Genomic DNA, 115,343 nt, shown 5'->3' on the forward strand with positions numbered 1-115,343 from the left:
TACCCTTTTGCTTCCCCCAAGAAATCACATCTAGACTTTTGCAACTCCAGCAACGATTTTTTTTGAATTTTCAGCCATAAAAAAAATTTATTGAAACAAAGTTCAATAAACTTTCTGTATCATCAGTAATTATCAGCATTTCAAAGAATTTTACCAACTATTTTTGACTATTAAACCGCATTATTTAAAGTTATTAGTTAACAAAAAATCCTCTTTCAGATAAAAGAGGATTCACTGCATTATGCACATTCAACTCCGCATTCTAGAGAGCAAAGTAAAACACCTGATGTTGTTGGTTTATCATAGCAGCCTTTTGTGCGATGACATTTTGTTACACATTGTGTAGGTGTTTCGGCTAAACTTTCAACAGTTTTTTCCGGACCGTTCAGTAGTGCTTTCAGATTAGCAATTGTGGATTCAGAAATTTCCTTATCTTCAATCGCATAATATGTTGCTATAGGTTTTTCATCTTTATCGAAAACTACTTTAAAATAAAAACCTTCACCTTTTGAATTTTCTTTATAAATTACATAAAAAGCCTCGCCTATCTCATCAGAATTTTTGCTGAGCATATTAAATTTCTTATTTTTTGGCTGCTCATTCTTCTTGAAAGAGCTAAAATAGTCTCTATCATTCCCAGTAGTTATATGATTTTCTGCTTTTATTGTTATAAATGCAAAAAATAAAAAAACCATTGTTATTAAAATATTCTTTTTCATAATAGTAAGTTGTTTTAAAGTTCAATTTTATTTTCTTTTTTATACTCTTCGATCATTTTTTTTTGAGTTTCGCCGAGCATTTTTCTCATATCCACGATGTTACCGTTAGCATCCTTTTTTTCATAAATCTGATGAGCATTCATTAATTCAAACATTCTCTTTAAAGGAGCCTGAATATGGTTTTTTCTCATTTCAATAAATTTATCTCTTGTGGTTTCAATATACCTGCCTTTCGTGATACGTTCGTTAATAGAGATTTTTTTCTCCTTAGAAATACCGACTGCTAAAAAATGATGATCATTTTTCTCATCAAAAATTTCAAGAATTAAACCTGGTAATCCAAAAAATTTATACGGACCATCTTGTACAGGAACTTCTGATGTGAAATAAGCCTTATAACTTCTGCCTGCATAATTTACTGTAGCCGAAACTGTCTGAAATCCCATAATTTCTTTGCTTTCTTTACCTACATTCCATTTAAGTTCAGGCTTTTCATTATACTTAAATTCATGTTCATCAAATTCATCAGAATAATAGGTAATCTCTTTATTTAATACATTTTTTTTTATAAAACATCCAAGTAAGTCAGCAGGTAAAGCTTTAAAATTAATCTTCTTGCCCTGCTTTTCATCAGCTGCCATAATAGAATCACATAAATAAGGTGCCTCACTGAAAAAAGTAGAATAATCTTCTTCAATATTCAAAAATGTATTCTGAGAAATTATTTTTGTGCTGTCTTTTTCTGCGTGCTTGAAATAGGCATATTGAACAACAAAAGATTGTCCTTTTGCATAATAAATGAAACTTAAAAAAAACACAAGTAAAATCGAAGTATTTTTCATAATTAAGCACCACTACATTCTAAAGCACAATCTAGTGCACACAATGCTGTACCTACTTCAGTAGGCTTGTTATAGCAATCCCATTTAGCAGTACAGTTTGAAACACAATTACCTGTACTTAATACAGGACCGGATGCCCCACCTCTTAAAGAATTTGCAGATGAAATAATTTGTAAAAGATTTGCCTCTATATTTTCTTTATTTGAAAATAATATCTTTTCTATATTTTTATGATTACCTAAAACTTCCACAGAAAAAGATGTTACTTTGCCTAAAAAACCTTCTCCAACAGAAACTTTCAAATCATACACTTTATCATTATACTTTTTCTGTATAATTACGGTATTGATTTTAATTTCTTTGAGTTCGTTTTTATAAATGAGCAAATTATCACCACAATAGTGAAAGCTAAAAACCAATAGAGCTAAAAATAAAAAAAATTGTTTTTTCATAATAATTTAAATTTAATGTTTGTTAAATAAATTTTTGATCTCAGCTAATGAATTACGTACTTCATTAACTTTTGATTTACATCAATATTGATATTCAAAAATATCAAACCTATTTGAAATAATTCTAAGGTTTTTATGTGAATGTCAAAGCATAATTTATATCTTTGTAATAACCAAAAACATTAATAATGATAAAAAATAAACTTATAAAAGCGCGAAAGGCTAAATACACTCAGGAAAACATGGCTAAACTCTTACATATGACACAATCTCAATATCAAAGAAGAGAAAAGGGAGAGATTAAAATCTCAGACGAAGAATGGGAACGTATAGCCAAAGTATTAGATACTAATGTTGAAGATATAAAAGAGGACGATTCTAAACTTCAAGTAAATAATTATGATAATAATTCATGTAGTTACTTCGGAAGCAATAATTACTTTTATAACGTGCCTGATTTTATCTTAGATAACCAACAAGATTACATAACCCTGCTTAAGGAACAAAATCAATTGTTAAAGGAAGAAAATTCAAGGCTTAAAAACGATCTTGAAATTGCCAAGGGAAATAATAAATAATAAAAAGGAAATATTTCGTTCCTTAAAGCTTAGGCTAAAAAAGTCCGTTTCACCAATAATGAAACGGACTTCTTATTTGTAAGCAAAAAAGATTTATTTAATCAAATCAAATTTTGCATATTCAGCAATTTTCTTTGGAAGTTTTATACCTTCTTCTGTCTGGTTGTTCTCTAACAAAGCCGCCATAATTCTTGGTAGTGCCATCGCAGAACCATTCAAAGTATGAACGAGCTGAGATTTTCCTTCTGCTTTATAACGACATTTCAACCTATTTGCCTGAAACGTTTCAAAATTGGAAACAGAGCTTACTTCAAGCCATTTTTCCTGTGCTGCACTCCATACTTCAAAATCATACGTCATAGCAGAAGCAAAACCTGTATCTCCGCCACACAGTCTTAAAACTCTGTACGGAAGTTCTAGATCTTCCAGAATTTCCTTGATATGGTCTACCATCTCTTCCAGAACAGCGTAAGAATTTTCTGGCTTTTCGATTCGTACGATTTCTACTTTTTCAAACTGATGAAGACGATTAAGACCTCTTACATGAGCTCCGTAACTTCCTGCTTCTCTTCTGTAGCACTGAGAGAACGCCGTATTTTTTATCGGGAGATCTTTTTCATCCAGTAAAACATCGCGGTAAAGATTGGTAACCGGAACTTCCGCTGTAGGAATCAGGTATAAATCATCCAGACCAATGTGATACATCTGCCCTTCTTTATCCGGCAACTGACCTGTTCCATATCCTGAAGCTTCGTTTACCACATGAGGAGGATTAACTTCCACATAACCCGCATCTACATTTTTATCTAAGAAATACTGCACCAAAGCTCTCTGCAATCTTGCGCCTTTGCCAAGATACACCGGAAATCCTGCTCCGGCAATCTTTACTCCCAGTTCAAAATCAATCAGATTATATTTTTTTGCCAATTCCCAGTGAGGAATAGCTCCTTCACCCAAACCTTCAACATCATGAGACTGATAAATAATTTCGTTATCGTCAGCAGAAGTTCCGTTTTTCACCAGTTCGTTGGGAATATTGGGAATCTGATAAAGAATATCAAGTAAAGCTTTTTCTTTAATTTCTAACTGTGACTGCAGTTCTTTGCTTGACTCTTTATATTGCGCTGTTTTAGATTTGGATGCTTCAGCTTCTTCTTTTTTTCCTTCTTTCATCAGCATACCAATCTCCTTAGAGATTTTATTGATTTCTGACAATTGGGAATCCAATTCAAACTGAATTTTTTTTCTCTGTTCATCGGTAGCAATGGCTTCGTCTACCAGATCAAGATGCCTGAACTGTCTTTTCTTAAGACCTTCTAAAACGCGTTCTTTATTGTCGCGCAAAAACTGAACCTGTAACATTTGTTGTTGGGTGTTAGATGTTTGTTGTTGGGTGCCGCATGACTCTATCATCATGCTTCCATCATCCAACAGAATTTTGCAAATTTAAGATTATTTTACAATTGTAACTATATTTGGCTGATCTGCCGTTTTGGAAAATTTCAAAACTTTATTGTAATATACCTCCGAAACCTCAAAAACCGCAGGTGTCATTCTGTAAAAAATCTGCAGCGTATCTCTTTCCACAGGAGCAAATTCTGTATTAGATATTTTTTTTGTTAAGGAAAACTGTATTTCAGAGCGGTATATTTTGTTACCGTCTGCCGACTCTGAAACCAATTGTCTGGTAGCTCCCGCAAGATATTCCATATAATAAGTAGAATCGGAAAGCATCTGTCTTGAAAAACTGACGTTGGCTACATCGGTAGGAGCAAGCTCGTCATTCCATGTAATCCCGGAGTAAGCTCCTGTTTTTGTAGGATTCACAAGGTCTTTTCCCGAAGCATCTTTCATGAAAATCTGAAGCTTCTGATCTATTTTCTGCAGAGAATCTTCGTCGCTTCCGCAACTTACCAATGCAAAACCAATCAATATATAAGCAAGAAAATGTTTCTTCATGATACAAAGTTACTTTATTTTAGTTTTCGAAGATAATTCAGGAAAGAAAACATTAGAAAAATACCCATTAAAGTAAGAGATAAGCTCATCGCTATTGCCATTCCCTCAAGTCCTGTTTTTGGCACGAACAAAAATGCAAAAAAACTTAAAATAATAATAGAAAGAGCAGAATACAATGTATTTTTTTTCATCATTCCGACTGCCGCCAAAAGATTCCCGTACAAATTTCTCAACAGCATACTTCCACAAAATGCCAGAAGAAACAAAGAGAAAACGAAAGAATTATCCATATATTCAGCTCCAAAAAATATTTTCATGACAAAGCCGCTCAAAAGATACCCTGAAACAAATATTGCTGCTGAAACCGGAATAAAAATTTTGTAATAATTGAATATATAGTTCTTCAGGAACTCCTTATTTCTGAAGTTTTTCGCCAAAACAGGATAGTCGCTCTGCATAAAAGAAAGTGCCAGAAAAGTAATGTTAGAAGGGATGAGTATTGCTATTTTGTAATTGGCAACTGCATTTTCATCTTTAAAAAAACTCAGCAGCAGAATATCCGCAGAAAAAAAAGCATCCGAAAGCAAAGCTGTTGCAGATGCATGCAGTGCAAAAGACCAAATCTCTTTTTTTCTGAACTGCTGCAAATCTGAAGCAGCATTTTTAATTGATCCCTTAAACCAGAAAAGCGAAATAAAAGGCGCCGCTGCATTGGCAATCAGATAGCCTAAAATTCCCCAATAATAGGTTAGCAAAAGCATCATCAGCAATCCCGAAACATTAACAACATTATTCATTCTTGCAAAATCTCTGTTTTTGAAATGAATGCGTCTTTCGGACTGAATATGATAGAAAAAATAAACTCCTATTAAGCGGATTGTAAAAAAAGAAAAAATTAAAAATATATGAGAATACTGATTGACATAAACAAATGCAAAAAGAAAAAAAACAGCACTCAATAAGAGCTGATTAATAAATCCCTTTTTGAAAAGATAATCAGACAGATCGCTTTTGGCTTTTTCGTCCTCACACAACGACCCGAATCTCATCAGGCTTTGTGTACTTCCAAAACCGCTAAACGGAGCAAAAACAGCAAAAACTGTTGCCGCAATAGTCAGTACTCCAAATTCATTTTCAGGCAAAATCCTGATCATCACAACCGAACCTGCAAAAGCACATATTTTAGCGATCAGTAAAGACAAAAACACAAACTGACCGTTGTTTTTGAGAAATGCTTTTATAAATTCCAACAAACTTTTCATTTCAAACGGTCAAAATATTTTAAGATGAAATCACAACTTTCTGATAAATATGATCAAAAAGTCCAGCTATTTTTTTTGCTGAAAAATTTTCATCTACATACCGGTGAAGATCTTCTGAAGAATCAGTCTTGTAGTTTACGTTTAAAACTGTAAGCATTGCTTTGTACAAATCATCTTCGGACTGACTAATAACAATACCGTGGTTTTGCTTAATAATCTCAGGAATAGCTCCTACTTTTGTGGCAATTACGGGAACACCGGATGAAAGAGACTCCAGTAAAACACAGGAAAAACTCTCATAATCACTGAAAAGCACAAAACAATCACTCTCCTTCATTTTTTGTGCAGCTTCCTGATGAGAAATTTCACCAAAAACCTTTATAAAATCTTCAGCCTTGTTTATTTTGACTAAATCATTCAATCTTTCATAATCTCCGTCACCGCCAATTTGAAGCTCAAAATTATCGGAATTTTTTCTCAATCTTAAAGCTGCATTAATGATCGAATCAGGATTTTTTAACGGAATTAAATTGGAAAGATGAAAAAATCTGAATTTTGATTTCTCCTTTTTTTCCGGATAAAAAATCTGAGTATTGATGACATTCCCAACTACCGCAAACTGATTCCCAATGCCTAATTCCTTTAGACTATTCATTAGAATATGGCTTACAGGCATTACAATAGCCGCATTTTTCGCAATTGTTTTCGCTAAAAACTTTTCGCCGAATGATAACTTTGAACGATTGACCGGGAGAAAACCTGACCAATGTTCTGAAATCACAAACGGAATCTGATACTTTTTCTTTAAAAACACAGCAAACAACATAGATTTTTGAAGGATATTGGCATGAACCAAATCGGGTTTATGCATCATTCTGAATCCATTAAAATATGCTTCCATCCTTCGCATAAAGTTGAGAGCAGGATTTGACGAATTTCTGTAATACACAACAAGCGTTCTGATTCCGTTGATGTATTGATCATCAAATATGAATTTCTCGTTTTGTGAAGGATCACCAATTGCATGAAGAATTTCTACCTCATGCAGCAGCGCAACAGATTCTGCATGTCTCTGTACAAAATTTCCGTTGGTAGATTCCAGTTTATTGGGAAACCATGATGAAATAAAAAGGATCTTCATTTACCGTTACTTGATCGAAGCTGCCCAACTTCTTTCCAAAGGGAGAAGAAAATGGCTGATAAAATCAAGATAAGTATTTTTTGAAAAGTCAAAAACCTGAATATCAGAAGAAAGCTCATCATTTCTCAGTTTGGCTTTAAAATCCTGAAGCTTTAATGTTTTTACCTCACCGTTTTCTACAAAGCTGGCTTTCATCCTGTCAAACAATCCCAACTGGAATTCATCATCAATCTCCCGCATTACTTTTCCTAAAGCATCAATACTGCAGCCAGAAGCGGCTTCTTTTTCTTCGTCCACACAAACTATAATAAACTGATTTTTCTCAATCTTAAAAGATGAAGAAAGCGGCTTTCCGTGAGCTGCCCAACCTGCGAGAAAATCATACAGCTTTTCGGTGATGGTTTTTGCTTCTTTTGTCGTAAAAGGTCTTGAAGCCGGATATATAATTACTCTGTAGTCGTTGGTTTCTATAATATTAGATTCTTCTATTTTCATATCCAGATATTTATTATTGTTTAAAAGTTATATGGTATCGCCAGATTTTCATGGTTGCCTTTCCAGATCATAGCGATTTCGTTGTTGTAAAATTTAGATAAAATTACGGTTTTTTATCAATACTGTAAACTTCTTATGATGCCACAAATTCAAAGACTGCATTATAGGAATTTTCATTTTTGCTGAGGATATTTACCAACTGATAGTTTTTTGCAGAAAAGAAATCTTTAATTTCCTCTTCACTATGTCCGGAATTTTCCAAAGCAACATTATTGATTTCAATGATAATTTTTGGTTTAAAAGTATTTAAAACTTCGTTCATTCCCAACAATGCAGAAAACTCCCCTCCTTCAATATCTATTTTAATTAAATTAATTTTAGATAGGTTTTTGTTTCTAACATAAGTATCAAGATCTATGCTCTGAACGGTTTCTTTAGCGGTGTAATCCGACAAATAAGAAGAAGCCATTCCTGCATTATCATAAGCTTCATTATAAAAAATTTCCAAAACACCAGATCCGGAAGAAACGGCAAGATGTTCCAGCGTAACATTTTTTATATTATTTACCTTTAAATGAGTCTTAAAAATTTGATAATTAGGTCTAAAAGCTTCAAATGCATATACTTTACCTGTTTCACCTGCCAATTTTGACGCATTGAGAGAGAACAAGCCTATATTTCCACCAACATCAATAAAGCAGTCTCCTTCTCTTAGAACATGATATAAATAGCCAATCTCGTTTTTCTCATAATCTCCCAAAAAATAGATCTGCTGCTGAATCCAGTCATCAAGATTCAAATTCATCCTAAAAGAATTTCTGTAAATTATATCTTTTTTTACCCCTCTGAAAGGATGGTAACGGCTAAACAGATACTGATGAAAAGCAAAGTATTTTTCTCTGAAAAAATTAATTTTGAAAATTAATCTGAAAATTGAAGCTAAAATACTTCTCATTTTTATAATTTCTGGGAAGTTAGTATAATAATTAAAAGAAAGCAACTCAAGACTGATCCTGAGTTGCCATATTTTGTAAAGTCAACAGATTACAGATCCTCAGCTTCAGCAAGCAGTTCTACAATATCTTTTACTTCGACCTCTGTATTTTTATTAAAATGTTTCACTCCATCGGTAAGCATCGTGTTACAGAAAGGGCATCCTGTTGCAATCACTTTTGGCTCAAAAGATAAGGCTTCTTCTGTTCTTTCAATGTTGATGTCTTTTTTACCTTTTTCAGGTTCTTTAAACATTTGTGCGCCTCCCGCACCACAGCAGAGTCCGTTGGTCTTGCAGCGTTTCATTTCCACCAATTCTGCATCAAGCTTTTCGAGTAATTCTCTTGGCGCTTCATACTCGTTATTGGCTCTTCCCAGATAACAAGGATCATGGAAAGTAATTCTTCTTCCCTTAAATGCACCACCTTCAATCTTCAGTTTTCCTTCTTCCATCAATTGTCTCAGAAACTGAGTATGATGAATGACTTCATAGTTTCCTCCCAAACTCGGATATTCATTTTTAAGCGTATTAAAGCAGTGCGGACAAGCGGTGACGATTTTCTTTACTTCATAGGCATTCAGAATTTCAATATTCGTCATTGCCATCATCTGAAAAACAAATTCGTTTCCCGCACGTTTTGCAGGATCTCCGGTACAGCTTTCTTCCTGACCGAGTACAGCGAATTCTACTCCGATTTTATTTAATATTTTGCAAAAAGCTTTCGTAATTTTTTTAGCACGGTCATCAAAACTTCCCGCACATCCTACCCAAAACAGAACTTCGGGAGATTTACCTTCGGCAGCATAATCTGCCATTGTTTTTATAGTGAAATCCATTGTATTATAATTTAACAATATAGCAATTTAACAATGTAACAATGGGTAAACTGATACACTGATACATTGGTAAATTTATTAATCTTTTGCCCAATTCAGACGGTCTGCCTGGTTGTATTGCCATGGTGCAGCGTTATTTTCTACATTGGTCATCATCAGATTGAGTTCTTGTGGCGCCGCAGATTGCTCCATAACTAAAAACCTTCTCATTTCAAAAATAATAGAAAGCGGATCTAGTAAAACCGGACAAGCTTCTGTACAGGCATTACAGGTTGTACAAGCCCAAAGCTCTTCTTTCGTAATATAATCGTTGAGCAATTTTTTGCCATCATCTTCAAACTTTCCGTTTTTATCAATGTTTCTTCCGACTTCTTCCAGACGGTCTCTGGTTTTCATTAAAATTAACCTCGGAGAAAGTTTTTTGCCAGTAATATTAGCGGGACACACAGATGTACATCTTCCGCATTCTGTACACGAATATGCATTCAGCAGCTGTACCTGATTCAAATCAAATACATCTTCAGCACCAAATTTTGACGGAGTTTCCTCTAGCCCTTCAGCCGGAGCAGCATAAGGATCTGCATTTGGATCCATCATCAGTTTAATTTCTTTCGTAACAGAATCTAAATTGTTGAATTTGCCGTACAAATCAAGGTTTGCATACCAAGTACTCGGAAATGCCAGAATAATATGTAAATGTTTTGAGTAATAAAGATAATTCATGAAGAAAAGAATTCCCACAAAATGAAACCACCACGCTCCTCTTTCAACAACCGCTAAGAAACCATTATCAAAACTGAAAACTTCTAAAAACGAAACCAAAGTAATTTCGCTAACCGGAAAACTTCCATGTTGTGCCAAAGCACCTCTCTGCTGCAAAATGAGATCAGAAGAATTCATGGTGAAAAAAGCAACCATTAAAGCAAACTCAATGATCAAAATCCAGTTGGCGTCTTCTTTTGGCCACCCGAAAAGTTCTTTCATTGTCAATCTTTTCACTCCATAAAAGTTTCTTCGGATAAAAAATACAACAACCCCAATAATTACCAGAAGTGCTAATACTTCTAATGTTGCGGTGAAAAAGCTGTAAAACCCATGTCCGAAAACCTGAGCCAGAAAACGGTGAGTTCCGAAAATACCGTCTACAATAATTTCAATCAATTCGATATTGATGATTACAAAACCTACATAAACAAAAAGGTGAAGTATACCTGCGACAGGTCTTTTCACCATTCTACTCTGTCCCAGAGCCACTCTTGTCATAGTTGCCCAACGCTCAGATTTTCTGTCACTGCGGTTGATCTCTCTTCCCAGTCTGATGTTTCTGTAAATTTTTTGCAGACTTTTTGCAAAAAGGCCGAAACCTGCAATAAGTAATACCAGAAATAAAATATTATCAAGATATTGCATAAATATAGCTATTAGTCTTTATTATTCTTTCCGAAAACTGAAAAATTGATGTATCTCTTAGGGTTTGCTTTCATATCTTCAATCAAAGAATTCAGATTTGTGGAAGCAGAATTAAGATTATTATACAGCTGATCATCTTTCATAATTTTACCCAAACTTCCTTCTCCCCTGTCAATTCCAGCAACCACTTTATTTAATTGCCCAACAGTTTGATCTAAATTAGCAATGGTCTGATTCAATTGTTTAGTATCAATACTTTCAGCAAGATTCCCGTACTTGTCTAGAGTTACTTTCCCACTCTGCATAGTCATGCTTGCTTCATCCAATACTCTCTGAAGTTTAGGATCATTGTTTCCTACGAGTCTGTTGACACTTCCTGCAGTATTCTCCAGAGCTCCAACAGTTCGGTTCAGATTATGTAGTAAGATTTTTATTTCTTCTCTGTTTTGTGCATTCATGATCTGGTTGGCGTTTGCCATCAAAGAATCTACTCTGTGAAGCACAGTCTGAAGCTGATCTTTTACCGGACCTACCTGCGAGGAAAGGCTATTCATCATTCCTAATTTAAAAGCTCCCTTCAGAGTATCCCCATCTTTTGCCGTTGGACCACCGTAGACAAGATTTACTCTCATCTCCTTCCCTGACATCAATCCTGGTTCAAAAATTTCAAGGCTTGAGTTTTTTGAAAACTCAAAATTATCATCTACCGTTATTTTAACAATAAAATACAGTCTGCCATCCGAACCTGTCTGCGGAATAATTTTATCAACCTGCCCTACTTTGAGACCATTGATTGATACCGGTGAAGACTGCGCCAAACCTTCAACATTGTCGTATTTTGCATAAAAGATATTGTCTGTTGTAAAAAGACTTCTGCCCTTCATAAACTGGAATAAAATAACAAAGCCGACAATGGCCAAAAGTGCTATTAAACCTGCTTTTAATTCTTTACTGAATTTCACTTTCTCAATTTTTTCTAATGTAGCAAATATAGTACATTTAAATTAATGTTTTTCTGTATTGCTATGGGTTAAACGTAAAAAAAGTGGCAAAAACTCTGCCACTTTTCTATGTATGATTTAAGAATATTTTACTGCTGATTCCCAAGTTTACTCCAGATTTCGATTCTGTAATCATCAATATCTGCGTTGTCCTGAAGGCTTTTTAACCAAGCCTGTCCAAACATCCCTGAATTTCTTTGGGTTATAGATTCTGTAAATTCTTTTATATCTCCCGGCTGCTTATTAACTGTTTCGCCTTTTTTAACGATAACATAAACCCCGGTTCCGCCTTCAATCGGGTTAGACACTTTTCCTTTTGCGATACCAAATGCAGCTCCAGCAACTTTAGGCTCCATAGCTCCTGCAATATTTGGACTCAGCATATTGATCTGCCCTGATTGTTTTGCAGTTGCAAACATTTTTGCTACCTGATCCAAATTAGCTGTTTTCCCGATCTTTTCTGAGATTTGTTTTGCAGCAAGTTTGTTTTGAACCGCAGTTTCAATCTGCTCTCTTACAGATTCAGGATCTGCAAGACCTTTTTCCTGTTTTCCATTCAGATAAACAACAATTTTATCTCCTGTTCCTTCTACATTAAACAATTCAGAATCTCCTTTTTCTCTTTTCTTATCAAAAGCCCAGGCAATAATTTCGGCATCTTTATCCGTTCCCAATCCCTGCAACCTACCGTCAAATCTTTTAGCCGCTTTAGCATTTGAATACTGGAAATTAGATTTTTTAGCAATATTCACAAAATCATTGAATGATTTCCCTAAAACCTGCTGAGCAAATCTTCTGGCTTTTTTATCAACTTCCGTCTCTGTAGCTTCGGAAGGCTTAACTTCTTTTACAACGTGAGCCACTTTATAGCTCATCGTTCCTGCTTTTTTATCTTCTACATTAATGATGTGATACCCGAAACTTGTTTCTGCCAATCCTGTAGAACCTTTTGCGTTTGAAGCAAGGAAGCTTAGGTAACCTGGTGCAAACTGACTTTCAGGAGTCGTCCAGCCAACGCTACCGTTTCTTTCTACTGCGTTAGGTTCATCAGAAAGTTTAAGACCTTCAGCAAATTTTGCAGGGTTTGATTTGATTATCGCCATAAGACTGTCAGCAATTTTCTTAGCCTGTTCTTTAGTTCTTGTAGCAGTAGATCTTTCTGCTCCTTTGTAAGCAATTAAAATATGCTTTGACAAAGTAGAATCTGATGGCTTCTTATCAACCAGCTTAGAAAGCACATAGAAGTTCTGCTCTTTGTATGGTCCGATAACTTGTCCTATTGCTGCAGTCCCTATTTTATCTTTCAATGAAGGAGGCATCTGTGTAGATGTGATGTATTGATTATTGTAAGGCATATCAGAATTTGCCATTACAAACATAGAATCGTTTGTCGTATTCTGGAAGTTTTCTTTTCCTCCGCTCGCATCAGTTCCCTGAGAAAAAAGTTTATTGATTTCTCTCTGAACAGCAGCATCGTCTGCCGGACTTGGCTGAGACGGGAAGTATACAATTCCTAAATTTCTGCTTGGTTCTGTTTTGAACATTACCGGATGCTGATTGATGTAATCCTGAAGATCTTTTGTGGTAACTTTAATCTTATTTTTCTGAAGATAAGAAGCGTAATCTACTTTTACAAAATCAATATCTGCAAGCTGATCTCTTTGCTTCATCAATTCTTCAGCTTCTTTTTTTCCTGTGGTTACCCCTGTAGAAATATTGGCAAAAACCTGTCTTGCCATAATCCTGTACTCAATCGTTTTTCTGGTTTTAAGCCACTGATTGTATCCGTCAGGATTTGTATTTTGTAAAGTTTCTACTTCTTTTTTAAGTTCCTGAAGTTTAAAATTGCCTTTCTCATCAAACAACTGCTGATTTTGAGCAAACATCTGATCATACTGAATCTGACTCCAGAACAAATCATCCGTCATCTCGAAGCCCATTTTTTCAAACTGCTGCTTTATTAGCTTAGACTGTACCAAAAGCTGCCAAGCCTGTTCTTCAAGACCGTTTTTAGGCTGCCCTTGCTGATCTGCCTGCTGCTGCAATACGAAAAGTTGATCGTTAAACTCTTCACGGGTGATTTTCTCACCATTTACTTTACCTAAAACATCAGGGTTTTTACCAAAAACCTTATCAATGCTTTCAGGATTTACCAAAAAAGCCAAAAGAGCCAGTGCGATTACTCCCATCAAAAGCCAAGGTCTACTTCTAATCTGTCCTAAAATTGCCATTTTATAAATATAGTTTTTATATCAGTGTGCGAAAATACACATTTTTAAGAAATTACAGAAATATAAGTTGTGTTTTTAAATTTTAAAATTCAAATACATTTAAAATGGAAATTTTGACCACATTTCTTGATGATTAAGAAATGGCATTAATCTTGACAATCTTTCTCACACTTTGTACAAACACTTCTTTAAGAGAAGATTTCGTAAAAGCACTATAAATACTTTAATTATAAATGACAATTTGTCATTCAATTTATTATGACAGAATTTGAAGATATAAATTTTGATGATATCATCGGTGACGGTTTCAATATTGTTGCTGAAGAAATCAATTTATCTGATTTGGACATAAATCAGGAAAACCAGTTTCCGCAGAATATTTTTCCTATTCTCCCGGTGAGAAACATGGTTATGTTTCCCAATGTTGTCATTCCGATTACTGCCGGAAGGAAAAATTCTATTAAGTTACTGGAAGAAGCTCAGCAAAAAGGAGAGTTTATAGGGATTGTAAGTCAGAAAAATTCAGACATTGAACAGCCTAATGAAAAAGATCTTTATCAGATCGGGACTTTAGCCAAGATCATTAAAATCATTAAGCTTCCTGAAGGAAATATAACTGCTATTACCAAAGGTTTCCAAAGATTTAAAATTAAAAACATTACAGAAACAAAACCTTATTTCAATGCTGAAATCGTTAAGCTGAAAGACACCAAAGCAAAAAATAAGGAAGAATATGAGGCGTTGTTGGAAAACATTAAAGATCTGGCTCTGAAAATTATTGAGCTTGATCCTAATATCCCCAATGCTGCCAATTTTGCAATAAAAAACATCAACAATAATGATGATCTGCTGAATTTTATCTGCACTAATGCTAATTTCCCTTATTCTGATAAGCAAAAGCTTCTTGAGGAGAAAAACCTTATGGAAAGAGCAAACAAATGCTATGAAATGATGCATGCAGATTTCAGAAAGCTCGAACTCAGAAATCAGATCCATCAGAAAACATCAAAAGATCTTGATAGACAGCAGAGAGAATATTTCCTGAATCAACAAATCAGAACAATTCAGGATGAGTTGGGAGGCGGACCGGAAAGTGATGTTGAAGAGCTGCAAAAAAAAGCTGCTGAGAAAAATTGGAAACCAGAGGTTGAAGAGCATTTCCAAAAAGAGATTAACAGACTTCAAAGACAAAATCCCAATTCTCCGGATTATAACGTGCAGAGAAATTACCTTGATTTCTTCACCGATCTTCCGTGGGAAACTTTCACAAAGGACATTTTCGACATAGAAAAAGCCCAGAAAGTTTTAGACAAAGCACATTTTGGACTGGAAGACATCAAAAAAAGGATTTTGGAACATATGGCTGTTCTGAAACTTAAAAACAATATGAAATCGCCTATTTTATTATTGGTAGGACCTCCCGGAGTTGGTAAAACTTCATTAGGGAAATCTGTTGCCGATGCTTTGGGAAGAAAATATGTACGTGTATCTTTGGGCGGACTTCATGACGAGAGTGAGATCCGTGGTCACAGAAAAACCTATATTGGTGCGATGGCAGGAAGAATTCTTCAGTCTATTAAAAAGGCAGGAACATCAAATCCGGTAATTGTTCTGGACGAAATTGATAAAGTAGGAAAAGGAATGCATGGTGATCCAAGTTCGGCTTTGCTGGAAGTTCTGGATCCTGAACAGAATAGTTCTTTTTATGATAATTTCCTTGAGATGGGCTACGACTTGTCTAAAGTAATGTTTCTAGCAACAGCAAACTCTCTTTCTACAATTCAGACTCCGCTTTTAGACAGAATGGAAATTATCCAGATTTCTGGTTATACGCTCGAAGAAAAAATTGAAATTGCCAAAAGACATTTAATCAAAAAACAACAGGAAGAAAACGGCTTGAATGCAAAATCATTCAAACTTGGAAATCCTGAACTGAAACATATTATTGAAGCACACACTTCTGAAAGCGGTGTGAGAACTTTAGAAAAAAGAATTGCTGCCATCGCTCGTTGGGTCGCCCTACAAACTGCTTTGGTAAAGGAATACGATGCTAGAATTTCAATTGAAAAGGTTGACGAAATCTTAGGTGTTCCCAGACCGAAAAGCCTGTCAGAACTAACGGACGTCCCGGGAGTTGTAACCGGCTTGGCGTGGACAAGCGTCGGAGGTGATATTTTATTCATTGAAAGCATTATCAGCAACGGAAAAGGAAATCTTACCATGACCGGAAATCTCGGAACCGTAATGAAAGAATCTGCAACGATTGCTCTTGAGTATATTAAAGCAAAACATCTTGATCTGGGAATTGATGAAGAGCATATTGAAAAGAAAAATATCCACGTACACGTTCCGGAAGGCGCAACACCAAAAGACGGACCATCTGCAGGAATTGCAATGCTGACCTCAATGGTTTCTTCGTTTACCAACAGGAAAGTGAAACCTCATCTTGCCATGACAGGAGAAATTACATTACGCGGAAAAGTACTTCCTGTAGGCGGAATTAAAGAAAAACTACTCGCTGCAACAAGAGCCGGGATAAAAGAAGTGATTCTTTGTGAAGCCAACCGAAAAGATGTGGAAGAAATAAAACAGGATTATCTTAAAAACCTCAAAGTACATTATGTAGGATGGATGAGAGAAGTTCTGCAAATTGCTCTTGAAAAGTAATATGTATTAAACCCTTATAAAAATTAAGCACGTTTTTTAAAGACGTGTTTTTTTGTTTGAAATACTTATTATTTTAAAAAAATACATTTCAAATCAGCTGCATTTCATTATTTTTATACAGTAGAATATCATTTATGAATTATTTTAAACTCCCATTCCTTACGAGACTTACATTAGCGGTGGTTTCTATCATCGGAATCGGCTATCTTATAAAGCTGGGACAAAGCATTTTGGCTCCGTTTTTTCTGGCATTCTTAATGGCAATGATCTTTTTGCCTATTGCCAATTTTTTAGAAAAGAAATTAAAATTTCCCAGATCATTTTCTACCATTCTGTCTGTGATGATGTTACTCATTATTCTTACCGGAATGATTTTTTTCTTCGGCTCTCAGCTATCCAGTTTCAGCAGGGATATTCCGCAGCTTACCGCTCAGGCGACCAATGTTTTTCATGATCTGCAAAAATGGGTATCCAAAACATTCAATGTAAAAATTGATGAGCAGTTTACTTATCTGGATCAGGGTTTGAAGAAACTTCTGTCTTCTACAGCAATAATTTTAGGGTTTACTTTAGGGATATTTTCGAGCAGTCTCGGTTTTTTGGCATTCTTCATTGTATTTTTTATCTTCATTTTAAATTACAGAAGAATACTTAATAACTTTATTATCAATGTTTTTAGTGAAAAACATAAAACAAGCGTTCAGGAAGCTGTTGCAGAAGTGAGAATTATGACAAAACGATATATAGTCGGGTTATGCCTTCAGATCATCATTGTTTCTATTCTTACTACAGCCCTTTTGACCATTTTAGGAGTAAAATATGCAATTTTGCTTGGTGTTCTGACAGGTCTTCTGAATGTAATTCCTTATATCGGAATTTTCATATCAATGCTTATTTCCTCTTTTATTGCTTTTGCAACAGGTACTTTATCAAGCTGTATTTATGTCGCCATTGGTTATGTGGTTGTACATGCCATAGACGGGAATATCGTTCTTCCTTTTGTTGTGGGTTCCAAAGTAAAAATCAATGCTTTGTTTTCTTTTATCGGAATTTTGGTTGGCGAACATCTTTGGGGAATTTCAGGTATGTTTCTTTGTATTCCTGCTATTGCCATTCTTAAAATTATTTTCGAAAGGGTAGAAAGCTTAAAACCCTGGGGAAAACTTTTAGGTGAAGAAGAAAAACCAAACAAAAAGAAAAAAAGCTATAAAATTTCTAAGAATATTACTTTGAAGGAAATGGATTAGAAAACAATGGTCAATGGTGAATTTGCTTTGCAAATGAATTTAAAAACTGACAACCAATACAAATTGACTATTGACCATTCATATCATTACACAAATGCGCTGAACCCTGTAATAGATCTTCCGACAATCAAAGAATTGATTTCTTTTGTGCCTTCATAAGAATAAATAGCTTCGGCATCGGCAACAAATCTTGCTACATCATATTCCAGTAAAATCCCGTTTCCGCCCATTACTTCCCGCGCTCTGGAAACCACGTCTCTTGTTCTCATGGTACAGAAAACTTTGGCTAAAGAAGCATGCTCGTCTTTCAGAATTCCTTCATCCTGCATTTCTGAAAGTCTGAAAACCATGGTCTGCATTGCCGTAAGATTTGAGAGCATTTCTACCAAATGCCCCTGAATCATTTGGAAAGAAGCAATCGGCTTACCAAACTGTTCTCTTTTTCTTGTATAATCTAATGCGCTTTCATAAGCTCCTCTTGCACAACCTGTCGCCATCCAGGCAACTCCGGCTCTCGTCATTTGCAGGACTTTAGCAGTATCTTTGAATGAGTTGGCTTCCTGCAATCGGTTTTCTTCTGTGATTAAACAGTCTTTTAAAGTGATCAATCCGTTTTGAACAATTCTTAGAGCCATTTTACCTCTAATTTTTTCTACAGAATATCCAGGGTTATCTTTTTCAACAATAAAGCCTTTTACTTCACCATCATCTAAATCTCTTGCCCAGACAATAATCAGATCAGCAAACGTAGCATTTCCGATCCATTTTTTCTGTCCGTTCAGTATCCAGCCTTCAGGTGTTTTTTTGCAGGTTACTGTTAAACCTCCTGCAGCGCCGGAGCCAACTTCAGGTTCCGTTAATCCGAAAGCTCCTATTTTCTCAAACTTCTGCATTTGAGGAAGCCATTTTTGTTTCTGTTCTTCTGAACCGCAAATGTAAATGGAACCCATTGCCAGACCAGACTGTACCCCAAAAAATGTTGCAATAGAAGCATCAATTCTCGCCATTTCCATTGCGATAACTCCTTCCATCAGGAAAGGCATTCCGGGACAGCCATATCCTTCGTAAGTAACCCCGCAGATATTCAGTTTCTGAAATTTAGGGATCAACTCATGTGGAAACTCGTCATGCAGCCAGTAATGATTAACCAAAGGTTTTACTTCTTTTTCCATAAAATCTCTTACTTTAAGCTGCACTTCTCTTTGCTCTGGAGTCAATGTATGCGAAACATCATAAAAGTCTCCGTCAATTGCAGGCAGTTCTTTTTTCTTTTTATTCGGATCCAGCATTTTCATCATTCCTTTCAGCTGTTTGTCATCCAGTTTGGAAAAATTTTCCATCAGTTTGGGAAGATTTACTTTTTGTGAAATTTCGCTGAGCTGATCAAAATCTATTGATTTAAATAATTCTATGGCATTTCTGATTTTGGAAAAAGTTTTAGACATACTAATTGAGATTTAATTTGTAAAATATTAGCAAAAATCAATCCGAAATACCACGCATACATCCGACACTATTTTACAAAACACTTATATTCAATAATTTAAACTGATTTAATTATTTACAAAATGTTTACCCGCGATATTCAATAATTACAAAAAAATCTGCTCGAAATTTGGCTTAAGCAAACATAAAAAAATCAACATTATGAAAACGACCTACATCAGATTATCATTAGTAAGCGCTATTTTATTAGGAATTTATTCATGCAAAAAAGGAGAAGCTATAGAAAACGTTTCAGAAACCTCTAACTACAGCAACGAAATTTCTGCGGACAGTATTTCTTCTGTGGCAACCATGTCGGTAAAAGACAAACAGTTTATTAAAACTGCCAATGTTGATATGGAAGTAAAGGATGTGTATGATGCTACTATCTCCATAGAAAAATCGGTACAGGAACTCGGAGGATTTGTTACCCACAGCAATCTGCAAAGCAGGGTAATCTCTGAAGATACTTATAATACTTCCGATGACAATGCTATGATGGTTAAAAAATATCAAACCGAAAATTCAATGCAGGTGAGAGTTCCGACCTCAAAACTTGGTGAGCTTTTATCTTTTGTTAATAATAAAAAGCTGTTTCTAAATTCCAGAATCATCAATGCTGAAGATGTGACGTCAAGCATTAAATATGCAGAACTGGAAGGAAAAAGAATCAGGAAAACTGCCGATAATATTTCTGAACTTAAAACCACAAAAGACAAGGTCAATATGAGTAATGATAACATGGCAGAAGAAAACCTGCAGCAACTCGCCAATCTTGATGTGACAGACAATCTGAAATACAGCACGGTGGACATTCTCATCAAAGAACCGAAACTGCGTATTGCTGAAATTGCTGTTGCGAACTCAACCAATATTGATAACAAGTATAAATTCAACTTTTTTTACAGCGCTAAAAATGCTTTTATAGAAGGCTTTTATCTGATTCAGAGAATTATAGTCGGATTGATTACCATTTGGCCGATTATAATAATTTTTGCTCTTGGGTTTTACTTTTACCGCAAAAACCAATCTAATAAAAGACTGAAAATCAAAACAACAGACCATTCGGCATCCTAACCTCTGGTTATTTACATAAATTCTGACAACCTCTGCTTTTGTGGAGGTTTTTATTTTAAAGTTTTCAGGAAAAAGCCTTTTGAGTTGAATACAAGGCTTTTATGTGGATAATCAAAGATTGTAAGGTAACGTTTTGGTAACGGTGCTTATTGCTTTGCTTTTCTACACCTTTCCGTTAGCTCATAGCAAATATACGAATTATAATAATTACTTGGGGTTGAGAATTAGTTATTCGTCAAATTTCAAATCTATCTCGCTAAACTTTGGTAGTTCGGTTGCATCAAAATATTGATTAGTAATCTTATCAAGAAAAGATTCGGTTAATATATCTTCTTCCAAGAATTGTTCAATATCAGGATAAACTGATAAAATATTCTCGTCACTTATTTTTAGTCGATGACGAATATTTTTGAAAAATTTCACTTCAGAATAATCTACTTGTTCATCCGCATAAATTGTTTGAATGGCAAAGTCAATTAGTGTAAGTTCTTCCTGTTCGGATAAATTAGCATTACTTAACAAATCCAAATAATGCCTAATGAATTGATTTCCGTTCTTATTAATTCCCTCTACAAGTTTGTTTATTTCAACCTGAAAATCAAAGTCTTCAAATAAGTCCGAATTTTGACATAAAGATTGAAGCGTTTTAATTTCTCTTTTGTCAATGTTTCCGTCCGATGCCATACAGCAAAAAGCTGTTTTCAATAATAGCTTATCAAATGTTATTATATCCATACTTTTCGATTTTTAAGTTTTAAATCCTATTCTTGGTCTTTCGGTTTTGTTTTCTATATTTTCCCCGTCCATTTTCGCCCTTATCAATTCATATTTCTTTAATTCTTTTAATGGAACAGATGCTTTTGTATTCTTGATAACCTCTTCCAAAATCTTCATTGAAATTCTTGCCTTTGTTTTCAAAGCCAATCTTGATGCTTCATTAACCAATAATTCAATATCTGCCGAAACATAATTCTCTGTCAAATTGGAAAGTTGGACGTAATCCATACCAAAATCTAAAGGACGATTTTTTAAATACATTTCAAACATTGCTTTTCTCGCTTCGAAATCTGGTGGCGGTAAATAGAATTTCTTATCCAATCTTCCTGCCCTTAAAATTGCAGGGTCAATCATATTCGGATAGTTGGTTGCTCCAATAATGAAAACTCCTTTTTCTCCTGTTCTGTCCATTTGTGCAAGCATTTCATTAACCGCACTTTTACTCATTTCGTGAACTTCCGAATCTCTGTTAGGAACTAACTCGTTGATTTCGTCAATAAAAATAATAGTGGGAGCGTCATTTTCCGCTTCTTGAAACATTTTTGCTATGTTTTCTTGTGTAGCATTCACGTATCTACTTTTTAAAGTAGATGGTGTGACCAACATAAAATTAAATCCGACTTCTTCGGCAAAATGTTTAGCAAAAAAGGTTTTACCACAACCTGGTGGACCATAAAGCAACATTCCGTTTGGTATGGTTACACCATATTTCGCATACTCTTCGGGATTGTGTAAAGCATCAATAACATCCAGTCGCAATTGTTCTTTAAGTTCGTGCATTCCTGCTATAGCAGAAAATCCTTTGCCTTTTGCTTTCCTACTTTGAATTTTCTTTTCAGGTTTATCCTCTGATGTTACTTGCTGAACTCTATCAATATCTTCAATCGCTATTTCCCCATTTAAAGCCTGAATAAATTCACTGACATTTTGAAAGCGGTTTTCTATGTCCTGATTTAATGCTTTTTTCAAAATAAGATTTATATCGTTTGAATAGCCTATTATTTCATTAGTCAATTTTGGAAAAGACAAAGGCTTTTTTCGTTCATCAATTAGTAATTCTTCTGTTCTGTTTTTATTTGATTGAAAATTTGAAATATCTTTAAACCAAGGTGGCAGACCAAAGAGCATTTGGTACATTACTGCTCCAACAGAATATACATCGCTTTGTGGCGAATACAAACCATTTAAACACTCCGAAGCAACGTAATTGAAGTTTAAATTTTCTTTATTGTATGCTTTTGTTGATTGATGAAAAGACCTTGCATAACCAAAATCAATGATTTTGGCTTTCGGAATATCTTCCGATAAATCCAACATTATATTTTGGGGTGTGATTTCGTTGTGAATGATAGGTTCGGACAATTTATGCAAATAATTTAAACCTTTCAAAACGTCCGTAATGATTTGTTGAATATCGTAATAGTTGGTAAATGTTTCTCGGCTTATTCTTTCTGCTAATGTTTCCCCTGCAATAAAGTTTAAGACCAAAAAGGCAAACTTTTTGTTTTCAAATATAAGCTCTCCACTGTCTTTGTACTCAATAATATTATAGTGTTGAATTTTTTTCAAAAACTCAATCTCCAACAAATTACTTTCATTATCAAAAGCTGAACGGTGTAATTTTGAATAATTGAATAGTTTCAGGAAGTATAATTTTCCGTCTTTACCTTTTGCACGATAGGTTTCGGCATTAGTTCCTTGTTTGATGAAAAGCATAATATTATACTTTTCATCAACAGAAAACCCTTTTGGTAATATGCCTTTGTATTTTATCATTTATTTTTTCCTTTTAAACTAATCATCAACCCAACCGCTATTATTACATCCACAATATTCCATATTTCTCTTCCTAAAGCAATCTTGATAAACGGTTGAAATAATAAAGCTAAAGCACCGTAAATAATCATTTCGGTTTGCTGTCCCTCTTTGTTTGCTTGGTAAGCTAATAATGCAAAACCTATCAATGCACCGAAACGCACTAATTGGTAATAGCCATAAGGCATATCTAACAAGCAACCGAGTAAAAGAACGGCTAATGTTATTTTTATTACTTTAATCATCTATAAGGCTTCTTCGGGATTGCTTGGTCTGGTACTGAAATTCCCGTTTTGTTGCATAATCAGCTCATATTCCAATACATTATTGCTTAAATATTGTGGGTCATCTTTCCCAAAATCTTCATTAGCAATAAAACCTCCTTTTAATTCTCCGTTTTTCATTTCCTTTTCGGGATTCCACCCTTTCCCGTAATAGAAAAAAGCCTGATATGTTCCATTTGGAAATGAGAACGCGTAACTATCGCCAGCCTGAATGAAAGCGTGTCTTACTACCTTATCATTCTTCTTGATAGTAACCAAAACATCAGAGTTACTTGTTCTGACTTTTATTTGTGAGCATCCGTAATCATTACAAGATGAATTTCCTCCATAATATCTTGCATAGGGAGTTGCTCCTGTGTTTAGCGAATTAGAGATATACTTATTGTAATTCCCTTGCTCTATTCGCTCTTTTTCTAATTGGATTTCTCTTTCTATACGGTCTGCTTCTGCTTGTTTAGCCTGTTCAATTCGTTCTTGTTCCAGACGGATATTTTCGGCTTTTTCTTCTTCGGCACGTTGTTGTTCATACTCAATACGTTGTTTTTCTTCACGTGCCAACCGTTCTTTTTTAGCTTGTTCAGATTCACAAGAAATCAAAAGCAATGCAGATACCAAAGTTGGGATGATAATTTTTCTCATAGCTTCAAGTTTAGCCCAATGTTTCTTTAGGTTTTTCGTTTTCAGGCATCAAAGAAATCAGTTCAACGAGTATCTGTCGAATTCCCGAAGTTCTACCATTTGTAGCCATTTGTAACCCTTGATTTATTAGTTGACGAGCTTTCGTTGCATCTTTCCAATGATAAGTTCCAAAACTATCATTCAGGTGGCGTAAAAACTGAACATCCATAGCATTCCCAGTAACAGCATTACGAAGTTCAAAATCCAATTGTCCGATTTCTCTTGTAAGTTCTTTAGCATCTTTTGAATTTTTCTCTCTAAGGATATGTTCGATTTTTGTTCTATACTCCTGAATATGGGCGTTTACGCTTTCCATATTCAAATCTCCGTCATCACTATTGTTTCTGATTTTTTCAATTAAATCTTCCAACTCATAAAACGCATCTTTCAGGTCTTGCTCTACTTTAGGCCACTCTGTGGCTTTTTCTGCTCCGTCTAATTTCAAAAGTTCTTTTCGTAATCCATCGAGAATTTTCATTTTTCCGTCTGCACTTCCTTTTTCGTTTTCAAGTTGTTCCTCTAATGTTTCCAACATTTGAGAAACATCATCAGCATTTACTTTTTGGGCGGTTCGTTTAGCTTTGTTAATCTCTTTTGTCAAAAATGCTTCTTCGGGGGCTTCTGTATTTTTGATTTCTACCTCTAATTCTTCAATATGCTCAATAGTCGGAAATTCTGCACTGAATTTCATTAAAGATGAGCCGTCAACTCTGATTGTAATATTTACAGGACTTCCTTTTGGTAAAACTTTTGGCAAGGTTTCTCCTGTGATAACCACTTCGTTTACAAAATTATTTAAAAGCGGATTTGTTCCCTCTGCGTTATAATCTCCTTGATAAATTGGTATTCTTATTAAATCCGTCCGCAATCCTGCTCTTATATCGCTACGGGTATATAGGTTATCAATAACACCCACAATACCTTTTCCGATTTGTTTATTTTTCTCTAAACCTTTCGCAGGTTGGAATAAATCCTTTTGTTCGGTTTCAAACCATTTTCCGATACCGATATGATAAGGCAAAACCTGCATTTTGTCCAAACCTCCAATTCCTTGTATAATTGTAAATTGGTTGGGTTGACAATCTAACTTGTTTCCTGTTTCATCATAAACGTTGATTTCAAAGGCATTGGATTTTCCCTCTACTAATAATACATCAAGAATGGTTGCTTTTTCCCCAATAAGTTTTTTACCACTGCTCCAAGCTCCGTCTCCTCTCACTACATCAGCATATATTTTATCGGGAATTTGCCCCTCTGTTTTGTCTTTCAAAACTTTCAGGTTAATCATTTCATCCAATTCTACACTCGTAGCTTCATAATTTATTTCTAATTGAAGTTTTGTTTTATCTCTTGTAGCTTCCTTAACTTCATCAGAAACAGAGATAGTAGAAGCAAACAAAGCTGCACCACGGGCAACAACTGTCATTGGGTCAACAGAGGTATCTACATTGTCGGTAATCTGCTCTTTAAGCATTCTTCTTAAAATAGGCGAATAAGTCGGACCTCCTACCAAAATCAATGCACCTAAATCCGAACCTTTTAAATTGTTCCTTTTTAAAAGTTCTTTTGTAATGTCAATAGCTTTTTGAAAAATTGGAGCTAACACACTTTCCATATCCTTTTGACTAACTTCTACATCTATTTCGGGTTCTTCTCCATTATCATCCTCAAAAGGCAAGTCCCCAAGATTTGATAATACGTTATGCGAATCTTTGAATGACAATTGAATTTTAGCTTCTTCGGCAAAAGGCTTAACCGCATTTCTTAAAATTTCTCTTTTAGTAACATCTTCTAAAACACTATCAATAGAATAATTTTCTTGTAGGTTTGGAATAATGATTTGGTCAACAATGGCTTCATCTAAGTTTTTTCCTCCTAACCAATTGTCTCCGTCTGTATCTTTTACAGATAATATTCCCTCTTCTGATTTTACTAATGCTGCATCAAACGTTCCTCCTCCTAAATCGAACACTAACCAATAACCGTCTTTAGCTTTGGCATCTAAACCATAAGCCGTTGCTGCTGCAACAGGCTCTTGCAATAACTGGATATGTTGGAAGCCTGCTAATTTAGCGGCTTGCATTGTTGCTTCATTTTGCGGATTTAGGAACTTTGCAGGTACGGTAATCACGATTGATGAAATATTTTCATCCTGTATGAATGATTTTAATTTCTTCAATACTTCACTCGATAGCTCTTCTGAAGAGAAATCTTTTTTCATATTGGAACACTCATAAGTATGTGTTGTTCCCATTGTTCTTTTGAACTCAATAAAAGTATTGGTTTTCCCTTTTTCAAATGTTTTCAAGGCTCTCGTGTTGTCATTTTTCATCACATTGAAAGCCGTATCGCCTACTAAAATATCCTGTCTTTTGTTGAAATGGACACAAGATGGAACTGTATCTTTTAAGGTATCTGATTTTTTAATGGTCGGTATTCCGTTTTCCATTCTTGCAATTGCCGAATTGGTCGTTCCTAAATCTATACCGTAGTCTATTTTATTTCTCATTATTGATTATGCTTTTATAGAGTATTAAATCCCGACAGAAACTTCAATCTGTGCAGTTTGTATCATTTTTTCATTATAATTTACTTGTGGAATCAGTACTTTTGTGATGATTTCAGAGCCTTTTTCCAAATTTTCATCAGGAATTGAACTTGCTACAATTACTTTCATTCCTTGATGGAACTGTTTTCCTAATAATTCAGGCATTTCATAACCGTTAGCAGCAAGGTTGTCTTTGAGTTTTCCTACGGAACGTGACAATTGCTTTAATCCTTTTGTTCCTGCATCCATAAGATTGATATTTCTTTCAATCAAATTAATTTCACTTGCTACTTTTAGGGCTAATGAATGGTCAGGTTCGGCATTTGGATTGGCAGGAGCTTCCGCTTTTTGCTGTTCAAGTAACTGTAATTGACTTTCTATTAAGTCGGTTTGTTTACCGAATTCTTTAACCAAACTTTCTTCAATAGATGTTTTGGTTTGGCTCAATTGTTCTATCACTTCGCTTTTATCAGTTTTCTGTCTTCTGCTTAATAGCCAATAGATAATCCCTGAAACAAGAATTGCCAAAAGCACACCGATAATTCCATAGAGTGAACTCTTGCTTAATGATTGTGATATTTCGGATATTTTATTTTGGCTAATATCGTTTGTTTCTTTAATTTCAATACCAAGTTTATCAGCCGTTTCCGTGATAGATTTACTATTTATTTCAGTTTGATTTTTCAAACTGTCAATACTAATGGTAGCATCTGAAAGTCGTGTATTCAAATTGCTAATTTCCGTCTTCAATTTGGTGTTTTCGCTTTGAAGATTTTGAATATTGGTCTTTAATAAACTGTTGTCTTTCTGAAGATTCTCCATTTGAATTTTCAAAGGTTTCAGTTCCTTGTCCAAATCATCTTTGTCAAGATTTCCGTTTTGGGCAAAAAGCATTATGCCAACTAAACAGAATATTGATGTTAGTAGATATTTTCTCATCTAATAATTTTTATAAATTGGTTTAAAGTCTTACGAATAAATGAGTTGATTGTCGTTTGATTTTTCAATACAGACACAAGTTTTGGAGAAATGAAATAATAAGCTTTGATAAATAATTTTCCTCCAACTGTTTTATTCAAAACTTCATCTCTAAATCTTCTCAACTCTAATACTTGTGGATGATCGTAACTACCGTAAGCCATTGTTGCAATATAACATCCTCCACTTCCAGAAGAGGTGTTACGCCCACCACCTGTGTTGACTTGTGATAGTTGGCTTTTAAGACCTGACAATGAATTTTTATTTTGATTTACACGAGTTCTAAAGTCAGCCCTCAAATCCATTGCAGAAATAGTATTGGAAACTTCCCAAGCTTCGTTTACTCTTTCTTTTAAAAGGAAAATTGCCGCTAATTTTGTAGCATTATCGTACGTCTTTGAAAATTGTTCTTGAAGTTTGTTGATTTCAGATACACATTTACCTTGTGCATCCGAAGCGATTCTTGAACTTAACCCAAGATATATTTCATCATTACTACCTAATGTAGTTTTCACATTTGATAAATAAGGTCGTGCATTATTCAACAACTGTTTGGCATTGCTGACAGTATCTGATTTCCTCTCAAATTCATCAATCAGATTCTTTAATCTTTCAAAATCGAAAGCGATTCGTTGTTGCTTTTCCCTTTCTGGTTTCGTATCAATCCATTCTTGCAAGCTTTCAGTATTTTCCTGTATTCTTTGACGGACGACACTTCCCAAAGCTAAAGATTTCGCTTTTCGGAATAAATCCATTGTGTAGCTACTTGGGTCGGTATTGCTATCTCTGTAATGTTTGAAATAGTCTATCCCACATTGTAGTATTTCGTCAGCGACTTTGTCTGAAACAGAGGAAAACTTAATATCAGAAGCACCCAAAATGGATTTCAGTTGCTTGATATTTTCAATGGTTTGTTGATATAAGGTATTCCCGTTACTTACCGCATTGGCTTTATTAGCTTTTCGTTTGGTTTTGGATTCTTCAATCAATCTCTCTACCTGTTCAATGGGTTTCTGTACAAAGCTTTTCAGGAAATCTTGTTTCGCAGAAAATTGTAGTTTACTAACTATTTCAACAAATTTAATTACAGAGATTTTCCTATTGTATTCTATGTCCGAAAAAAGCTGATTGAGAAAAGAAAGTTGTAAATCCTTTTTACTTGGCTTATAGGTAGAGTCTGCTACAGTTGAAACGAAATTATGAACCAAATCACTTTCGAGAAAAAATATTCCTCCTGCGATTGCATTATTAAGATTTCCATTTGGTCTGATTATATTGAGAACCGCACAATTATGAAAAGCGGAATAGTTTTTTTCGGTTACAGGTTTCCAAAATCTTTTTCCGTCTTCTTTGGTGTCAGTTATTAATTTATCCCAAATCTGATAAGCAGTTTCAATGTCGCCGTCTTTTAGGGCTTCAAAAGCAGGTTCATCAGTTATAGTATTTCCTTTATAAAACCAAAAGAGTGATGCAGACATTTTATCGCTGTCCAGATTCAATTTTGATACTGCGCTTTCTACATCTGCAATTGTTCGGGGTAGTTCCCCAAGTATTGGGAAGCTATAATCTTCATCAGGTTCTTGTTCGGCTTCTATATATTGTTTAAGCCGTCTTACCTGTCGGTCTTGTTCTCTTGCTGTTGCTCCAACAAGTAACCCTGTAATTCGGTAAGGGTTGTTTAGTATTGATTTCATTATAATTTCTACGGTCTTGCAATTTATATTCGTTTTATTTGACTTCCTTACGGAAAACCGTAAAGAGCAAAAAAACAGCGTAGGCTAATTCCCATTGTTCGTCATAGAGGTCCTTGCAAAACCCGAAGCACGAAGCAAAAAGGAACGCCCACGCTTTACCGTAGGCGTTTCCACTTTTACTCTCCTGTGCTTCTGTAGAAAATTTGCAAGGTTTCTATGACAGGAATTTAAAGCGAAACGCTATAATTATATGTCTATTTTCTTTTGTTTTTTTAACTCATTAAAACTTGTTTTTTGCTTTTGCAAAGATATAAAAAATACCTTATTGATTCTATCATCAAGGTATTTAAGTTCGTCAAGGAGAGAAATCAAAATGCTCGTTACAACCTCCTGCCTTTCTTCTTTTTCTTCTTCATTCGGTTTGCAAACTGTTCTTCTTCGTAGTCCTCGCCTTGTGCTTGGGGCAACAGGCTGAACAATCCCAAATCAGAACTCTGCGAATGCTCCTGCGTGATAAAATCGAAAAGGTCTTTTGTCGGTTGGTTGTCTATCGTGTCCGTATTGGAAACAGGGCTGTTCTGTGCTTTCAATTCGGGTTTGTTTCCGTTGTTCCACCAATCGTTGAACAGATTGGCAGACAGGTTTCGGTCTAACTGTGAAGCGTTCCAAACAGTACGGCTACCATTGTCAATAAAAGTGATACCGTAAATCCGTCCGTTATCGTTCCTGCGGACAACTGTCTGAATATTCTGTTCGGCAAGTTGCTTTTTAAATTCCTTTTCGTTGTCTGTGGTATGAATGGCAAGCTCCACCGCATTTTTGAGAACAGACCTCGCAGGATTGGTTTTCATTTTCTCTTTGGATTGCTCAAAGTACCGTTGTAATCCGTTTATTCCTGCGTGTTTGCCAAACAAAGATGCTTTGAACGGATTGCTTACCTTTTCTCCCTTATCGTTCAAAGCGAAATATACCAATCCGTGTACAGGCTCTCCGTTACGTTCGCCTTTTATTTCCTCTGCCGTAATATTCAAAAACGAAAGCAAAGCGTTGTATGTTCCAATGCTTGTGTATTGGTAATACTTCGGCAGGTGTCTCACTACCGAAGCGATTTGACTTTTTATATCGCCTTTCTGCTGTTCTACCTTTTTGAAAATCTTATCGGTTTGTTTCTGCTCCTGCTCGGTGGCTTTGTGTAGGTTGTATTTGGTTTCCAAATCCCGACAGACAGCCATTGAACGTGGGTGGTCATAATCATCGGGGATTTTTTTGCCGTCAATGCCCACGCAGGTAGAAACAATGTGTATATGCGTGCGGTCAATGTCCGTATGTTTGAAAACAATATACGGCTGATTGCCGTAGCCCATACGCTCCATATATTCCTGTGCCATTTCGGTAAATTGTTCATCGCTAACCTTGTCTTTCGGGTCGGGGTTCAATGAAATGTGCCGTACCGTTTTTTCCGTTTTGATATTGGCAGACAAATACGGTTCAAAACATTTATTAAAATACGCTACGGAATACCTGCCGTTCATTGTGTCAGGTATCTTGTTCAGCAACAAAACTGCTCCATTCTCATTGTCCACTTTCTGCTGATTGTACAGAATCGCTCCGTACATATTGCTTCCCTTTCCGATTTTTGCAATCATTTTTCTACTCTTTATTTAGATATTTTTTCTCAAATTCTTCGGTAAGAATTAAAACCTTTAGCAATAATTCTTTCATTTCTTTGGTATCCTTTTCCAATTTAAAGAGGTATGCCGATGCTTTTTTATCTGAAAAATTAGAATTTAAAAGCTTTACAATCTGATTGTAATTAGTTGCTATTCCTCTAAACTGACCAAAAAATTGGGTCAATCCTGCGTGGTACTCTATCGCATCCATATCAATTTTGACAGTCTTAACCGTCTTCTGAAAGATACAGGCTGTAATAAAATGAGCCGTTACTTTCATTCCCGACTGGTCAAAAAGTGCAAGGAACTTGGCATTGTCCTCATCATTTAAGTTAAAGGAATACCGATGTACCGCAGGGTCAATCTTCGGTTTTCTTCCTGTCTTTTTAACCTGTTTTCTGTCTTTCTCTTCCATAATAAATCCATTTTAATTTTTAAACAAACGGGCGACTTCGGAGCCGTTTCCAGCCCCCTGCAAGGGCAAGTGCTTTTGAGGTGCCGAAATTCATTTCGAGGACCTCAAGAGATAACTTGCTCTGAACAGGGGTTCAGAAAATCCGTCCTGCGGAACGGATTGGAGTTAGCCGAAAAACCAACCGCTTCCGTTTGCAAAGTTCGGTAAGACTATTTGAAATACAGCTATTTACAACCACGACAATGAACGCCAAATAGTGCCACTGACTGCCACCCTGATTAAGATTGGGACTGCTTTTATTTCCTTTGTGTATGATTAGCTGGCTGATTGGTTACAACTTTAATGAAATAGCCAAACAGCATAAATCCCGATAGCAAATCGGTGTGATTGATTGCAGACGGATTACGGATTTTTCAGTTAATGAAACAGCTAATTAAGGGTATGCAGGTGCATAGGTGCAATGATATATACAACTGACTGTTCAGCTAACCAAACAGCTAATTTGAGGTAACATTAAAAATAAGCGATATGATACACGAAGAAAACAAAAAACAGCAAGACGAAACAGAGGATTTTTCTATGGATAATTTTCTGCCCGATGAAAGAAAAAAAACTGTACAAACGCAACAGGACAGGTTTACCCGACCACAAATAGACGAGGAAGCGATTATGAGGGTAATGGCAGGGGAAGAAACTGCGGAAGTGGTAAGAGAACGTATGAAGCAATCCGCAAGCAATCCCAAACGAACAACCGCAAAGCCAAAGAAGCTGACCAAAGAGGACTACTGCGAACAGTTCTTTAAAATCCCGACCACAACGGCAAGCAAAGGTAAATCGGTCTATGTTCGGCAGGAGTACCACGATAAGTTTAACAGGCTTACCAATATTATGAGAATTGACAAGCTGACGATTTATGCGTATCTGGACAATATTATTGAATACCATTTTCAGGAGTTCGGGGAATTGATTAGCGAAATCTACAACGATAAGCACAAACCGTTGTTTTGATTGTGGGGCGGTGTCGGGTTTGGTGCGTTGCTCCCTCTTAAAATTATTTTCCAAAAGAAAAAAACAGAAAAAAAAGAAAGCCAATCAAACAAGGCGGACAGGCGGAAAAACCAAAAGGAAACGGAATAAGTCCCGAAGGGTGGCAGGGGCAACACAACAAATTCGGCGAAGCCACCTTATTTGCCCTGCCATTATGCCGTAGTCTTTTGGTTGGGTGGTGCGGTGGCTGTCCGCCTTACCTTTGCTACCTTTTTATTCTTTTTTGGAAGTGATTTTATAATGCCTTTGACTGCCAAATACTGCCACTAAATGCCAAAGGAAAACAAAACATTCCCTTGTGTTCTATATTGGGCAAAAATTTTGAACCTATGGCACAAAAAGCAACAACCGACAAAGAACGGAAAGAGAAAGAGCAAATCAAGAAAAAAGAGCATAACCCTTTGATACAGGTTGATAAGCACGGCGACCCGATTTCCAATTTCATCGCCAACTTTAAACGCCAATTCAGGGAAGCAAAAGGCTTATTAAATTGGGGCAAGCTGTTCGGGGGCAAACGTACTGAACCGCCAAAACAACCTGTCGAACCCAAAAGCGTGATAGGTGCGACAAAAACGGTTATCCGTTCGGATTACAAAAACACTGACAACAGTCAAGCCGTAAAAGTCAATAAAAAGCCTGCTTTGAGAATGGGCAATACAATCAAAACGCAACAGGCTCGCCCGAAAAATAACAAACCAAAATTGGGATTGTAGTACAGTATTCGGCAACTGAACGCCAAATGCTACCTCTGACTACAACATTAGGAAGTCCTGTATAAGTACCTTATACATTTGAAGTCTAAATTGATTAGAATATGGAAATAACGGTTTTAGACATTCAGATTTTGAAAGCATTGCACAAGGAAGTAAAGGAAATTTCCAATCTGATTGCGGAAATGACTGCACCCTACAAGGCATTGCAACAGGCAACGAAATGGCTCGACCAACAGGAAGCCTGCCAACTGCTGAACATTAGCAAACGCACATTACAGACGTATAGAGCAAAGGGTATTCTTGGGGCAACGCAAATCAATCGGAAAACGTATTTCAGATTATCCGAAGTGGAATTACTTATGCAGGGAGAGCGACCATTAAAAAAGCAAAAGAAATGAAACAGATTGGAAATTCAAACGAGGATATGCTTGCCCTGCTCGAAGCTGTGGTAGGTATCAAAAATGAACTGCTGTATATCAGGGAATATTTCCACCCTCTGTTGCAGGGGGAAATCTACCTGACAGGCGAACAGGTCTGCGAAATGTTGCATATCAGCAAACGGACATTGCAACAGTACAGAGATGACGGAATGATACCGTTTATCAAGCTCGAACGGAAAATCCTTTTCCGTGAAAGTGATATTATCAAGGTGTTGGAAGATAACTATCAGCGTTAGGCGATTAAACCCCGTCATTTGCAAACCCCTTGTTGGTGGCGGGTGTTTTTTCAAAATAACGAATTGGGTTTGCCATTCCTTTAATTTTAGGAACTTCCTTATTCATATATATTTCGAGAATTTCTTTTGAAGTAATTTCTGAACCCTCAAATCCCCACCTTTTCACACCTCTATTTTCAATATCTTGAACCCATTTTTCAGGTTTAAATACCGCTCTTATTACACCTTTATATTCGGCTAAAACGAAATCGGAATTTTCTGCTCTGTTTTTGTCTAATACCCACCAACCTCTGGTTGCTTCATAAATATTTGGTCTGTCATAAATTGGGTTATCACTTTTCTTTTTTCGTTTATTGTCGTATGTTTTGTTTATATTGATTACTAAAACGTTATGTTTAATATCTTCTTGTTTTAACACTTCACAATTGTAAAGTATTTCACACTCATTGACAGTTTTAATTCCTTGATTAAATGAATAATGTCCAGCAACAATATTTGAAATTTTCGCAACCTCAGCAAAATCCTTAAAAGTTAAAAAATCAATTAAAACAGCTTCAACTATTAGTGCTTCATTTTCTTCTAATCCGTGTCGAACTATAAAATGTTTTACTTTTAGATTTTCTTGTTTTATGGCTCTTATAATCTCTAATTTTTCAGTTCCGATTAGGTTAAATATCGCTTCATTAATATGAGAAAAAACACGATTTCCATAACCTTTACCAACATAGAATATTTTATTATCTCTTGGGTCTATTAGAATATAAACATAAGATTTTAATTCTTCTTGTGTCTTTTGTGAAAATTGTTCAATCATAATTTGTTGTTTTATTGACTTCAAAAATACAAAAAACCAATGCAAAAAACTGCATTGGCTTTCTTTAATCGCTTTGTTGATTTCAGAGCTGTGCCACAAAAGACCGTTCCAACCCTTTAAATCTGTGCGATACCTTTTGCATATCCTTACCAACTTTTTCGTTGAGTATCTTGGCGTAAATCTGCGTGGTGGCAATATTCTTATGCCCTAACATTTTGCTCAAACTTTCCAACGGAACACCCTCGCTCAAAAACAACGTGGCAAACGTATGGCGTGCCAAATGAAAGGTTACTTTCTTTTCTTTCAGGCAGTCGATTTGTTCGGATATTGTTCTTAACCTATCGTTGCAGTAACTGTTTGACGGAACAGGGAAAACCCTGCCGTCCTTTGACAGTCCTGCATACTTTTCGATAATCATTTTGGGAATATCCAAAAGCATTACATTGGACGATGTAGCTGTCTTTCTCCTGCGGACGATAATCCATTGATTACCGTCAAAAAACTCCTGAAGATTGCCGTTTTTCAATCCTTTTATATCCGAATAGGAAAGACCTGTAAAGCAACTGAAAACAAACAGGTCTTTAACCAATTCGTCTTTCTTTTTCTCGCAGTTGAACGCTACGAGCTGTTCCAACTCGTTCCGCAACAGGTAACCTCTGTCTTTGTCCTTTTTGGTGTTTTTGTACTCGCTGAACGGATTAAAGGCAAGGTGCTTTCTACTCATTGCCAATCGGCAGAGCGTAGTAAAATTTATCATATAGAGCCAAATCGTATTATGGTCTATACCTATATCGTTCCGCAGATAGTAATCAAAATCGTGTACAAATTCGGAAGTAAGGTCGTGAAAGGTTATGTCGCTATAACCGTACTTTGCAAGGGTAAAATTCCGCAGGTGTTTTAAATGCGTTTTGTATCTGCTAAGTGTGCCATTTACCCGAAGTCCGCTGTTTACCTTTTTTTCAAAATCTGCTATAAACTGTTCGTAGAATTTGAAAAAGGTCAATTCTCCGCTTTCCATTCCGAGAAAGGTGTTTTTCAATTTCGCACTGCTTACCGTTCCCTCGTTTTTTAGGATTTTGGAATAACATTCCTCTATACCTAAACGGATTTTGTCGAGTTTGCCGTTTACCTCTTGAGCTTCTCGGCTTTTTCCCAAAACCCTGCCGTACTTCAAATCCCAATTAGTTGCGGAAATATCCAACTTGGTACTGAATGCAGACTGTTTGCCGTTTACGGTAACTCGGCACATAATAGCAACCTTTCCGTTTTTCTTCGGGGCGTTCTTTTTAAGGTAGAACAATACCTTAAACGTTGATTTTTTTGTCGTTTCCATACTCACAATTCATTAATGTAAAATTAAACTTTAGTGAGCCACGAAACAATATGAAAAACTATGCAAATCGCTGAAATACAACGGAATAAATAGTTTTGTTTCGATGTTTGAAAGTAACGAAATAGTAACCTTACTCTTTCCGAACCTCGCTAATTACTGCCGATTGCTACATTACCAAAAAATCTGAAAACAGTCGTAAATCCTTTATTTACAAATGCTTTGCCCTTTATTATTCTTTGATGTATTTTTGCTGAAAATTTATTTTAAAGTATGTCTCATAAAATCCTAGTTTAGAGAACTGTTTTGGATTTTTAATCCGCAATTAACATCATTGCATGAAAATTCCGTAAATTTGCGGTTTAAAACATATTGCCTGGATTTCAGCAAAATTCTGCCTGATACTATAGAAATTCAGCTTATTAAAACTTAAACTTAATTTATGTTATCTAAAATAAATCCTACTCAAACCAATAGCTGGAAGGCTCTGGATGATCATTTCGGGAATAATGACTTTGATTTAAGAAGCCTTTTTCAATATAATCCGAACCGTTTTGATGAATTTTCAATTAAAAAACCTAACTTTTTATTCGATTATTCTAAAAATTTAATTGATTCAAGAACAAAAGAGCTTTTGCTGAACCTCGCTGAAGAATGTCATTTAAAGGACGCCATTTCCAAGATGTTTGCGGGAGATAAAATCAATGAAACGGAAGGAAGAGCTGTTCTCCACACTGCTTTGAGAGATTTTTCAGATAAAGAAATTTTGGTTGACGGTGAAAATATCAAGCCTCAGATCAAAAGAGTTCTGGCTCATATGAAATCTTTTTCCGAAAGCATCATTTCAGGAGATCATAAAGGTTTCACAGGAAAAGAAATTACAGATGTGGTGAACATCGGAATCGGAGGTTCAGATTTGGGACCAGTGATGGTAGTTTCTGCTTTAAAGCATTTTAAAAAAAGGTTAAACGTTCATTTTGTTTCCAATGTAGACGGAAATCATTTGGCGGAAGTGGTAAAAACTTTAAATCCTGAAACAACTTTATTCATTATTGCTTCCAAAACATTTACGACACAGGAAACAATGACGAATGCCAATTCTGCGAAAGACTGGTTCTTGAAAGCCGGAAAACAGGAAGATGTAGCAAAACACTTTGTTGCTTTATCAACTAACATTCAAGCAGTTAAAGACTTCGGAATTGCAGAAGAAAATATTTTTGAATTTTGGGATTGGGTTGGCGGAAGATACTCGCTTTGGAGTGCAATCGGCTTAAGTATTGTTCTTGCAGTAGGTTACGGAAATTTTGAGGAGCTATTAAGAGGAGCTTACGATACAGACCAACATTTCCAGACAGCAGATTTTAGTGAAAACATTCCGGTTTTAATGGGATTAATTGGAATTTGGTATCGTAACTTTTATGCAGCGACTACTCATGCAATCCTTCCGTACTCACAATATTTAGACCGTTTTCCTGCTTATTTTCAGCAGGGAGATATGGAAAGCAATGGAAAATGTGTGGACAGAAACGGTGAATTTGTAGAATATGAGACAGGACCGATCATTTGGGGAGAGCCGGGAACAAACGGACAACACGCTTTCTATCAGTTGATTCATCAGGGAACAGAATTAATTCCGGCAGATTTTATTGCCTATGCGAAAAGCCCGAATAAAGTTTCTGACCATCAGGATAAATTACTAGCGAACTTTTTTGCTCAGACTGAGGCACTTGCATTCGGAAAAACAGAAGAAGAAGTTGAGGAAGAATTAAGAAATTCAGGAAAATCTGATGAGGAAATTGATTTCTTGTTAAACTATAAAGTCTTCCACGGAAACACTCCAACTAACTCAATACTAATCAACGAATTAACTCCTTTTTCATTAGGACAGTTAATTGCTTTGTATGAGCATAAAATTTTCGTTCAGGGGGTGATCTGGAATATTTTCAGTTTCGACCAGTTCGGTGTGGAATTAGGAAAAGTTTTAGCGAATAAAATTTTACCGGAACTTGAAAGCAATGAAACAGTTAATTCTCACGATTCTTCAACCAACGGATTGATTAATTATTATAAAGCAAATAAATAATTATTGCTGATTTTCGTTAATTTTGATAAAAAATAAAAGATATGAGTACCATTACAATACATCTGAAAGATAAAGAAGAGGAAACTTTAATGGAAAATCTTTTGAAAAAAATGAAGATCAGCTTTGAAAAAAATGAGGATGATTTTGAACTGACGAATGAAATGAAAAGAGTGATTGATGAAGCTTTAAAACAAGACAGATCAAAAGCAATAGATGGCAAAGAATCTTTAAAAAGAATCAGAGCTAAATATGGACTTTAATTATAAATTTTTGCCCACTGCCGAAAAAGAAATTGAAGAAGCAACAAATTATTATGCTGATACCTCGGTAAAAGTTTTAAAAAACTTCAATAAACAATTAGACCTGGCAATTGATAGAATAATTACAAATCCGTATTTTCAGAAAAGGCACAGAAATGTAAGAGCTTTCACTGTAAAGAAATTTCCTTACATTATTTTCTATGAAATTAGTGAAGATGAAATAATGATTTATATCCTCTCCGTCTTCTGCACACACCAGAATCCGGAAAAATATCCATAAAAATCTAATAAAAAGTAATAAAAGTAAAAATGGCACAAATTCTTGACGGATTAAAAGTATCCAAAGAAATAAAACAGGAAATTAAGGCTGAAGTAGAAAAAATCATTGCCAACAAAAGAAGAGCGCCGCATTTGGTAGCGATTCTTGTTGGAAATAACGGAGCGAGTAAGGCTTACGTAAATGCAAAGGTAAAAGATTGTGAAGAGGTGGGATTTCAGTCAAGCTTAATTAAATTTTCAAGCACCGTTTCAGAATCTGAATTATTGGAAAAGATCGACGAATTAAATAAGTCGAAAGCGGTAGACGGATTTATCGTTCAGCTACCGTTACCAAAACAGATCGATCAGGAAAAAATTATCAACGCAATTGATCCGAGAAAAGATGTTGACGGGTTTCACCCTGAAAATTTCGGAAAAATGGCTTTGGAAATGGATACGTTCCTACCGGCAACACCGTTTGGAATTTTAACGTTGCTGGAAAGATACAATATTGAAACAAAAGGTAAAGACTGTGTCATTATTGGAAGAAGTAAAATCGTTGGAAGACCGATGAGTATTTTAATGGGAAGAAAAGATTTCCCGGGAAATTCTACGGTAACGTTAACGCACTCTTACACAAAAGACATCGAAGAATATACTAAAAAAGCTGACATCGTAATTACCGCTCTAGGAGATCCCCACTTTTTAAAAGGCGAAATGATTAAAGACGGAGCTGTAATTGTGGATGTGGGCATTACAAGAGTAGACGATGATTCTCCGAAAGGATATTATTTGGCGGGTGACGTAGATTTCGATAGCTGCGCGGCAAAAGCAAGTTGGATTACGCCAGTTCCGGGAGGAGTTGGACCTATGACCAGAGCAATGCTGATGAAAAACACCATCATTGCGTATAAAACTTCGGTCTATAACGACTAATTTTAAAATGAATTTAACAGAAGAAATATTATTAAAAGAAGGTAAAATGCTCCCTGTAATGGAGCATTTTTACACTCTTCAGGGAGAAGGAGCGCATACCGGAAAAGCAGCCTATTTCATCAGATTAGGTGGTTGTGACGTCGGTTGCCATTGGTGCGATGTAAAAGAAAGCTGGGATCCGAATTTACATCCGTTAATGAATGCAGAAGAAATTGCAGAAACTGCAGCTAAACATTGTAAAACAATTGTTTTAACAGGCGGAGAACCTCTGATGTGGAATCTTGATATTTTAACAGGAAAGCTAAAAGAATTAGGATGTTCTATTCATATCGAAACTTCAGGTGCTTATCCGATGAGCGGACAAATCGACTGGATTACCCTTTCGCCAAAGAAAACAGGACTTCCGAAAGAGGAAATTTACGCCAAAGCACATGAGCTTAAAGTAATTGTTTTCAATAACAACGATTTTAAATTTGCACAGGAACAGGCTGCAAAAGTTTCCGAAAACTGCACGTTGTATCTTCAGAGCGAATGGAGTAAAAGGGATGAAATGTATCCTAAAATTACAGATTTTATTTTAGAAAATCCGCAATGGAGAGCTTCAGTTCAGACCCACAAGTATCTCAATATTCCATAAAATTATCTATCTTCGCTTCTGCGGTTTGTTTCAATAAGCATCAATGCAAAGAATAAGATACTCACGTTATCTCAAAACAGCGATTATATTGCTAGACCTTTTGGTGATTGCAATGGTATTCGTCTATTATTTTATCAGTACCAACCGAGATCTGGTACATGACAGAGATTTGTGGTACGAAAATTCCTTTCCTTTGCTTCTGGTGATTTTTTTCTGGATCTTATTAAGCGGAAGAACAAAAATTTACAATATTTCGCGAAATCTTACTTATATTCTGTTTGTAGAGAGAATCATTACTCATTTTCTTCTTTTTACAATTGGTTTGGTTCTAATCAGAAAAGTGAGTGCCAATCAGTTTTTCGGATCCGAACTGACCTGGCTTTCGTTGTCTCTTTTCTTTCTGATATTTGTGATAAAATCTGTTGTCTACTTTTCCATACGATTTATCCGTTCTAAAGGGATCAATCACAGAAATGTTATGTTTCTGAACGAAACAGATTCTACCAATGTTTTAAAGAAAATCATTAAAGACAGAAAAGATTTTGGATATAAAATATTCGACTATAACCAACGTGAATTAAACAAAGAAAATCTGGCAGATTTTTGGAAAAAAAACGGAATACATACTCTTTTCATTCCCACAGAAAATCAGTTAAGCCCGTCTGAACAAAGTGAAATTTTCCTTCTTGCCGAGGCAAGCAAAGTGCATATCACCCTTATTCCCAGCATTTCAAAAAATAGTTTTTTCTTTTATGATTTAGGCTATATAGAAACACAGCCGGTTCTGAATCAGGCAAAATATCCGTTAGATTATTATTCTAATTTTTTATTAAAGAGGGGCTTTGATATTGTTTTTTCCATATTGGTCCTAGTTTTGATTTGTTCATGGTTGTTTCCGATTATTGCATTTTTAATCAAGAGAAGTTCACAGGGACCTGTTTTCTTTATCCAGAAAAGATATGGGTATCATGAAGAGATATTCAATTGTATTAAATTCCGTACAATGGTGGTAAATGAAGATTCTTCCAAAAAGACAACGGAAGAAAATGATGTAAGAATTACCGCGATAGGAAAGTTTCTGAGGAAAACAAGCTTGGATGAGATGCCTCAGTTTATTAATGTGCTGAAAGGTGAGATGTCTGTTGTGGGACCAAGACCTCACATGCTGGCTGTAGACAATTTTTACAAGCCAAAAATTGGCAGATATACTCTCAGAAGCCATGCTTATCCCGGGATAACAGGCTTAGCACAGATAAAAGGACTTCGTGGAGACAGCGGTAATGTAGAAATAGAAATGAATAAGAGAATTCTTGCTGATTCTTTTTATATAAGAAACTGGAGTTTTGTGATGGATTTAGCTATTATCCTCAAAACAATTATATTGATTATAAAAGGAGATAAAAAAGCAAAATAAATTAATAAGGATAATATAATGCTGTGATTGCACATCTTATCCAACATCTAAAATTCAATAAAATAGCCTAATTTAGCAGAATGTTAAAAAAGTTTTTTACAGCAATAGGAGAATACATGTTGCTTCTTGGTAAATCCATACAGAAACCACAAAAAATGAGGGTTTTCTGGAAGCTTCTTATGCGTGAAATCAATGATTTGGGAGTCAACTCTTTCGGGTTGGTTATTTTTACTTCCATTTTCGTAGGAGCAGTTGTTGCCATTCAGATGTTTAATAATTTTGATGCATCATCATTCCCTATTCCTCCTTCATTTGTAGGATATGCTACAAAAGCGGTTTTGGTTTTGGAGTTTTCTCCTACCATCATCAGTTTGATATTAGCCGGAAAAGTAGGCTCATATATTGCATCAAGTATCGGAACCATGAGAGTTTCAGAACAAATTGATGCTTTGGATATTATGGGAGTTAACTCCCCAAACTTTCTAATTTTCCCTAAAATTATTGCGTGTGTAATTTTCAACCCGCTGCTCATTGCCATAAGTATTGTTTTTGGTATTGGCGGTGGATATATTGCAGGAATCCTTACAGGAAACTGGACTACAGCGGATTATATTAATGGTATACAGATGTATATGCCCAATCTCTTTATTTATTATGCATTCAGTAAAACAATAGTCTTTGCATTTATAATCGCCACCGTACCTTCATATTTCGGATATTTTGTAAACGGAGGATCGCTGGAAGTAGGTAGAGCCAGTACACAGGCAGTAGTCTGGACAATGGTTTTCATTATTATTTCCGAATTAATTCTAACGCAGTTAATATTAAGCTAATGATTGAGGTAAAAGATCTGAAGAAGAGTTTTGAAACCGTGGAAGTCCTTAAAGGAATTACCACAACATTTGATGAAGGAAAAGTAAACCTGATCATTGGACAGAGCGGCTCCGGTAAAACGGTTTTCCTGAAAAGTCTGCTTAATGTTTACCAGCCTTCCTCAGGAGAAATTTTGTTTGACGGAAGGAATATTAATGTGATGAACAGAGAGGAAAAACAGCAGCTGAGAGCGGAAATAGGAACCGTATTTCAGGGAAGTGCACTTTTTGATTCTCTTACAGTAGAAGAAAATATTATGTTCCCGCTAGATATGTTTACCAATCTGACTTTCAGAGAAAAGAAAAGAAGAGTTTTTGAGGTAATAGGAAGAGTTCATCTTGACAAAGCCAACAAAAAATTCCCATCTGAAATTTCAGGGGGAATGCAGAAGCGTGTAGCCATTGCAAGAGCTATCGTAAATAATCCTAAATACCTGTTTTGCGACGAGCCAAATTCGGGTTTGGATCCTTATACATCTAACATTATTGATGATTTGTTACTTGAAATTACCCAAGAATACAATACCACTACTATCATCAATACCCATGATATGAATTCTGTAATGACTATAGGTGAAAAAATTGTTTATCTACGGCTTGGCATTAAAGAATGGGAAGGAAACAAAGATATTCTGATCACTGCAGGGAACAAAAATCTTATTGATTTCGTTTATTCATCAGAATTATTTAAAGAATTAAGAGAATATCTTTTAGAGAATAATAAAACAATTGATAATACAATCACCAAATTTGAAGATAATGAAAAAAATAATTAGTGCCGCTTTTATAGGCTTTAGTATGTTAGCCTCAGCGCAAATTTCATTAGCTGGTAAAGCCAATGTTTTGATTCCTACAAGTTCTGCTTCATGGAAGAATCTTAAAACGGCTGCAACCAATGCTGTAGAACAAAAAGGTAAAAATATTACCGGTTTCAACGTAGGTCTATCATTAAAAATTGATTTGCCTACTGCTCTATATGTAATGCCGGAAATCTACTATACCAATTTCAGCAATGAAGTGACGGTAAAGAATGATGCAAATGCAGATCAGACCACCATTAAAGCAAAAAGCAGCAGAGTTGATATCCCTGTATTGGTTGGTGTAAATCTTCTAGGAAATATGCTCAGTGCTTATGCAGGTCCGGTTGGAAGTTTCAATCTGGCAAAGGATGATAACTTTGATAATTTTATTCAGAAAGTGAACACAAAATCTTTTACAGTTGGTTATCAGCTAGGATTGCAAAGTGAAATTTCCAAAGTAATACTATCTGCAAGATATGAAGGTGCATTTTCTAAAGATCAGAGAAAATTTATCAATAGTGTTGCAGGCTCCGATCAGGAGATTAATTACGACAACAGATCAAGTCTCTTTTTACTTGGTTTAGGGTATAAATTCTAAGAAATAATTGCTTTACAATAAAAAATCCTCAAAATTATATTTGAGGATTTCTTTTTTGCTGTTCCAGTTCAGCTTTCTGTTTTTCAATTTCCAAAGTCTGTCTTTCCAGTTCTTCTTTTTCTTTTTGAAGCTGCTTAAATTCTCTTCTTTTTGCTTCAGCCTTAATAGCACTTCCTTTACTGATGTATCCGATCATACCACCAAAAATCAGCCCTATCCCGATACCCGCCATCACACCCATTACATGAGAAATCGTAATTTTCTCTACAGTAAAGTCTGTGGTGAGATAAAAAAGTAAAGCTGATACTGCAAGAAGTATCATTCCGACTACTGTAATGCTTTTCATAACTTTAAAATATTGAAGCCTTTTCAAAACTCATCAGAAAAGGCTTTTGTTATTATCTACTTAAGATTTTCCGCCTGCTGCTCTGTAATACTCCAAAGCTTTTGGCAGATCTTTCTGAATATCACTTATTCTGGTCTGCGGACTTGGGTGAGTTGACAAAAATTCCGGCTGTCTGTTTCCTGATGACTGAGCCTCCATTCTACTCCAAAAAGGTATTGCCTGTCTAGGATCGTATCCGGCAATAGCCATTAAATTCAACCCCATTTCATCTGCCTCAGATTCCTGAGTTCTTCCGTATTTTAAAAGTGCAACCTGAGATCCAATAGGATATGCTGCTTCAAAAACTCTTGCAAGCTGTGCATTAGAAATAGTTCCTCCCAAAATAGCACCTCCATATTGCGCCACCATTGCCTGAGAAATTCTTTCATTACCATGACCAGCCAAAGCATGGGCAACTTCGTGTCCCATCACAACAGCAAGACCTGTTTCGTCTTTCGTAATTGGCAAAATTCCTGTATAAACGGCTACTTTTCCACCAGGCATACACCATGCATTTACCTGATTATCCTGTAAAAGATTAAATTCCCATTGGTAATTTGCAAGATCTGAACTCCTTCCGATGCTTGAATAATATTTTTCTGCTGCCAGCTTAATATTATTTCCCACTTTTTTAACCATTTGAGACTGTGCTCCGGTTACTACTTTTGCTTCTTTCAATGTCTGCTGATATTGCTGAACTGCTGCAGTAGTAATTTGTGGGTTTAAGGTTCCTATCTGTAAAGATTTCCTTCCCGTCATCGGATTTGTAGTACAAGCTGCAACTGCTAAAGCGATTGCTCCTATTCCTAATAAATGTGTAATTTTCATAAATATGTTTATTATATCTCATGCTTTACAATTTCTGTTCCAAAATATTTATTTTAGTTGCACAGATTTTGATAGATAAATTTACTAAATTTATTGTCATGAAAAAATACATAAAAATACTTTCCATATTGTCAGTCTTTGTTTTCCTATATAATTGTAATGCTCAAGGAAAAGCAGAATCTCAGATTGCTAATACCCTTATCACCAGCGAAGAGTTTACATTTCATGCAGAAAGAGCTCTTCCCATGAATCAGGATGTTATTAATATTGTTAATACAATGCCTAATCCGGCAGCTCAAAGAATTTTTGATCTGTCAGGAGAAGGATATTCTATAGAAATCAGAAAAAATGTTCTGGATGTTGCATTGCCTTATTTCGGAAGAACATTTAATCCGGGCTATGGAACAACAGATAACAGTTACCGGTTTACTTCCAAAGATTACACGCTTACAAAATCGCAAAGCAAAAAAGGGAACTGGATTATCAAAATCAAGCCGAATGATGTGAAAAATGTTTCGGAAATATTTATTGATGTTTCTAAAAACGGAAAGGCTTCTACCTCAATACAAAGTAATGACAGGCAGCCGATTACATATAACGGATATATTTCTCAAAATGAAGAAGTTAAAGAGAAAAAGATTGATTAATCTTTACTGAGAAATTTCTCAACAAACAATTTTGCTTCGGTACTGGGATTTGAAACCAGCATCGAAGCATTTTTTTTATGCTGAATATAAGATTGTTCTGCTGAATCACCGTTTTTAACCGAAGCAAGAATAAATTCCTGAACCCAATATTCAAACCTTTTTTCTGCCTGATATTTTCTCACAGCTTCAAATCGGTCTGTTTTCTTTTTTAAATTTATAAAATCATCAATTTTTTGATAAACATCTGTTAAGCCTTCATTTTTTAATGCAGAACCCAGCAATACCGGAACTTTCCAGTCTTTTTCTTTTGCCGGGAGAAAATCTAAAGCACGTTTTAGTTCAAGCTTGGTATTTTTGGCTTTTTGAAGATTATTTTCATCCACTTTATTAATGAAAACAACATCCACCATTTCCATTATTCCGCGTTTAATACCCTGAAGTTCATCTCCGCCGCCAATTATTTTCAGAAATAAAAAAACATCCGTAATATCAGACACCAAAACTTCCGACTGCCCCACTCCTACCGTTTCAATTAAAATATAATCGTAACCTGCAGCTTCACAAATCATCATCGTCTCGAAAGTCGTATTGGCAACACCGCCCAAAAATCCTGAACTTGGAGAAGGGCGAATAAAAGCATTTTCCTCTTTAGCCAGTTCTTCCATTCTGGTTTTATCACCCAAAATGCTTCCTTTATTGATTGCCGAACTTGGGTCAATAGCCAAAACAGCGACTTTTTTACCTTTAGCAATAGCCAGCCTGCCGAAATTCTCTATAAAAGTAGATTTTCCGGCTCCCGGAACGCCTGTAATTCCTATCCGGATTGATTTTCCTGTAAAAGGAAGAATTTTCTTCAAAAGCTCTTCTGCCTGAATTCGATGTTCGGGTTTTGTACTTTCAACCAAAGTAATAGCTTTGCCAATCAGGCGTTTATTACCTGACTGTATTCCTTCAATAAGTTCTTCCGTAGAAAATTTCATCTGATAATGATCGGTTAGAAACAATTTTGATTAATTCATTCAAAAATATAAAATAACCTTCAAAAAGATTGTCTGATTTAATTTTAATTCTTCTAAATTAAATTGCAAACAGAAGTCTGCATCATAATTTCATTATTTTTGTTTACATAAATTATTAAAAACAATATACAATCGCATTATTTTAAACCAAAAATTGATCGAAATCCTGCGATTTTAAACGTAAAAATATAAATCTAAATGAAAAAACTACTTTTAGCGGGATCATTCATTGGCCTATTATCTGTATCCTGTACACCAAAATCGACCGTCACTGCGGAAGCTCCAAAATCGGCAACAAGTACGGCAGAGCAGATTGCACAGGGAAAAACTATTTATGAAAATGCTTGCAAAAGATGTCATGACCTTCCTGAACCTACACAATATACATCCATAGAATGGGTAGGAATAATGAATTCGATGGCGCCCAAAGCTAAACTTAATGATGAACAGCATCAGTGGGTGTATGATTATGTGGTTTCTGTGAAAAAATAATTTAAACCAACAAAATATATTAACATGAAAAAAAGTATTGTAATCAGTCTTCTTGGTGCTGCTGCATTTGCCGTATCATGCGGACCAAAAAGTATGGCAGTTACAGGTCCAAAATTCAGTTCTGCCGAACATCTTGCTCAGGGAAAAACTGTTTTTGAAAATTCGTGTAACCGATGCCACAAATTACCCGACCCAGCAAAGCATGATGATCAGGGATGGATAAAAACGCTAAGCAGAATGGCACCAAAAGCCAAACTTAGCGATGAACAGCATCAAATGGTGTATGATTATCTGATTTCTGTAAACGAGAAATAAATTTAAAAGTAAAGGAGACTTATTGAGTCTCCTTCTTTTTTCTTTTTGGTATTTTAGACTTGATGAATTTCCTTCTTTCTTTTACCACAGTTAAACTATATTCGGTAAAGCAGTATTTTTCAGAAATTTTCAAAAATTTGATGGCGTTGAGAAAACTTCCTCTCATTTCGGAAAGCAAAGCCCGGTAAAACCAGATCGTAGCTTTATCAATTCCTTTTATTTTTAATGAATAATTGATCAGCTTTTCTGCTTCCTGAAAATCTTCGTTATCCAAAAGACATTTGATATAATATTTTGGAGTGTTAAGATTGGTAATATCACATTGCATCGCCTCTTCAAAATAAAGCTTTGCTTTTTCATAATCGATGAGCATTTCGCTGTAGATTCTTCCCATCAGGCAAAGGCTGTCTGAATCTTCCGGATCGTAGGAAAGCGCATAATTCAAAGCTTCCAGACAATCTGGTAAACTGTATGGATAATTATCCAAGGCTTCAAAATAATATTTACTTTTAGTTAAGGTCATTTCTGTAGTTTTTTAATTCGTTTTTCAGTTGATTTCTTTCTTTTTTGAAAGATTTTTCCTGATTATTCTTTTTAAAATCTGTTCCCGAAAATGTTCTGACCGGATTTCCACGCTGAACATTCAGATGATTATTCCACGTTTCCTGCATTTGCTTTTGAAGCTGAATAATATTCTGCTCCAAAACTTTCGTTTTCAGTCGTTCAATCGAAAGTTTTTTATTTTCCAACTGCGAACGTGAATCTTGAACAAAAACACTTTGCCCTGTAGGAATATGCGTTGCACGAACAGCAGTATTTACTTTATTTACATTTTGTCCGCCGCTTCCCTGACTTCTCGCCGTCTGAAACTGAAGATCTTTTTCATTGAACTGAATTTTCTCCAAACCTTCCAGTTCAAAAATCCCGATAAACCAATTGCTTCTTTTGTGCAGCTTTCTGAAAGTGCTTTTTCCAATCCATAGAATACTTCCGAGCCAGGTTTTTAAGAACTCATTGACGCTTTTAGATTTTAAAAGCAGGGTTACGGATTTCAAAGTCAGGTTTTCATCGCCATTTTCACGGTGAATGATTTCGTAATCGATTTTATTTTGTTTTGCTTTCTCTAGAAAGACCTTCAGAACTTTAGCAACTACCCATTGACATTCTAAAGGTCCTCTTCCTGAGGTTATTTGTACGAGTTTTTCCATTTTTGTAAAATTTTTAAAATTGCCTCTCTGTTTTTGGCTTCTTTAATAAATGTTGGTAGTCTTTCTACCATCCGCATTCTGTATGGCAGTCTTGTTCTTAAATCTGATGAGACATAATTCTCCATTTCCAACAGATGTTGTAAGTTTCTCGCCCAGAACAATTTCCCTTTAAAATCTGCCTGAAAATAATACGGACAACCAAAAACTTGGTCGTGTATTAGACCTTCTTCTTTTGGAGAACAATTAAGATATTTTTCAGATTTTGATTGAATTTCAAAAGAAGAACCGCATTCATCACATTTTACCATAACATTTTTTGGCTTTTCTTTCAAATTACCTTGTTCATAGCGGATTGGGTGTACGCAAATCGGACAATTGAGTTTTACAAATGCTTTGTATATCACCAAATCCAATCCAGCTTTTCTCAAATCACAATGTCTGCATTCTAAAGTTGCTTCTTTGTAATTACTTTCATTTTTCACAACAGCATCTTTTCCGCAATTTGGACAAACAACGAGAGTGCTTTCGTGATAATTAAAATATTCTTGTTTGTATATTTTTTTCATTTTGTTTAATTAATTGGTTTATTGTTGAAAGTTGTCGGTTGATGGCGTTAAAAATCCTAAAAACCATCAACCAAAAACTAACAACCATTTTATTTATCCATCCTCACAATTCTCGGCTGGAAAGTTCCGAGAATATCTACCAACTCACTTTGCGCGTTCATCACTTCATTAATGTCTTTGTACGCCATTGGTGCTTCTTCCGTATTTCCACCCATCAAAGTAACATTCTTTAGCTTTAGTTCTTTCTTAATGTCATTTTGCGTAAAACGGCTTCTGCATTCTCCTCTCGAAAACTCCCGTCCGGCACCGTGAGAAGCCGAATTCAAGGAATCTGGATTTCCTTTTCCCCGAACGATAAAACCTTTTGCCGTCATTGAACCCGGAATCATTCCCAATTCATTTTCATTTGCCGGAGTTGCCCCTTTTCTGTGAACTATCACTTCTTTTCCGTTATGGATTTCTTTCCACGCAAAGTTGTGATGGTTTTCGATTCTTGCTTTTACTCTTCCGCCAACTGCTTTTACCAATCTTCTGTGAATATCATCGTGACAGGCCGAAGCGTAATCTCCTGCGAGATTCATCGCTGTCCAGTATTCTAATCCGAGATGCGTGTTCAGATCCAGCCAAGCGAAGTTTTGTGCTTCTTTTGGCAACGGACATTGTTCTGTCGCCACTCTGGAATAATACTGAGCGATTTCTGCTCCCAAACCACGCGAACCGCTGTGTGAAAGAATCCCCAGATATTTTCCTTTTGGAAGATTGATTTGCTCATCTTCTTCCGTAATTTCGACTTCCCCGAATTCCACAAAGTGATTTCCGCCTCCAGAACTTCCCATCTGTTTGATGGCTTTTCCTTTTAATCTTCTCAAAATCGGAATCATATCGAACGTATCTCTGTCAAAAATTTCGTGATCAACGTGAGATTTATGCGTTTCGTACATCCCGAATTTGGTATGCTCGACAAGCGCTTTTTCATATTTATCTCTTGCGCCGTCCAGATATGAAATTGGCGTATCCAAAATACTGAGTGACATTCTGCAACCAATATCCATCCCTACTCCGTAAGGAATCACCGCATTTTCCACGGCGAGAACGCCGCCAATCGGAAGTCCGTAACCACTGTGCGCATCGGGCATCAAAGCTCCCTGTGTAGCAATCGGAAGTTTCAGTCCGGTGTACAATTGGTTTTTTGCTTCATCCGAAATATTGTTTCCGAAAATCTGGAAAGAAGCACGGTTTGTGTTGAGCATTCTTTTTTCTGTTTTCTTGGATGAAAGCAAAGCTTCTGCGATTTGTCCGAAGGTTAAATCTTTCTCAAAATTCTCCGGATTCTGGTGGATTTCCTTTAAAAGAGATTTCACATAATGAATATTTTTGGTTGCAAAATTCCTTTTCATAACCTCCAAAGCGATGTTCACGCTTTGATTGTTTGGATAACCTAATTTTAATATATCTTTTCCTTTTAGTTTTAAATTTCCCATTGTTTTATAATAAGATGTTAGATATTAGACGCAAGATGTTAGACATTTTTGCATCGAATATTTTTAGCAACTAAATTTTTAGTTGATTTAATTAAACCTCATAGATTTTGGAAACCACCGAGGTTTTTGCAGAGCTTTATTTTAGCCCCGATTGACTCTTAATTTATATTTTATTTATAGAATCGTCGAAACTTCGTTTTGCAGCGGCATCCTTTTTCTGCGATGGCTTGAAGAAAGCGACGGCGAAAAAGATACAGCGGAAAGCGGGATTCAGCTCCTGATAAAAAAGATTTCGGGAAAACTGTTTGAGTTTAAAATATTGCGCAATAAAAACCCGAAAATCTTACGACTTCGGGTTTTGATATTTCAATATACTGTTATTCTATGAGTGTACCAAACCACGAAGCCTCGCCTTTGCAAAAGGCAATACTACAGATGAATGTTGATTAAATTTGAACATTACTTCGTTGTTTTTTAATGGTTAGACTTAATTGAATTGCAAATATATATAAATTTTTTATAATGACTATAAAAAAATTATATAGTAATATTTTATACCATTTTCAAACATATGGTATATAATTTGATATTGATTTTTGACAAAAATAACTTAAACTACACGTTATGAAAAATTTTATGAAACCTTTTTTAATTGCAGGAATTTCAGCTGTTGTCTTGACCTCTTGCAGTGATGATGATGATACAAAAATGCAGGCTCCAGAAAACATCTATGAATTTCTCGCTGCTGATGCAGATTTATCAAACCTGAAAGCGGCTGTAGACAGAGCCGGTCTTTCTGCCACCCTTAGCCAAAGCGGAAATTATACTGTTTTTGCTCCTTCGAATGCTGCTTTTAATTCATTTTTACAGACTAACGGATTTAGTAATCTGAATGCAGTTCCGGTAGATGCATTAAAGGAAATTCTTTTGAATCACGTACTTTCAACAGAAGTAAAAGCTGCCAATGTGACTACTGGATATGTTTCTACCCTTGCTAAAGGAGCAGCTTCTTCAACAAGAAATCTAAGCATGTTTATCAACACTACAGGTGGAGTAAAAATCAATGGAATTTCTAACGTGACCGCAACTGATATTGATGCAAACAATGGAGTTATTCATAAAGTTGATGCAGTAATTGGTCTTCCTAATATCGTTACTCATGCTACAGCAAATCCAAACTTCAGTACCTTAGTTACTGCTCTTACCCGAAATGATATGCCAAATTTTGTAGGGATTCTAAGCGGAACTGCTAATTCACCGTTTACAGTTTTTGCTCCTACCAATGCCGCATTTACCTCTCTCCTTACAGAACTAAATGCACCTAACTTAGCAGCTATTAACACCCCAACATTAGAAAACACACTGAAGTACCATGTAATAACCGGTGCTAACGTAGGATCTAATAATCTCACTAACAATATGAACGTGAATACCTTCCAAGGTGGCTCATTTACCATTACAACAACAGGAGGAGCAAAAATTACAGATGCAAGAGCAAGAGTATCAAATATTATTGCTACTGATGTACAATGTTCCAACGGAATTATCCATGCAATTGATAAGGTTTTATTATTACCCTAAATAATACTCGCAAATTTTGGTTTTAAGGAGGCTGCATTTTTAATAGAATGCAGTCTCTTTTGCAGTTTAAAAAGAAATAACCAGAATTTACAATAATTGATGATTAACTTTGCAAAAAAACTAAATGAAATCAGCACTGACTTTATTACTCTTCTGTATTACAACTTTACTATATGCCCAAACGGGAAGTGTGAACATTACTGTATATGATGATTTCACTAAAAAACCTCTCGAAGTAATTATAAAAATACAAAATTCTGACAGGACTGTTTCCGGAACAGGTAATGTGCAGATTTCTGAACTGCAGCCGGGAAATTACTCATTCGAGATTACTTCCGAAAACCATGCAACAGGGTTTCTGAACGACATCAGCATAGTTCCCAATCAGAACCTGAGTTTTTCAATCGGGCTTCAAAAAACTGAACAAAAGATTGAAGAAGTCGTTATCAGTAAAAAAGTCTATAAAACCACTGCAGAAAGCCCTATTTCGCTTAGAAACATAACGAGCGAGGAAATCCAGAAAAATGCAGGATCTAACCGTGATGTTTCCAGAGCTATCCTAAGTTTTCCTGGTGTGGGAAGTACAGCTACTTTCAGAAATGATCTTTTCATTAGAGGTGGAAGCTCTGCTGAAAATAAATTTTATATCGACGGAATAGAAGTCCCGGTCATCAACCATTTCCAGACGCAGGGTGCAAGTGGCGGACCCAGAGGAATTATTACTGTAGATTTCATCAAAGATGTTGATTTTTACAGCGGTGCTTTTCCGGCAAGACGAAATGGTGTTTTGTCTTCTCTCTTCGAATTCAATCTGAAGCAGGCAAGAAAAGATAAATTGGGCTACAAAGCGATTGTCGGTTTGGATGATCTTCAGTTGATGGCAGACGGACCGTTGAGTAAAGATCAAAGCTGGAGCGGACTTTTTTCAGTGAGAAAATCTAACTTACAATTACTATTCAAAGCAATCGGATTGCCATTTTTGCCTTCTTATTATGATGCTAATTTTAAAGTTGCTAAAAAATATAAAAGCGGTGATGAATTATATTTTATCGGAATTGGAGCAATAGACCGTTTTGAATTTAATAATAACGCAGAAAAAACATTAACGAACCTTACCTTAATAGAACGTCTTCCAAAATCTCCTCAATGGAACTACACGGTAGGAGCCGGCTACAGACATCTTGCTGAAAATGGCAACTGGCTGTTTACGGTAAGCAGAAATACACTTGATAATCAGGCAATAAAATATTTTAGGAATATTGAAACTCCTGAAAACCTATTGTACGATTACAAATCTCAGGAAATAGAAAACAAGTTGCGTATAGACCGGAACCTAAGCATTAAAGATGTTCAGGTAAGCTTCGGAACCAATTTGAATTTTGCCACTTACAAAAATAATTCCACCATAAAGAATGTCACTCAAAATGCCGTTAATTTTGATAATCTTGATGTAAATCTTAATGTAATGCAATACGGAGTTTATATTCAGGCAGCAAAAAAGTTCTTTGACGAGAAAGTTCAGATTTCTGCAGGAACACGTTTTGATGCAAGTAATTATTCTGATAAGACCAATAATCCGCTTGAGCAATTTTCGCCGAGATTATCATTGAGCTATCGTTTTGCGCCGCAGTTTGCATTTAATTTTAATTCAGGAATCTTTTATCAGCTTCCGGCTTACACGGCTTTGGGCTTTTCTGAAAACGGAAACTTCACCAACAAAAATACCTTAAGCTATATCAAAAATTCACATTTAGTAGGTGGTTTTGAATTTAACGGTAAAAATAATCTGAGAATTACCCTTGAAGGGTATTACAAGCGCTACAAAAATTATCCTTTCTCACTGAGAAATCAGATCAGTATTGCAAACATTGGTGCTGATTTTGGGGTAGTAGGAAATGAACCTCTGGATTCAAGAGGCAGCGGAGAAACCTATGGGTTTGAAGTATTGGCTCAAAAAAGAACACTTAATAATTTTTACGGTATTGCTGCCTATACTTTCGGATATTCAAAATTTAGTAATGTGAATGAAAATCTGCTGCCTTCCTCGTGGGACAGCCGACATATTTTGACGTTAACAACCGGAAAATATTTCAATAAGAACTGGAACATCGGTGCAAGATTTCGTTTACAGAGCGGACTCCCTGAAACACCGTATGACTTGCAGAGAAGTGCTTTCGTAAACATCTGGAATATCAATAATGGTCCGCTTCAGAATTTCGCTCAACTTAATTCATTAAGAGGAAATGTAGCGCATCAGCTGGATATTCGTGCAGAGAAAAAATGGATTTTTAAAAAATGGCAGCTAACTGCTTATGTAGATGTTGTAAACATTTATGGTTCTGAAAGTCCTAGTAATCTGCCAGTCGTAAATCTTCAGCGTGATGAAAATTACAACGGAATCATCAGTAATCCTTCTGCTCCTCAAGATCAGCAAACCTATCTTCTGGAAACCGGAAAGCAGGACAGGAATACACCGCTTCCCTATTTCGGACTTATTTTTGAATTTTAAATACTAAAAAAGGCGCTGACAGATTTTGTCAGCACCTTTTTTATTTAGTCTTTAGATCCTAAATCATCCATAGGATCATCCATTCCTTTTATTACATTAGAGTGATAAACACGCTCCGATCCTAAAAAGTAGAGATTGTGTCTCGCCTTAGCGATGATTCCGTTATAAACATCTTGCGGAAGATCTGAATTATTATTTTCGACTCTGCTTTCGTCTTCTTTTTTGTACACTTCAATAGCTCCATTATCATCTAAAGTTGCTTTTGCTTTCTGAGCCTGCTCAAATGTATTGGCGTAGACTATTATATTAATGCTTCCAATACTTTTGGTTTTATAAGCATGTAAAAGCTCATTGTCATTGACAAACATATGATCCCAAAAGTTTTTTGTATTTTCATCCTCTTCATATTGGTGATCCGTTTCGGTATTTTCTACATTGGATCTCGAAACGATAATATCATCATTATTAATTCCAAGATTATGCAGTTTTGAAATAATATCCTCCGAGTTTACAGTTGAAGGAAACACTGAAATTACTGTATAAGCCATAATATTTTGTTTTTGATTATGACTTAGAGTACAAAAGCTGTGCAACTTATCAGATTCTAATCACATTTTAATCTAAAAACCTATTTAAAATATCTACTGCACATTTAGGAAGATTGGTTCCTGGTCCGAAGATAAAATCTGCTCCATTGGCATATAAAAACTCATAATCTTGTTGCGGAATTACTCCTCCGACTACAATCGTAATATCATCTGCACCCAATTTTTTCAGCTCCTCAACAACCTGCGGAACCAGAGTTTTGTGACCTGCTGCTAAAGAAGAAACACCTAAAATATGAATATCATTTTCAACCGCCTGTTTAGCAACTTCCTCCGGAGTCTGGAATAGCGGAGCAACATCCACATCAAATCCCATATCAGCAAACGCTGTTGCCACTACTTTGGCACCTCTGTCATGACCGTCCTGCCCCATTTTAGCAACCATAATTCTTGGTCTTCTGCCCTCTTCTTCCTCAAATTTCTGAGTAAGTGCGAGCGCTTTTCCGAAGTATTCGTTTTTACCTGCATTCATTGCGTAAACACCTTGTATAGTTCTGATATTGGCTTTATAACGTCCGAAACTTTCTTCCATCGCATCACTCATTTCACCTAAAGTCACCCTTCTTCTTGCGGCCTCAACACAAAGCTCCAAAAGATTTCCACTGCCGGTTCTTGCCGTTTCACGGATTTGATTTAATATTTCTTCAACTTTTAAAGAATCTCTTTCAGACTTTATTTTTTCTAATCTTTCAATCTGCTTTCTGCGGACTTCAGTATTGTCAATATCAAGAATTTCGATCGGATTTTGTTCTAATGAAGATTTAAAAGAATTTACCCCGATGATAAACTCTTCTCCGCTGTCAATTTTCGCCTGTTTTCTGGCGGCAGCTTCCTCAATTCTCATTTTCGGAATCCCAGCTTCGATGGCTTTGGTCATCCCGCCTTCTTTTTCTACCTCATCAATATATTTCATTGCTTCTTCAATCATCTGTTGTGTGAGAGATTCGACAAGATTACTTCCGCCCATTGGATCCACAACATCACAAATGCCGCTTTCCTGCTGAAGAATGATTTGAGTATTTCTTGCAATTTTTGCCGAATAATCTGTAGGCAAAGCAATGGCTTCATCCAAAGCATTCGTATGTAAAGATTGTGTTCCACCCAAGGCTGAAGACAACGCTTCAATAGCAGTTCTGGTTATATTATTAAAGGGCTCCTGTTCGGTTAAAGACCAACCAGAAGTCTGCGAATGCGTTCTTAAAGCTAAAGATTTAGGATTTTGAGGATTAAACTGTTTTAAAAGATTTGTCCAAATATATCTTGCTGCACGCATCTTGGCAATTTCCATAAAATGATTCATCCCGATAGCCCAAAAAAAGGATAATCTCGGTGCAAAATCATCCACGTTCATTCCTGCTTTTATTCCTGTTCTTACATATTCCAGACCATCGGCTAACGTATAAGCCATTTCCAGAACCGGCGTAGCACCCGCTTCCTGCATATGATAGCCTGAAATAGAAATCGAATTGAATTTCGGAATATTTCTGGAAGTGTATTCAAAAATATCAGCAATAATTTTCATTGACGGTGTTGGCGGATAAATGTAGGTGTTCCGCACCATAAATTCTTTCAGAATATCATTCTGAATCGTACCTGACAATTTATCCTGAGAAACACCCTGCTCTTCTGCTGCCACAATATAAAAAGACAAAATCGGCAAAACGGCACCGTTCATTGTCATAGAAACCGAAATTTCATCCAGAGGAATCTGGTCGAAAAGGATTTTCATATCTTCGACAGAATCAATCGCAACTCCGGCTTTTCCAACATCACCAACCACTCTTGCATGATCCGAATCATAACCTCTGTGTGTTGCCAGATCGAAGGCTACTGAAAGTCCTTTTTGTCCGGCAGCGAGATTTCGTCTGTAAAATGCATTGGACTCTTCAGCTGTAGAAAAACCTGCATATTGACGGATGGTCCAGGGTTTTTGAACGTACATCGTAGAATAGGGACCACGAAGATACGGTTCAATTCCCGGAGAACTTTCTGCAATGCTTTTATCTTTTATATCTTCGCTGATATATCTTGATTTTAATTCTAATCCGTCTTTCTCAAAAGGATAGATAGTTTGCTGTGTTTCAGGTATATTAAATTGCGGAATTTTATTTTTAATTTCCTTTCGCATGAGTTCAGATTTAAGATTTTAAAAATAAGCAATTTTGAAAGAATATATCAATACTGATTTTCAACAATAAAAGAAAAAATGGTGAAATAAAAATACCCACTGAAATTTGTGAGTATTATTAATTTATAGAAAACTTCAAATTTTAAGCGAAAGATAATTTATTTAAAAATTAAACTGAAGACCTGCTTTAATTCCAAATTTTGAAATATCCAGGCGATCCAAATAATTTCCCCGCCAGTTAAAGTCTACGCGCAAAAGCCTGATATTGCCGAAACCGATGTTTTCAATTCCGAACCCATACTCGTAATATACCTGTTCGTTCGGAGCAGAGTACTTAAAACCTTCCACATTAATATTTTTAGCAGCATCACTTAATGATCCGTATGCGCCACGGATAAAGGCTACTTCTCTAAGCTTTAATTTCTTTATTAAAGGAATAAAAGATAAAATTTTACCGTTGAAATGATGCTCAATATGGAGCGTTGTATAGGTATCAGCTACAAATTCATAATAATTCAGCTGTGCAAAAGTATTGGGAACGATGCCGTAAGACTGATTGCCCGGGATAATATTCTGCAAAGCTAACGGAACAGCATCAAATGTTTTCCCCGCTTCAAAGCTTAAAAAAGTTTTGCCTAAGTTTCCTAAAATAATAGGCTTGTAAAACATAAACTGAAGCTTATTATAATTGAAATCTGCATTAAATAAGCCTTCTATACCTCTTGTATATTTCAATACTATAGTGGGTGCTAAAGTTCCATGTTCGTATCTGTCAACACCCGTTTGAGAAAATTTTGCTCCCGGTCTTGCAATCAAGCTTAATGTCACCCGGGAATCGTTGGTAGTTTTTCTAAGATTTCCGTTTTGATAATACATGAGATTAAATCCTGAAGGATTGGCAGATTTAATACTCTGCAAAGTTCCGTCTACTCTCACCTGAAAGTTTTTCCAAGGCTCAATCGAAGTAAAAAAACTGGTTTGATTTACCGAGCTTAAAGATGCGTTTTCTCCTCTCGCAAAGACTGTTGATGAAGCGAATGATCGCGATAAGATGCCATCTTCGGTAGTTAACTGCACTCCGAGCTGAGTAATATCCCTTTTGGTTCCCGCCCCGATCATGAATCGGTTGACTCTATTAAACATATAACGACCTTCAACACCGTATTTGAATTGCTGGTCTTTGAAACCATAAGCATTATAAAACTCAATCCTCCATGGATCATTCTGCCCAAAATAGGTTCTTGCCCCAATTCTTATTCTGTCACCTTCTACTTCATTTTTGCCATATACAGAAGTAATAGGACCCAAATCAATTCCTTTTGTAATATTGTAATACCTGGAAGCCAGTGTTTCGTAAAGCTTTACAATTCTGTTAAATTTTGGAGTCTGCTGCAGTTTATCAAGCATTTCATACACTCCTTTTTCTTCTTTAGAGAGAGAATCTGGTCTTGCCTGGCTCCAGTAAGCTTCATCTTTATCTACAAAATCAGCATCATATTCTTCCTTTTTTCTTGTAAAAACAGAATCAGCCAATGGTTTATCAAACTCATAATCAGAATAATCCACAGACCTCCTTGCAATAAGACTTTTTGCCGTTTTCTTTTTAGAGAAAGGTGTCATCTCAATTGCAGTCACAAATTTTTTGGGAAGAAATGTTTCATCATCAGGATTATCATATTCCAGTTCTGTTGAAATAGCGTTAATAAAATTAACATTGATTTTGTTGGTCGATTTTAACGTAGCTTCAAGAACAGCATAAGAGTCCGTATCAATATATAAGTATCCCTGAAATGCCAATACTTCAGTTCTTCTCGGCTGATACCGGATTTTATATGCGTTTTCTCCCCGGACTGAGACAGTATCTATCAAATTATAATCATACGTACTGAAACCATCTGTTCCTACCGGGCTTGGAAAGCCGATGTCGAAATAGTTTAAGGTATTATCATAAATATTGATATCCCTGTATAGATTTTTTGCGGTAAGAGTTACCACCTGATTATCCTGAAAACCGGAAGTTTTTTGTGCCACCAAAAGTTTTTTGTTTCTTTTAGACGGCTTATTCTCTCCAAAATTATGATAAATGGATTCGTTCAGAAAAACCGGCAAAGCCATTTTGCCATTGGCTGTAGAATCTGCATAGTTGAAAATAAAATCAAGCTTATTGAAAATTTTACGATTCATAAAAGCACTATCCAGGTTATTTGCATCAAACTGAATTTTCTCGTATTCTTTAAAACTATATGTATCAAATTTTTCCAGACCGTTGTTTCTTTTACGCTTCCAGACTTCCTGCATAATTCTGTATGCAGGGTTTTCTTTTTTATTCTTAAATCTTGTTTTCTGATTGTTAATAACAACTTCCTCAATATTGCTTACTTTTTCTGAAGACAGTTTAACTAAAATATCGGCGGCATTTTCCGGAGTAACCTCTACAGTTTCCAGAGAATAATTCTTTTTTGAGAATCTCAGCTTATAGATAATCGTATCTGTTTTTACTGTGAAATTTCCGGAGACAGTTGTTAAATAAGATGCAGACTGATCATTAATAAAAACTTCCACACCAGAAACTGGTTTGTTGGTCTTTTCGTCAACAATCCTTCCGATTGCTGTATTTTGTGCGTGTAGTAATCCTGTAAAAACGATGGCAATATAGAGTATACAGTATTTAAAGTAATGGGTAAACATCATTCGTTTTTTCGAGCATTTAGCATAAACAAAAAGCGTGCTGCATTTTACGGTTTATATTATTAAAGTTCATCATTTTGTACAAAACTGCAAATCTAACGAAAATAAGTGACGGATATTATGTGCAAAAACCTACAGCTTCATATTGCAAAAGCTTTTAAAACAAAAAAGACTGCTAATCAATGATTAACAGTCTTTTTAAGTACCCCAGACGGGACTTGAACCCGTACGTCCTTGCGGACACAGGATTTTAAGTCCTGCGTGTCTACCAATTCCACCACCAGGGCATGGCGTGGAGCGAAAAACGGGATTCGAACCCGCGACCCCAACCTTGGCAAGGTTGTGCTCTACCAGCTGAGCTATTTTCGCAAACTTGTGCGGATGAAGGGACTCGAACCCCCACGCCTCACGGCACCAGATCCTAAGTCTGGCGTGGCTACCAATTACACCACATCCGCATGGTTATTGAAATATTTTAAAGAACTTCTTTCGTTTTTGTGAGTGCAAATATAGGGCAATTATTTTTATTTGCAAGAATTATTTCAAAAAAAAATAAATTTTTCTAAAAATTGTTTGAAACCATTTTTTTTAAATTTCATTTTATTACTTTTACACGGTTAATATTTATGATATGGAATTACAAGGAACGATAAAGAAAATCTCTGAAACACAAACATTTGCAAGCGGGTTTCAGAAAAAGGAAATGGTTATTCTTACACAGGAACAGTATCCTCAGCCGATTAACATTGAATTTTTACAGGATAAAATAAATTTACTGGATTCTTTAAGAGAAGGTGAAAATGTAAAGGTAGGAATCAACATCAGAGGAAGAGAATGGGTTTCTCCGCAGGGCGAAACAAAATATTTTAATTCTATTACAGGATGGAGAGTAGAAAAAGTGGCTGATAACGGATCAGAACCTACACAAGCTTCACCTTCACAATCTGCCGCACCGGTTTCTAACGAGAATCCTTTTGCGAATGATGACGATGATGATTTGCCATTCTAATTAAAAAAAATAAATCTCAATAACAATCCTGCTTTTTGAAAGCAGGATTTTTTCTGCGAATGGTAAGACTGAATAAAAACGAAATCTCATTTCCTGATCCGGCAACATATGACGGTCATGAAGGCATTATCGCTTTCGGCGGAGATTTATCTATAGAAAGAATCTGGTTTGCGTATCAAAATGGTATTTTTCCATGGTATAATCCTGACGAAGAAATCCTATGGTGGTGTCCCGACCCAAGATTTGTTTTATTTCCTGATGAACTGAAGATTTCAAAATCAATGCAAAAGATTTTAGCCCGGAATATTTTTACGATCACGGAAAATCAAAACTTTGACGAAGTTATATATAATTGCAGTATCATAAGAAGAAAAGATCAGGACGGAACCTGGCTTTCTCAGGAGCTGATGGATTCCTTTAAGCAGCTGCACCATTATGGTCTGGCAAAAAGCGTAGAAGTCTGGCTGGATGGCGATCTTGTTGGCGGACTTTACGGCCTGCAGGTTGGTAATGTTTTTTGCGGAGAAAGTATGTTTTCTAAAGTAAGCAATGCATCAAAAGCAGGTTTTATACATTTTGTACAACAACACGCAAGCGACTTCACCTTAATAGACTGCCAGTCTCACACCCATCATCTTGAGAGTCTGGGTGGAAGAATGATTTCAAAAAAAGATTTTTTAAATATTTTACATCAACATAAAAAATGAATTCAGATAAAGAAAAATGGGTTCTCCTGATATTATTAAGCATTATTTGGGGATCGTCTTTTATATTAATTAAAAAATCTTTAGATCATTTCAGCCCTTATCAGGTGGGAGCACTGCGTGTTTTAATTGCAGGCATTATCCTGATGCCGGTTGCCATTGCCAACTATAAACTTTTTCCTAAAAAGCATTTAAAATGGCTCATATTAGCTGCATTTACAGGAAATTTTTTTCCGATGTTCTTATTTCCGATGGCAGAAAAGGAAATCAGCAGCAGCATTGCAGGAATTGTCAATTCTATGATGCCGATATTTGTGATCATCGTGGGTGCACTGGTCTGGAAATTCAGCACTACAAAACGTCAGATTACGGGCGTATTGATAAGCTTTACCGGAGTATGCATTCTTGCTTTCGGAGGAGATGACGGGACAAAATTCAAGATTTTACCGATTGTATTTCTTCTTTTGGCAACTCTTTGCTACGCAATAAGCACAACAACAGTAAAATCTAAGCTGATGGAAGTGCCTTCTACTATTTTATCAGCATTTGTCTTTTCTTTTGTTTTGTTTTTGCCATCCGTGTTTTCATTATTATCAACAGGCTTTGCATCGCAATTTACCTTCAGTAAGGAAAATATGATCGGAATTGGGTTTGTAAGTCTGCTTTCCGTCTTTGGTACTGGTCTGGCTATGATGATGAATTACCGGCTTCTGAAAGTTTCTACGCCACTTTTTGCTTCAACAGTCACTTTACTGATGCCTATTGTAGCCATTATCTGGGGAGTTTTGGACGGTGAAAAACTCACCCCGTTTCAATCTTCGGGTGCAGCCGTTATTATTGCAGGTCTTCTTTTTTTAAGATCAAAAACTACCGTTGTAAAGAAATAATCTTTTTGCATGATCTTCATTTTAAATGAATGAAAAAATGATAATCTTCATAGATTAAAAAAATCTTAAACAAGCGCGGATATTTATTTATTTAATAATTTTGTAACATAAAATTTATAAGAATGGGGGTTATTCTAAAACCTATTGATATAGTAGATGATATTTCTAAGGAAGACTTCTTGGAGAAATACCTAAAGCCGAGAAAACCGGTGGTCATCAAGAATATGGCAAGGAAGTGGCCGGCTTACCAAAAATGGACGATGGATTATATGAAAGAGGTTGTAGGCGACGTTACTGTTCCTCTATATGACAGTTCCAAAGCAGATCCTGCCGCTCCGATTAATGCTCCTACTTCAGAAATGAAATTTGCAGATTATATAGATCTGATTCAAAGAGAGCCTACCGATCTAAGAATCTTCTTCTTCGATCCTATCAAAAAAGCTAACAGACTTCTGGATGATTATATTTCACCTAAAGAATTGATGGGAGGTTTTCTGGACAAATTTCCTTCTATGTTTTTTGGAGGGAAAGGCTCTGTTACATTTCTGCATTATGATATAGATTTAGCACATATCTTCCATACTCATTTTAACGGACGAAAACACATTCTGCTTTTTGATTATAAGTGGAAAGACAGACTATACAAATTACCGTATGCAACTTATGCCTTGGAGGATTTTGATATTTCAAATCCTGATTTTGAAAAATTTCCGGCATTGGACGGAGTTGAAGGGATAGAATGCTTTTTGGAGCATGGCGACACGCTGTTTATGCCGACAGGATGGTGGCACTGGATGAAATATTTAGACGGCAGCTTCTCTATTTCTCTTCGTGCATGGGATAAATCCTGGGCAGTAAAGACCAAATCTCTTTACAATCTGACAATTCAGAGGAATCTTGATAATTTTATGAAAGCAAGATTTAAGAAAAAATACATGGACTGGAAAGAGAAAAAAGCTATTGAAAGAGCCAATTATGCCTTAAAAAAAGGCTTACCCAGAAAATAATATTTAGAAATAATAAATAAACCCGAAACATTCTTCGGGTTATTTTGTAATATCTTTACCAATGTTCTCCTGAGTAAATACTCTTGAGCAATTCTAAAAACTAAAATCATTGATAAAGCTGAGGGAAATTACAATGTCATCGGAACTCAAATGTTCTTCCAAATTTGATTAATAAAGTTCTTTTCATGGAAATTGTTTTCAGAATCATTTCAAATTTAATAAAATAATTTCAATATATGTGGTATTTCAGCAAATATTTAACGAATACTTTATATAGAATTAATTTCAATATCACATTTATTCTTTCTTTATACCATTCTGATAGTTATTATTAATTACTCTAAGCAAATGAAAATTTGTAAATTTGCAGTAATAAAACTTATAAAAAATGTATCCAACAGATTTAGTAATGCCGATGAAGGCTGAACTTACAGATAAAGGTTTTGAAGATTTGGCAACACCGGCACAGGTAGAAGATGCCTTAAAAAAAACAGGGACTACCCTTTTGGTTATCAATTCCGTATGCGGTTGTGCAGCTGGAGCAGCAAGACCCGGAGTTGTATATTCTTTAACAGGAGATAAAAAACCCGATCATTTAACGACCGTTTTTGCCGGTTATGATACGGAAGCCGTTGCAGAGGCAAGAAAACACCTGGCTCCGTTTCCTCCAAGTTCTCCATGTGTAGCTCTTTTCAAGGATGGTGAGTTGGTTCACATGCTGGAAAGACACCATATTGAAGGGAATCCTGCCGGAGCAATTGCAGCCAATCTTCAGGCAGCTTATGATGAGTACTGTTAAAATTAACCCTTGAAATAATCAAACCGTTACAAAATTTGTAGCGGTTTTTTTGTTGAAATCATGCTCAGGAAATTCAAATATTATTATATTTGTCCTAATGGCAACCAAAGCACTTTTTAACACCGTCGTCAACTGGTTTATTCGTCAGAGAATAGATCAGATCCAAAATTTCATGAAATATCCTGTTGAAACCCAAAACGGAATATTGTTTTCGCAATTATTTCATGCAGAAGATACGGAATACGGTAAAAAATACGGTTTCAATTCTATTTCCAGCTATCAGGATTTTATCAGCAAAGTTCCGGTTGTCGCTTATGAAGACTTTGAGTCCTATATAGAAAAAGCCAGACAAGGACAAAAAGATGTAAGCTGGCCTGGATACATTAAGCATTTTGCAAAATCTTCGGGAACAACAAATGCAAAAAGCAAATTCATCCCCATCTCTTCCGAAAGTCTTGAATACTGCCATTTAAAAGCAGGAAAGGACATGGTTTCCATTTACGCAAACAATCATCCCGAAAATCAGCTTTTCACTAACAAAAACTTACGTCTAGGCGGAAGCTCTGAGCTATACGCAGACTTCAACACAAAATTTGGTGATCTTTCGGCAATTTTGATCGACAACCTTCCTTTCTGGGTAGAAATTACCACCACTCCGAGCAAAAAAGTTTCGCTCATGGGAGAATGGGAAAGCAAGCTGAAAGCTATTGTTGCAGAAGTGAAAAATGAAGATGTAGGAAGCATTCTGGGAGTTCCCAGCTGGATGATGGTACTTTTACAAAGAGTACTGAAGGAAACCGATGCCAACAGCGTTTCTGAACTCTGGCCCAATCTTGAAGTATTTTTCCATGGTGGAATCAGTTTCAAACCATACAGGGAACAGTATAAACCGATTATCGGAAAAGATATTAACTATTATGAAATCTACAATGCTTCCGAAGGCTTCTTTGGAATTCAGGACAGATCGAATAGTGACGAAATGCTTCTGATGCTGGATTACGGAATTTTTTATGAATTTATTCCTATGGATCAGTTCCACCGTTCTAATCCTAAAGTGGTATCTCTGGAAGATGTGGAAATCGGGAAAAATTACGCTATGGTAATTACCACTAATGGCGGGCTTTGGCGATATCTAATCGGAGACACTGTTATTTTTACTTCTCTGGATCCTTTCAGAATAAAAATTACAGGAAGAACGAAACATTACATCAACGCTTTTGGTGAAGAACTGATGATTACCAATGTAGAATCGGCTCTTACAAAAGCATGTGAGGAAACCAATTCTTCTGTAACCGATTTTACCGGTGCTCCTATTTTCATGAAAGAAAATGAAAGCGGCGCACACGAATGGATCTTTGAATTTAGCAAAGCACCCGAAAATCTAGATGAGTTCACAGATATTTTTGACCGTCATTTAAAATCCATAAATTCTGATTACGAAGCTAAAAGATATAACAATATCACGTTGAGAAAGCCCGTAGTTCACATAGCAAGACCCCATCTTTTCTATTGCTGGCTGGAATCTAAAGGAAAACTGGGCGGACAGAACAAAGTTCCCCGTTTAAGCAATGACAGAGAATATATTGACCCTCTTCTTGAGCTTAATCAGCAACAATAATTACATATCTTTCAGGAAGTTGAAGTAAGCTTTCTGTGTATCTGCATTCGTTTTGCCCTGGGTATTAACTTCCAATATCTTAGGCTGAACGTCGGGCTTGAAAAAGTTTCCCAAAACACGATCAAGCGTTCCGTCATCATCTACTTTCACATAAGAAAAACCAAAATGTTTTGCTAAAAACTCAGCATTCTTCTGATGTTTGGTAGAAATAAATTCATCTACCGTATTGGAATTGGCATTTCCGGGACCAGGGATTATTTTGAAAATATTTCCTTCTCCGTTATTAAAAATGATAATTCTTGTAAATGGCGGAATGTATTGATTCCAAAGACCATTAATATCATAGAAAAAGCTTAAATCTCCCGTCACCAGCAAAGTTGGGTTCGGATTTTTTATGGCAAAACCCATGGCGGTTGATGTGGATCCGTCGATTCCGCTTGTCCCTCTGTTGCAGTACATCTTTCTTTTTCCAAAATCAAATAACTGAGCATACCGTATTGCCGAACTGTTGCTGAAATGCAGGTTATAATTCTCCGGAACACTTTCTGAAATTCTGTTGAAAAAATAAAAATCTGAAAATTCAATCAAATTTAAAAACTTACGATGTTTTTTATCTTTTTTATCTCTTAATACATCCCAAAGGTTATAAAAAGGTCTTGGTTCAAGATTAATAAAGTTCAGCAGTTTTGAAAAGAAATTTTCAGGTTTGGTTTCAATTTTCTGCGTCAGAGAAAAATAAGTATCCGGCTGCCATATTTCATCAAGATGCCAATGCTGTTTGGGGTTTGCAGATCTCAGAAATTGCTTTATTTTTTTGGAAACTACATTTTGTCCTACCGTGATAAGCAAATCCGGAGCATAGGTTTTAAAATCCTGCTCTGTGAAACCAAAAATATAACGGTCGATATGCCTGAAAAACTTTTCGTGATAAAGATTAGAATTGGCTTCCGATAAAACCACCACAGAATGATTTTTCACCAATTGCGACAGCTGATTTTCAAGTTCCGCACTATAATCTCTAGTCCCCACTAAAATCATGATACGCTGTGAGGTGTTCCAATCTGCGATAAGACCTGAGGGAATTTCATATTCTTTTTGCTTAATGGTTTTCTCTACCACCGGAAAAGTCGGAAGTTCTGAAACCAAATCATATAAAGGCTCTTCCAACGGAATATTGATATGAACCGGACCTCTTTTTTCAAAACAAAGCTCAATAGCTTTTTTAATAATTTCTGAATTGATCTCTTCTGCATTGTCTTTGGAGTCTTCTACCAACTGAAAATCTCCGCATGAATGCTGCTGAAAAAGATTGTTTTGGCGAATGGTCTGTCCATCAAAAAGGTCTACATAATCTGTAGGACGGTCTGCCGTGAAAATCAGCAGCGGAATATTAGAATAAAAAGCTTCTGTAACCGCAGGATAATAATTTGTTGCCGCAGAACCGCTTGTGCAGGTAATTGCGACTGGTTTTTTCTCACTCATTGCCATCCCAAGAGCAACAAATGCCGCACTTCTCTCGTCAACAATACTGTAACAGTTGAAATCATCCATCTCTGAAAAATGAATTGCCAATGGAGCATTTCTGGATCCCGGAGAAATAACAACATCTAAAATGCCATATTGCTGAAGAAGATTGGCAAGCACCTGAATACTTCGCTTGGAAGAATATTTTTTCATAAAGCAAATTTAACTTATAAATACCTAATTCTAAAATGATTTAATTCAAAAAAACTGTAAATTAGCCCCACGTAAAATTTCTATAAAATGGATAAAATACCTAGTGTAGACCTGCGTGATTTCCTTTCGGACAACCCGGAACGCAAACAGAAATTTGTAAATGAAATCGGAAAAGCTTATGAAGAAATTGGCTTTGTTGCCTTAAAGGGACATTTCCTGGATGATAAGCTTGTGAGTGAATTGTATGGTGAGGTGAAAAACTTTTTTGATCTTCCCGTGGAAACCAAACAAAAGTATGAGATTCCCGGAATTGGAGGACAAAGAGGCTACGTCGGTTTCGGAAAAGAAACTGCAAAAGGATTTAAAAAAGGAGATTTGAAAGAGTTTTGGCATTTCGGACAGTATGTTTCGGATGATTCAAAATACAAAAGCAAATATCCCGATAACGTCATCGTTGAAGAACTTCCAAAATTCAACGAAGTAGGAAAAGAAACCTACCAGATGCTCGAAAAAACAGGAAAATATGTTTTAAGAGCCTTAGCTTTATACCTTGGTCTTGATGAGTTCTATTTTGATGATAAAATTGCAGAAGGAAATTCTATTTTAAGACCTATTCATTACCCGCCAATTACTGAAGAGCCAGATGATGCGGTAAGAGCTGCAGCGCATGGCGACATCAATCTGATTACCCTTCTAATGGGTTCTCAAGGAAAAGGTCTTCAGGTTCAAAACCATAAAGGAGAATGGATTGATGCGATTGCAGAACCTGATGAATTGATGATTAACGTTGGAGATATGTTATCCAGACATACCAATAATAAATTGAAATCTACGATTCACAGAGTGGTAAATCCGCCTAGAGAATTATGGGGAACTTCAAGATATTCTATCCCATTCTTTATGCATCCTGTAAGCGAAATGTCGCTGAATGCACTGGAAAACTGTGTAGATGAAAATCATCCTAAATTATATGAGGACACAACTGCAGGAGAGTTTTTACATGAAAGATTAATAGAATTAGGATTAATTAAAAAATAATATCAACCGGGCTCTAACGCTCGGTTTTTTTATTGGTTAGATCAAAGCTTCTTTAGAGAAAAATGCGAGTTTAATTTTGAACATAAAAAAAGACTTACATTACTGTAAGCCTTTTGCTCCTCCTGCTGGGCTCGAACCAGCGACCCTCTGATTAACAGTCAGATGCTCTAACCAACTGAGCTAAGGAGGAATTTCCTATTGTTTTAGTGGTGCAAATATAAAATGAAAAACAATATCACGCAAATATTTTTTCTTCAAAATTAACGCAAAGCGTTTATGGTACTAACTTTCAGTAAATTAAATTTTAATATTTATTGTAATAATCTTTTACAAACAAAATAAAAAAGACTCACATTGCTGTAAGTCTTTTTTGCTCCTCCTGCTGGGCTCGAACCAGCGACCCTCTGATTAACAGTCAGATGCTCTAACCAACTGAGCTAAGGAGGAATGTCCTTGTTTTTAAGTGGTGCAAATATAGGACAGATATTTATACCTCACAAATTTTTACGTGAAAAAATTTTAAAAATTAAAGCTTATTAGTGAAAATTTTGAAAATATCAGCTCCAAATATCAACAGCATCAATCCTAAAAGAAATATAACTCCCACCATTTGAGCATTTTCCAAAACTTTCTGCGGAACAGGCTTCCCAACAATCATTTCATACAATGTAAAAATAACATGACCGCCATCTAAGCCTGGAATAGGGATTAGATTTAAAAAAGCCAGCCACACAGAAAACATTGCTGTAAAACTCCAGAACATCGTCCAGTCAATAGAAACACTTCCGTCTTTTGCTTTATCAACAGGCATATTTTTGATAATAGCCAAAGGACCTCCTACTTTCTTATAACCCTGCACTTTTCTATTGAAAACAAGCTTGAATTGCTTAACCTGATATGTTAAACTTTCAATACTTCTTGTAAATCCCCTTCCAATAGATTCAAAGAAATTAAAATGTTTTGTTTCTGCAAATTTCTCTAAATACTTGAAAGAAGCTAATCCTAAAGTCCCTTCTTTTGAAACAGATAGAACTAAAGGCTGTATAGTTCCCGCTCTGGATACCTCAACATTAATGTCTTTCCCAGCATTGTTTTTTACAACACCTTGAAATTCATCATAATAGTTAATTCTTTTTCCATCTACAGATACTATCTGATCTCCAACTTTCAAACCAGCCTCAGCTGTTTTAGGGTTATAAATAGAATCAATCACAGCAGGATATCTTGGGGTGAGAAAAGCTTTTGGATTTTCGTCCCTGAAAGCTAAAGCCTTACCATCATCGTTGGTTGGGAATGTTACTTCTTTCCCTCCTCTCAAAACGGTAATTTCATCACTGAGTAAAATATCTAGAGAAAGTTTATCAAGATTGTTCTGAGTTTTTCCATCTACTTTTAGAATTTTATCTCCATCCTGAAAGCCCATTGCTTTAGCAACATTCGTATAGTTCATTTGTACATCTTCCTTGGTGCTGTCAAAAACTGTTTCACCATTAAAAAACGACAGACAGCCATAAATAATCCAAGCCAGGAAAAAGTTTACCGTAACACCGCCCAACATGATGATTAATCTCTGCCAAGCCGGTTTTGCTCTGAATTCCCAAGGTTGTGCAGGCTGTTTCAGCTGTTCAGTATCCATGCTTTCATCAACCATTCCTGCAATTTTTACATAGCCTCCGAAAGGAAGCCATCCGATACCGTATTCGGTTTCTCCTACTTTCTTTTTTACAACAGAAAACCAAGGATCAAAGAAAAGATAAAATTTCTCCACTTTGGTTTTGAACCATTTTGCAGGTAAAAAATGCCCAAGCTCGTGAAGAATTACTAAAATAGAAATACTCAATATAAATTGAAAGATCTTAATTGCTAATTCCATTAATTGTTTTTAGATTTTAATTTGCAAAGGTAACAATAATCAATAGGATGCCAAATAAAAAGCTTCTCGTAATGAGAAGCTTTGTCATATATTGATATTGCTATTAAAAATTAAAGGAAACGCCTAAGCTTCCGTTATTCCCCACTTCAGCAAAAACACCAACTTTATCGGTGAAGAAATATCTCGCTCCAATATGAGCTCCAATTCCGAAATCTCTTCCCAGAACTCCCAGATCAACACCCGGATAAATATCCAATTGCTCCGGAAGATCCAATGCTTCTCTTAAGTGAAAATTCAGACGCCCAAAAATAAAAACCCTGTTATCTTTATTATTGTCTCTGTAATTGTCAAAATAAGCATTACCTCCCGCACCAATAGAAATAACGTCACTGAGACCATAGTCATACGTTGCTGTTATGCCCGTTCCATATCCCCATGCATTAAGTCCTAAATTAACTTTCTGATCACCTTTTCCAGTATAAGCCTGTGCATTGGCTGCGATTCCCGCAAAAAGCATCAGCACCAAAATCATTTTTTTCATAATAGATTTATTATTTAAAGATCATAAAAAAAATATCTGCATCAAAAATAAAACCGAAATCAGTTTAAAACTGTATTTTTATAGAAGATAAAACAGGCATTATGAAAATCACAGGAATTAACTTAGATATTATCTGGAAAAATAAACTAAAAAACTTTGACAATATAGCACACGAAATCAGAGATGAAAAAGCAGATCTTTTTATTCTTCCTGAAATGTTTTCTACAGGATTCTGCATGGATGCTGCTGAAGTTTCAGACCGTAACGGAGAATCTTTGGAGTTTTTGAAGAAAATGGCACAAGAAAAAAATGCTGCTTTTTGCGGAAGCGTTCCGGTGGAGTCAGAAGGAAACTTTTACAATAGAATGTACTTTGTGAAACCCGATTCGGAAGTTGAGTATTATGACAAAAGACACTTATTTTCATTTTCAGGGGAAGATAAAGTTTACACTCCGGGAAAGGAACGCATTATTGTTGAATATTCAGGAATCCGTTTTCTGTTACAGGTTTGCTATGATCTTCGCTTTCCTGTTTTCTCAAGAAATAATGATGATTATGATGCCATATTATATGTTGCCAATTGGCCAGAAAAAAGAGTCGGAGCCTGGGAACATCTTTTAAAGGCAAGAGCTATTGAGAATCTGTCGTTTGTTTTTGGCTTAAATAGAATTGGCACAGACGGAAATAATCTTTTGTACAAAGAAAGTTCTCACTGTTTTTTTGCAGACGGAAGAGAAATTTCAACAAAAAAAGGAAATCTGATCTCATCAGAATTAAATGTATCCGAACTGAACGAGTTTAGAAAACATTTTCAGTTTTTAAACGACAGAGATGATTTCCTAATAAAGATGTAGTATTATTTCCGTAAACTTATTTAAAAATATCTTTAAAATTCTGCGTTAATGTTTGTTCTTCATAGCCTAGATATTTAAACTCTCCTTGAATTTCATTCTTAATTTTAAAATAGTTCCGATGATAATACTGTGAGATTTTAGCAATCTTGTTTCCGTCTTTATACAAGTAAAGATACTCATAAACATTGCTTCTAAATTCTACCCTGCTATATTTCCAGCCGTTTATTTCATTTTTCATGAAGGATGTAGGAAATATTCCAAAAAAATATTTCACGACAACCTCCCTTCCTTTTATTTGAAAAATTATTGCTTTTGTTCTTATCTCACTAAAAAGAGACACAAATATAAAAATAGTTATTAATGAAAAAAATATTGTATGAAATAACTCGCCACTATTAGAAGACAAAGATGTTTGTAAAATTTTTATCATCAAAAACACAGAAAATAAAAATGCTAAACCTATTAAATAAGCTCTAATTGAAAACTTTGTTTTAATCACCTTTATTGTTTTATTCTTAATTTAGTTAACTTCCGCCAAGCTTTTCTTCCGAAAAAAATAATTAAAACCACACATAATATCGCTAAAACAGCAGCTACAAACGGGGCAATCATTGCCAAAACAGTCATAATTCCGGCTCCTGCTGTTTCTGTAGTTCCTACAAAATTATTCCCAAGACCTGCAGTTGTTGCCGTAGAAGCTGCTCTAATCCCGGCAAAACCCGAACTGATGGTTGCTGCAGTTCCACCGCCTGCAATAAGCGCCAATCCCCATTGCGGAAGAGTTCCTAAATCTGAAAATTGGCTCGCAAAAAGGACAGAACCAGCAACGGTTGCCATAGGAACCGAAATTGTATCCAGAAAATTATCAACAACAGGGATATAATATGCTAAAATTTCTGCCACAGTTGCAATTCCGGTGGTAATAAGTGCAGGAAGCGATGAAAGCCATTCAAAAGTTTCAAGCGAAGGAATCCACTGAAAGTAAGATGCCAAACTTACAGCAAACATAGGTAAGAAAACACGGAAACCCGTTGCAGCAGCAAGTCCGACTCCTATAAATACACTTAATAAAAAAGAAAAATAGGGAATTTGGTCTAACATTTTATTTGTCAATTGTTTGACTAAAGCTACAAAAAATATAGATAATACAATCTCTAAAAAATCATTCGGGATTATTAAATACCATTTGTTTTGAACAATGCATTTAATAAAATTTATTTCAGATATGACGCTCCTGCGTACTGTAAAATCAGCTTTTACTTTTATTCTGGGATTTGCAAAGAGTGATAAACTGAGACTCTACCTCCTGAAAATTTGCAGGCATTTCATTTGAAACCCAAAAAAGCATTGCGGTTGTTCTGTCTCCGAAACTCTCCGTAAACAAAGATTTATTTAACCGGTAAGATTCTCTTAAAAGACGTTTTATCCGATTTCGGTGTACTGCCTTTTTAAAGTACCTTTTAGAAACAGAAACTCCGAATTTTGTTCTGTCAGCCTGTAATTGCGGATGATTTTTAAGAATAATAATCCGAAGATTCCCAGAGGTTTTCCATTTACCTTTTGCAAAAAGCAAGTCAATTTCAGACTTCTTTTTAAGTTTTTCGGCTTTCGGATATTTATAATCAGGCATTAATTTTTTTTCACTAAATAATTAATCACTTCCGCAGCAGCATACAAACCAAAAATAGCCGGAATAAAACTTATCGTTCCATAGAAAGACCTTTTGTAATTGGTTCCGTCTGTCATTTTAAGACTGTCATCTTTCTGAAGTTCATCAGAAAAAACACATTTGAATCCTTTGTTTATTTTTTCTTTTCTCAATCTTTTTCTCACCTGTTTAGCAAGATAGCAATTTTGAGTTTTACTGATATCTTTCACCATTACTTTAGAAGGATCGGTTTTTCCGCCGGCTCCCATTGAACTGATGATTTTAATCTTTCTTTTTTTTGCAGACTTTATTAAGGTAAGCTTTGGGGTAACGCTGTCAATACAATCTAAAACATAGTTAAAATTACCTTTGTCTAATATTTCATCCATTCTTTCAGGATTCAGAAATTCGTTGATTTTAACTAAATTAAGTTTAGGATTAATATCTAAAAGCCTCTCCGCAACTACTTCTACTTTATGTTTTCCAACAGTTGAATGAAGAGCAGGCAATTGTCTGTTAATGTTGGTAATATCAACCGTGTCTCCATCAACAATCGTCATATTTCCCACGCCTGCTCTGGCAAGAAATTCTGCCGCAAAAGACCCGACACCTCCAAGTCCAACAACCAGAACAGATGCTTTGTTCAGTTTTTCCAAACCATCCTCTTTAATCAGAAGCTCTGTTCTTTCCAGCCAGTATTTATCCATTTTGTATTGTTTCTAAATTTTCTAAAATCTGTGATTGAAGCTGTTCCAAAGAAATTCCTTTAAGTTCTGAAACTTTAGCATACAGCTCTTCGACGGCAAAATTACCGTCATCCGTTTCCAAAAACAGTTTATCTAAAGGAATTTTTTTCACTGTATTCTGCAAAGATAAATTATAGAGAACCGCTTTTCCAAAACTTAGATAGAAATTATTCTTCAGCAAATCATCAGCAACATTCTGCTTTTTATTAAAACCATGAATAATCATGGGCTGCTGAGAAAATTTCCTGAATGAAATTACCTCGTAATATTTTCTCACACAATGAATAATCACCGGCTTTTTTACTTCATTAGCAATTTCTATCTGCTTAAAAAAAACCTCTTCCTGAATTTTCTCATCAATGGGAACCAAAGAATCTAAACCACACTCACCTATTGCAAAACAGTTTTTCAAAATCGCAGATTGAAGCCAGTCTAATTGTTGATGAATATTTTCTACACTAATATCCTTAGGATGAATCCCTACAGAATAAGGAAAGTCATCCGGATTCTCATTTAAATTTAAACTATAAATTCCGAAGCTTAGCTGTTTTTTATGATGATGAAAATCAAAAAATTCCATTGTCAAAAATACGTTTTTAAGCCTGATTAAAAATAATATTGATTCTCCGTTATTAATCATACCGCTTTTTAACGCAAAGGATCGCTAAGATTCCTTTATATACTAACTGTTTTTAAGTTCGCAAAGGCGTTTCACTCAGCAAAGAACTCAAAGGTTTTTCAATTATGTCAAGTTACAGACAATCATAAAATAATTAAACAAATGTTTATAAGAGAAGAAAAAATGACTATTTTTACTAAAACTGAATACATGGCAAAAAAATTTTCGGAAAAACAAATGCACATTCTGGATGTTGCAGAAGAACTGATTGCCCAAAAAGGATTTGAAGGTACTTCCGTGAGAGACATTTCGACAAAAGCCAATATCAACGTAGCGATGATTTCCTATTATTTTGGTTCGAAAGAGAAGATGATGGCATCATTATATCAATACAGAGTTCTTAAGACAAGGGAAAATTTTTCTGAATTTGCCGATACCATTAAAAACGGCAAACCTGAAATGCAAATGAAAGAAATGATCAAATACATTGTCAATCAACTTTTTAAATACAATTATTTCCACGGTTTTGTGACCCAGGAACTTCGCCATACCGAAAGTCTTAAAGATGAACTGATGGAATTTTACCAGCTTTTTGTAAGAAAACTGGATGAGGTAATCAAAAAAGGAGTTACAACAGGCGTTTTCACTTTTACTCCAAAAGCAGAAGATTTGCTTACTACGGTGATTGGCTCTACCCTGTTTGTGATCCGCAATAAAAATTTTTACGAATTGTACGTACCTCATAAAGATGCAGAATCCTATCAGAAAGAAGCAGAAAAAAAGGTAAAAATGAATCTGCTGATGAGCGTTTTTGCACTTTTGGGATATGCATCAGAATAAATTTAAAGAAGTTTTGATCAAAAATGGTTGAAATTTATTAATTCGACTTTTTGAAAATACTTTACCTTCTGTTTTTACGTTAAATAATCATAAAAAAAAATCTTTTAGCAAAAAAGTTATATTTTTGCAAATTGATAGTACGGTAAACCCGTGAACTGTTACATTGTATATGAAAAAATATTTTTTAGGTATTTTCGCCGTAGCTGTTTTGGCAGCATGTAAAAGTCAGCAGGAAAAAGCATTGAGAAGTGCAGACAAAAACTTCATTCTGAAAACCGCTAACGAAAATTTCGCCAAAAAGAAATGGAAAAATGCTTTGGCATTATATGACAGACTTCCTAATCTTGTTGCAGGAACAGACGATGCTCCGAATGTAGTATTCAACTCTGCTTATGCCAATTATTATGATAAAAACTACAGACTTGCAGGAAATCAGTTTAAAAATTTCGCAGTGAGTTTTCCTCAGGACAACAGAAAAGAAGAAGCTGCCTATATGTCGGCTTTATGCTACTACAACGGTTCTATGGATTATAACCTAGATCAGTCAAGCACAGAATTGGCAATCAATGAGCTGCAGGATTTTATTAACAACTATCCTTCTTCTGAAAGATCAAAAAACATCAATACGATGATTGATGAATTGTCTTATAAACTGGAATTTAAAGCTTATGAAAACGCCAGACAATATTTCAAAATGGGTGATTACAAATCTACGTCCGTTGCTTTTGAAAATGTTCTGGAAGACTTTCCAAGTACGAAACTGCGTCCGAAAATCTATGACTACATGATGAGGGCGCGTTATCTTTTAGCTCAAAACTCTGTTTATGACCTTAAAGAAGAACGTATTGAAAGTGCTTTGGCATTTACCAGACAGGTAGAAAAGGATCTTCCGGGTACAGAATACTCCAAGACAGCTGCAGATTTGAGGGAAAAACTTGAAAAAGAAAAGAAAGACTTTGCTGTCGTAAAAAAACAAACTGAAGAAAGAATTGCCGTTCTTACAGCAAAACAGAAAAAAATGGCAGATAAACTGGCTGCAGACTCAAAAACAGAACAGCAGATTAAAGACCAGATCTCCAACGAAAAGCAGGCAAAGCAGATTCAGAGAGACAGCGCAGTAATAAATACACCTCCACCCGCAGCAACTTTCAGAATTCAAAGATAATTCGTAGATTTGCCAACTTATAATTAAATTAATTTTCTCAAAATGAGCGTAAAAGATACAAAAGCAGAAGTAAACACCATTACTTACGATAAGGATAAGATTGAAGACAAAGTAGGCTCAATCTACGAAGCTATTGTCATCATGGGAAAAAGAGCAGAGCAGATCAATGCAGAGATCCGTACTGAATTGCACAACAAGTTAGACGAATTTGCAGTACACAACTCTACTTTGGAAGAAGTTTTTGAAAACAGAGAGCAGATTGAAATCTCAAAACATTACGAAAAACTTCCTAAACCTACATCTATCGCAATTCAGGAATGGCTTGATGACGATGTATACTTCAGAAAAACTGAAGACAGACAGAAATAATCAAATTTTTATATTATAGGCAAAGGTCATAGAAGAATACTTTTATGACCTTTGCTGTTTATATGAATGTTTGTGAAAAAAAATAAGTAATTTAGACGTTTAAAAAATATTTCATGAGTATTTCCGGAAAAAAAATTCTCATCGCAGTTTCCGGCGGAATTGCAGCTTATAAAATTCATTTTCTGATCAGAGAGCTTATTAAAAAAGAAGCGGAAGTACAGGTAATCATGTCTCCGGAAACAGAACATTTCGTTACAAAGCTGAGCCTCTCAACCCTTTCAAAAAAACCTGTTTATTCTGAGTTTTACAGTGAAAACGGAACGTGGAACAGCCATGTGGAAATGGCACTTTGGGCAGATATTATTTTGGTTGCACCGTGTACGGCAAATACGTTGGCAAAAATGATCCACGGAATGTGCGACAATCTTTTGATTGCTACATATATGTCTGCAAAATGTCCTGTTTTTATTGCTCCTGCAATGGATCTGGATATGTATCAGCATCCTTCCACCAAAAATAACCTGGAAATGGCAGAAGATTTCGGACACATTGTTATTCCTGCTGAAAGCGGAGAATTGGCAAGCGGTCTTTTCGGACAGGGAAGAATGGCAGAACCAGAAACAATTATAAAAACTATAGAAAGTTTTTTCGATTTGAATTACAAAAAAAGTTTAGCCGGAAAAACAGTACTGATAACCGCAGGACCTACTTACGAAGCGATTGATCCTGTAAGGTTTATCGGGAATCATTCTTCAGGAAAAATGGGATATTCTTTAGCTGAAGAAGCAGCAAAAAGAGGCGCAAAAGTGATTCTTATTTCGGGACCTTCTTCTCTAAAAACCATCAATGAAAATATTGATATACATAGAATTACCTCAGCGAATGAAATGTACGAAAAGGTTTTTGAATTCTACGAAACATCCGACATTGCCATTGCAAGTGCTGCGGTTGCTGATTATGCTCCAAAAGTAGTTGCCGCAGAAAAAATTAAAAAAAATGATGATATACTCACAATAGAGCTAGTTAAAAATCCGGATATCCTTAAAGCAATGGGCGAGCAGAAAACCCGTCAGATTTTAGTAGGATTTGCTTTGGAAACCAACAATGAAGAGGAAAATGCAAAAGCTAAACTCAAAAAGAAAAATTTAGATTTAATCGTTCTTAATTCTCTTAGAGACGAAGGTGCCGGCTTTAAAAATGACACCAACAAAATAAAAATTTTTACCAGAACAGAAAAACTTGAATTTGGACTAAAATCTAAAGAAAATGTAGCAATAGACATCCTTGATTGTATTGAAACTCAGATTTTAAAATAAATTTTATAAATTTCCGTTTTGAATATTTAATATAAAAATAAGACTACCATATCTGTTGATGCATAAGGATTATGATGCAACAGCATGGCTTCAAAACAATGAAATCTCTTTATGAAAAAAATAATCATACTTTTTTTCCTGATTCTGTTTAATTTCAGCTTTTCGCAGGAAATTCTTGCTACTGTTCAGGTAAATTCCCAGCTTCTTGGAGGAAGTAATACTCAGGCTTATAAAGCTTTAGAAAAAAGTTTACGGGATTTTATCAATAACACAAGCTGGACAGGCAAGAAACTTCAGAATTTTGAGAAAATAAAATCAAATTTTGCCATTGTTCTCAGCGAAAGAGACGGAAACAGGTTCAAAGGAACCATTGTTGTACAGGCAGTTCGTCCGGTTTTCAACAGTTCTTATGAATCTCCTTTACTGAATCTCCAGGATACACGATTTGCCTTTGAATATGCTGAAAACGAAAATTTAATCTTTAATGAAAGACAATTTTCCGGCAGAAACCTGATTGACGTTATCAGTTTTTATGTCTATCTTATCTTAGGTTATGATGCAGACAGTTTCCAATCAATGGGAGGAAGCCAGTGGTTTTCAAAAGCACAGCAAATTGCGCAAAACTCGCAAAACAGAGGCTACGATGGCTGGAATCAAATCAACGAACCAAGGAGCCGATCCATTTTAATAGGAGAAATCCTGAATCCGAACATGAATCAGCTGCGCTCTACGATTTATACTTATCACAGAGCCGGACTAGACGGATTATACAATCAGGATCAGACGCAGTCTAAAAAAATTATAGCCGATGCTATTATGCAGTTGAAAACTTACGAAAATACTTTTCAGCAGAATTATTTTTTCAACTTATTTATGGATACCAAAGCTGACGAAATTTTCAATATTTTCAATTCCGGAAATAACGGCTCTGTCAACATCAATAATCTGAAACAGCAGATGATTGTCTTTTCACCCAAGAATACAGAATCACGATGGAATAAATGGAAATAAAAAAGTTTAATTCCCGAATTCTGAATTCCAAATTTTATCTTTGCAGTATAAAATGAAATCTGCTTCTGATCTATGCTTTCGAGAATTTACATTAAAAACTTTGCTCTGATTGATGCACTTGATGTTTCCTTAAAAAATGGTTTACAGGTAATTACCGGTGAAACAGGGGCGGGAAAATCTATTATCCTGGGTGCACTCCGATTGATCTTAGGAGAAAGAGCAGACAGTAAATCTATTTCAAAAACCGACGAGAAAAGCATTGTTGAGACGGAATTTAACCTCAACAATCAGTTTAAGAAATTCTTCATCGAAAATGATCTTGATTATGAACATCACACGATTATAAGAAGAGAAATTCTGCCTTCCGGAAAATCCAGAGCTTTTATCAACGATGTTCCGGTTACTCTTGATGTTCTGAAAGAGCTTTCTTCACAGCTGATTGATATTCATTCTCAGTTCGAGACCTCAAATCTTTTTACGGCAGAATATCAGTTCAAAATTATTGACGGACTTTCTGAAAACAAGACTTTAATAGAAAATTATCAGCAGGATTTCCTGGAATTCCAAAGCCTGAAAACCCAGCTTAAAAAACTACAAATACAGCTTTCTGAAAACACAAAAGAAAGTGATTACAAACTGTTTCTGCTGAATGAGCTCGAAGATCTTAAATTAGATGATATTAATTTTGAAGATCTTCAAAACCAGCTTTCGGTACAGGAAAATGCAGGAATGATCTCGGAAAATCTTGCTCAGATTTTATCAAGATTTCATCAGGAAGAAATGGGAATTTTGACATTTTTCAACGAAGCAAGGTCTAAACTCTCTAAAATTGCAGATGTTTCCAATACCTTTACAGAGCTTAATGAAAGACTGGAAACTTCTTTTGTGGAAGTAAAAGATATTATTTCTGAACTGGAAGATGAGGCAGAAAAAGTAGAAATCAATCCCGAAAATTTAGCCCAACTTTTAGATCTGAATAATAAAATCAACACTTTATTTCTAAAACACAATGTTTCTGACGTAAAGAGCTTAATTGAAATTCGGGATCAGCTTTCAGGCGAACAGAGAGGAACGGCAGAAATAGAAATTCAGATACGGGAAACGCAGGAAGATATTTTCCGAAAAGAAAAATCAATGGAGAATTTAGCCCAAAAACTTTCCAGAAACAGAAAAAAAAGCATTCCTGTTTTCGTCAAAAAAGCAGAAGATCTTCTTAAAAAACTAGGTCTGGAAAAAGCTAAAGTTGATATTGAGCTTACAGATTCGCAAGACTTTAATCAATTTGGAAAAGAAAATATCCAACTGTTGTTTCAGGCAAATTCAGGTTTCCCTTTGAAGCCGATTCAGACAGCTATTTCAGGAGGTGAGAGATCCCGTGTTATGTTGGCTGTTAAAAAAATTATTGCCGAAAGTGATGAGCTTCCTACGCTTATTTTAGATGAAATTGATACCGGAGTTTCCGGAAAAGTTGCCGAAGAAATTGGAAATCTGATGCGTGAAATGTCTGAAGATATGCAATTGATTGTCATTTCTCACTTAGCACAGGTTGCCGCCAAAGGCAATAATAATTACAAAGTCGTAAAGCAGGATGTTGCAGGAAAAACGCAGTCTACCATCATTCCGTTGAACGATGAAGAAAAGCTGAACGAAATTGCACAGCTTCTTTCCGGAAGTAAAATTACTGAAGCGGCTTTGACGCAGGCGAGGGAACTGATTGGATAAAAACTGTTATTATTTTTCGTAATAAACTTCCAAACAGTACATTTTTATATATTTGTACGTATAAATTTTTATTATGGTTTCTAAACTTACAATAAAATTAGATGAAAATGTTATCGAACGTGCTAAGGAATATGCTTCCAAAAAAAAGCTAAGTTTATCAAGACTGATAGAAAATTATCTTGATTCCTTAATCCGCTCTCAAGATGATTATTTTGAAATCTCGCCTTTTGTAAAAAGTATATCAACAGGAAAAAGTCTCCCAAACGATTTAAATAAAAATTTGTTTACATAATATTTAAGCTTCCTCAAAGAAGCTTTTTTTATTCAATTAACTTTCCTTATTTTTGATAAAATCCTTTTAGATGAATTTTAAACCAATCTTATTAACGGCTGGAGTATTATTTTCGGTCCAATTTTCAGCTCAAAAAATGCAGTACCCTAAAGCTATCAAAGGAAATCAAACCGATATATATTTCGGAAATTCTGTTGCCGATCCTTACAGAGATTTAGAAAATGATTCTGATGCTACCAAAAAATGGGTTGATCAGGAAGTTGCTTTCAGCGAAAGATATTTATCGCAAATTCCTTACAGACAGGAAATCGTAAAACAATTAACAGATACCTGGAACTACGAAAAGATAGGAGCCCCTTTCAAAGAAGGTGATTATACATACTATTATAAAAACAACGGTTTGCAGGCACAATCTGTACTGTACAGAACTCATAATAAAACAAAAACAACCGAAGTCTTTTTAGATCCCAATAAATTTTCAGAAAAAGGCACCACTTCTCTTTCCGGACTGTCATTCAACAAAAAAGGCAATCTTGCAGCCTACTCCATTTCAGAAGGAGGAAGCGACTGGAACAAAATTATCATCATGGATGCGGTTACCAAAAAACAGATCGATGAAACCATTGTTGATGTAAAATTCAGCGGAATCTCGTGGTTAGGAGATGAAGGATTCTATTATTCCAGCTATGATAAGCCGAAAGAAGGAACTGTACTTTCCGGAATGACCGATAAACATAAAGTGTATTTCCACAAACTCGGAACCAAACAATCTGCAGATCAGCTGATTTTCGGAGGAGAAAAAACACCGAGAAGATATATCGGAGCCGGAGTTTCTGAAGATCAGAGATATCTGATTGTTTCTGCCGCTAACGCTACCAACGGAAACGAACTGTATATTAAAGATTTAAAAAAAGGCGGAGAATTTATCCAGATCAATAAAGGTTTTGATATCAATGCCAATATTGTTGATACGGACGGTGACAACCTTTATATTTTCACAGACAAAGATGCGCCAAATATGCACCTGGTAAAAACTACCATTCAGAACCCTTCTCCCGAAACATGGAAAGACGTGATTCCTGAAACGGAAAATGTACTTGGTATTTCCGGCGGCGGCGGTTATTTTTTTGCTACTTATATGATTGATGCCATTGATCAGGTAAAACAATATGACAAAAACGGAAAACTCATCAGAGAAATTACACTTCCCGGAAAAGGAAATGTAGGAGGTTTTGGTGGTAAAAAAGAGGAAAAAGAACTTTACTATTCTTTCAGTAACTACATCACTCCCGGAACGACCTATAAATTCAATGCAGATACAGGTAAATCAGAAGTTTATCAGAAACCGAAAGTAAAGTTTAATCCTGAAGACTATGTTTCTGAACAGGTGTTTTATACCTCTAAAGACGGAACTAAAATTCCGATGATGATTAATTATAAAAAAGGAACCAAGCTGAACGGAAAAAATCCGACAATTCTATATTCATACGGAGGCTTTAATGTCAGTTTACAGCCTTCTTTCTCTGTAGTGAATGCAGTATGGATGGAAAACGGAGGAATTTATGCCGTTCCTAATATTCGCGGCGGAGGTGAATACGGTAAAAAATGGCATGATGCAGGAACTAAAATGCAGAAGAAAAATGTTTTTGAAGATTTTATTGCAGCAGGAGAATATTTGCAGCAGAAAGGTTACACTTCAAAAGAGTATATGGCAATCTCCGGAAGATCAAATGGCGGACTTCTCGTAGGAGCAACAATGACAATGCGACCAGATTTAGCCAAAGTTGCTTTTCCGGGAGTGGGTGTTCTGGATATGCTGAGATACAATAAGTTTACCGCAGGAGCAGGCTGGTCTTATGATTACGGAACTGCGGAAGATAACAAAGAAATGTTTGAATATCTGAAATCTTATTCGCCTGTACATAATGTAAAAGCAGGAACCTGCTATCCTTCTACCATGATTATAACCAGCGATCATGATGACAGGGTGGTTCCGGCACATTCTTTCAAATTCGGAGCAGAATTGCAGGAAAAGCAAGGATGCAGCAACCCTGTTTTGATGAGAATTGAAAAAAATGCAGGACATGGTGCAGGAAGAGCAACCGATCAGGTAATCAGCGAAAATGCAGATTTAATTTCTTTTGCTTTGTATGAAATGGGAATTAAAAAGCTTAACAAATAATTATTTCATCAACAATAAAAAAAAGGCTGTTTTCCATGAGAACAGCCTTTTTTATCAATAATAATTAGTTAGATTTCGCTGATCATATTGACCTGATCTGCAAAATACTGCTCAAGATCTTTTAAAGTTTCAGGATTGGTTTGGATATCTTTTACCATAACTCCTTTGTTAACCACAACAATTCTGTTACATACTTCAGTGGTATGAGAAAGATCGTGACTGGAAATCAGAAAAGTAACTCCGCTTTGTCTGGATAAAACTTTGATCAGATTTTTAAGCTTGATCTGGGTAGAGGGGTCAAGATTGGCAAATGGCTCATCAAGAATAATAATTTCAGGATTTCCGATGATCGCACCTACAATCCCAACTTTCTTTTGATTACCTTTCGATAAGTCTCTTACATATTTTCCCGAATTTAAAATTTCACCGCTGAAAAGATCATGAAACTGCTTGAGAAATTCATCCACAGTAGCTTTATTCTGACCTCTCAGTTCTCCGATAAAATAAAAATATTCTTCAGGTGTTAAATATCCAATCAAAAAACTGTCGTCTACAAATGCAGAAACTTTGGATTTCCAGGCTTCAGATTCATTTACTTTAATTCCGTCAATACTTACAAACCCGGTACTTGGCTGAATCAGATCAAGCATTAAGCTGAAAAGTGTTGTTTTCCCGGCTCCGTTGTTTCCTACAAGACCAAAAGTTTCTCCGTTGGGAATTTCCAGGTTTTCAATATTCAGAACGGTTGCCTTTCCGTATGTTTTAGATAAATTTTGTATCGTAATCATTGTATTAATCTTTGTTTTTGAATGCTTGTATTGTGGTGTATTTTTCTCTCTTATAGTGTTTCACGATAATATCAAATATTTTTTCCCTTAAAAAGAACCCAATTAATCCTAAAACAGCAATACTAATAACTGCCGCAGTCATTCCGGAAAAGTATTTCATGATTCCAAATACCACCATTGGTAAAATTAATTTAGGAATTAACAGCAACAATGCTTTAAGGTTAAAACTATTCTTCTGTCCCATTCTTTTTTCTTTAGAATTGAGGTCAACCTGCATTTTGTTGTATGCTCCGGACCAAAGCGTAAACTGGGAGTTCACCCCTATGTTATAAAGACCCGCTGCAAAAAATGTTATGTAAATTTCCCAGCTTATCAAAGCATAAAAAAGAGCCAGAATCATAGAAAAGGAAGTCACAATAATCATCAGCCACCATTTTGCCTTAAGATACTCTTTATAAGGTACATTGAGCGTCATCATGAGCGGATAATAAGAACTGTCGAATGCAGGAACGCGCTGACCGAATAGAAACTGGAATCCTCCGGTTACGAATAACCCCATAAACATCATCATATATGGTGTTTTATAAACAGGTGAGGTAAACATTAACAAACCGTAGAAAGTAAACATCAGACTTCCAAGAAGTACTCCTTTGGTTACTTTGTTTCTTCTGAGCATTTTGATATCATTGTTGATGAATGTACCCAGAGAGCCATATTTATTTAAAAAAGCAATATTTTCCGTTTTTCCTACCTCTTGTTTTACCTCAAGACCTTTGTCCAGATAAAATTCTTTGAAGATATAACGGTAGCACAACTGCCAAAGCACAATAAAAAGCCCAACCGGAATCAGAGCAAAATACGGGCTTTCATACAAACTGTAAAATAATGTTTCTGAATAATTGAGTACCGGAACAATCTGGTAATATTCCAGCAAAGCAAAAGCAGCAATAACCACCCCTACTCCGATAGCAACATTTTCTTTATCATTAAAAAATATATTGAGAAAGTTGTTCAGATAAAGCAGAGACGAAATCCCAACTAACCAGCACAAAACTCCTGAAATACTGTAACCGTTATACAGCAGAATGACCGAAAACGTGATGAAGAACCACGAATTCATCCAGCTAAAAGGCGAAAGAAAGGTTTTAATTAAGGTATAGTTGACCAATGTTCTTTTCGGAATATTTAAAGTAAGAAATGGTTTGATATTCTGTGCGGAAATTTGCTGCATCATGTATTTAAACACGAGATCTGCTACCCAAACCAAAATCAGATATTTTGAAACAACTTTCAAAGGATTCTGCTCCAGCTCTTTTTCTACGTAAAAAAACGCTAAAAATGCACCTCCAATGAAATACAAAATGAAAGACAGAATTCCCAAAAAGCGAAAAATCTTCATCGCCAGATTGATTCCTAATGAAGTTCCCCGGAAAAAACTTTTGATCTCTAATCTCAGAAATTTTAAAAACATGGTAGATTTCTTTTAAACATTAGTAAAGATAATGGTTTTATTGTTACAGAAATTTTACTGCAATCTAATCTTACTTTTTTATAATTTAAAAAAATTCTATAAGCAAAAATTAAAAGCAGGCGTGCTTTTTAAAAATGCACGCCTGCTTTTTTGAAAAGCTCTCGTGGATTTTGGAAAATCCTCGGGAGCTTTTGGTAAAATCCTTTAGAGGATTTTGGAGAATGGTTTAGATGAGTTTATTTCTTTGAAGTCTATCTATTGGAATATATAAGTTTTCCGTATTCTTTTATGGAAATAAACTTTATTTCTTTTTCAAATTTTATTTTTTCCAGTTGTTTATGCAACTTTTTTGTTCCCTGCACTTTATTAATTGAAGCATCAGAAAATTTAAAAATAAAATATTCTTCTACCTTTTCATTACCAGCTTTTACGTTTTGTCCTATAAAATAGTTTTTATCAAAAGTAAATTTATCAAATTGATTCTCTGTTATTATTTTCCCTCCTCCTGCATTGTAATTAACGTTTAAATCATTTACTAAACGTCCTTTATCGTTAGATTCTATACATTGGATAGCGTAAGGATAAACTAACGGATATCTCCACCAATCAAAGATACCAGGATAGGTATAATATTTTTCAGGTACTTTGCCTTTATATTTTGCAGACTCAAACTTTTTCAGACTATCAACATAAGCATTGTGTGGTTTTGCAGCAGTTATAGGTTCATTTTTCCTATTACATGACAATAGTAAGATTAGACAAAATAATTGTAATATTTTTTTCATGAACCATAATATTATTTGACTATCCATTTTTTAAATAAGTACCAATTTAATATTCCTAATAAAATACTAATGATTATAAAAAAATCATTTATTTCTCCCTTATTAAAAATAAAAATTGCCAGCAGATAAATTATCACAGAATATAACATATGTATCCACATTTTATTTTTATATTCTAAAATAATAAGATATAAAAGCAAAAAAGCCCATATATAAATCATAATTACAAAAGCAAAGAAGTCATAAAAAATAACAATTGCTAAAGAAAATGTACTTTGTTTGATATTATATATTGTGTAGACTTCTACGTTTGTAAACGAGGTCAGTAAACCGAATAATATTTGCAATATATTTTTTACAATTAAAAATATATACATAATACCAATGAGTATTACTGTGTTTTTTAAATGAAACATTAATGGGATTAATTTTTTTATCACTACTTGACTTTAATATATCTTAAGTAATCTCCATGTTCTTGACCCTTTAAAGGACGAATATAAAGATATAAAGTAAGTGCACTATCTTTTTTGCGAGAATAAATGTTAATTACACCACCGTCAGTCAATTCAGGTGAACTAATGCTAACACCATCTTCTCCACTATAATAGTAAAAAAAACTACTCAACATTTCTTTTTTCAATTTCCAAGTTTTAGCATCAACATAATTATTAGCTGTAAAAGTTTTATCTAACTTAACATTTAAGGTCAAACTTGTCTGTATTGGAATTCCAAATCTCTTTTTAGAATCTTCATCTAATTCATATATGCCTACAAATTTTTGAAATGGAATATCTTTATTATTTAAGATAGGTACAAATTCCTCATTAAATGCTGCTTTCGGACCGTCTTGGCAGTTCGAAAGCAACAATAGAGATAGAAATGGGATTAATTTTCTTATCACTACTTAACTTTAATATATCTTAAGTAATCTCCATGTTCCTGTCCTTTTATTGGTGGTGTGTAGATATATAAAGCTAATACACTATCTTTTTTACGGTAGTAGATTTCAAATCCACCACCTCCATTAAAATCTAAATCTCTAGACCTGAAATTTAAAAAAGATTCCTTGAATTTATTTGTATACAGTAACTTTCCTTCAAGTTTCTTTAATCGTAAACTGTCTGTCTTATAGTCTAAATAATTTTCTGCAACAAATGTAGAATCATTTCTTACAGTCAATAATATACTATCATTACAAATGATTTTATATCTTTTCTTAGAATCTTCATCCAACTGATATTTTCCAACTAATTTTTCAAAAGGCAATTCCTTATTGAGGTTTGCTTTGACGAACTCTTCATTAAATGCTGCTTTCGGACCGTCTTGGCAGTTCGAAAGCAACAATAGAGATAGAAATGGGATTAACTTTCTTATCATTTTTTTATTTCTAAGGTACTGTTATTATTTCATACCATCCAAAAGTTTCCCCAATCGTTCCCCCAAGATGAACACCTTCTCCTCTCGGTTTATCTGGAATAATACTATCATCAAGCGGATTACCATTGTAATCATTCAATCCTCTTGTTCCTGATTGCCAACCCGTTTTATTTTTTATAACAAATGTAAGTTTATACTGATTATTTCCCAAGGGTGTTATAGTAATAACCGTTGGATAAGAACCCAGACAAAACTGCATTCCATCTAGTTTTGTAATGGTGTCAACTGTAGCATCAGACCCAAATCCCCATTCGCCAGTTACGGGTGTTAGCACGCCATTCTGAATGTTATTAATAGCTATCCTTTTTAAGTCTAAAACAGACTTGTCATCTGGAATTCCATTTTTCATTTTATGTGCGGAAAGATATCTCATCGGTATAATGTTTGGGCTGGGAATTCCACTTATTGTATAATCGGAGCCTGAAAATCCTATCGTAGGTAAGGTAAAGCCGGTCGTGTTATTAACAGGAAAATCTCCCAATTCGAATAACCAGCATAGTAAAATATCAGTCCATTTCATATATTTGGGATTGTACTGTATTGGTATTTCGTATTGAACTCCAGCTTTAAGATAAGCCAAAAATTCATTTACTTTTTGCAATGAATTAGGATGCTGTGTAAAGTATTGTGAAGCATGCTCGTAGATTATTCTTCCATATTTAACTGCACTTGCAGCGTTCTGTTTGATTAGGTAAATCATATATTCTTTAGCCAATGTCCATACAGGATTTTGGACATTGACTTGGCTTACCGTATTATTTTTTTCTGCTATAAGTATATCTGTAAATGCTAATGCAAATTTATTAGCAAAGGTTACATCGGAAGTATTATTGTAATTAATTCCTTTAAATAATATTTTATTTAAATCTTCCGGATAGTTTGTAAAATGGTTTTTTACACTTGGATTTTCCTGCAAAAAGTTGTGAGCAAATGTTAACATTGGTTGAAACTCCGCCCAAGTAACATTTTGATTTTCCCAACTAAACTGCGCTGCCCATTTTACGAAATTTTCTCCCTGTTGATTTTGGTTGGCATTGTAATAGGTTTGTAGACCGTTATAAAATTGTGTGTTAGAATTGAGAAGCGCCTTAACATCTGTGGGAAGACCTCTTACAATCATTGTAAAAGACATAGGTAAGATAGGCTGTGTCGGAATGATAACAGGACAGCCTCCTTCACCAATATTACTGTTAGGATCTCCGGGCTGGGTAGCAACACTACAAGGTTCGGGATTGGCGGCAATTTGTACAAGGTTCACCGCCTCCCCCGTTGCCTGTTCCGCCACCTTCACCTGCCCACCAATCATTTCCACCGGTTTCGTTACCCGTATAGATAAAATCACATCTATATACCATTGTAGTGTGCCAACCCGGTTTGCGATCTGCGCTACAGTCTCCCCATGATTCTGTGTTCCACATCCCGTGTTGGTTTTCGCTGCATACTGTTACAAAGGTGTCTTGCTCCTGCCATCCACAGGCTGTCATCCCTTTTGACAATGGATTATATGTTCCCTGAGATAATTCAGTAATAGTTGTTTTATTTTTGGTGTCTACAAACCCACCGTTTCTCAAAGTTTCTTTTTCCTGTGAACTAAGATTATAGCTCACCAAAAGTTCTTTGTATGTACCGTCAGATAAAGGCGACAATACTAAATTTTCTACAGGATCAGTCGGTAAAGCATTTTCTCTTACCAAATTGAATGTGTAGGTATGATAATTGGGACCGTTCTCAATATACAGAACTTCATCTGTGTCAATTAGTACGCCGTTGTTATAGCTGATTACCTTGCCTTGTATATTGGTTTTAGATAAGCTTTTTAATGCAGTTTCAGCTTTGTCTATTTCTGTGAGAAGTCTGGCTTTGTGCTTTGCTTCGTTAAGCGAAATTCTTTTGGAAGTGAGTCGTGGCTGTGAGATTGTCTGATTTACCTCTTCGTTGTGAAAGTCTTCCGTCCTGCAGCTCAGGACTAAAAATGATAATGCAAAAAGCATCAGAAAACTGATTTTTTTCATCATGGTTTTTATTTATTTTAAAAATTACTTTGCAATGATAAAATAAATTTTTCAAAGTACTGCGATATTTTTTATTCGGGTATATTCGGTTTTAGTCGAATAATTTTTACATTTGTAAAAAATGCTTTATGGTAAAGGAAAAGTTAATAAAAAAGAGAAACGAAAAAGATTTTACCCAAAAAGATCTGGCAGAATACCTGAACATCAGCCAGACCCAGTACAGCCGTAAAGAGAAAGGAGAGGTAGAAATCTCGGAAGAAGAATGGGAAAGAATCTCAAAACTGCTGGAAACTGAGGTGGAAGAGATAAAGGAAACTGATGAAAATAAATACACTAACAACTATTTTGAAAATACTGTAACAAGCAGTTCATTTGGAAATGTTGGAGGTACTTTTTATTGTAACATTCCCGAGTTTCTTTTAGAAAACCAGAAAGAGCTGATCGAAATGCTCAAAAAAGAAAACCGGCAGAAAGATACAGAAATAGAACTTCTGAAAAAGAGAATAGAAGAACTCGAAAAACGATAAACAACAATCCCCAAAGAACATCTTCGGGGATTTTTTAGTAAGTTATTTCACCTCAACAAAATTGTCTTCCGGGTTGACATCTGCCATTCGCTGGCTGAAATCTATTCCCAAAACTTTCAGCTGAGATTTAGGGTAAGGAACTGTCAGGGTATATTCTTTCTGTGTCCACGGCCAGTAATTCAAAGTAATAAAATCACCAAAAGCATCTTTGGTTTTCCAGGTGCGGGTCATATTTAATGGAATCTGGTAAGTTACTATTTTATTATCTGCAGTAATCACAGAAAAATCAATCGGCATCGGAACCTGACTGTTATTCACCAAAGTAATCGTTGTAGATTTTGCGTCGTATTTTACACCCTTTATGCCGTAGTCGATGGTTTTTATGGTGTTAATCCAGTAGTGATGAAACCATTTCAGATCCATCCCGGAAATTTGCTGCGCAATATGAAGAAAATCTCTGTCGGAAGGATGTTTCATGCTCCATTCTTTAAAATATTCAGTCATGATTTTGGCTAAATTTTCTTCCCCTACGATATATCCTAACTGCACAAGATACAATTCGCCTTTCACATAACTTGCAAAGCTGTACGCCGTTCCGTTATCATGGTGATCTCCCAGCCAAACTGCGGGTTCTTCAATTCCCCTTTTCACGATATTTCTATAGGCATCCAGTTTTTCAACAAAAGCATTCGGCCGGTTGTCTTTTGGCGGAAACAATTCGTGCATTACGATGCTTTCTGCATAACTCGTAAAACCTTCATCCATCCAAGGTCGCATCGGTTCATTGGTAGCCAGCATCTGCTGATACCACGAGTGTGAACCTTCGTGAATCATTAATCCCATTAAACCTTCCAGACCTTCGGCTTCACCTAAAATCATTGTACACATTCCGTATTCCATTCCACCATCACCGCCCTGAATAAATGCATAGGAAGGATAGGCATATCTTCCGAACCTGCTGTTCATGATCTGGAAATATTTTGAAACATAAGGTTTTGCTTCAGTCCAGTATTTCGTTTTATCATTTTTCTGATATACAAAATATACTTTCGGACCTTGTGGAACATCAAAACTTTCTACCGAATAATCTTTATCTGCAGCCCATGCAAAATCAAGCATATTTTTGGCAGTCCATTTCCATGTTGCTTTGTTTTTGTCTGCTTTAATTTTTGCAGAAGCTTCATATCCTTTCACTTCAGAAGGATTCAAAAGTGTTCCGCCCGCTCCTATTACATAATCTTTATTAATCTTGATCGTTACATCAAAATCTGCAAACGGTGCATGAAATTCTCTTCCAACATAATCGAACGCTGCCCATCCGTCGTAATCGTACTCAGAAATTTTAGGGTACCATTGCGTCATCGTCATATCAATGCCTTCCTTGTTATTTCTTCCGCTTCTTCTGATCTGCTGCGGAATTACGGCGTCCCAATTCATGGTGAAAGTAGTTTTTGAATTCGGTCTGATTGGTTCTGCCAAATATACTTTCATAACGGTTTCCTGAACTTCAAATTTCAGTTCTTTTCCGTTTTGCTTAATCCAGTGAATATTTTGTGACCCTTCCTGATCCTTGGGAATAGAAGCCAGCCTGGAAATTCCGTCTTTCTGCAATCTTCCGTCACCATTTTTACCTTGTCCTGCAACTCTTTGATCCATCATAGAATTAGGTTTGAAGGCATTCCAGTATAAATGAAAATATACAACCTTTAACTCATCCGGGGAATTGTTGGTGTAGTCTAACGTCTGATTACCGGTGTAGGTAAATTTTTCAGCATTCACATCAATATCCATTTTGTACTTTGCATATTGCTGATAATATGCTCCCTGCTGAGCCTGAAACTGCGTAATAATAAATGCAAACAGGATTGCTACTGATCTTTTCATTGAAGAATTTAATTTGCCTAAAGATAAATAAATTTTGAAAGAGACTAAAATTGTATATTACACACATTAGCTATCAAAAAAAGTTTTAAACAAACTTACTCAGATTTACAAATTGTTATTTGTTCTTTATCAGCTTCTTGATTAAACTAATCTGCCCCAAATGATAATAGGCATGCTCAATCATTCCGTCAATATTCCTTAAATAAGTTCCGTACTTTTCATCTACAAAAACTTCATTCATTTTAGAATCGGGAATTTTCTCCAGCAAATCTGCAAATTTTTCAGCATCAGTCCAGAATTTATTCAAAAGATTTTCCCACTGCAGCTGAGATTCAACAGGAGGAAGATCAAAGCTGTATTTGTCTCTGATTTCCAAATCGCCTCCTTCAAAAACATTGATTAACCCTGCAATATAATAATCAATATGAAAAGTAAGCATCGCAATTGTATTCAAATCAGCAATTTTCGTTGTTCCCTGTTCCCAGCTTATGTCAGAAAGCTGATCTTTGAAATTTGTATTGGCAATCCATTTTCCATCAAGGATTACTTCTCTGAATCTTTTGGCTAATTGTAAAGATGTACTCATTTTTTTCTTAAAAATAAATCATTTTAGTCTTTTTTAAAAAACCATGATATAAAAAATCCTTCAGGGCTTTAAAACCTTGAAGGATTAAACTTTATCTACATTGAAATCTATTTCCTGGTTGTAGCTTCTTTTGCTGCACTTTGTAATATTTTTTCCAAAATTCTCAATGTAATAAGATACGTTGGTTTTACACCCGTCAATCCCAAACCACCTGAAGAAAGCGTACTTCCAGTTTCCAGAGGGTTATCTGAAGCATAATAGGCGTAACACACAAATAAATCCGGTGCAATATGATGTCTGATTTTAGAAGCAACCTGAATCGCTTTCTGATAGTGTGCTCCTTCCATTTCAAGTCCGATGGCTTTCCAAGAAGTATTCATGAAGTAGGAAAGAATATCTCTGTTTTGCAGTGAAGTTCCCAAAACGGTAATCATAGGTCCTTCAAAAGCCCGAAGTTCGTCGTCTATAAAATCATCCAGCTTTAAAGCATTTTCAAAAGGATAATTATCTGCTGTTCCTTCAAAAATATGTGAAGTCGGGATCATAATATCACCTTTTCCACCGGCAAGAATCCCCGCTTTCCCCATAATGGAAACAGATTTTACTTTCATCATATAGACTTCACCTTTCTGTTCAAACGGTCTCAGTAATTCATCCATGATTTCATACGCTTGCTCACCAAAAGCATAGTCGAAAACTAAAACGACATCATCACCGCTGAATTTAATACTGCTGAATGGTGTATTTTTTAAATCAACAGATTTTAAATCAATAATCTGAACATCAATATTACTGCCGCTCTTATCATCAATATAGATTAAACCCTGATCCTGAGAATATTTCAGAACTTTATCCCGAAGATCTTTCTTGTTTGAAATTTCTTCATATAATTTATAGTCGACTTCTTTTGCTTGCTTTTTATTCAATGCATCATTCGCAAACAGCATATTTTTCACAGAATGCATATTGGCAGAAATAATGTGAAGCGGTCTCATGTGAAGATCGTTTTCAAATAAAACTTCCTTTAGTTTATGAGCCCATTTTTCGCCAAAATAATGATGCCCTACTCTTTCTTTTAAAATAGCACTGAAGTAAACCTCTCTTTCTCTAGTTTCTTTGGCATCTTCAAGACTTACTTTGCCTAAATGATAGATGATTTTAAATAATCTGTCAGGATTTTCATCGTCCCCAAAAGTATTATAAGCGTTCAAGGTTTCGTCAAATGTTCTTCCTATTAAAGAAGACAGATGAATCAGGGCAACTTCTTTTTCTTTTCTGCTGAATTTTTTTTCGCCTTTTACTACCTCTTCAATAATTTTGAAGGCTCTGGTCGGCTTCCAGTTTTCCTCCTGAATGAAGGCAAGATTTCTTATTTTGTCTGCTTCAATGAACAGAAATGTTAAGTGAGTAAGAATATCATAAATTTCTGAACGACCCAGAAGAACCTCAATATTCATTTGGTGTTCATCTATTCTGTAACAGTTTCTTCTTCTTTTTTTTGGAACAATTGGCTCAAAACTTCCTTTATCAAAACCTTCATCTGATGTAAGATGTATAAAAGCACATTCCTCAATACCTTCTGGAAGCCTGTCTAAAACATACATCAAACCATTGAGTTCCAATTTGCTTGGAATACTCATGGTACCGTAAATTTCCGGATTGATCGTCTTCAACAAACTTCTAATGCTTTCTCCTGAAACTCCGCTCGGCTTAAAAAACCCTCTATAAAACAGGTGTCTCATAGAAATGTATAGTCTTTCAATTGCCTCGGTGGTTTCTCTCGCTCTAGAATTTGTCATATATTTAAATTTTTTATAAAAAGTCTGCTAAGTTACGAAAAATATTTTAAATGAAATTATTTGTTTGCTACCCAGCGTTTTAATAACCTAAATCCAATATAAATATTTCTTATTTTTAAAATTAAAGATTTTCGTCGCTTGTTTAAAAGTTACCGGAATAAATTTTCTTAACATTAAATATTGCTGTTTTAAAGTTCCTTTTAATCTCTCATATATTAATAGATATAAAACTTCAATTTGAAACTTATCCCTTTTAAAAACCCATTCTATTTTAAAAAATATATTAAATTTTAAAAGCACCCCTTAAATTTCTAGGGTTAAAATTTTTTCAATTAGTTTTTTTTGTAAATTTGCCCTATAAAATCAACCCAGTATGTCAACTTTAAGATTCAAAGCGTTAGAAACTTTACCATTCAAGGACTTCAGAAGAGATAATTCTGTAGAAGTTCCCGTGAAATTGTCAGAATTATTCTGCCAGAATGTTTTCTCAGAAGAGACAATGAGAGAATATTTAACAAAGGAAGCATTCCAGTCTATTATGGATGCAGTAAAAAAGGGAAGCAAAATCCAGAGACACATTGCGGATCAGGTTGCGGTAGCCATGAAAGATTGGGCAATGAGCAAAGGAGTGACTCACTACACTCACTGGTTTCAGCCTTTGACAGGTTCTACTGCAGAGAAGCATGACTCATTCTTCACGCCAATCGAAGGAGGAAGAGCAATCGAAAGATTCAGTGGAAATTTACTGATCCAGCAGGAACCAGATGCGTCTTCTTTTCCGAATGGAGGTATCAGAAACACTTTTGAAGCAAGAGGTTACACCGCCTGGGATCCAACATCACCTGCATTTATCATGGGAACTACTTTATGTATTCCTTCAATCTTCATTTCTTATACCGGAGAAACTTTAGATTATAAAGCGCCTCTTTTAAGAGCATTAAATGCCGTAGATGAAGCTGCAACCAACGTAATGCAGTATTTCGACAAAAACGTAACAAAAGTAACGCCTACTTTAGGTTGGGAGCAGGAGTATTTCCTGGTTGATTCTGCTTTGTATCAATCCCGTCCGGATTTGGTTTTAACAGGCAAAACATTATTAGGACACTCTCCAGCAAAAGGACAGCAGTTAGACGACCATTATTTCGGTTCTATTCCTACAAGAGTAATGAATTTCATGAAAGAGCTGGAAGTGGAATGTATGAAATTGGGTATTCCTGTAACAACAAGACACAACGAGGTTGCCCCAAACCAATTTGAGCTGGCTCCAATGTTTGAAGAAGTAAACGTTGCAGTAGACCACAACTCTTTGTTGATGGATGTTATGGCAAGAACTGCTCACAGACATCATTTCCATATTTTATTTCACGAAAAACCATTTGCCGGGGTAAACGGAAGCGGAAAGCACAACAACTGGTCTTTAGCAACCAATACCGGTGAAAATCTTTTAAGCCCGGGAAAAAACCCTAAAAAAAACTTACAGTTCTTAACGTTCTTCGTAAATACAATTAAGGCTGTTCACGAATATGCAGATCTTTTGAGAGCAAGTATCGCCTCTGCAAGCAATGACCACAGATTAGGAGCCAATGAAGCTCCACCGGCAATTATTTCCGTATTCATCGGAAGCCAGTTGTTCAGAGTTTTGGAAGAGCTTGAAAAAGTAACAGAAGGAAAACTTTCACCAGACGAAAAAACAGATTTAAAACTAAATGTAGTAGGAAAAATTCCTGAGATTTTGCTGGACAACACCGACAGAAACAGAACTTCTCCATTTGCATTTACAGGAAATAAATTCGAAATCAGAGCGGTAGGTTCTTCTGCAAACTGTGCAGAATCTATGACGGTTATGAACACAATTGCCGCAAAACAATTAAACGATTTCAGAAAAGAAGTAGACGCTTTAATTGAAAAAGGACTGAAGAAAGACGAAGCTATTTTCAATGTACTGAGAGAGTACATCAAACAGTGCAAAAACATCATGTTTGAAGGTGACGGATATTCTGATGACTGGGCTCTGGAAGCCGAAAAAAGAGGTCTTAACAATCTAAAGACTACGCCGGAAGCTCTTAAACAGGAAATGGATGAGAAATTTTTGGCTCTTTACGAAGAAATGGGAATTTTCACACACAGAGAAGTTGAAGCAAGAAACGAAATCAAGCTGGAAAAATATTCTACCGTTATTGATATTGAAGCAAGAGTATTAAGTGATATCGCAAGAAACCACATTATTCCTTCTGCTTTAAATTATCAGAACCGATTGATTGAAAACGTAAAAGGATTAAAAGAAATATTTGGTGATGAAGAATTCAGACCTTTGGCAAAAGAACAAATGAGTCTTATCACAAGTATTTCTGAGAATATTTCTAAAATGAAGCTGGGCGTTGAAGATCTTATCAAAGCAAGAGAAGCTGCAAAAGCAGTTACAGATAGCCAAAAGCAGGCAGAAGACTACTGCAACAAAGTAAAACCTTTATTTGATGTAATCAGAGAAGCATCGGATGATCTTGAAATGATGGTAGACGATGAGCTTTGGCCAATGACAAAATACAGAGAAATGTTATTTACAAGATAACATCTGTAAAGTTCCATATTAGTGATAGTTCTCCGGTTTTTCCGGAGAACTTTTTTATTGAAATCTAAGCATTTATTTAACAATAAAAGCACTTGTAATTATTGAAAAATAAAAGATCTACTTCTATTATGTTAAAAAATCTTAATAAAAAAAACCGCCGGTTTGCCATAAATGGAAGCCTGCGGTTTGTTTTCTTTTAACATACTTAAAAAATATGTTAAAATGTGTTAAATCAAGAACCTGATAATACTCATATACAGGCACTTTTCTGGGGAATATCTACTTTTGTATTGCTTTAGAGAAATAAATATTCCTTTTTAACACGGATAATAAAATTTATATGAAGAAAAGAGTTTTGTTTTATTTAGTTGCTTTTGTTTCTACATTATCATTACAATCTTGCGTTACCAACTATGTGGTATCAAAACCAGCAACTTATGCTAAAGAGTACAAAACAGATGCCAAACTAGCCGCAGTAGATACTCAATTGGAAAAGGATAAAAAATTGCTAATCAGTTCTTTTGTTTCAGAAAAAGCAGTTGCTTTATCCAATGCTAAAAATTCTTTGAAGAGTTTAGAAATTGCAAAAGCAATCAAGCACAGCAAAACAATTGACAATATTTTAGCCGAAGCATCTACTTACTTGGGAACACCTTACAGATATGGAGGAACTACAAGAAACGGAATAGATTGTTCAGCATTTGTTCTTTCAGTATTCGGAGCTGCTGCAGGTCTTAGCTTACCAAGAGTAGCCGCATCTCAGGCTCAGGAAGGAGAAAGTGTAGATAAAGAAAACCTTCAGAAAGGTGATTTGATTTTCTTTTCTCACGGTAGAAGAATATCTCACGTAGGAATTGTAGAAGAAGTTACTGAAGATGGAGAAATAAAGTTTATTCACGCCGCAACTTCTAAAGGTGTCATGGTTTCTTCGCTGAATGATTCTTATTGGGGACCTAAATACAGATTCGCCAAAAGAGTAATCAACGAAAACGGAGAAAATTACAACAGCCTTGCATCTGCATCAGGATTTTAGTCTTAAATAATTGATTATATAAATAAAGCCATCAGTTTTTGATGGCTTTAATTTTTGTTTATAATAATATGAATCAAAATAACTAACTGTTTTTATCAACTTCTATATCAAGATGACGTAATAGACCATAAACTTCAGAAAGTGAAAATTTCGTCTTTCTGAGATTATTTTGGGCTGGATTAATTGTATAGTTAAAAGAAGTTCTCAAATCTGCTTTTTCCAAATTGGTTCTGTCGAAAATAGTCCCGCTTAAATCACAGTTTGAAATAACAGAGCTTGAAATATCAGCTTCAGAAAAATCAACTTCAATAAGCTTTGAATTCTTAAACTGAGTTTTTCTAATGGTTGATTTATAAAAGACAGAATTGTTCAAAGCACAACCCTCGAATTTAAAAGACATTCCAAATTCGTTACAGTCATTGAAAGTCATTCCGTACATTTTACAGTCTTTAAAAGCAACTTCACGAAAAGCAGTTCCAATAAGTTTGGTCATGCTTAAGTTACTTTCGATAAATTCGCAGTCAGTAAATCTAAATCCGGAAATATTTAAGTATTCAAAATTACAGTTTCGGAAAGTACAGTTTTCATACTCGCCCAAATTTAAAGGTTTTTGAGTGAAATTTATATTTTCAAAACTTTCATCCGCAATGTAAATTTCTTTCATAGTAATATTTAATTTCCTTATTAAACCAAGCTGTTTTTATCTGCGTAATTCAATTTGAAAAAGATAAATGTCAAGATTGAAAAGGCAAGCAAGGAACTGCCGCCATAACTAAAGTAAGGCAAAGGGATACCTACTGTTGGAAACAGCCCCATTACCATTCCTAAATTGATAGAAAAGTGCATAAACAGAATAGACGCAAAGCAGTACCCGAAAACCCTGTTAAAGACAGATTTCTGCTGTTCAGAGAGATAATAAATCCTGCCAATGTAAATAAGGTAAAAAAGTACCAAAATTGTGCTTCCAAGGAAGCCCCACTCTTCACCCACCGTACAAAAAATATAGTCGGTTTCCTGCTCAGGAACAAATTTTCCCTGAGTAACGGAACCTTCTCTGTAGCCTTTTCCCGTAAGTCCACCAGATCCGATTGCTGTTTTTGAATACAATAAATTATATCCAGATGTATCTCTAAATTCTCTTTCACCTTTGTATAAAACCTCTACTCTTTCCTGCTGGTGTTTTGGTAATTTCTCAAAAATGATCGGCGAAATAAAAGACAAAGCTGCCAAGCCTAAAATTACCGCAACGCCGGGTAACAGATTATAAATATTTTTTCGAAGAAAGGCGGCATTAAAAAGAAACCAAAGCAGACCAATGAAAATGATAAATACAGTAAAATACCATAAACTCCATCCTAATGGATCATTAAGGTAATTGGCTATTAGAAAAACCGATGCAAAAAGTGTCCCGATAAAAAAAAGCTGACCGCTAAGACCTTCCCTGTATAATGCTATAAAAAATGCCGTAAAAACAAGTAACGAACCCACATCCGGAATTGATAATACAACTACAGCAGGAATAGCAATAATTCCTAAAACGGTAATTAAAGACTTTCGGTTGCTGAGATTAAATTCTGCTCCGGAAACATAATTTGCCAACATCAGCGCAACTCCTATTTTGGAAAATTCCACAGGCTGCATTGTAAAACTTCCGAATTTGTACCAGTTTTTCTGCCCCAGTATTTCTGTCCCGAAGACATGCAGACCCGCAAGCATCAGCACACCACCAATGTAAATGATCCCTGACATATTTTCGAAAAATTTGCTCCTGCTGAAAAAAATAATAATTCCAATAAAAATAGAAATCCCGAAAAACAAAAGCTGCTTTTTACCCAAACCCTCATCTACACTATAAATATTGGCAATAGCGAAAACGCAGAGCAAGAAATACAAACCCAGTCCAATTTTATCTATTCCTTCTGTCCATTTCATTGTTTTTTGGTTTTGGAGATTCTGACTGTAGTTTTTTCTGTAAAGCTTCTTTCTTTTTCTTTGCCTGATTCAGGCTGTCCTGCATTTTTTTGAGTTTTAGCGAGTCCGGTTTAGGCTCTTTGTACAGCCCTTTTCTTTTTAGATCAGCAATCCACTGCCTTTTATATTCGGGCATAAAGCTGGAGGTAACCATTTTTTTATACAGATGCTCTCGTTTGAGATCTCCCATGATGTATTTTTCAGCAATAACAGTTGACGCCGGACCTGCCCATGTTGCACCAAAACCTGCATGTTCCATTACAGCAACTACCACAATCTTTGGTTTGTCTGCAGGGGCAATCAATACAAAGATTGAGTTATCTTTCCCTTGCGGAACCTGCGCTGTTCCTGTTTTTGCAAGTTGCGTAAAATCATTTGATTTCAATCCTCTTGCTGTTCCGGCAAGTACCACCGCTTCCATTCCTTTCAATACAGGATCAAAATGTTTTTTATCTACTAAAGTCTGATGTCTTTTCTTAAACCTTGGGTCCGGATTTGGCTTTCCGTCAATAGATTTAACGATATGCGGTGTGTAATACCATCCTTTATTTGCAATTGCTGCTACATAATTGGCAAGCTGAATTGGAGTAACGAGTACATCTCCCTGTCCCATTCCGTTGTAGATAGCTCCGGTTGACATTTCGTCCCAGTCTTTAAAATCCTGTCTTTTAGATCCGCTGGCTTTCATAATTGCCTTGAATCTTCTTTCGTAAAAGTCTCCGGAAGGAATTCTTCCCTTTGCTCCGACAGCAAAATCGTTATTCAGGAATTCACCAACTCCGAAACTACTCATTATTTTCTTCCATTCATCCACACCCCGTGAAGGATTTCCTGGATATTTTTTAATTATTTTAATGAATGCATAGGTAAAAAAACAGTTGCTGGAAACCTGAATAGAAGGAATCAGCGGATCTGCACCGCCGTGACCTTTAATTCTTTTTCCTTTATAATAAAACCCGCCACCACAAGGAAAAATCGTTTTTTCGTCCATTACACCCATCTGCATCGCTGCCAAAGCAGTTAATAGCTTAAAGGTTGATCCGGGAGGATAAGCTGCCTGTAAAGAACGGTCAAAAGTAGGCTTATTCTCGTAAATAGTATCTTTTGATAAGGCATAAAGATTTTTAGACTTATTGGGACCTGTGAAAAGATTAGGATCAATATCCGGTCCTGTCGCCGCCACCAAAACCTCACCGTTGTTAGGATCAAGAGCTACAATTGCGCCATGTTTGTTGACAAGCATTTCTTCTGCCATTCTCTGCAGATCATAGTCAATAGTTAAAGTTATGTCTTTTCCTGTTACGACATCACGATCCAGAGTTCCGTTTTTGTATGGACCAACATTTCTTAGCTTAATGTCTTTCTGAATGTATTTAACACCCTTTATTCCTCTCAATTCTTTTTCATAAGACTTTTCCACGCCTGTCTTACCAATAAGATCTCCAGGAAGATAATATATGGAGTCTTTTTTAATTTCACGATCGTTAACTTCACTCGTATATCCCAGCAAATTCCCGGAAGTTGATACTTCATATTGCCTCTGAGGACGCTGAACGATATTGAATGCCGGATATTTGAATATAATTTCCTGCACTCTGGCAATGTCTTCTCTGCTCAAGTCTTTCAGAAAAGTCATGGGTGTAAGTTTGGAATAATATTTTTCAGTCTTAATTTTATTAATCCTGTTGATAAAGTCCTTTTCAGTAATTTTCATTAAATTACAAAAAGCTGCAGTATCAAAATCGGGCTTCATCAATGCCTGGGTAAAAGAAATTTCATACGCAGGCTGATTCCCAACCAAAATTTTTCCGTTTCTGTCGAAAATAACGCCGCGCTGTGGAATGACGTATTCAGTCTTGATGGAAGTATTCGCAGCATTAAGAGCATACCGGTCGGTAAACAGTTGCAAATAAGAAAGTCTTGCTATAAAAATTACAGCAATGATGATAAGAATAGATAAGATTTTTAAATGACGTGGGTTCAAACTTTTTGTTTGATTTTAAAGATTAATGCGTAAATAACGATAAATATAAAGGAAATACCTGTAGTTACCAACACATTAAGCAAGATTTCAAAAATTCTGCTGAATTTAAAAAATTCAATATACTGCACCAAAAGCTGATGCAGAAAAATACTTGACAACAAAAACAGCAGAAACTGTGACCACTGCAAAGACTGAAAAGAGAAAAAGTCTGTAGAAGTATCTGTAGAAGTACGAAAAATCAAAGTACGGAAATACGCAATCAATGTAGTTGCAAATGCATTAATTCCCCAAGAGTATAAAAATGCATCTATAGCCAGACCCATTAAAAAACTTAAAGCTAAAAATTGAAATTTATTTCTGAAAAAAGGATAAAACATGACAAACACCGGATATAAAACCGGAGTAAATTTCCCGAACAGCGTAATGCGGTTGAGCACAAAAATCTGCAACGCAACCAGAAAAGCCATTATTAAAATATCGGTAAATATGGTTCTGCTAATCATGTTCTTTTTTTATTACAGCCTGCATGGTATCCTGTATTTTCTGAACCTCTGCTTTTTTAAGGTTTTTTACTACATATACTTTATTCAATGCACCCATTTTCTCACTAAGTTCCACAGAAATATCCCAAAAGCCTGTTTTGTTGTCTACTGAATAACCGGCAATTGTTCCAATCATCACACCTTTAGGAAAAATAGCAGATTTGCCGTCGGTTTCAATGGTATCTCCTATCTTTAAAGAAACATATTTAGGAACATCAGACAAATGCATGAGACGGGAATTTTCGCCTCTCCATGTCAACGTTCCAAAATATCCGGAATTTTTTAAAGCAGCATTGATCCTTATTTTATTTACACTTAAAACCGATTGAACCAATGCATAACTATCGGTAGAATTGATAACGATCCCAGCAATACCTTTCGGTGCCATCACCCCCATCTGCGGAAAAACACCATCTTTCTTTCCTCGATTGATGGTAAAATAATTGTCTCTTCTGTTGATGCTGTTGAAAACAATTTCTCCGTCAACAAAAGTATAGATCTGCCCACCGCCAATTGTATCATGTACTTTTCTGAATTGCGGATTATCTGCTCCCTGTTTTCCATAAAGCTCAATCATTAATGCTTTATTCTGGGCAACGAGATCTTCATTAATCTTTTTCAGTTTTAAATAAGAAACACCTTCGTCTATATACCCGGAAACTCTGGAGTTAAAAGCAGCAGTTTGTCCTGCAAGCCAGGATTTCTGCATTGCATTTTTAGAAAATATCAGAATAATAGCAATAATTTGCAGGAAAATAAAGAATACAAAAAGCGCATTCTTAGAAAATAATCTCAGCAAAAATCCCATTCCGATAAAAAGTCGTAAAAATTAAAATTATTTGATAAGGAAGTTGAATTTATCCATATTTTTCAACGCAATCCCTGTACCGCGTACTACTGCTCTCAAAGGATCTTCAGCTACAAAAACAGGAAGACCTGTCTTCTTGTGCAATCTGTCTGCAAGACCTCTTAGTAAAGCACCTCCTCCTGCAAGATAAATTCCGGTTTTGTAAATATCTGCAGCCAATTCCGGCGGTGTAAGAGAAAGAGTTTCCATCACTGAATCTTCAATTCTGATGATTGATTTATCCAGAGCACGGGCAATTTCTTTGTAGCCTACCATAATTTCTTTCGGCTTACCGGTAATAAGGTCTCTTCCCTGTACCGGAATATCGTCGATATCCACATCAAGATCTTCAACCGCAGAACCTACTTCAATTTTCACTCTTTCAGCAGTTCTTTCTCCGATATATAAATTGTGGTGAGTTCTTAAAAAATAAGCAATGTCATTAGTAAATACATCGCCTGCAATTTTTACAGATTTGTCACAAACAATACCTCCTAAAGCCACAACAGCAATTTCGGTAGTACCGCCGCCTATATCAATGATCATATTACCTTCAGGTTTCTGAACATCAATACCAACTCCTATTGCAGCAGCCATTGGCTCATAAATCAATCGTACTTCTTTAGCGTTTACTTTCTGAGCAGAATCTCTTACCGCTCTTTTTTCAACTTCCGTTATTCCGGAAGGAATACAGATTACGATTCTAAGAGCCGGCTGGATAAATTTTCCTTTAATCCCGGGAATCAACTTGATAAATTCCTTGATCATGTGCTCTGAAGCATGAAAATCTGCGATAACGCCATCCTTTAGCGGACGGATTGTTTTAATATCTTCATGGGTTTTACCCTGCATATGTTTTGCCTGTTCACCTACTGCAATCGGTTTTCCCGTAGAACGCTCTATCGCAACAATAGATGGCTGGTCTATAACAATTTTATTATTATGGATGATAAGCGTGTTGGCAGTTCCCAGGTCTATCGCAATTTCTTGCGTAAACATATCGAATAAACTCATAATTTTCTCCTTGATTTAAGTTTACAAAGATATAAATTTCACACTAGTAAAAAATAATAAGTTTTATATAATTTGGTTAAATTTTTATTAAAATGATATTTTTCCTGATCTTATTTTTTTAGCCTACGATTTACATCTGATTTTACAGGATTGCAACGGTTTATAAAAAATATAAGTCCCCGTCCATAATTTCTGCCGGAGACTTACATTTTTTACATTTCTCTTTGATAATGAGCAATAAAGCTTAAGTAATTACATAATCATCTTCGTTCCTTTTCATTTTAGACAGATTTCTCCAAGTAGTTTTTACCAAACCTTTTGATGTCAGAATATTCTTTTTTTCAAAGTGAGGAAGATCTTTAAATGTTTTCCAGTTACCACCCCAATCCCATCCGTATTTTGCAAAAATTTTCACACATTCGTACCAATCGGCAACCCGGTCATTATCCCAATCTTTTACAGTGTCCCAGCTTGCCGTTTTTCCATCAATAATCAGACAAATATCTACTGCCAATCCGTAATTATGAATACTCTGTCCTGCCTTTGCATTGGTTACTTTTTTTCCGGAAGTAATCCTTCCGATTGCATATAATTTTTCCTGCTCTTCAAAACTTCTCCACCCTTGGGTAATTCTGATTTTAGCTCTTCCTGTTAATGCTTCATTGCATTCTTTTATAATCTTTTTCACCTCATCTCTTACCAAAGGATGAAGTCTTTCAATTCTCTGAAGCGTTGCTTTGTCCATGATTTTTTTAAAATTTTAAATTTTCTCCGGAACAAATGTAGAGGCATAATGCGACAAAACTCGTCGTGTTATAAATTATTTAAAGCATTGAAAACAAGACAATTAAATCAAATGTTAAAATTTAAATTTAACATAACAATCTGTTTAAAAATTTTTAGATTTGTCTTTCCAAATACTTATTCTATAAATGTACGCTCTGGTAGATTGCAACAATTTTTTCGTGTCCTGTGAAAGAACTTTAGATCCTTCACTGGAAGATAAACCTGTTGTGGTACTTTCTAATAATGACGGATGTGTTGTTTCCAGAAGCAAAGAAGCAAAAGATCTCGGGATTCCGATGGCAGCTCCTGCATTTAAATATAAGGAGCTTTTCAAGAAGCATGATGTAAAATGTTTTTCGGCAAAATTTGAACTTTATAATTTTAAAAGTCAGGAGGTGATCCGGATTTCCAGATCATATGTAGGAAAAAATGACTATGAAATCTACAGTATTGATGAACTTTTTCTGGATCTCCGAAGCTTTAAATATGTTGATATTTCAGAATACTGCCTTAAGCTTAAAGAAGAAATCAAGCTTAAAACCCATATTCCTGTAAGCATAGGTATTGCCCCTACAAAAACACTCTGTAAAATTGCCAACAGAATTGTAAAAAAAGATCCTGAAAGATTCAATGGAGTATTTATACTGGATACTCCCGAAAAAATTGAAAAAGCTTTAAAATGGCTTAACATCGGTGATGTATGGGGAATCGGAAGACGCCTTGCGGTAAAAATGCATGATAACGGCGTTTATAAAGCCTGGGATCTTCTACAGAAACCTGAAATGTGGGTTCGTAAAATCATGGGAATTCATGGAGTAAGAATGGTGAATGAGTTAAAAGGAATCCGCCAGCTCGAATTAGGCACTCCTTCTGCCAAAAAATCTATTGCGGTAACCCGAAGTTTTATGGAAATGCTGACAAAAAAAGAGGATGTTCGTGAGCGTGTAGAAACTTTCGGAATGTATTGCTCTGAACGTTTGAGAAAACAGAATACCTGCTGCAAAATGGTAACCGTTTTTCTACAAACCAACCGCTTCAGAAAAGATTTACCAGAATACAGAAATGCCAAAACCCAGATTCTTCCCAATCCTACCAACTCATCAATCCTGATTGGCAGAGTTGTGAATGATCTGTTTGAATCTATATTTGAAGAAGGGTTTCACTATAAAAAAGCCGGAGTGATTGTCAACGATTTTGTTCCTGAAGATCAAAGGCTGATCAATCTATTTGAGGAAGACACCCAAAACCAGCATTTGCCCGTAATGAAAGCCATGGATGCAATGAATAAGAAATACGGAAAAGATAAAGTGCGCCTCGGAAGTATGAGCGGAGAAAATACTTGGGGAAGAAAACAATTGTCTCCTGAGTATGAAAATTTTTTAAAAAACAATGTACTTACAGAAGCTAATTTCAGATTTCATTAAAGTTTAATTGATTTTCACGTCTGAAAAATTAATTTCAATCTGGAATTCAGGAAAAGAATTTCACCGTTTCATTTACCAGAAATTTCACCTGATCCGGTCTTCCTCTATCCGTTTTAGGGAGATTATTGTAGCTTCCGGTTCTTACAACTACCATTTTATATTGAGGAATGATGATAATGTACTGCCCCTGTAAACCTAAGAAATAATAATGCTTAATAGGATTATCATGATTGATCCAAAGTCCCATTCCATAAATTTCCTGAGATTTTTTGGTTGGAGTCCGCATTTCATTAATAAAATTTAGACTTAAAAGCTGTTTACCATCAAATTCGCCATCATTTAGAAATAATTGTCCGAGCTTGGCAAAGTCTCTGGAAGTAGCGTGAATGCAGCAATAAGTTTTTTCCATTCCTGCTTTATCAGTACTCCACAGTGCATCATATTCCATTCCCAAAGGAATCCAGAATTTTTCAGATAAATAATCTGCTAAAGTATTATTCACCGCTTTCTTGACCGCAAAGCCTAAAAGCTGAGTTGAGCCGCTTTGATATTCAAACATTTCTCCGGGCATTCCTTTGAATTTTCTTGAAAAAGTAGCATTGATAAGACTTTTTCCGTAATAAGCTTTTGCATTCGGAAGGAAAGGATTTTTATAATCTTCAATCCAGTCCAATCCAGATTCCATCTGAGCAAGATTTTTTAACGTGAGACTTCCTGCTAATGTTTTGGTTTTAAACTCATCAAAATAATCAGAGAATTTATCATCAAGGCTTTTAATTTTTCCTTCTTCTAAAGCTTTCCCCAACAACATTACGGTTATAGCTTTAGCCATAGAAAATGAGTTGGTGAGAGATGTTTTTTTGTAATTTTTAAAGTACTGCTCATGCACCAGTTTTCCGTCTTTTACTACTAAAAAAGATGCTGTGTGAGATTGTAATAAATCATCAACGATATTTTTCGGTAATTCTTTTTTATTATAATCTTCCGTTTTCTTCCAAGCTTTTGGGGTTTTAGTAGAAATGATATTTCCCGTGAAATAATTTCCGTCATCAATATTTGCGCTGGTTTTTCCTTTCAGATAGGTTTTAGAAATACCGTTCAGTAGATATTCGTAGCCGGAAATGTATAGAGCAAGAATTGCAATAACAAAAAAAACTACAACAGAAATGAGAATTACCATAATGTTTGATCTTGAACAAATTTAAACTAATTTTAAAATTATGCCTAAAAAAAGCCCTGATTTCTCAAGGCTTTCTGTCTATATTTTAGAAAGTAAATTTCTGAAGTTTGTTTTCTCATCAATGATTCTTCTCAGATCAGAAACAGCAACTCTTTCCTGCTGCATCGTGTCTCTGTCTCTTATCGTCACGGTGTGATCGGTAAGCGAATCGTGATCTACTGTGATACAATAAGGTGTACCGATGGCGTCTTGTCTTCTGTAGCGTTTTCCGATAGCATCTTTCTCTTCGTAGAATAAATTGAAATCGTATTTCAGATCGTTGAAAATATTCTCAGCATATTCTGCCAAACCGTCTCTCTTCATCAACGGAAGAATCGCTGCTTTTATTGGTGCCAAAGCAGGAGGTAAAGATAAAACTGTTCTTTCTGAACCGTCTTCCAATACTTCGTCTCTTAAACAATGAGAGAAAATAGAAAGGAATAATCTGTCTAAACCTACCGAAGTTTCCACAACATAAGGAACATAATTTTCATTTCTTTCCGGATCGAAGAACTGAAGTTTTCTTCCTGAAAATTCTTCATGCGCTTTTAAATCAAAATCTGTTCTTGAGTGAATTCCTTCCAGTTCTTTAAATCCGAACGGGAAATTAAATTCAATATCTGCAGCTGCATTAGCATAATGCGCTAATTTTTCATGATCATGGAATCTGTAATTTTCATCACCCAAACCTAAAGCTTTGTGCCAGTTCAGACGTTTTTGCTTCCATTGTTCGTAAAATTCAAGTTCAGTTCCCGGAGCCACGAAGAACTGCATTTCCATCTGTTCAAACTCACGCATTCTGAAGATAAACTGTCTCGCAACAATTTCGTTTCTAAATGCTTTTCCAATTTGGGCAATACCGAAAGGAAGTCTGTGACGCGAAGTTTTCTGTACATTCAGGAAATTAACGAAAATTCCCTGCGCGGTTTCCGGCCTTAAATAAAGATCCATCGCAGAATCTGCCGAAGCTCCTAATTTAGTTCCGAACATTAAGTTGAATTGTCTTACTTCCGTCCAGTTTTTAGAACCTGTATCGGGATCAGCAATTTCCAGTTCTTCAATTAATGCTTTTACATCAGCAAGATCTTCATTTTCAAGAGATTTTGCCAATCTTGAAAGAATAGCTTCTCTTTTCGCTCTGTATTCTAAAATTTTAGGGTTTGTCGCTTCAAACTGAGCTTTATCAAAAGACTCACCGAATCTTTTCGCTGCTTTTTCAATTTCCTTGTTCTCTTTGTCTTCAATTTTAGCACAGTAATCCTCCACCAAAACATCCGCTCTGAAACGTTTTTTAGAATCTTTATTGTCAATCAAAGGATCATTAAAAGCATCAACGTGACCAGAAGCTTTCCAGGTTGTAGGGTGCATCAAAATTGCCGAATCAATTCCCACAATATTCTCGTTCAGCTGTACCATCGCTTTCCACCAATATTGTTTGATATTATTTTTCAGTTCTGCACCATTCTGTCCATAATCATAAACAGCGGATAAACCATCGTAGATCTCACTAGAAGGGAAAATAAAACCGTATTCTTTAGCGTGAGAAATCACTTTCTTGAAAACATCTTCTTGCTTTGCCATAATTTTTTTTACGTCTGAACTGCAAAAATAGTGAAAAAGCAGGAAGTAAAGAGATGACAGATGGAAGTTTTTAATTTTGAAATTATTAGAAGCCAATAACCTGCTTGTGGTTTATCGTAAAGCTGTCGAAAAGTATATCTTTTTCGCCATCTCTTATTTTAAACCAAATCAGAAAAAGGATGTTGCTACAATCGGTGTTATTGAAAAACAAGTTCTAAATTATCTTTTCTTTTTAGATTCTTCAAGATAGTTTTCAACATAATTTTCATAAATACTCTTTAAAATATTACTTTCTCCGGCAAAATAAGAAACAGCTCCATCAACGGTCTTAATATGTTTTTTCAACTTCAAATTATATAAAATAAATTTATATGTGAGAAATATTGAAAGTAAGATGACTGTTATAAAGTTTCCCCAAATTAATTCTATAGTCTTTTCATAGTAACCGTGGTCTGAATATGATTTAATTGAATTGTAAACTAGAAATAATACAGCAATTACATTTAAAGATGCAATTAAATAATTAAAAATTTCATTTTGTCTGATATGTATTAAATCTTTCTGAAATTCAGAAAATTGCTGCTCTTTCGCATTCATTCTCTGGATTTTAAATAGCTTGTAATTACGAATTTCTTCATTTATATTGTCTGTTTCGGTCATTATTTTTTGTTTTAATCAAATATAGTTTTTTAAATTAATTTTGGTTCAAAAATAATGCATTATTACAACCTGATAAGTTTAAGAACTCATCAGGTTAAATCAAAATTTATTGTACATTTAAAATAAAATTTATCATGAGAAAAAGATTCGAATACAAAACGGTTATTATTGAGCCTAAAGGATTTTGGGGAACCAAATATGAACCTGCAGATATTGATAAAACCCTAAATCAATACGGAAGTGAAGGATGGGAGTTGGTGACTGCAGAAAGTAGAGATTACGGAGGAAGCTCTTATGGTATTATTTATACTTTTAAAAGAGAATTATAAAACTATTATTTTTAGTTTTGTCCCATGTTAGAAATCCTTTATCGTGACGAACATCTTATTGCCATTAACAAACCCAGCGGATTATTGGTTCACAAATCTTTTTATTCCGGAGAAGCAGATATGTATGCAATTCAGGAACTGAGAAAACAAATCGGACAAAAAGTGTATCCGGTTCATCGTTTAGACCGAAAAACTTCCGGTGTTTTATTGTTTACTCTAGATAAAGAAACGCTGAGAATGATGAGTACCCAATTTGAAAATAAAATGGTTGAAAAGAAATATATCGCTATTCTGCGAGGCTGGACGAAAGAGGAAGAAACGATTGATTATGATCTGGTTAACGAAAACGAAATTACACAAAATGCAATAACGTACTATCGCCGTTTGCAAACTTCGGAAATAGATTTACCCTTTTTAAAGCATCCAACTTCGAGATATTGTCTCGTTGAAGCGATTCCTGAGACAGGAAGATTTCATCAGCTGAGAAAACATTTTAAACATATACTGCATCCGATTTTAGGTTGCAGAAAACATGGTTGTAATAAACAGAATAAATTGTGGCTTCAGACTTTTGGAATTAACAAAATGACTCTTCATGCCCATCAACTAATTTTTAATCATCCTGTTTCTAATGAAAGAATTACGGTAAAAGCTACTATTGATGATGATTTTAAAAGAGTGGGAGATATTTTAAATTTTGATTTAAATTCTTATTCTTAGTAATTTAAATTAATTTTAATGCAAAAATTATATTTTATCTTGTATTATTTAAGACAGCAAAGGCAAATAAATTTGCTACGCGAAGCTTGAAAATATGGCTTAATCAATCAGCTTGTTGATTAATACTTTGCTCCTTAAAATGTGAGCAATAATTGATAAAACTTTGCGTTTAATTTTATATTTTACTTTTCAATTCTGTAAGCATTTAACGCAAAAATCTATTTCCATGCTTTTTATTTTAAGCAGCAAAGGCAAATAAATTTGCTATGCGAAGCTTGAAAACATGGCTTAATCAAATCAGCTTGCTGATTAATACTTTGCTCCTTAAAATGTGAGCAATAATTGATAAAGCTTTGCGTTTAATTTTATATTTTACTTTTCAATTCTGTAATCATTTAACGCAAAGATCTATTTCAATGCTTTTTATTTTAAGCAGCAAAGGCAATAAATTGCTACGCGAAGCTTGAAAACATGGCTTAATCAAATCAACTTGTTGATTAATACTTTGCTCCTTAAAATATTAATTCAATAAAATACATCTTTGCGTTAAAAAATTATCTTGCAGATTACACAGATGTTTGTTTTTTATATATCCAATTTATAACACCTTTTTTCATAAAATATCATACATTAACCAAACATTAATTTTAAAATGAGTATTTTTGTAAAACTTTTTTTCAATGTACAAATCGCTCATTCGCCCGATTCTTTTCAAATTTGATCCCGAAGAAGTTCATCATTTTACTTTTTCGATGTTGAAAAATTTCGGTTTCCTTACCAAATTATTTTTTCCTAAACCTATTGAAGATAAACGTCTTGAAAGAGAAGTTTTTGGATTGAAATTTAAAAACCCAGTTGGTTTGGCTGCCGGTTTTGATAAGAATGCGGTTTTATTTAATGAACTGGGAGATTTAGGATTCGGTTTTGTAGAAATTGGTACGGTTACGCCAAAAGCTCAGGCTGGAAATCCTAAAAAAAGATTGTTCCGACTGATTGAAGATGGCGGAATTATCAACAGAATGGGCTTCAACAATGATGGTCTTGAAGCGGCGATCGAAAAACTTAAAGGCAACAAAGGCAAAATTATTATCGGTGGAAACATCGGAAAAAACACGAACACAACACCTGAAAATTATACTCAGGATTATTTGGATTGTTTTGAAGGTCTTCATCCTTACGTAGATTATTTTGTACTGAATGTAAGCTGCCCGAATGTTGGAAGTCACGCAAAACTGGAAGATGTTGAGTATTTGAGAGAGCTGATTACAGCTGTAAAAGAAATTAATCAAACCAAAGTAAATCCAAAACCAATTCTTCTAAAAATAGCTCCGGATCTGAATAATCAGCAATTGGACGAAATTATAGAACTGATTGCAGAAACAAAGATCGACGGAATTGTGGTTTCTAATACTTCTGTGAACAGAGAAGGTCTGAAAACTTCACCGGAAGTTTTAGCAGAAATCGGAAATGGTGGTTTGAGCGGAAAACCAATTCGTGAACGCAGCACAAAAATGATTAAATATCTTTCAAATAAAAGCAACAGAGCTTTCCCGATCATCGGAGTTGGTGGAATTCATTCTGCAAAAGATGCCATTGAAAAACTGGATGCGGGAGCAACTTTAGTTCAGTTGTACACAGGTTTTATTTACGAAGGTCCGCAATTGATTAACGATATTAATCAGGAAATTTTGACGAGAGCGGGTAGAATTTCGAGGTAATTTTTAAAGTAAAATATTGAAAAGCAAAATCCACTTCGATTTTGCTTTTCGTGTTTATTTATAAGAAAAAGTGTGACACCGTATAAATTATCAAACCGACCAATCCGCCAACTAAAGTTCCATTCACGCGGATAAATTGCAGGTCTTTACCGACCTCTAACTCAAGCTTTTCGCTTAATTCTTTACCTTGCCAGTTTCCGACTGTTGAACTGATGAGGTTTCCTGCTTGATGAGTATTTCTCAGAATATATTTGTAAGCAGTTACTCTTACCCAATTGTCAATTTTATTCTGAAGATTTTCATCAGTTTTAAGATTTTGAGAAAACTCATTTAGATTTTTTGTAATGTATTTTTTAAGTGAAGAAGTTTCTTCCTGCAATTCTGTGCTCAGTGTTTTTTTAATTGAATCCCAGATGTCGTTTGAATATTCTTTTAATTTATCATCTTTCAGAAAATCATTTTTAATAGTTTTAAATTCGTCATTCCATTTCGGATCTTCTTTTAATTCATTAGAAAAATCATAAATCTTTTTTGTAATTAAAGATCTGATTTCGTGATCGGTATCCTCTTCTACTTCACGGAAGAAATCTGAAAGTCCGCTTGCAATTTTTTGGGCGATTTTATTATCTACAAAAGAAGGAATAAAAGAATAGCTCCCTTTTTTTACTCTTTCCTGAATCATTCCGTCGTTTTCAATAAGGTAGTCTTTAATCTGTTTGGAAAGATTGGTCACAATTTTCTGATGATCATTTTTGTCTAAAAGATAAATAATTCCGTTTCCTAAAATTTGGTTAAGCTGAATAGTATCAGTCATTTCCGAAACCTTTTTGCTGATAAAAGTACTCACTTCAGAATCATCCAGTTTATTAAGAATATCCAAAATGATGTCCGAAATATTTTTGATTAAAGCTTCCTGATTTCTTTCTTTTGAAAGCCATTCTCCCACAAAATTTGAAATTTTTATTTTCTGAATATAAGGACGAATAGTTTCTGGCGAAAGAAAATTAGAAACCACAAAATTTCCAAGATTATCGCCCAATTTCTGTTTGCTGTTTTCAATCAGGTTTGTATGAGGAATCGGCAGACCAAGAGGGCGGCGAAAAAGTGCGGTTACGGCAAACCAATCTGCCAAAGCTCCTACCATTGCAGCCTCAGAAAATGCTCTTACATAGCCTATCCAATGAGAATGATGTGTTTTCTGAAGGATTGTGGTTACTACAAAAATTACTGCCATCAAAACAAAAAGTCCGGTGGCAAAAGCTTTATATTTATTGAGCTGTTTTCTTTTACTATTATCATTCATATCATCAAGTGTAATAAATTGGTGATAAGTTCGTTTAATATAATGTTATCGCAAAATCAATCTTAAATAATTTCAAAAAACATTCCATAAATAGATTTTAACTTAATTTTTAACAATAAATTTCATTATAAAACGGAAGAATTTGCGTTAAAATCTCTTAAATTGAGTTAAACTGCTGTTTCAATAACGTACTGACAATTATGTTTTTATAATTTTGCATGACCTAATTAAATTTAACATAATATTTAAATGAAAGGATTTTATAGGTTATTAGGAATGGTTTATCTCA

General features: G+C 35.3%; 110 protein-coding genes and 5 tRNA genes (1 of these 115 running past the window's edge). 46 read left to right on the top strand and 69 right to left on the bottom strand.

The window, feature by feature from the left end:
- Positions 1-239: 239 nt before the first annotated feature.
- From FNE73_RS00005 to FNE73_RS00015, 3 genes are read right to left on the bottom strand one after another with little or no spacing between them, the layout of a single operon-like run.
- Entirely contained in the window at positions 240-719 is a 480-nt protein-coding gene (locus FNE73_RS00005; RefSeq protein WP_143882757.1) for a hypothetical protein, read from the bottom strand.
- 14 nt (positions 720-733) lie between these two features.
- The gene (locus FNE73_RS00010) at positions 734-1,561 is read right to left on the bottom strand and encodes a GLPGLI family protein (RefSeq protein WP_143882758.1); all 828 of its coding nucleotides are present in this window, start codon (positions 1,559-1,561) and stop codon (positions 734-736) included.
- A gap of 2 nt (positions 1,562-1,563) precedes the next feature.
- Positions 1,564-2,013 (bottom strand): hypothetical protein, encoded by a 450-nt coding sequence (locus FNE73_RS00015; RefSeq protein ID WP_143882759.1) that lies wholly within the window; start codon positions 2,011-2,013, stop codon positions 1,564-1,566.
- Between the two features lie 188 nt (positions 2,014-2,201).
- Here FNE73_RS00015 and FNE73_RS00020 point away from each other — a divergent pair, with 188 nt between their 5' ends.
- Entirely contained in the window at positions 2,202-2,591 is a 390-nt protein-coding gene (locus FNE73_RS00020) for a helix-turn-helix transcriptional regulator (protein WP_143882760.1), read from the top strand.
- A 93-nt stretch (positions 2,592-2,684) separates the two neighbouring features.
- Here the strand turns inward: FNE73_RS00020 and serS are convergent, their stop codons facing one another.
- The 10 genes from serS to FNE73_RS00070 all read right to left on the bottom strand — a co-directional run bounded on the left by serS (position 2,685) and on the right by FNE73_RS00070 (position 13,920).
- On the bottom strand, positions 2,685-3,953 hold the full coding sequence (serS, locus tag FNE73_RS00025) for a serine--tRNA ligase (RefSeq protein ID WP_143882761.1): 1,269 nt from the start codon (positions 3,951-3,953) through the stop codon (positions 2,685-2,687).
- Positions 3,954-4,043: 90 nt separating this feature from the next.
- Positions 4,044-4,550: a hypothetical protein gene (locus FNE73_RS00030; RefSeq protein ID WP_143882762.1), complete on the bottom strand. Its 507-nt coding sequence runs from the start codon at positions 4,548-4,550 to the stop codon at positions 4,044-4,046.
- A 14-nt stretch (positions 4,551-4,564) separates the two neighbouring features.
- Positions 4,565-5,812 carry an oligosaccharide flippase family protein gene (locus FNE73_RS00035; protein WP_143882763.1) on the bottom strand — a complete coding sequence of 416 codons (1,248 nt, stop codon included), beginning with the start codon at positions 5,810-5,812 and terminating at the stop codon, positions 4,565-4,567.
- Between the two features lie 19 nt (positions 5,813-5,831).
- On the bottom strand, positions 5,832-6,953 hold the full coding sequence (locus tag FNE73_RS00040) for a glycosyltransferase (RefSeq protein WP_143882764.1): 1,122 nt from the start codon (positions 6,951-6,953) through the stop codon (positions 5,832-5,834).
- 6 nt (positions 6,954-6,959) lie between these two features.
- Entirely contained in the window at positions 6,960-7,448 is a 489-nt protein-coding gene (locus FNE73_RS00045) for a hypothetical protein (protein WP_143882765.1), read from the bottom strand.
- A gap of 133 nt (positions 7,449-7,581) precedes the next feature.
- A complete protein-coding gene (locus FNE73_RS00050; RefSeq protein WP_143882766.1) occupies positions 7,582-8,403 on the bottom strand; it encodes an FkbM family methyltransferase in 822 nt (273 codons plus the stop codon).
- 89 nt (positions 8,404-8,492) lie between these two features.
- Positions 8,493-9,278: a (Fe-S)-binding protein gene (locus FNE73_RS00055; protein WP_089743511.1), complete on the bottom strand. Its 786-nt coding sequence runs from the start codon at positions 9,276-9,278 to the stop codon at positions 8,493-8,495.
- A 78-nt stretch (positions 9,279-9,356) separates the two neighbouring features.
- Entirely contained in the window at positions 9,357-10,688 is a 1,332-nt protein-coding gene (locus tag FNE73_RS00060; RefSeq protein WP_143882767.1) for a 4Fe-4S dicluster domain-containing protein, read from the bottom strand.
- A gap of 11 nt (positions 10,689-10,699) precedes the next feature.
- Positions 10,700-11,650, bottom strand: a complete 951-nt coding sequence (locus FNE73_RS00065) for an MlaD family protein (RefSeq protein WP_143882768.1) — start codon at positions 11,648-11,650, stop codon at positions 10,700-10,702.
- A 128-nt stretch (positions 11,651-11,778) separates the two neighbouring features.
- Positions 11,779-13,920, bottom strand: coding sequence for a peptidylprolyl isomerase (locus FNE73_RS00070; protein WP_143882769.1), 2,142 nt, complete (start codon positions 13,918-13,920; stop codon positions 11,779-11,781).
- Positions 13,921-14,178: 258 nt separating this feature from the next.
- Here FNE73_RS00070 and lon point away from each other — a divergent pair, with 258 nt between their 5' ends.
- Both lon and FNE73_RS00080 read left to right on the top strand, forming a co-directional pair.
- On the top strand, positions 14,179-16,587 hold the full coding sequence (gene lon / locus FNE73_RS00075) for an endopeptidase La (protein ID WP_143882770.1): 2,409 nt from the start codon (positions 14,179-14,181) through the stop codon (positions 16,585-16,587).
- 134 nt (positions 16,588-16,721) lie between these two features.
- Positions 16,722-17,834 (top strand): AI-2E family transporter, encoded by a 1,113-nt coding sequence (locus FNE73_RS00080; RefSeq protein WP_143882771.1) that lies wholly within the window; start codon positions 16,722-16,724, stop codon positions 17,832-17,834.
- A gap of 86 nt (positions 17,835-17,920) precedes the next feature.
- Here FNE73_RS00080 and FNE73_RS00085 read toward each other — a convergent pair whose 3' ends face one another.
- Positions 17,921-19,279, bottom strand: a complete 1,359-nt coding sequence (locus tag FNE73_RS00085; protein ID WP_143882772.1) for an acyl-CoA dehydrogenase family protein — start codon at positions 19,277-19,279, stop codon at positions 17,921-17,923.
- A 202-nt stretch (positions 19,280-19,481) separates the two neighbouring features.
- Here FNE73_RS00085 and FNE73_RS00090 point away from each other — a divergent pair, with 202 nt between their 5' ends.
- Positions 19,482-20,396, top strand: a complete 915-nt coding sequence (locus FNE73_RS00090; protein WP_143882773.1) for a DUF4349 domain-containing protein — start codon at positions 19,482-19,484, stop codon at positions 20,394-20,396.
- Between the two features lie 228 nt (positions 20,397-20,624).
- Here the strand turns inward: FNE73_RS00090 and FNE73_RS00095 are convergent, their stop codons facing one another.
- From FNE73_RS00095 to mobA, 9 genes are all read right to left on the bottom strand, one after another.
- Positions 20,625-21,131, bottom strand: coding sequence for a tellurite resistance TerB family protein (locus FNE73_RS00095; protein ID WP_143882774.1), 507 nt, complete (start codon positions 21,129-21,131; stop codon positions 20,625-20,627).
- Positions 21,132-21,143: 12 nt separating this feature from the next.
- Positions 21,144-22,949 (bottom strand): protein kinase domain-containing protein, encoded by a 1,806-nt coding sequence (locus FNE73_RS00100; RefSeq protein WP_143882775.1) that lies wholly within the window; start codon positions 22,947-22,949, stop codon positions 21,144-21,146.
- The gene (locus FNE73_RS00105; RefSeq protein ID WP_143882776.1) at positions 22,946-23,233 is read right to left on the bottom strand and encodes a DUF6804 family protein; all 288 of its coding nucleotides are present in this window, start codon (positions 23,231-23,233) and stop codon (positions 22,946-22,948) included. Before FNE73_RS00105 ends, FNE73_RS00100 begins: the two co-directional genes overlap by 4 nt.
- The gene (locus tag FNE73_RS00110; RefSeq protein ID WP_143882777.1) at positions 23,234-23,911 is read right to left on the bottom strand and encodes a hypothetical protein; all 678 of its coding nucleotides are present in this window, start codon (positions 23,909-23,911) and stop codon (positions 23,234-23,236) included.
- Between the two features lie 10 nt (positions 23,912-23,921).
- A complete protein-coding gene (locus FNE73_RS00115; protein ID WP_143882778.1) occupies positions 23,922-26,459 on the bottom strand; it encodes an Hsp70 family protein in 2,538 nt (845 codons plus the stop codon).
- A gap of 24 nt (positions 26,460-26,483) precedes the next feature.
- Entirely contained in the window at positions 26,484-27,437 is a 954-nt protein-coding gene (locus FNE73_RS00120; RefSeq protein WP_228429811.1) for a hypothetical protein, read from the bottom strand.
- A complete protein-coding gene (locus FNE73_RS00125) occupies positions 27,434-29,170 on the bottom strand; it encodes a CFI-box-CTERM domain-containing protein (RefSeq protein ID WP_143882779.1) in 1,737 nt (578 codons plus the stop codon). Before FNE73_RS00125 ends, FNE73_RS00120 begins: the two co-directional genes overlap by 4 nt.
- Positions 29,171-29,550: 380 nt before the next feature.
- The gene (gene mobB / locus FNE73_RS00130; protein ID WP_143882780.1) at positions 29,551-30,816 is read right to left on the bottom strand and encodes a conjugal transfer protein MobB; all 1,266 of its coding nucleotides are present in this window, start codon (positions 30,814-30,816) and stop codon (positions 29,551-29,553) included.
- Between the two features lie 4 nt (positions 30,817-30,820).
- Positions 30,821-31,255 (bottom strand): conjugal transfer protein MobA, encoded by a 435-nt coding sequence (mobA, locus tag FNE73_RS00135; protein WP_143882781.1) that lies wholly within the window; start codon positions 31,253-31,255, stop codon positions 30,821-30,823.
- 528 nt (positions 31,256-31,783) lie between these two features.
- Between mobA and FNE73_RS00140 the strand changes: the two genes are divergently transcribed.
- The 4 genes from FNE73_RS00140 (at position 31,784) to FNE73_RS00155 (ending at position 33,691) form a co-directional block, all read left to right on the top strand.
- Entirely contained in the window at positions 31,784-32,263 is a 480-nt protein-coding gene (locus FNE73_RS00140; RefSeq protein WP_143882782.1) for a DUF3408 domain-containing protein, read from the top strand.
- A 368-nt stretch (positions 32,264-32,631) separates the two neighbouring features.
- A complete protein-coding gene (locus FNE73_RS00145) occupies positions 32,632-33,015 on the top strand; it encodes a hypothetical protein (RefSeq protein WP_143882783.1) in 384 nt (127 codons plus the stop codon).
- 101 nt (positions 33,016-33,116) lie between these two features.
- A complete protein-coding gene (locus tag FNE73_RS00150) occupies positions 33,117-33,413 on the top strand; it encodes a helix-turn-helix domain-containing protein (RefSeq protein ID WP_143882784.1) in 297 nt (98 codons plus the stop codon).
- Complete coding sequence (locus FNE73_RS00155; protein ID WP_143882785.1) at positions 33,410-33,691, top strand: helix-turn-helix domain-containing protein; 282 nt, start codon at positions 33,410-33,412, stop codon at positions 33,689-33,691. Before FNE73_RS00150 ends, FNE73_RS00155 begins: the two co-directional genes overlap by 4 nt.
- Before the next feature lie 4 nt (positions 33,692-33,695).
- Here the strand turns inward: FNE73_RS00155 and FNE73_RS00160 are convergent, their stop codons facing one another.
- On the bottom strand, positions 33,696-34,505 hold the full coding sequence (locus tag FNE73_RS00160; protein ID WP_143882786.1) for an LEM-3-like GIY-YIG domain-containing protein: 810 nt from the start codon (positions 34,503-34,505) through the stop codon (positions 33,696-33,698).
- Between the two features lie 82 nt (positions 34,506-34,587).
- Positions 34,588-35,838 carry a site-specific integrase gene (locus FNE73_RS00165; RefSeq protein ID WP_143882787.1) on the bottom strand — a complete coding sequence of 417 codons (1,251 nt, stop codon included), beginning with the start codon at positions 35,836-35,838 and terminating at the stop codon, positions 34,588-34,590.
- Between the two features lie 439 nt (positions 35,839-36,277).
- Here FNE73_RS00165 and pgi point away from each other — a divergent pair, with 439 nt between their 5' ends.
- The 9 genes from pgi (at position 36,278) to FNE73_RS00210 (ending at position 43,693) form a co-directional block, all read left to right on the top strand.
- Positions 36,278-37,918, top strand: coding sequence for a glucose-6-phosphate isomerase (gene pgi, locus FNE73_RS00170; protein WP_143882788.1), 1,641 nt, complete (start codon positions 36,278-36,280; stop codon positions 37,916-37,918).
- Positions 37,919-37,959: 41 nt separating this feature from the next.
- Positions 37,960-38,178 carry a hypothetical protein gene (locus FNE73_RS00175; RefSeq protein WP_143882789.1) on the top strand — a complete coding sequence of 73 codons (219 nt, stop codon included), beginning with the start codon at positions 37,960-37,962 and terminating at the stop codon, positions 38,176-38,178.
- On the top strand, positions 38,168-38,458 hold the full coding sequence (locus tag FNE73_RS00180) for a type II toxin-antitoxin system RelE/ParE family toxin (RefSeq protein WP_143882790.1): 291 nt from the start codon (positions 38,168-38,170) through the stop codon (positions 38,456-38,458). The genes FNE73_RS00175 and FNE73_RS00180 overlap by 11 nt, the downstream gene beginning before the upstream one ends.
- A gap of 29 nt (positions 38,459-38,487) precedes the next feature.
- Positions 38,488-39,372 carry a bifunctional 5,10-methylenetetrahydrofolate dehydrogenase/5,10-methenyltetrahydrofolate cyclohydrolase gene (locus FNE73_RS00185; RefSeq protein ID WP_143882791.1) on the top strand — a complete coding sequence of 295 codons (885 nt, stop codon included), beginning with the start codon at positions 38,488-38,490 and terminating at the stop codon, positions 39,370-39,372.
- A 7-nt stretch (positions 39,373-39,379) separates the two neighbouring features.
- Positions 39,380-40,009, top strand: a complete 630-nt coding sequence (locus FNE73_RS00190) for a 7-carboxy-7-deazaguanine synthase QueE (RefSeq protein ID WP_143882792.1) — start codon at positions 39,380-39,382, stop codon at positions 40,007-40,009.
- A gap of 43 nt (positions 40,010-40,052) precedes the next feature.
- Positions 40,053-41,423 (top strand): exopolysaccharide biosynthesis polyprenyl glycosylphosphotransferase, encoded by a 1,371-nt coding sequence (locus FNE73_RS00195; protein WP_143882793.1) that lies wholly within the window; start codon positions 40,053-40,055, stop codon positions 41,421-41,423.
- A gap of 80 nt (positions 41,424-41,503) precedes the next feature.
- Complete coding sequence (locus FNE73_RS00200; protein WP_143882794.1) at positions 41,504-42,256, top strand: MlaE family ABC transporter permease; 753 nt, start codon at positions 41,504-41,506, stop codon at positions 42,254-42,256.
- Positions 42,256-43,071, top strand: a complete 816-nt coding sequence (locus FNE73_RS00205; protein ID WP_143882795.1) for an ABC transporter ATP-binding protein — start codon at positions 42,256-42,258, stop codon at positions 43,069-43,071. Before FNE73_RS00200 ends, FNE73_RS00205 begins: the two co-directional genes overlap by 1 nt.
- The gene (locus FNE73_RS00210; protein ID WP_143882796.1) at positions 43,055-43,693 is read left to right on the top strand and encodes an outer membrane beta-barrel protein; all 639 of its coding nucleotides are present in this window, start codon (positions 43,055-43,057) and stop codon (positions 43,691-43,693) included. Before FNE73_RS00205 ends, FNE73_RS00210 begins: the two co-directional genes overlap by 17 nt.
- 34 nt (positions 43,694-43,727) lie before the next feature.
- On the opposite strand, the gene FNE73_RS00215 is transcribed toward FNE73_RS00210, so the two are convergent.
- Together FNE73_RS00215 and FNE73_RS00220 are read right to left on the bottom strand one after the other, a co-directional pair.
- Positions 43,728-44,039 (bottom strand): hypothetical protein, encoded by a 312-nt coding sequence (locus FNE73_RS00215; RefSeq protein WP_143882797.1) that lies wholly within the window; start codon positions 44,037-44,039, stop codon positions 43,728-43,730.
- A gap of 60 nt (positions 44,040-44,099) precedes the next feature.
- Complete coding sequence (locus FNE73_RS00220) at positions 44,100-44,906, bottom strand: M48 family metallopeptidase (RefSeq protein WP_143882798.1); 807 nt, start codon at positions 44,904-44,906, stop codon at positions 44,100-44,102.
- Between the two features lie 98 nt (positions 44,907-45,004).
- Between FNE73_RS00220 and FNE73_RS00225 the strand changes: the two genes are divergently transcribed.
- Positions 45,005-45,553 (top strand): DUF4251 domain-containing protein, encoded by a 549-nt coding sequence (locus tag FNE73_RS00225; protein ID WP_143882799.1) that lies wholly within the window; start codon positions 45,005-45,007, stop codon positions 45,551-45,553.
- Here FNE73_RS00225 and meaB read toward each other — a convergent pair.
- Positions 45,550-46,533 (bottom strand): methylmalonyl Co-A mutase-associated GTPase MeaB, encoded by a 984-nt coding sequence (gene meaB, locus FNE73_RS00230; RefSeq protein ID WP_143882800.1) that lies wholly within the window; start codon positions 46,531-46,533, stop codon positions 45,550-45,552. The genes FNE73_RS00225 and meaB overlap by 4 nt on opposite strands.
- Before the next feature lie 237 nt (positions 46,534-46,770).
- Between meaB and FNE73_RS00235 the strand changes: the two genes are divergently transcribed.
- Complete coding sequence (locus FNE73_RS00235) at positions 46,771-47,064, top strand: c-type cytochrome (RefSeq protein ID WP_143882801.1); 294 nt, start codon at positions 46,771-46,773, stop codon at positions 47,062-47,064.
- 24 nt (positions 47,065-47,088) lie between these two features.
- Positions 47,089-47,379 (top strand): cytochrome C, encoded by a 291-nt coding sequence (locus FNE73_RS00240; protein ID WP_143882802.1) that lies wholly within the window; start codon positions 47,089-47,091, stop codon positions 47,377-47,379.
- Between the two features lie 19 nt (positions 47,380-47,398).
- Here FNE73_RS00240 and FNE73_RS00245 read toward each other — a convergent pair whose 3' ends face one another.
- The 4 genes from FNE73_RS00245 to FNE73_RS00260 form a co-directional block, all read right to left on the bottom strand.
- Positions 47,399-47,902 (bottom strand): tetratricopeptide repeat protein, encoded by a 504-nt coding sequence (locus FNE73_RS00245; protein ID WP_143882803.1) that lies wholly within the window; start codon positions 47,900-47,902, stop codon positions 47,399-47,401.
- Entirely contained in the window at positions 47,889-48,587 is a 699-nt protein-coding gene (prfH, locus tag FNE73_RS00250; protein WP_143882804.1) for a peptide chain release factor H, read from the bottom strand. Before prfH ends, FNE73_RS00245 begins: the two co-directional genes overlap by 14 nt.
- Positions 48,566-49,153, bottom strand: a complete 588-nt coding sequence (locus tag FNE73_RS00255) for a hypothetical protein (RefSeq protein ID WP_143882805.1) — start codon at positions 49,151-49,153, stop codon at positions 48,566-48,568. The genes prfH and FNE73_RS00255 overlap by 22 nt, the downstream gene beginning before the upstream one ends.
- Before the next feature lie 89 nt (positions 49,154-49,242).
- On the bottom strand, positions 49,243-50,634 hold the full coding sequence (locus FNE73_RS00260; protein WP_143882806.1) for an RtcB family protein: 1,392 nt from the start codon (positions 50,632-50,634) through the stop codon (positions 49,243-49,245).
- A 624-nt stretch (positions 50,635-51,258) separates the two neighbouring features.
- Here FNE73_RS00260 and FNE73_RS00265 point away from each other — a divergent pair.
- On the top strand, positions 51,259-52,215 hold the full coding sequence (locus FNE73_RS00265) for a fasciclin domain-containing protein (protein ID WP_143882807.1): 957 nt from the start codon (positions 51,259-51,261) through the stop codon (positions 52,213-52,215).
- 124 nt (positions 52,216-52,339) lie between these two features.
- A complete protein-coding gene (locus FNE73_RS00270; protein ID WP_143882808.1) occupies positions 52,340-54,724 on the top strand; it encodes a TonB-dependent receptor plug domain-containing protein in 2,385 nt (794 codons plus the stop codon).
- Positions 54,725-54,768: 44 nt separating this feature from the next.
- Here FNE73_RS00270 and FNE73_RS00275 read toward each other — a convergent pair whose 3' ends face one another.
- From FNE73_RS00275 to FNE73_RS00300, 6 genes are all read right to left on the bottom strand, one after another.
- Positions 54,769-55,272 carry a hypothetical protein gene (locus FNE73_RS00275; protein ID WP_143882809.1) on the bottom strand — a complete coding sequence of 168 codons (504 nt, stop codon included), beginning with the start codon at positions 55,270-55,272 and terminating at the stop codon, positions 54,769-54,771.
- A 67-nt stretch (positions 55,273-55,339) separates the two neighbouring features.
- A complete protein-coding gene (gene scpA / locus FNE73_RS00280) occupies positions 55,340-57,457 on the bottom strand; it encodes a methylmalonyl-CoA mutase (RefSeq protein WP_143882810.1) in 2,118 nt (705 codons plus the stop codon).
- Positions 57,458-57,619: 162 nt separating this feature from the next.
- Entirely contained in the window at positions 57,620-60,145 is a 2,526-nt protein-coding gene (locus tag FNE73_RS00285) for a DUF5686 family protein (protein WP_143883789.1), read from the bottom strand.
- Positions 60,146-60,348: 203 nt separating this feature from the next.
- Positions 60,349-60,432: transfer RNA gene (locus tag FNE73_RS00290), tRNA-Leu, on the bottom strand.
- Between the two features lie 6 nt (positions 60,433-60,438).
- Positions 60,439-60,514, bottom strand: a tRNA-Gly gene (locus tag FNE73_RS00295).
- A 7-nt stretch (positions 60,515-60,521) separates the two neighbouring features.
- A tRNA-Leu gene (locus tag FNE73_RS00300) sits at positions 60,522-60,603 on the bottom strand.
- A 173-nt stretch (positions 60,604-60,776) separates the two neighbouring features.
- Between FNE73_RS00300 and FNE73_RS00305 the strand changes: the two genes are divergently transcribed.
- The 6 genes from FNE73_RS00305 to FNE73_RS00330 all read left to right on the top strand — a co-directional run bounded on the left by FNE73_RS00305 (position 60,777) and on the right by FNE73_RS00330 (position 66,169).
- Positions 60,777-61,154, top strand: a complete 378-nt coding sequence (locus FNE73_RS00305; protein WP_089743450.1) for a DUF3127 domain-containing protein — start codon at positions 60,777-60,779, stop codon at positions 61,152-61,154.
- Positions 61,155-61,213: 59 nt separating this feature from the next.
- The gene (gene aat, locus FNE73_RS00310; protein WP_143883790.1) at positions 61,214-61,861 is read left to right on the top strand and encodes a leucyl/phenylalanyl-tRNA--protein transferase; all 648 of its coding nucleotides are present in this window, start codon (positions 61,214-61,216) and stop codon (positions 61,859-61,861) included.
- On the top strand, positions 61,858-62,745 hold the full coding sequence (locus FNE73_RS00315) for a DMT family transporter (protein WP_143882811.1): 888 nt from the start codon (positions 61,858-61,860) through the stop codon (positions 62,743-62,745). The genes aat and FNE73_RS00315 overlap by 4 nt, the downstream gene beginning before the upstream one ends.
- A gap of 122 nt (positions 62,746-62,867) precedes the next feature.
- Complete coding sequence (locus tag FNE73_RS00320; RefSeq protein ID WP_143882812.1) at positions 62,868-63,752, top strand: cupin-like domain-containing protein; 885 nt, start codon at positions 62,868-62,870, stop codon at positions 63,750-63,752.
- Positions 63,753-64,140: 388 nt separating this feature from the next.
- Positions 64,141-64,551 (top strand): BrxA/BrxB family bacilliredoxin, encoded by a 411-nt coding sequence (locus FNE73_RS00325; RefSeq protein WP_143882813.1) that lies wholly within the window; start codon positions 64,141-64,143, stop codon positions 64,549-64,551.
- Positions 64,552-64,648: 97 nt separating this feature from the next.
- Positions 64,649-66,169: a GH3 auxin-responsive promoter family protein gene (locus FNE73_RS00330; RefSeq protein WP_143882814.1), complete on the top strand. Its 1,521-nt coding sequence runs from the start codon at positions 64,649-64,651 to the stop codon at positions 66,167-66,169.
- Here the strand turns inward: FNE73_RS00330 and menD are convergent, their stop codons facing one another.
- The gene (gene menD / locus FNE73_RS00335) at positions 66,170-67,846 is read right to left on the bottom strand and encodes a 2-succinyl-5-enolpyruvyl-6-hydroxy-3-cyclohexene-1-carboxylic-acid synthase (RefSeq protein WP_143882815.1); all 1,677 of its coding nucleotides are present in this window, start codon (positions 67,844-67,846) and stop codon (positions 66,170-66,172) included. It abuts the gene before it with no gap.
- An 87-nt stretch (positions 67,847-67,933) separates the two neighbouring features.
- On the opposite strand from menD, the gene FNE73_RS00340 reads away from it, so the two are divergent.
- Complete coding sequence (locus FNE73_RS00340) at positions 67,934-68,884, top strand: isopenicillin N synthase family dioxygenase (RefSeq protein WP_143882816.1); 951 nt, start codon at positions 67,934-67,936, stop codon at positions 68,882-68,884.
- 116 nt (positions 68,885-69,000) lie between these two features.
- Here FNE73_RS00340 and FNE73_RS00345 read toward each other — a convergent pair.
- The 4 genes from FNE73_RS00345 to FNE73_RS00360 all read right to left on the bottom strand — a co-directional run bounded on the left by FNE73_RS00345 (position 69,001) and on the right by FNE73_RS00360 (position 71,298).
- Positions 69,001-69,074, bottom strand: a tRNA-Asn gene (locus FNE73_RS00345).
- 183 nt (positions 69,075-69,257) lie between these two features.
- Positions 69,258-69,331: transfer RNA gene (locus tag FNE73_RS00350), tRNA-Asn, on the bottom strand.
- A 79-nt stretch (positions 69,332-69,410) separates the two neighbouring features.
- A complete protein-coding gene (rseP, locus tag FNE73_RS00355; protein WP_143882817.1) occupies positions 69,411-70,757 on the bottom strand; it encodes an RIP metalloprotease RseP in 1,347 nt (448 codons plus the stop codon).
- A 103-nt stretch (positions 70,758-70,860) separates the two neighbouring features.
- Positions 70,861-71,298: a DUF6646 family protein gene (locus FNE73_RS00360; RefSeq protein WP_143882818.1), complete on the bottom strand. Its 438-nt coding sequence runs from the start codon at positions 71,296-71,298 to the stop codon at positions 70,861-70,863.
- Between the two features lie 101 nt (positions 71,299-71,399).
- Between FNE73_RS00360 and FNE73_RS00365 the strand changes: the two genes are divergently transcribed.
- A complete protein-coding gene (locus FNE73_RS00365; protein ID WP_143882819.1) occupies positions 71,400-72,152 on the top strand; it encodes a nitrilase-related carbon-nitrogen hydrolase in 753 nt (250 codons plus the stop codon).
- Between the two features lie 16 nt (positions 72,153-72,168).
- On the opposite strand, the gene FNE73_RS00370 is transcribed toward FNE73_RS00365, so the two are convergent.
- The 5 genes from FNE73_RS00370 to FNE73_RS00390 form a co-directional block, all read right to left on the bottom strand.
- Positions 72,169-72,651, bottom strand: a complete 483-nt coding sequence (locus FNE73_RS00370) for a hypothetical protein (protein ID WP_143882820.1) — start codon at positions 72,649-72,651, stop codon at positions 72,169-72,171.
- A 2-nt stretch (positions 72,652-72,653) separates the two neighbouring features.
- Positions 72,654-73,253: a DUF4126 domain-containing protein gene (locus FNE73_RS00375; RefSeq protein ID WP_143882821.1), complete on the bottom strand. Its 600-nt coding sequence runs from the start codon at positions 73,251-73,253 to the stop codon at positions 72,654-72,656.
- Between the two features lie 148 nt (positions 73,254-73,401).
- Positions 73,402-73,782 (bottom strand): ribonuclease P protein component, encoded by a 381-nt coding sequence (gene rnpA / locus FNE73_RS00380; RefSeq protein ID WP_143882822.1) that lies wholly within the window; start codon positions 73,780-73,782, stop codon positions 73,402-73,404.
- Positions 73,782-74,507: a tRNA threonylcarbamoyladenosine dehydratase gene (locus FNE73_RS00385; RefSeq protein ID WP_143882823.1), complete on the bottom strand. Its 726-nt coding sequence runs from the start codon at positions 74,505-74,507 to the stop codon at positions 73,782-73,784. The genes rnpA and FNE73_RS00385 overlap by 1 nt, the downstream gene beginning before the upstream one ends.
- Entirely contained in the window at positions 74,500-75,126 is a 627-nt protein-coding gene (locus FNE73_RS00390; RefSeq protein ID WP_143882824.1) for a TatD family hydrolase, read from the bottom strand. The genes FNE73_RS00385 and FNE73_RS00390 overlap by 8 nt, the downstream gene beginning before the upstream one ends.
- Before the next feature lie 249 nt (positions 75,127-75,375).
- Here FNE73_RS00390 and FNE73_RS00395 point away from each other — a divergent pair, with 249 nt between their 5' ends.
- The 8 genes from FNE73_RS00395 to FNE73_RS00430 all read left to right on the top strand — a co-directional run bounded on the left by FNE73_RS00395 (position 75,376) and on the right by FNE73_RS00430 (position 84,062).
- Positions 75,376-76,005, top strand: coding sequence for a TetR/AcrR family transcriptional regulator (locus tag FNE73_RS00395; RefSeq protein WP_143882825.1), 630 nt, complete (start codon positions 75,376-75,378; stop codon positions 76,003-76,005).
- A gap of 169 nt (positions 76,006-76,174) precedes the next feature.
- Positions 76,175-77,170 carry an outer membrane protein assembly factor BamD gene (locus tag FNE73_RS00400; RefSeq protein WP_143882826.1) on the top strand — a complete coding sequence of 332 codons (996 nt, stop codon included), beginning with the start codon at positions 76,175-76,177 and terminating at the stop codon, positions 77,168-77,170.
- A gap of 42 nt (positions 77,171-77,212) precedes the next feature.
- On the top strand, positions 77,213-77,539 hold the full coding sequence (locus tag FNE73_RS00405; protein ID WP_089743415.1) for a DNA-directed RNA polymerase subunit omega: 327 nt from the start codon (positions 77,213-77,215) through the stop codon (positions 77,537-77,539).
- Positions 77,540-77,652: 113 nt separating this feature from the next.
- A complete protein-coding gene (coaBC, locus tag FNE73_RS00410; protein WP_143882827.1) occupies positions 77,653-78,855 on the top strand; it encodes a bifunctional phosphopantothenoylcysteine decarboxylase/phosphopantothenate--cysteine ligase CoaBC in 1,203 nt (400 codons plus the stop codon).
- Between the two features lie 111 nt (positions 78,856-78,966).
- Positions 78,967-79,866 carry a type IX secretion system protein PorD gene (porD, locus tag FNE73_RS00415; protein ID WP_143882828.1) on the top strand — a complete coding sequence of 300 codons (900 nt, stop codon included), beginning with the start codon at positions 78,967-78,969 and terminating at the stop codon, positions 79,864-79,866.
- Between the two features lie 72 nt (positions 79,867-79,938).
- Entirely contained in the window at positions 79,939-81,588 is a 1,650-nt protein-coding gene (locus FNE73_RS00420) for a DNA repair protein RecN (RefSeq protein WP_143882829.1), read from the top strand.
- A gap of 73 nt (positions 81,589-81,661) precedes the next feature.
- Positions 81,662-81,880 (top strand): DUF6364 family protein, encoded by a 219-nt coding sequence (locus FNE73_RS00425; protein WP_143882830.1) that lies wholly within the window; start codon positions 81,662-81,664, stop codon positions 81,878-81,880.
- A gap of 136 nt (positions 81,881-82,016) precedes the next feature.
- The gene (locus FNE73_RS00430; protein WP_228429812.1) at positions 82,017-84,062 is read left to right on the top strand and encodes a prolyl oligopeptidase family serine peptidase; all 2,046 of its coding nucleotides are present in this window, start codon (positions 82,017-82,019) and stop codon (positions 84,060-84,062) included.
- Positions 84,063-84,130: 68 nt separating this feature from the next.
- Here FNE73_RS00430 and FNE73_RS00435 read toward each other — a convergent pair whose 3' ends face one another.
- The 7 genes from FNE73_RS00435 to FNE73_RS00465 form a co-directional block, all read right to left on the bottom strand.
- The gene (locus tag FNE73_RS00435; RefSeq protein ID WP_143882832.1) at positions 84,131-84,850 is read right to left on the bottom strand and encodes an ABC transporter ATP-binding protein; all 720 of its coding nucleotides are present in this window, start codon (positions 84,848-84,850) and stop codon (positions 84,131-84,133) included.
- Between the two features lie 4 nt (positions 84,851-84,854).
- Positions 84,855-86,321 (bottom strand): DUF5687 family protein, encoded by a 1,467-nt coding sequence (locus FNE73_RS00440; protein WP_143882833.1) that lies wholly within the window; start codon positions 86,319-86,321, stop codon positions 84,855-84,857.
- A gap of 251 nt (positions 86,322-86,572) precedes the next feature.
- A complete protein-coding gene (locus FNE73_RS00445) occupies positions 86,573-87,106 on the bottom strand; it encodes a hypothetical protein (RefSeq protein ID WP_143882834.1) in 534 nt (177 codons plus the stop codon).
- Between the two features lie 439 nt (positions 87,107-87,545).
- Positions 87,546-88,010 carry a hypothetical protein gene (locus tag FNE73_RS00450; protein WP_143882835.1) on the bottom strand — a complete coding sequence of 155 codons (465 nt, stop codon included), beginning with the start codon at positions 88,008-88,010 and terminating at the stop codon, positions 87,546-87,548.
- Entirely contained in the window at positions 88,010-88,486 is a 477-nt protein-coding gene (locus FNE73_RS00455; RefSeq protein ID WP_143882836.1) for a hypothetical protein, read from the bottom strand. The genes FNE73_RS00450 and FNE73_RS00455 overlap by 1 nt, the downstream gene beginning before the upstream one ends.
- 10 nt (positions 88,487-88,496) lie before the next feature.
- A complete protein-coding gene (locus tag FNE73_RS00460; RefSeq protein WP_143882837.1) occupies positions 88,497-89,852 on the bottom strand; it encodes a hypothetical protein in 1,356 nt (451 codons plus the stop codon).
- The gene (locus FNE73_RS00465) at positions 89,764-90,561 is read right to left on the bottom strand and encodes a hypothetical protein (RefSeq protein WP_143882838.1); all 798 of its coding nucleotides are present in this window, start codon (positions 90,559-90,561) and stop codon (positions 89,764-89,766) included. Before FNE73_RS00465 ends, FNE73_RS00460 begins: the two co-directional genes overlap by 89 nt.
- Positions 90,562-90,686: 125 nt before the next feature.
- Between FNE73_RS00465 and FNE73_RS00470 the strand changes: the two genes are divergently transcribed.
- Complete coding sequence (locus FNE73_RS00470; protein ID WP_143882839.1) at positions 90,687-91,085, top strand: helix-turn-helix transcriptional regulator; 399 nt, start codon at positions 90,687-90,689, stop codon at positions 91,083-91,085.
- Positions 91,086-91,127: 42 nt separating this feature from the next.
- Here FNE73_RS00470 and FNE73_RS00475 read toward each other — a convergent pair whose 3' ends face one another.
- The 3 genes from FNE73_RS00475 to FNE73_RS00485 all read right to left on the bottom strand — a co-directional run bounded on the left by FNE73_RS00475 (position 91,128) and on the right by FNE73_RS00485 (position 95,354).
- A complete protein-coding gene (locus tag FNE73_RS00475) occupies positions 91,128-92,969 on the bottom strand; it encodes a M1 family metallopeptidase (protein ID WP_143882840.1) in 1,842 nt (613 codons plus the stop codon).
- 115 nt (positions 92,970-93,084) lie between these two features.
- Entirely contained in the window at positions 93,085-93,555 is a 471-nt protein-coding gene (locus FNE73_RS00480; RefSeq protein WP_143882841.1) for a DinB family protein, read from the bottom strand.
- A gap of 107 nt (positions 93,556-93,662) precedes the next feature.
- Positions 93,663-95,354, bottom strand: coding sequence for a DUF6909 family protein (locus FNE73_RS00485; RefSeq protein WP_143882842.1), 1,692 nt, complete (start codon positions 95,352-95,354; stop codon positions 93,663-93,665).
- A 373-nt stretch (positions 95,355-95,727) separates the two neighbouring features.
- On the opposite strand from FNE73_RS00485, the gene FNE73_RS00490 reads away from it, so the two are divergent.
- Positions 95,728-97,923: a glutamine synthetase III family protein gene (locus FNE73_RS00490; RefSeq protein ID WP_143882843.1), complete on the top strand. Its 2,196-nt coding sequence runs from the start codon at positions 95,728-95,730 to the stop codon at positions 97,921-97,923.
- Between the two features lie 340 nt (positions 97,924-98,263).
- Entirely contained in the window at positions 98,264-98,956 is a 693-nt protein-coding gene (locus tag FNE73_RS00495; protein WP_143882844.1) for a C40 family peptidase, read from the top strand.
- Positions 98,957-99,038: 82 nt separating this feature from the next.
- Here the strand turns inward: FNE73_RS00495 and FNE73_RS00500 are convergent, their stop codons facing one another.
- The 7 genes from FNE73_RS00500 to FNE73_RS00530 form a co-directional block, all read right to left on the bottom strand.
- On the bottom strand, positions 99,039-99,620 hold the full coding sequence (locus tag FNE73_RS00500; RefSeq protein ID WP_143882845.1) for a pentapeptide repeat-containing protein: 582 nt from the start codon (positions 99,618-99,620) through the stop codon (positions 99,039-99,041).
- A gap of 20 nt (positions 99,621-99,640) precedes the next feature.
- Positions 99,641-100,888, bottom strand: coding sequence for a rod shape-determining protein RodA (rodA, locus tag FNE73_RS00505; protein WP_143882846.1), 1,248 nt, complete (start codon positions 100,886-100,888; stop codon positions 99,641-99,643).
- A complete protein-coding gene (locus FNE73_RS00510; protein ID WP_143882847.1) occupies positions 100,863-102,911 on the bottom strand; it encodes a peptidoglycan D,D-transpeptidase FtsI family protein in 2,049 nt (682 codons plus the stop codon). The genes rodA and FNE73_RS00510 overlap by 26 nt, the downstream gene beginning before the upstream one ends.
- Complete coding sequence (locus tag FNE73_RS00515) at positions 102,908-103,414, bottom strand: rod shape-determining protein MreD (protein WP_143882848.1); 507 nt, start codon at positions 103,412-103,414, stop codon at positions 102,908-102,910. The genes FNE73_RS00510 and FNE73_RS00515 overlap by 4 nt, the downstream gene beginning before the upstream one ends.
- Positions 103,407-104,261, bottom strand: coding sequence for a rod shape-determining protein MreC (gene mreC, locus FNE73_RS00520; RefSeq protein WP_143882849.1), 855 nt, complete (start codon positions 104,259-104,261; stop codon positions 103,407-103,409). The genes FNE73_RS00515 and mreC overlap by 8 nt, the downstream gene beginning before the upstream one ends.
- 27 nt (positions 104,262-104,288) lie before the next feature.
- Positions 104,289-105,314, bottom strand: coding sequence for a rod shape-determining protein (locus FNE73_RS00525; protein ID WP_089743371.1), 1,026 nt, complete (start codon positions 105,312-105,314; stop codon positions 104,289-104,291).
- Positions 105,315-105,558: 244 nt separating this feature from the next.
- Positions 105,559-106,059 (bottom strand): M15 family metallopeptidase, encoded by a 501-nt coding sequence (locus tag FNE73_RS00530; RefSeq protein WP_143882850.1) that lies wholly within the window; start codon positions 106,057-106,059, stop codon positions 105,559-105,561.
- 187 nt (positions 106,060-106,246) lie between these two features.
- Between FNE73_RS00530 and FNE73_RS00535 the strand changes: the two genes are divergently transcribed.
- A complete protein-coding gene (locus tag FNE73_RS00535; RefSeq protein WP_143882851.1) occupies positions 106,247-107,524 on the top strand; it encodes a Y-family DNA polymerase in 1,278 nt (425 codons plus the stop codon).
- A gap of 46 nt (positions 107,525-107,570) precedes the next feature.
- On the opposite strand, the gene FNE73_RS00540 is transcribed toward FNE73_RS00535, so the two are convergent.
- The 3 genes from FNE73_RS00540 to FNE73_RS00550 all read right to left on the bottom strand — a co-directional run bounded on the left by FNE73_RS00540 (position 107,571) and on the right by FNE73_RS00550 (position 110,984).
- Positions 107,571-108,704 carry a serine hydrolase domain-containing protein gene (locus tag FNE73_RS00540; protein ID WP_143882852.1) on the bottom strand — a complete coding sequence of 378 codons (1,134 nt, stop codon included), beginning with the start codon at positions 108,702-108,704 and terminating at the stop codon, positions 107,571-107,573.
- A 78-nt stretch (positions 108,705-108,782) separates the two neighbouring features.
- Complete coding sequence (locus FNE73_RS00545) at positions 108,783-110,324, bottom strand: glycine--tRNA ligase (RefSeq protein ID WP_143882853.1); 1,542 nt, start codon at positions 110,322-110,324, stop codon at positions 108,783-108,785.
- A 219-nt stretch (positions 110,325-110,543) separates the two neighbouring features.
- Complete coding sequence (locus tag FNE73_RS00550; RefSeq protein WP_185147261.1) at positions 110,544-110,984, bottom strand: hypothetical protein; 441 nt, start codon at positions 110,982-110,984, stop codon at positions 110,544-110,546.
- Positions 110,985-111,118: 134 nt separating this feature from the next.
- Between FNE73_RS00550 and FNE73_RS00555 the strand changes: the two genes are divergently transcribed.
- The 3 genes from FNE73_RS00555 to FNE73_RS00565 all read left to right on the top strand — a co-directional run bounded on the left by FNE73_RS00555 (position 111,119) and on the right by FNE73_RS00565 (position 113,751).
- The gene (locus FNE73_RS00555; RefSeq protein WP_143882855.1) at positions 111,119-111,313 is read left to right on the top strand and encodes a DUF4177 domain-containing protein; all 195 of its coding nucleotides are present in this window, start codon (positions 111,119-111,121) and stop codon (positions 111,311-111,313) included.
- 24 nt (positions 111,314-111,337) lie between these two features.
- On the top strand, positions 111,338-112,033 hold the full coding sequence (locus tag FNE73_RS00560) for a pseudouridine synthase (RefSeq protein WP_143882856.1): 696 nt from the start codon (positions 111,338-111,340) through the stop codon (positions 112,031-112,033).
- A 680-nt stretch (positions 112,034-112,713) separates the two neighbouring features.
- On the top strand, positions 112,714-113,751 hold the full coding sequence (locus FNE73_RS00565) for a quinone-dependent dihydroorotate dehydrogenase (RefSeq protein ID WP_143882857.1): 1,038 nt from the start codon (positions 112,714-112,716) through the stop codon (positions 113,749-113,751).
- Between the two features lie 58 nt (positions 113,752-113,809).
- On the opposite strand, the gene FNE73_RS00570 is transcribed toward FNE73_RS00565, so the two are convergent.
- Positions 113,810-115,054, bottom strand: coding sequence for a DUF445 domain-containing protein (locus tag FNE73_RS00570; protein ID WP_143882858.1), 1,245 nt, complete (start codon positions 115,052-115,054; stop codon positions 113,810-113,812).
- A 249-nt stretch (positions 115,055-115,303) separates the two neighbouring features.
- Between FNE73_RS00570 and FNE73_RS00575 the strand changes: the two genes are divergently transcribed.
- Positions 115,304-115,343, top strand: the start of a protein-coding gene (locus tag FNE73_RS00575) for a murein L,D-transpeptidase catalytic domain family protein (protein ID WP_143882859.1). It continues 722 nt past the right edge of the window; 40 of the gene's 762 nt are visible here — the first part of the coding sequence; it begins with the start codon at positions 115,304-115,306; its stop codon lies beyond the right edge, outside the window.

The sequence above is a fragment of the Chryseobacterium binzhouense genome, from assembly GCF_007474545.1.
In the GTDB taxonomy this organism is placed as follows: Bacteria; Bacteroidota; Bacteroidia; order Flavobacteriales; family Weeksellaceae; genus Chryseobacterium; species Chryseobacterium binzhouense.

What these genes read in the sequence shown, in the direction of transcription:
- FNE73_RS00005 (WP_143882757.1), bottom strand. Translation starts at nt 719, where the DNA reads ATGAAAAAGAATATTTTAATAACAATGGTTTTTTTATTTTTTGCATTT.
- FNE73_RS00010 (WP_143882758.1), bottom strand. Translation starts at nt 1,561, where the DNA reads ATGAAAAATACTTCGATTTTACTTGTGTTTTTTTTAAGTTTCATTTAT.
- FNE73_RS00015 (WP_143882759.1), bottom strand. Translation starts at nt 2,013, where the DNA reads ATGAAAAAACAATTTTTTTTATTTTTAGCTCTATTGGTTTTTAGCTTT.
- FNE73_RS00020 (WP_143882760.1), top strand. Translation starts at nt 2,202, where the DNA reads ATGATAAAAAATAAACTTATAAAAGCGCGAAAGGCTAAATACACTCAG.
- serS (WP_143882761.1), bottom strand. Translation starts at nt 3,953, where the DNA reads ATGTTACAGGTTCAGTTTTTGCGCGACAATAAAGAACGCGTTTTAGAA.
- FNE73_RS00030 (WP_143882762.1), bottom strand. Translation starts at nt 4,550, where the DNA reads ATGAAGAAACATTTTCTTGCTTATATATTGATTGGTTTTGCATTGGTA.
- FNE73_RS00035 (WP_143882763.1), bottom strand. Translation starts at nt 5,812, where the DNA reads ATGAAAAGTTTGTTGGAATTTATAAAAGCATTTCTCAAAAACAACGGT.
- FNE73_RS00040 (WP_143882764.1), bottom strand. Translation starts at nt 6,953, where the DNA reads ATGAAGATCCTTTTTATTTCATCATGGTTTCCCAATAAACTGGAATCT.
- FNE73_RS00045 (WP_143882765.1), bottom strand. Translation starts at nt 7,448, where the DNA reads ATGAAAATAGAAGAATCTAATATTATAGAAACCAACGACTACAGAGTA.
- FNE73_RS00050 (WP_143882766.1), bottom strand. Translation starts at nt 8,403, where the DNA reads ATGAGAAGTATTTTAGCTTCAATTTTCAGATTAATTTTCAAAATTAAT.
- FNE73_RS00055 (WP_089743511.1), bottom strand. Translation starts at nt 9,278, where the DNA reads ATGGATTTCACTATAAAAACAATGGCAGATTATGCTGCCGAAGGTAAA.
- FNE73_RS00060 (WP_143882767.1), bottom strand. Translation starts at nt 10,688, where the DNA reads ATGCAATATCTTGATAATATTTTATTTCTGGTATTACTTATTGCAGGT.
- FNE73_RS00070 (WP_143882769.1), bottom strand. Translation starts at nt 13,920, where the DNA reads ATGGCAATTTTAGGACAGATTAGAAGTAGACCTTGGCTTTTGATGGGA.
- lon (WP_143882770.1), top strand. Translation starts at nt 14,179, where the DNA reads ATGACAGAATTTGAAGATATAAATTTTGATGATATCATCGGTGACGGT.
- FNE73_RS00080 (WP_143882771.1), top strand. Translation starts at nt 16,722, where the DNA reads ATGAATTATTTTAAACTCCCATTCCTTACGAGACTTACATTAGCGGTG.
- FNE73_RS00085 (WP_143882772.1), bottom strand. Translation starts at nt 19,279, where the DNA reads ATGTCTAAAACTTTTTCCAAAATCAGAAATGCCATAGAATTATTTAAA.
- FNE73_RS00090 (WP_143882773.1), top strand. Translation starts at nt 19,482, where the DNA reads ATGAAAACGACCTACATCAGATTATCATTAGTAAGCGCTATTTTATTA.
- FNE73_RS00095 (WP_143882774.1), bottom strand. Translation starts at nt 21,131, where the DNA reads ATGGATATAATAACATTTGATAAGCTATTATTGAAAACAGCTTTTTGC.
- FNE73_RS00100 (WP_143882775.1), bottom strand. Translation starts at nt 22,949, where the DNA reads ATGATAAAATACAAAGGCATATTACCAAAAGGGTTTTCTGTTGATGAA.
- FNE73_RS00105 (WP_143882776.1), bottom strand. Translation starts at nt 23,233, where the DNA reads ATGATTAAAGTAATAAAAATAACATTAGCCGTTCTTTTACTCGGTTGC.
- FNE73_RS00110 (WP_143882777.1), bottom strand. Translation starts at nt 23,911, where the DNA reads ATGAGAAAAATTATCATCCCAACTTTGGTATCTGCATTGCTTTTGATT.
- FNE73_RS00115 (WP_143882778.1), bottom strand. Translation starts at nt 26,459, where the DNA reads ATGAGAAATAAAATAGACTACGGTATAGATTTAGGAACGACCAATTCG.
- FNE73_RS00120 (WP_228429811.1), bottom strand. Translation starts at nt 27,437, where the DNA reads ATGAGAAAATATCTACTAACATCAATATTCTGTTTAGTTGGCATAATG.
- FNE73_RS00125 (WP_143882779.1), bottom strand. Translation starts at nt 29,170, where the DNA reads ATGAAATCAATACTAAACAACCCTTACCGAATTACAGGGTTACTTGTT.
- mobB (WP_143882780.1), bottom strand. Translation starts at nt 30,816, where the DNA reads ATGATTGCAAAAATCGGAAAGGGAAGCAATATGTACGGAGCGATTCTG.
- mobA (WP_143882781.1), bottom strand. Translation starts at nt 31,255, where the DNA reads ATGGAAGAGAAAGACAGAAAACAGGTTAAAAAGACAGGAAGAAAACCG.
- FNE73_RS00140 (WP_143882782.1), top strand. Translation starts at nt 31,784, where the DNA reads ATGATACACGAAGAAAACAAAAAACAGCAAGACGAAACAGAGGATTTT.
- FNE73_RS00145 (WP_143882783.1), top strand. Translation starts at nt 32,632, where the DNA reads ATGGCACAAAAAGCAACAACCGACAAAGAACGGAAAGAGAAAGAGCAA.
- FNE73_RS00150 (WP_143882784.1), top strand. Translation starts at nt 33,117, where the DNA reads ATGGAAATAACGGTTTTAGACATTCAGATTTTGAAAGCATTGCACAAG.
- FNE73_RS00155 (WP_143882785.1), top strand. Translation starts at nt 33,410, where the DNA reads ATGAAACAGATTGGAAATTCAAACGAGGATATGCTTGCCCTGCTCGAA.
- FNE73_RS00160 (WP_143882786.1), bottom strand. Translation starts at nt 34,505, where the DNA reads ATGATTGAACAATTTTCACAAAAGACACAAGAAGAATTAAAATCTTAT.
- FNE73_RS00165 (WP_143882787.1), bottom strand. Translation starts at nt 35,838, where the DNA reads ATGGAAACGACAAAAAAATCAACGTTTAAGGTATTGTTCTACCTTAAA.
- pgi (WP_143882788.1), top strand. Translation starts at nt 36,278, where the DNA reads ATGTTATCTAAAATAAATCCTACTCAAACCAATAGCTGGAAGGCTCTG.
- FNE73_RS00175 (WP_143882789.1), top strand. Translation starts at nt 37,960, where the DNA reads ATGAGTACCATTACAATACATCTGAAAGATAAAGAAGAGGAAACTTTA.
- FNE73_RS00180 (WP_143882790.1), top strand. Translation starts at nt 38,168, where the DNA reads ATGGACTTTAATTATAAATTTTTGCCCACTGCCGAAAAAGAAATTGAA.
- FNE73_RS00185 (WP_143882791.1), top strand. Translation starts at nt 38,488, where the DNA reads ATGGCACAAATTCTTGACGGATTAAAAGTATCCAAAGAAATAAAACAG.
- FNE73_RS00190 (WP_143882792.1), top strand. Translation starts at nt 39,380, where the DNA reads ATGAATTTAACAGAAGAAATATTATTAAAAGAAGGTAAAATGCTCCCT.
- FNE73_RS00195 (WP_143882793.1), top strand. Translation starts at nt 40,053, where the DNA reads ATGCAAAGAATAAGATACTCACGTTATCTCAAAACAGCGATTATATTG.
- FNE73_RS00200 (WP_143882794.1), top strand. Translation starts at nt 41,504, where the DNA reads ATGTTAAAAAAGTTTTTTACAGCAATAGGAGAATACATGTTGCTTCTT.
- FNE73_RS00205 (WP_143882795.1), top strand. Translation starts at nt 42,256, where the DNA reads ATGATTGAGGTAAAAGATCTGAAGAAGAGTTTTGAAACCGTGGAAGTC.
- FNE73_RS00210 (WP_143882796.1), top strand. Translation starts at nt 43,055, where the DNA reads ATGAAAAAAATAATTAGTGCCGCTTTTATAGGCTTTAGTATGTTAGCC.
- FNE73_RS00215 (WP_143882797.1), bottom strand. Translation starts at nt 44,039, where the DNA reads ATGAAAAGCATTACAGTAGTCGGAATGATACTTCTTGCAGTATCAGCT.
- FNE73_RS00220 (WP_143882798.1), bottom strand. Translation starts at nt 44,906, where the DNA reads ATGAAAATTACACATTTATTAGGAATAGGAGCAATCGCTTTAGCAGTT.
- FNE73_RS00225 (WP_143882799.1), top strand. Translation starts at nt 45,005, where the DNA reads ATGAAAAAATACATAAAAATACTTTCCATATTGTCAGTCTTTGTTTTC.
- meaB (WP_143882800.1), bottom strand. Translation starts at nt 46,533, where the DNA reads ATGAAATTTTCTACGGAAGAACTTATTGAAGGAATACAGTCAGGTAAT.
- FNE73_RS00235 (WP_143882801.1), top strand. Translation starts at nt 46,771, where the DNA reads ATGAAAAAACTACTTTTAGCGGGATCATTCATTGGCCTATTATCTGTA.
- FNE73_RS00240 (WP_143882802.1), top strand. Translation starts at nt 47,089, where the DNA reads ATGAAAAAAAGTATTGTAATCAGTCTTCTTGGTGCTGCTGCATTTGCC.
- FNE73_RS00245 (WP_143882803.1), bottom strand. Translation starts at nt 47,902, where the DNA reads ATGACCTTAACTAAAAGTAAATATTATTTTGAAGCCTTGGATAATTAT.
- prfH (WP_143882804.1), bottom strand. Translation starts at nt 48,587, where the DNA reads ATGGAAAAACTCGTACAAATAACCTCAGGAAGAGGACCTTTAGAATGT.
- FNE73_RS00255 (WP_143882805.1), bottom strand. Translation starts at nt 49,153, where the DNA reads ATGAAAAAAATATACAAACAAGAATATTTTAATTATCACGAAAGCACT.
- FNE73_RS00260 (WP_143882806.1), bottom strand. Translation starts at nt 50,634, where the DNA reads ATGGGAAATTTAAAACTAAAAGGAAAAGATATATTAAAATTAGGTTAT.
- FNE73_RS00265 (WP_143882807.1), top strand. Translation starts at nt 51,259, where the DNA reads ATGAAAAATTTTATGAAACCTTTTTTAATTGCAGGAATTTCAGCTGTT.
- FNE73_RS00270 (WP_143882808.1), top strand. Translation starts at nt 52,340, where the DNA reads ATGAAATCAGCACTGACTTTATTACTCTTCTGTATTACAACTTTACTA.
- FNE73_RS00275 (WP_143882809.1), bottom strand. Translation starts at nt 55,272, where the DNA reads ATGGCTTATACAGTAATTTCAGTGTTTCCTTCAACTGTAAACTCGGAG.
- scpA (WP_143882810.1), bottom strand. Translation starts at nt 57,457, where the DNA reads ATGCGAAAGGAAATTAAAAATAAAATTCCGCAATTTAATATACCTGAA.
- FNE73_RS00285 (WP_143883789.1), bottom strand. Translation starts at nt 60,145, where the DNA reads ATGTTTACCCATTACTTTAAATACTGTATACTCTATATTGCCATCGTT.
- FNE73_RS00305 (WP_089743450.1), top strand. Translation starts at nt 60,777, where the DNA reads ATGGAATTACAAGGAACGATAAAGAAAATCTCTGAAACACAAACATTT.
- aat (WP_143883790.1), top strand. Translation starts at nt 61,214, where the DNA reads ATGGTAAGACTGAATAAAAACGAAATCTCATTTCCTGATCCGGCAACA.
- FNE73_RS00315 (WP_143882811.1), top strand. Translation starts at nt 61,858, where the DNA reads ATGAATTCAGATAAAGAAAAATGGGTTCTCCTGATATTATTAAGCATT.
- FNE73_RS00320 (WP_143882812.1), top strand. Translation starts at nt 62,868, where the DNA reads ATGGGGGTTATTCTAAAACCTATTGATATAGTAGATGATATTTCTAAG.
- FNE73_RS00325 (WP_143882813.1), top strand. Translation starts at nt 64,141, where the DNA reads ATGTATCCAACAGATTTAGTAATGCCGATGAAGGCTGAACTTACAGAT.
- FNE73_RS00330 (WP_143882814.1), top strand. Translation starts at nt 64,649, where the DNA reads ATGGCAACCAAAGCACTTTTTAACACCGTCGTCAACTGGTTTATTCGT.
- menD (WP_143882815.1), bottom strand. Translation starts at nt 67,846, where the DNA reads ATGAAAAAATATTCTTCCAAGCGAAGTATTCAGGTGCTTGCCAATCTT.
- FNE73_RS00340 (WP_143882816.1), top strand. Translation starts at nt 67,934, where the DNA reads ATGGATAAAATACCTAGTGTAGACCTGCGTGATTTCCTTTCGGACAAC.
- rseP (WP_143882817.1), bottom strand. Translation starts at nt 70,757, where the DNA reads ATGGAATTAGCAATTAAGATCTTTCAATTTATATTGAGTATTTCTATT.
- FNE73_RS00360 (WP_143882818.1), bottom strand. Translation starts at nt 71,298, where the DNA reads ATGAAAAAAATGATTTTGGTGCTGATGCTTTTTGCGGGAATCGCAGCC.
- FNE73_RS00365 (WP_143882819.1), top strand. Translation starts at nt 71,400, where the DNA reads ATGAAAATCACAGGAATTAACTTAGATATTATCTGGAAAAATAAACTA.
- FNE73_RS00375 (WP_143882821.1), bottom strand. Translation starts at nt 73,253, where the DNA reads ATGTTAGACCAAATTCCCTATTTTTCTTTTTTATTAAGTGTATTTATA.
- rnpA (WP_143882822.1), bottom strand. Translation starts at nt 73,782, where the DNA reads ATGCCTGATTATAAATATCCGAAAGCCGAAAAACTTAAAAAGAAGTCT.
- FNE73_RS00385 (WP_143882823.1), bottom strand. Translation starts at nt 74,507, where the DNA reads ATGGATAAATACTGGCTGGAAAGAACAGAGCTTCTGATTAAAGAGGAT.
- FNE73_RS00390 (WP_143882824.1), bottom strand. Translation starts at nt 75,126, where the DNA reads ATGGAATTTTTTGATTTTCATCATCATAAAAAACAGCTAAGCTTCGGA.
- FNE73_RS00395 (WP_143882825.1), top strand. Translation starts at nt 75,376, where the DNA reads ATGGCAAAAAAATTTTCGGAAAAACAAATGCACATTCTGGATGTTGCA.
- FNE73_RS00400 (WP_143882826.1), top strand. Translation starts at nt 76,175, where the DNA reads ATGAAAAAATATTTTTTAGGTATTTTCGCCGTAGCTGTTTTGGCAGCA.
- FNE73_RS00405 (WP_089743415.1), top strand. Translation starts at nt 77,213, where the DNA reads ATGAGCGTAAAAGATACAAAAGCAGAAGTAAACACCATTACTTACGAT.
- coaBC (WP_143882827.1), top strand. Translation starts at nt 77,653, where the DNA reads ATGAGTATTTCCGGAAAAAAAATTCTCATCGCAGTTTCCGGCGGAATT.
- porD (WP_143882828.1), top strand. Translation starts at nt 78,967, where the DNA reads ATGAAAAAAATAATCATACTTTTTTTCCTGATTCTGTTTAATTTCAGC.
- FNE73_RS00420 (WP_143882829.1), top strand. Translation starts at nt 79,939, where the DNA reads ATGCTTTCGAGAATTTACATTAAAAACTTTGCTCTGATTGATGCACTT.
- FNE73_RS00425 (WP_143882830.1), top strand. Translation starts at nt 81,662, where the DNA reads ATGGTTTCTAAACTTACAATAAAATTAGATGAAAATGTTATCGAACGT.
- FNE73_RS00430 (WP_228429812.1), top strand. Translation starts at nt 82,017, where the DNA reads ATGCAGTACCCTAAAGCTATCAAAGGAAATCAAACCGATATATATTTC.
- FNE73_RS00435 (WP_143882832.1), bottom strand. Translation starts at nt 84,850, where the DNA reads ATGATTACGATACAAAATTTATCTAAAACATACGGAAAGGCAACCGTT.
- FNE73_RS00440 (WP_143882833.1), bottom strand. Translation starts at nt 86,321, where the DNA reads ATGTTTTTAAAATTTCTGAGATTAGAGATCAAAAGTTTTTTCCGGGGA.
- FNE73_RS00445 (WP_143882834.1), bottom strand. Translation starts at nt 87,106, where the DNA reads ATGAAAAAAATATTACAATTATTTTGTCTAATCTTACTATTGTCATGT.
- FNE73_RS00455 (WP_143882836.1), bottom strand. Translation starts at nt 88,486, where the DNA reads ATGATAAGAAAGTTAATCCCATTTCTATCTCTATTGTTGCTTTCGAAC.
- FNE73_RS00460 (WP_143882837.1), bottom strand. Translation starts at nt 89,852, where the DNA reads ATGATTGGTGGGCAGGTGAAGGTGGCGGAACAGGCAACGGGGGAGGCG.
- FNE73_RS00465 (WP_143882838.1), bottom strand. Translation starts at nt 90,561, where the DNA reads ATGATGAAAAAAATCAGTTTTCTGATGCTTTTTGCATTATCATTTTTA.
- FNE73_RS00470 (WP_143882839.1), top strand. Translation starts at nt 90,687, where the DNA reads ATGGTAAAGGAAAAGTTAATAAAAAAGAGAAACGAAAAAGATTTTACC.
- FNE73_RS00475 (WP_143882840.1), bottom strand. Translation starts at nt 92,969, where the DNA reads ATGAAAAGATCAGTAGCAATCCTGTTTGCATTTATTATTACGCAGTTT.
- FNE73_RS00480 (WP_143882841.1), bottom strand. Translation starts at nt 93,555, where the DNA reads ATGAGTACATCTTTACAATTAGCCAAAAGATTCAGAGAAGTAATCCTT.
- FNE73_RS00485 (WP_143882842.1), bottom strand. Translation starts at nt 95,354, where the DNA reads ATGACAAATTCTAGAGCGAGAGAAACCACCGAGGCAATTGAAAGACTA.
- FNE73_RS00490 (WP_143882843.1), top strand. Translation starts at nt 95,728, where the DNA reads ATGTCAACTTTAAGATTCAAAGCGTTAGAAACTTTACCATTCAAGGAC.
- FNE73_RS00495 (WP_143882844.1), top strand. Translation starts at nt 98,264, where the DNA reads ATGAAGAAAAGAGTTTTGTTTTATTTAGTTGCTTTTGTTTCTACATTA.
- FNE73_RS00500 (WP_143882845.1), bottom strand. Translation starts at nt 99,620, where the DNA reads ATGAAAGAAATTTACATTGCGGATGAAAGTTTTGAAAATATAAATTTC.
- rodA (WP_143882846.1), bottom strand. Translation starts at nt 100,888, where the DNA reads ATGAAATGGACAGAAGGAATAGATAAAATTGGACTGGGTTTGTATTTC.
- FNE73_RS00515 (WP_143882848.1), bottom strand. Translation starts at nt 103,414, where the DNA reads ATGATTAGCAGAACCATATTTACCGATATTTTAATAATGGCTTTTCTG.
- mreC (WP_143882849.1), bottom strand. Translation starts at nt 104,261, where the DNA reads ATGGGATTTTTGCTGAGATTATTTTCTAAGAATGCGCTTTTTGTATTC.
- FNE73_RS00525 (WP_089743371.1), bottom strand. Translation starts at nt 105,314, where the DNA reads ATGAGTTTATTCGATATGTTTACGCAAGAAATTGCGATAGACCTGGGA.
- FNE73_RS00530 (WP_143882850.1), bottom strand. Translation starts at nt 106,059, where the DNA reads ATGGACAAAGCAACGCTTCAGAGAATTGAAAGACTTCATCCTTTGGTA.
- FNE73_RS00535 (WP_143882851.1), top strand. Translation starts at nt 106,247, where the DNA reads ATGTACGCTCTGGTAGATTGCAACAATTTTTTCGTGTCCTGTGAAAGA.
- FNE73_RS00540 (WP_143882852.1), bottom strand. Translation starts at nt 108,704, where the DNA reads ATGGTAATTCTCATTTCTGTTGTAGTTTTTTTTGTTATTGCAATTCTT.
- FNE73_RS00545 (WP_143882853.1), bottom strand. Translation starts at nt 110,324, where the DNA reads ATGGCAAAGCAAGAAGATGTTTTCAAGAAAGTGATTTCTCACGCTAAA.
- FNE73_RS00550 (WP_185147261.1), bottom strand. Translation starts at nt 110,984, where the DNA reads ATGACCGAAACAGACAATATAAATGAAGAAATTCGTAATTACAAGCTA.
- FNE73_RS00555 (WP_143882855.1), top strand. Translation starts at nt 111,119, where the DNA reads ATGAGAAAAAGATTCGAATACAAAACGGTTATTATTGAGCCTAAAGGA.
- FNE73_RS00560 (WP_143882856.1), top strand. Translation starts at nt 111,338, where the DNA reads ATGTTAGAAATCCTTTATCGTGACGAACATCTTATTGCCATTAACAAA.
- FNE73_RS00565 (WP_143882857.1), top strand. Translation starts at nt 112,714, where the DNA reads ATGTACAAATCGCTCATTCGCCCGATTCTTTTCAAATTTGATCCCGAA.
- FNE73_RS00570 (WP_143882858.1), bottom strand. Translation starts at nt 115,054, where the DNA reads ATGAATGATAATAGTAAAAGAAAACAGCTCAATAAATATAAAGCTTTT.